The organism is Paraburkholderia sp. BL21I4N1, assembly GCF_002973525.1.
Lineage (GTDB): Bacteria > Pseudomonadota > Gammaproteobacteria > Burkholderiales > Burkholderiaceae > Paraburkholderia.
Genome location: NZ_PVEN01000001.1, coordinates 459,938 through 575,280, shown reverse-complemented (window position 1 = coordinate 575,280; position 115,343 = coordinate 459,938). Strand labels below are relative to the sequence as shown.

Sequence of the window (115,343 nt, the reverse complement as noted above, 5' to 3'; positions counted from 1 at the left end):
GTGCGCGGTCGACACCTGGACAAGCTACTGTCTCCTGCGGGCGCGCGTACTGATTGCCGGAGATCGTGCAGATGAAGCCGTCATGCTGCTCAGCCCTTTGCTCGATACTCTGGCCGCCACGGGTAGGCGCTATTCGGAGGTTTTGGCTTCCTTGCTGTCCTCGTGTGCGCTTGCGCAATGCGGAGCGCCCGACAAGGCGCTCGGCGCGCTCGAGCGAGCGCTGCGTCTCGGAAGGCAGAGTGGCATGATTAATAGCTTTGTGGATGAAGGGCCACCCGTGCGCGCGTTACTACAGCGATTTCGCCTCGCTTCCGCGCATGTTTCCACGGCGGAAACTGCGTATGTCGACAGGCTGCTGATTGCTTTTGACGCCCTCGGCAATTCACCGGCCGCATCGCCCGTGCATGTCGAGGCCGTGCCGATGTCACCGGACGTTCTTAGCGCGAGAGAGTTCGAGGTACTCAGGTACGTTGCCCGTGGCCTTTCGAACAAGGAAATCGGCCGGTTGCTGAAACTGGCACCTGAGACGGTCAAATGGCACCTGAAAAACATCTTCGAAAAGCTCGACGTAAGTTCGAGAATAGAAGCGGTGCAGAGAGTTTTCGGACTCGGAGTAGGAGAGGACCGATCTGACATGCCGTGGTAAGTGATGCGGCATCCGTCGTGCAGCCAGCAAAAACGTACCCGCTTCATTCGCGCCATGAACGGCGGCTTGCGGCATCGCGATTGATTGACTGTTCAAGGTCGAACTGGAACGTTCAAAACTTGCCTGGTCGCCGGCCCTTCGTGCCGGCGATATTTCAATAGAAGCCGCCCCGAGGCGGTGCATGACGCGGATCGGCCATGTTCCGCAGCGATTCCAATCCGCGGCTGATCCAGCTTTTGACGGTGCCGATCGGCGCGTCCAGCGTGTGAGCAATTTCCGATTGCGATTGCCCGCGAAAATAAGCGAGCGCGATTGCCTGCCGCTGTCCCGGCGTCAAGCGACCGAGGTAGACCGACAGCCGTTCGGCGTCCAGCGCGACCTGCTGCGAAAGATCGCCGTCGCCGGTTGCATGGCGTTCGTCGAGTTCGTCGACGTACACGCCCGCATACGGATTGCGCCGCAGATAATCGAGCGCCTGATTCTTGACGATGGTCGACATCCACGTAGACGGCGACGCCTTGTCCGGATCGTACGAACCGGCGAAGCGCCAGATCTTGATGAAGCCGTCCTGCACCACTTCTTCCGCGGATTCGCTGGTGCGGGTCACGCGCACCGCCAGCCCGAACAGCGACGGCGCCGACAGCCGGTACAGCGCCTCGAACGCCGCCGCGTCGCGCCTGGCAATGCGTTTGAGGAGTGCGGCGAGATACACGCTCCTGTCATCCGGTGCGGGCGCGTAGAGACTCACCGCCGTCGAAGCATGCTGTGACATTCCACCTCCTTCGGAACGTGCGTGCCGGTTACTCCGTAGCGGCTTGCGGCAACGACGGTTGCCGCGGCGGCTGCGGGGGCGCCGCAAACCAGCCCTCTTCCCGCGCGACCCGTTCGAGCGCGGCCTCGATCATCGCGCACGCCCGATTGCTGACGTCGCCCAGATAGCGATGCAACGCGGCGTCCTGCGCCGAGCGCGACGAGCAGGTGTCGCTGTAGCGTTCGAACGCCGACAGCTTCATGACCAGTTCCGCCAGATGACGCGGACACTCGCACGCAATCGTCGACGAGCGGGCCGCGATCGCCTCCAGTTCGCGATCGTCGTAACGACGCCGCACCCGCGACCAGACGGCGTCGTCGCCGGTACGCTCCTGAATCCGCACGCGCTCGCAAAGGTCGCCCAGCATCTGGCGAAATTCCGTTATGCCGTCGGCCTCGCGATACAGGCGCACGCCGGCCACGCGCAATAACTCGGCGGCCGGCCCGGTGCCGAAACCGTAGACGACCGCCATCGCTTTGGCCTGGTGCGCGTCGCCCAACGCGATCACTTGCGCCGCGACGTCTTCCTGAAGCGAGTCAACATTGACGAGCAATGCGTCGATCGACGCGCCTTTCGCGATGCCCTGCTCCGAGGCCTCGGCAAGGTCGGCAAACGTGCACAGTGTGTTCACGCCATAACGCCGCACATCCACGCCAGAACCTTCCAGGCGCTGCGCGAGATTGCTGCCTACCAGCCCAAGCTTGATGTCGACGGTGTCGGCGACGCCGAAGTCCGGTGGCCCGTCGCCCTCGCGCGCATTGCGGGAGGCCAGAAACTGCAACTGCTCGCGATCGAGCCGCGCAATCGCGCCGATCGCGTGACCACGGCTCACCAGCATCTTGATCAAAGTGAGGCGCCGAACGTCGTCTTCGGTGTAGAGCCGCTGTCCCGACGCGGTCTTGGCCGGACCGATCACGCCATAGCGGCGCTCCCAGATCCGCAGCGTCGTGACCGGCATTTTGGCCAGACGCGCCGCTTCGCCGCTCTTGTAACCCTGTTGAATTGGAGATTGCTCGTCAGACGTAGTCACCATGAAACTCCTTGTGGGTCATCCTCGTTTCAAGCATAGGCCAATTCGCGCTACATCGAAACGATTTATTGACTCAATTCCTTCGTTTGAAACGCCTTTTTTGATGCGCTATGCTTTTTTCAATCCCCTGCCCCGCCTCGAATCGCCGCGCCGTGCCCGCCGTTCCGGGGGTCTGGGCGCGCCCCGTCGCCGTCCGCCGACACCGGACCGTCCACTCAGCCACGCAGGCCGCATCGTGAACATTTCTGATTCCCGCCCCCATATCGCGGTTGTCGGCGCCGGCATTGCCGGTCTGTCATGCGCCACGACGCTGCGCGCCGCCGGCTGCCGGCTGCGTCTGTTCGACCGCAGCCGCGGTCCGGCCGGGCGCATGAGCGCGCGGCGCGACGGCGACTGGCAATGCGACCACGGCGCGCAATACTTCACCGCCCGCGACCGCGCGTTTCGCGCCGAAGTCGCGCGCTGGCAAAAGGCCGGTGCCGCGGCGGCGTGGCCGGCGCGCCTCGCCGTGCTGGACGCGCCGAACTCGACCGCGCACACCACGCAGATCGAGCGCTTCGTCGGCACGCCGCGAATGAGCGCACCGGCGCGGCTGCTGGCCGAGACGCTGCCGCTCACCACCGATTGCACCATCGAAAAAGTGCTGTGCGAGCCGCGCGGCTGGCGTTTGTGGTCGGCCGAACACGGCGCGATCGACGATCGTTTCGACGCCGTCGTGCTGGCCATGCCGGCGCCGCAAGTCGCGCCGCTGCTGCATGCGCCCGCGCCCGAACTCGCGGCGATGGCCCGCAGCACGGTGATGCGGGCGTGCTGGGCGCTGATGCTGCGTTTCGACGCGCCGTTGCCGCTGGCCTTCGACGCCGCCTTCGTCAATCACGGCCCGCTACGCTGGATGGCGCACGACAGCAGCAAACCCGGCCGCGGCGGTCCCGAAACCTGGCTGTTGCATGCGCGCGCGGAGTGGAGCGAGGCGCATCTCGACACGCCGCCGGAGCAGGTCGCGGCGGCCATGCTGGCGGCCTTCGAACAATGCGGCGGACGCACGCCCGTCGCGTGGACCGCGCATCGCTGGCCTTACGCGGATGTGGCGCCCGACGGCGATCCCGCGCCGGGCTACGTGTGGCGCGAGGTGGATGGCTTGGGGTTATGCGGCGACTGGCTCAATGGCGGACGCGTCGAAGGCGCGTGGTTGAGCGGGCGGGCGCTTGGACATGAAATGCTGCGGGCGCTGCAGTCCGTTTAGCGTAGAGGGCGCGGAGCCGGACGCAGAATCAGCGTCGAGCGACGCCGGGAACGTGCATGGGGACCTGATGAAAAAAATGCGCCGCTGGCCCGGATGAGTCCATCCCGAACCAGCGGCGCACACTGGCAGCCAATGCAGTCGCCCACTACGAGCCGATGGCGCGCTTGCGCCTTACGCCACCTTGTAACGCTCGAGCCAATGCGCGTACGGCGCCGGCAATGTCCACGACGGACGCTCGATCCCCAGCTTCTTCGCCGCGTGATACGGCCAGTGCGGATCGGCCAGATGCGCGCGGCCGACCATCACCAGGTCGAGCTGCCCGTTTTCCACCGAACGGTTCGCCAGTTCAGGCGTATCGATGCCCCATGCCGACGACACCGGAATATCCGCTTCACGCCGAACACGTTCGGCGATCGGTGCGAGGAAGGCCGGCGCCCACGGAATTGCCGCCGTCGGCGTCGAAAATCCGACGCTCACGCTCAGCATGTCCAGCCCTTCGCGCTTGAAGTTTTTTGCCAGTTCGATCGATTCCGCGAGCGTTTCCTCGTCGCGACCGTCGTACTCGATCACGCCGAAACGCGCCGTCAACGGTAGATGTTCCGGCCACACCTTGCGCACCGCCGCCAGCGTTTCGAGCATGAAGCGGCTGCGGTTGTCGAGGCTGCCGCCATACGCGTCGTCGCGCTGGTTGGAGTGCGTCGAGAAGAAGCTCTGGCCGAGATAGCCGTGCGCGAAGTGCAGTTCGAGCCATTCGAAGCCCGCGTCGAGCGCGCGTTTCGCGGCGGCGACGAAGTCTTCGCGAACCCGCGCGATGTCGTCGAGCGTCATGGCTTCCGGCACCTTTCGCAAACCGCCGCCGAACGCGATCGCCGACGGCGCAATGGTCTGCCAGCCGCGCGGATCGTTTTCAGCGATATGGTCGTCGCCCTCCCACGGACGGTTGGCGCTGGCCTTGCGGCCCGCATGCGCGATCTGGATACCCGGCACCGCGCCCGACGCCTTGATCGACGCGACCACCGGCGCGAACGCCTGGGCCTGCTCGTCGTTCCAGATGCCGGCGCAGCCCGGCGTGATGCGGCCTTCCGGCGACACCGCCGTGGCCTCGACGATCACCAGCCCCGCGCCGCCGCGCGCCAGACCGGCGAGGTGCACGCGGTGCCAGTCGTTGATCAGACCGTCTTCGGCGGTGTACTGGCACATCGGCGGAATGGCGATACGGTTGCGCAAGGACACGTCCTTGAGCTGGTACGGCTGGAACAATGCGGACATTCGGTTCAACTCCTTCTGGGATAGCCTTGTACGTTAGTTCGATAAACATCGAATAACGAAGTATCTCAGAAACGTTTATGATCTGCAGGATGCGTACTTATAAACATCCTGCCGCTGAGGACTTCACGCTCGGGCGGCTCTTTCATGCGTTGAGCGATCCGGTGCGGCTCGAGATCGTGCGGCGGCTGGCGTCGGTCGACGAGGCCACGTGCGGCGATCTCGACGGCGGCAGGCCGAAGTCGACCGTGTCCCATCACTTTCGGATCCTGCGGGAGTCGGGGCTCGTGCGCACGCGCGTGGCCGGCACCGTGCATCAGAATTCGCTGCGGCGCGCGGAACTGGACGCCCGGTTCCCCGGTTTGATGGACGCGGTGCTGCGGCAGCTCGCCGCAGAAGCGGTGGTGAATGAGGCGGCGCTCAGCGAAGCGGTCTGAACGGCCGATCTGAACGGCGCAGCTATTCCCGCCAGAGCTTGCGCATCAATGCCAGCAACGCCGTCGGCGCCGTGCCCTTTTGACAATAACCGTCGAAATTGTGGCGCGCCTTACCGGTTTCCTTAACGTGGTCCTCGTCGAGCGACGTGAACGCGACGATGCCCAGGCTGTGCGTAGGCAGATAGCTGCGCAGCGCGCTCGCGGTCTCGTAGCCGTCGCGCTCCGGCATCATGATGTCGAGCACCACGACGTCCGGCACCCAGTCTTTCACACAGCGCAGCGCTTCCGCGCAACCGTTGGCGGCGCGGGCTTCCACGCCTTCGTAGGAGAGATAGGTGGCGAGCGCTTCGGCCGCGCCTGCGTTGTCGTCGACAACCAGCACACGCGGCATTTCGTGTAAGACCCGGATCTCGCGGGCGCTCCACCTTTGACAGGTCGATGGGGTTCGGGACATGGCTAACCGCTTGCGAAAAAACACCTGCTGCCAGCAAGCTGCGTACCATACCTGTCGTCCCCTTTTTCCAATCGCCGCCTGTTGCCATGAAAATGCTTGCCAGCCGGGATCATCAACTGCGCCTGTTCGTTGCCGTCGCCAAGGCGAATTCGTTGCGCGAAGCCGCCGAGATTCTCGGCCTCACGCAGCCCGCGCTGAGCAAACAGATTCGCGCGCTCGAAGCAGCCCTGAACGAGACGCTGTTTCTGCGCCACGGCCGCGGCATGCAGTTGACGCCGGCCGGCGAGGCGCTGTTTCTGAAACTCGAGCCGCTGTTCAACTCGCTCGACGCCACCTTCGCGCACGCCGGTCATCCGGGCGAACAGCGCGGCACGTTGCGCATTGCGACCGTGCAAACGCTGGTGGCGTGGTTCATCCCCGAGTTGAGCCGACAGTTGCTCGCCCTCTACCCTGACCTGCTACTGACGATTCATTGCGACAGTTCGGCCAACGTGGTGGAAAGCGTGGAGCGCGGCAAAGCGGATATCGGCTTTGTCTACGAGACCGCCGTGGACGGTCCCGAGCTGGTCGCCGAACCGCTGTTCGAAGAACGGCTGGCGCTTTATCTCCGCGCCGACCACCCCGCCGACGCCGACACGCCGGCCAATCTCGCCGGCTTGCCACTGATTCTGCCGCCGCGGCCCTATGCGCTGCGCCGCATGGTGGAGCGGGCGCTGGGCTATGGCGTGCAGCCGTACATCGAATGCGATTCGCTCGAATTGTGTCTGCGCCTCGTGTCGATCGGCGACGGCGTGACCGTGCTGCCCGACAGTCTGCCGCGCGATATGGTCGAGGATCGCGGCCTGCGCCGCGTGGCGCTGACCGCCATCTCGCCACGCCGACTGGTCGCGCTGTCGCGGCGCGCACGCGGTGCGTCGCGCAGCTTCGACAGCGCGCTCGACATCGCTTTGCGTGCCGGCGCCCAAAGCGCGATAACTCCCGGTTAATCCAGAGTTATTTCTGGGCGCATAGCTCACGCCCTGCAAGGGACCAATACTGGCTTCAGTCCGGCAGCCTCGCGCCGATCACCGGAGTTCAGCCCCCTCTTGCATGGAACCCACCGTGAACGATCCTCTTTCCGCGCTCGACGGTCTCGCCGTCACGACGCCGCGTCGCGCGCCGTCGCCCCGCTACAAGGCCGTCTTGTCGGCCACCGCCGGTTCGATTATCGAAGGCTTCGATTTCATCGCGTACGGCACCGCGGCGGCGCTGGTGTTCAACCGGCAGTTCTTCCCCAATCTCGACCCTACTAGTGCGACGCTGGCGTCGTTCGGCGCGTTCGCCACGGGTCTTTTCGCGCGGCCCCTCGGCGCCGTGCTGTTCGGCCATTTCGGCGACCGGCTCGGCCGCAAGTCGATGCTGACGCTGTCGCTATTCCTGATGGGCTTTTCCACCATCGCGATCGGCCTGATTCCGAACTACGCGCAGATCGGCATGGGGTCCGCCGTGCTGCTCGTCGCGCTGCGGATTCTGCAAGGCATCGCGCTCGGCGGAGAAATGGGTGGCGCCGTGTTGATGGCGGTCGAACACGCGCCCGCGAGCCGCGCGGGTCTGTTCGGCAGCCTGCCGCAAATCGGCCCGCCGATCGGCCTGCTACTGTCGACGCTCGCCTTCAGTCTGTTGACCCGGCTGCCCGAGGCGGCCTTTCAAAGCTGGGGCTGGCGTGTGCCGTTTCTCGCCAGCGTCGTGCTGGTGCTGCTCGGCGCGTTCGTCCGGCGCAGCGTGGGCGAAACGCCTGCGTTCGAAAAAGCCGCGCGCGCCCGGCAACCCGCCGACGTGCCGCTCTGGCAACTGCTGGCGCGCCACAAGAAGGCGTTGCTGCTGGCGATCGGCGCGAAGCTGCCCGAAGTCACCCTTTACTACGTGCTCACGGTGTTTCTGGTGTCCTATGCATCGACCCGGCTGGGCTTCAGCCGCAACGCCGTGTTGCAGGCCGTCATGTTGGGCGCGGCGATTCAGATCGTGACCTTGCCGCTGATCGGCTACGTCGCGGATCGGGTCGGCGTGCGGCGGTTTTACCTCGGCGGCGCGGTGCTCATGGCGTTGTGCGTCGTGCCGCTGCTGCGCTGGATCGATAGCGGCAGTCTCGTTGCGTTGCAGGTGGCGGTGGCGATCGCGCTCGGCCTGAACTATCCCCTGCTGTTCGGTCCGCAGTCGGCGCTGTTTGCCGCGCAGTTTCCCGTCGCGGTGCGCTTTTCGGGTATCTCGATCGGCATTCAGTTTGCCGCGGCGATTGGCGGCGGGCTGGCGCCGATCGTGGCGACCGCGCTCGTGACCCGCTTTCACGGTTTGCAGCCGATCGCGCTGTATATCGGCGCGCTCGCGGCGCTAGCCGCGCTGTGCACACGACTGATGAAGAACGTGGCGTCGGTGCAAACGCAAACACCGATGTCGCCCAACTCACAAGGAGAATGACCTCATGAAACAACGCGCAACCGTCACGGGGATCGGCGCGGCCAATGCCGACGACCCGCTCGGCACACTCGCCGACGCCTGCCGCATTCTGTCCGCGAAAGGCCATATGGCGAGCCTCGCCGGTCAGATCAGCTGGCGCGACGCGGCGCATCGGGGCTACTGGACGCCTGCGCTCACCACGCATTTCGCCGATGCCTGCGCGGCCTCGATGGTGCTGGTCGACGACGAACTCAATGTGCTGGAAGGCGCTGGCCGGCCGAATCCGGCGGTGCGGTTTCACGCGTGGGTGTATCGGCATCGCCCGGACGTGCACGCGATCGTCCACACGCATCCGCGTTACGTCAGCGCGTTGTCGATGCTGGGCATACCGCTGCCGGTCGCGCACATGGACGCCTGCATGTTCCACGACGACTGCGGCTTCCTCGCGGATTGGCCCGGCGTGCCGATCGACGACGAGGAAGGCCGCCTCATCACCGAGGCGCTGGGCGCGCGCCGCTCCGCGCTGCTCGTCAATCATGGTTATCTCAGCGCGTGCGCGTCGGTCGAGGAAAGCGTGTACATGGCGGTGTCGATGGAAAACGCCGCCGAACTGGCGCTGCTGGCCATGGCGGCCGGCACGATCAAACCGGTGCGCGCCGATCTCGCTCAGGCGGCGCATGACTTTCTGCTGCAGCCTTCGATCGTGAACGCGACGTTCGCGTACTGGCTGGAGCAGGCTGGGCGATAAGCGGGTGGCGGGTGGCGGGTGGCAGGTGGCGGGTGGCGGGTGGCAGGTGGCGGCTGGCGGCTGGCAATGGCGCGACGAGGGCACGCCGATTTATGCAAAATGATTACTTTCAAATGAAAATGATTCGCATTTGATCTATAATCCGCCGGAACAAAAGTTCCGCGCATGGACAGATGCTCGACAAGGCATCTGAATTTCGTCCCGGAACGCCAAAAACATGCCGCCCGGATTCCAAGCGCGCCCCGGGACGGAAGATCGACGACCACGCCAATCCTTCATCCATGTCTGTTTCACGTTTGCACACGCCGCAGGTCGCCCCTGCTAAAAACGCGCTTCACCGCGCCGCCATTCTTACCGCCATCGCCGTCGCGTTCAGCGTGCCGGCTGTCGCTTCGGCTCAATCGGCCGAGTCGACGCAAGCGCCCCAATCTCCTCAAGCGCCTCAGGCGGCCGGCAAGGACGCCGCGCCCGGCAGCACCCTGCCCGCCGTCAAGGTGCAGGCGGCCAAAGACACGCTGCCTGGCGATCTCGCGCCGACCTTCGGCGGCGGCCAGGTGGCACGTGGCGCCGACTTCGGCGTGCTCGGCCAGCAGAAGAACCTCGACATGCCGTTCAGCATGACGACCTACACGTCGAAGCTGATCCAGGACCAGCAGGCCCGTACCGTCGGCGACGTGCTCGCCAACGACCCCGCCGTGCGCGTCGCCAACGGCTTCGGCAACTTCTCGCAGGTCTACATCATTCGTGGTTTCACGTTGCAGGGCGACGACGTGTCGCTCAACGGCCTCTACGGCATCACGCCGCGTCAACTGGTAGCGACCGACGCACTCGAACGCGTCGATCTGTTCAAAGGCGCGAACGCGTTTCTGGGCGGCGCCTCGCCGAACGGCTCGGCGGTCGGCGGCGGTTTGAACCTGCAACTGAAACGCGCCGACGACAAACCGCTGACCCAGGTCACGCTCGAAACCAGCGGCTCGGGTGAATTCGGCGCGCACGTCGACGTGGGCCGCCGCTTCGGCAGCCAGGACCAGTTCGGGATTCGCGTGAACCAGGCGAACCGCGACGGCGAAACCTCGATCGACGGCGAACACCGGCGCGACAACACCACGGCGGTGTCGCTCGACTGGCGCGGCGATAAGGTGCGCTTGTACGGCGACTTCCTGTATCAGCGCCAGCGCGTCAACGACGGCCGTCCGACGGTCAACGTCAGCGGCAATTTCGTGCCGGCGCCGCCGTCGGCGACGTACAACTATGCGCAAACCTGGAGCAGCAGTTCGCTCGAGGACACGGTCGGAATCCTGCGTGCCGAATACGATTTCCTGCCGGGCTGGACCGCCTATGTGGCAGGCGGCGCGCGCCATACCGACGAGCACGGCGACTATGCGTCGCCGACCGTCGGCAACACCGGTACGACGTCGTTCCGCCTCGGCGTGCCGCATCAGGAAGACGCCACGTCCGCGGAAGCCGGCGTGCGCGGACGCTTCAACACCGGCCCGGTTTCGCACTTCGTCACGGCGGGCGCGTCGATCGTGCGCGTCGACTCGCAGTCGGCCTTCACGTTCAGCGGTTCGTTCAACACCGACCTGTACAACACGCCGCAACTGCCGTCGCCGGTCACGATCGGTTCGGGCGGCAATCTGGCCGATCCGCAAACCACCGCGCTGTCGTTGATGCGCAGCGTCGCCGTGTCGGACACGCTGGGCTTCCTGAACGATCGCGTCCTGTTCACGATCGGCGCGCGTCATCAGGCGCTGCACTCGAACGCGTTCGACTACACCGGCAAGCAGACCGAGGCCTACAACGATTCAATCACGACACCGCTGTTCGGGCTCGTCGTCAAGGCGACGCAGAACCTGTCGTTCTTCGCGAACCGCAGCGAGGCATTGACGGTCGGCTCGCAGGCGCCGACCACCGCGTTGAACTTCGGCGCGCTGCTGCCGCCCGAACGCTCGAAGCAGTACGAAGTCGGCACGAAATACGACAACGGCAACTACGGCGCGTCGCTGGCCGCGTTCCAGATCGAAAAGCCGTCGACCTTCACGAACGGCGCGGGCTTCTTCGTCGCGGACGGCACCGAGCGGCATCGCGGCATTGAAGCGTCGGTGTTCGGCGAGCCGTATAAAGGTGTGCGCGTGATCGCCGGCGCGACCTATATCGACGCGCAGCAACTCGACACGGCCGGCGGCGCGACCGACGGCAAGCGGCCGATCGGTGTGCCGAGCTTCATGTTCAACCTGGGCGCGGAATACGACGTGCCGGTGGTCAAAGGCTTGACGCTGACCGCGCGCTGGACGCATACCGGTCCGCAATATCTGAACACGACGAATACGCTGTCGATTCCGACGTGGGACACGTTCGATCTCGGCGCGCGCTACGCCGCCGTGGTGTTCGGCAAGCCGACCACGTTCCGCGCCAGCGTGCTGAACGTGGCGAACAAATCGTACTGGTCGTCGACGACGGGCGGTTATCTGACGCAGGGCGCGCCGCGCACGTTCCTGCTGTCGATGACGACCGACTTCTAGGCGTTGCCGAACGCGAATCGCGGTTCACGCGATTGCGGTAAGCGAAAAAAATCGCCGCCGGGCTGATGGCTCGGCGGCGATTTTTTTATGTGGCGGAGGGTGGTTAGCGTCCGTGTTGCTCTGCGTCGACCGGTGCAACTGTGTCATCCGCGTCACTCGCCATGGCAGCGCGCCCCGAGGGCAGCGACCATACGCTATCCACCCGCGCCGACCCGACACGCACACGCGTCTTGCGCCACATCCACGCAAAACACAGCGCGCCGAGCGCCGCGCCGAGATCGACGCCGAGCGGGCCGGCGTCCGTGGAGAACCACAAGCCGCTCGACGGCACGAGCCAACCGGTCAGACTCGCCATCGGAATCGCCGCCGTGCACAACGTCGCCAACGCCAGCAATTCCACCGACCCGCGCGCGGCGCCGCGCAACATCGCCCAGACGATCGCCGCGACAAACGCCGTGTAGTAGATGCCGATATGCCACCCCGACAGATTGTTCGCATGGCCGGCGAGCAGCTTGCCGGCCGCGAGCGTCGCCGAGATACCGCAGATGCAGCCGAGCGTCACACCGACCGTCAACGACGCCATCACAAAGGTCGCGCGACGTTGCGTGACCGGCACGCCGTCGCGCCGCATCGCCTTGCGGCGGCTTTCGATCCACAGCAGGTTGCCCGAGTAGAACAGGAACGCGCCTGCGAGCCCGAGCACGAAATACCCCCAGCGCACCGGCGCACCGCCGTAGCTGCCGAAATGCAGCGCATAGAACGCGCTCGTCGAGGCCGACCAATGGTTGCCGTTGCCTTCGCCCGGCAGAAACTGTGCGTTCAGAAACGCGCCGCTGAACGGGTCCATCAACGCGAAGCCGCCGTAGCGCGCCAGATAGCCGGCATCGTCGCCCGCCACAAATACCGTCGCGCCGGCTGCTCCCGCGCTGCGGTAACGCAACGCCGTCGGCACGAAATGCGGGGCGCGTTCATGGACTTTCGCGAGCAACTGGGCAGGCGGCAGCATCGCGGGCACGGACGCCCCCTGCGACCCAGCCGGCCCCTTCGCGAAGAACGGGTTTTGCGCGGTCATCATCGGCTTGAGCGAGCCTTCGTACATCAGCTTGTCCTGCACGTCGAAGATATAGTCGCCCAGACCGAACGCGACCGCCGACAAAGCCATCACCAGATGAAACGGCAGGCTCAGAATACCGACCACGTTGTGCGCGTCCAGCCACATCCGCTTCAGGTTCTTGCCAATGCGCAACGCGAACAGATCCTTCAACAGCGTCGGCAGCAGCACGATCACCCCGGACACCAGCGCGAGTCCGTACAGCAGCGACACCACGCCCATCACGCTCACGCCGACGTTGTAGCCACCCGGCACACCGCCCGTCATATGCAGCGCGTCGATGAGCCGCGCCGCGTCGGAAGGCCGGCTCGACGCCGCGTGCAAGCCGCCCTGCCCGTCGAGCCATGCCTGCCAGCGCTGCCCCGGTGCGGCTTGCCAGGAAAGCCGCACCCGGTCCGCATCGACGAGCGTCAGCGTGAACAGCTTGCGCGCCGCCGGATAAGCGCTGAGCGTGCGGTCGATCAGGGCATCCGCACGGTCGAGCGGCACCGTCGGCGTGGCGACGACCGCGGGCGGCGTAGTCCAGTCGCTCAGCGAATCCTTGAACATGGTGATCGCGCCCGCGTAGAACGCGATGAAAAGCAGCAGACCGGCGACGATGCCGGTCCACGTATGAACGGTCTTATAGACGCGAAGAATATCGCTACGCATGCTGAACGAAAGATGAAGCGAGCGGCGCGCCGCTCATGGAATAAACGGCCGAAGCGCTCAGACCGGCCCGCGCTGGCAGAGCAGAACCAGCGCGAACGCGGTTACGTTCGCCACCGCGAGCCAGGCGACCGCGCGGACGACGCCACGAAACAGAAACGTTGCGGACGCAACCGCTATCCAGACCGGCGGCACGAGCCACATCGCGACATGGAATTTGCTGGCTGCGGTGAGACCGCCCGGCGATAAACGTGCGAGCAACACGCTCGCCGCGATCGCGAGACCGAAACCGCCGAGCATGCCGATCACGAATTTCAGCACCAGCCCATGCTCGATCGAACCGGCAGCACGCCGGTGAGTCGCAGCGCGCGTCATCGTGCGGTACGCCTGAGGCGCGTCCGTTCGATCAGCGCGCCGACAAACGGATACACGGTCAAACTCGCCATTAGCGTCGTGACGACTACCGACAGCGACGTGGCCGGTTCCATGGCGCTAGTCGCCAAACCAATCGAAAACGCGACGCAAACCGCCGCCGCGCAGCGTGCCAAACGTGCCGGCAATGGCGCGCGCAACCAGCGCTGCCCCGGCATGCTGCAATAAAAAAACAACGCGCCGGCACAGGCCAGCGCGACGATGAAAAGGTTACCCATGGTTCGACGAAACGGCGTCCGAGGTCAGAGCTTGCTAATGAGAATTATTATCATACACGCGCGGTCGTTTTTTCGTCTCGAAGCGTGGCGGCGTTCATTGAACGCGCCACGCTCAATACTTTAGAAACGGTGCCGCATACCCGCCGCCACGACGACCTGCTGGTTGGTCGACGAAGCGGTCTGGCCGCTGACATCGGCGGTTAGGCCCGAGCCGTCGGCGCTGATGTGTTCATAGCTGCCTTGCAGATACACATCGGTCCGCTTGGACAGCGCATAGTCCGCCTGCAGCGACACTTCATGCCACTTCGGATGATGCTCGCCGTGCGCATTCGACAACGCGCCGGACGTGTACGTGTACTCGCCGTTGAGACTCAACGCCGCCGTCAATGCATAGATCGCGTTCGCTTCGTAGTTGCTGAAGCTCGCACCCTGACCGTTCTGCACGAGGCCGAGACTGTTCGCGCCGTTGATCGTAGCGAGTCCGCCGAGTTGCGTGCGGGTCCACACAAAGCCGAAGGTCGCCGCGCCGAGCGCGTAGTTCGCGCCCGCGCCGTAGGTGCGCTGGCGCGCCGCGATAAAGGTACGATCGGTCAGCGTCAACGCGCCGTTCGTGTTGCTGCTGCCGCCGTTGTTCGCCTGCAGATAACCGGCGCCGAGACTCAACGGACCCGCGTTATACGACGCGCCGAAGCTATACAAACGGTTGTCGTCGAAACCCGCGGCTTCGTTCGAGAAGCCGTACAACGCGCCAAAGCGCAGGCCGGCATAGTCGTTACTCGCGAACTTCAGCGAGTTGTTCGCGCGAAACGAATTGTTCAGATTGTCGTTGTCATACGGATGCGCGGACAGATTATTGCCGCCGGGATGATGTCCGGTGAAACTAAGCGGCGCCAGATAGTCCACCACCGAATCGTACTGCCGCCCGAGCGTGATCGTGCCGAGGCTGTTGTTCGTCAGCCCGGTGTACGCCTGATAGCCGAACATGCGGCCGCCCTGGCGCAGCGTGCCGTTCATCACGCTGAAGCCGCTTTCGAGCTGGAAAATCGCCGCGGTGCCGCCGCCCAGATCTTCGCGGCCGCGAAAGCCCCAATGGCTGCCCGTCACGTTGCCGCTGCCCGCCTGCACGTTGCCGTGGCCGTTCTGGTTGTTCGTGTAAGACAAGCCCGCATCGATAATGCCGTACAGCGACACGCTCGACTGCGCGTGCGCCATCGGTGCGTGAACCGCGCCATACCCCGCCGCGCACGCGGCAATCATCAGAACCTTCTTCATTGTTTTCCCCTGGTCAGTCGAAAGATGTCTGCAACCGCAAGCGCGTCCAACGACGCGGCGCCTTCGACGAAGGCGTCGTTCGATCTACGGCAAACGGCTTGTGTAGTGGGCTGGCTGGGCCGTGCGATTAACGGCTGGCGATGCCCGTGCGATCGGCGAGACCGTCGATCAGCACTTGATGGTGTCCGCGCGAGCACGGTTCGATTCGCGCGACGACACCGAAAACGTGAGCCAGACTCGTCGCCGTGACGACGGCAGGCGGCGGCCCGAACTGGACGATGCGGCCGTCGTGCAGCAACATCGCGCGATCGCACGCCCGCATGGCGACGTTGATGTCGTGCAACACGACGACGGTCACGATGCCGCGCTCGCGCGTCACGTCGCGCAGCACCTGCATCACGTGAAACTGATGGTTCAGATCGAGCGCGGAGAGCGGCTCGTCGAGCAGCAGCACTTGTGGATCGCGAACTAGCGCCTGCGCGATGCCCACCAATTGACGCTGTCCGCCGGACAATTCGTCGAGCGAGCGAGTAGCGAGCGGGTCGATACCGAGGCGCTGCAACACCGCATGCGCGTGCGCAATATCGTTCCCATGATGCGCACCGCGCGCCTGCAACGACGCGCCGCGCGTGGCACGGCACGCCACCAGCACCGACTCGAGCACCTGCAACCGCACGCCCGCGGGCAGCGCCTGCGGCAGATAGACCACGCTATGCGAGCGCGCGCTCGCAGCCGACAGCGCGAGCTTCTCGCCATCCAGCGACAACGCCCCGCTGCTCGCGTGCGTGAGACCCGCCAACGTGCGCAGCAAGGTGGATTTGCCGCTGCCGTTCGGACCGAGCAGCGCGGTGATCTGACCGCGCGGCAGCGGTCCGGCGTCGAGCGAAACGAGAACCTGGCGACGTCCGTAATTGACGCTCAGATCGTGAATATGCAGTCCGCTCATGCGAGTTGCCCCTGCGACCGCACGACAATGCCGAGAAACAGCGGAATGCCCACCAAGGCCGTGACGATGCCGACCGGAATCAGCACGCCCGGAATGATCAGCTTCGACGCAATCGACGCCAGCGACAACATCAGCGCGCCGAGCAACGCACTGCCCGGCAGATAAAAACGATGGTCCTCGCCGAACAGCGTCCGCGCGATATGCGGCGCGATCAGCCCGACAAAACCGATGGTGCCGACGAACGACACCGCGAGCGCCGACAACACCGAGACGCGCAACAGCGTGCCCAGCCGCAAACGTCGCACGTCGATGCCAAAGCTCGCCGCGCGATCCTCGCCGAGGCGCAGCGCGGTGAGCGTCCACGCGTTGCGCATCGACATCGGCAACGCGATCGCGAGCGCCACGCTCAGCACGGCGATCTTCGTCCAGTCGGCGCGAGCGAGCGAACCCAGCGTCCAGAACACGAGTCCCTGCAGCGCATCCGCCGAGGCGATGAACTGCATCAGCGACACCAGCGCGTGAAACGCGAACACCAGCGCGATCCCCATCAGCACCACGCCTGCCGTGCTCATGCCGCGCCAACGCGCGACGCCGTCGAGTACCAGCGCGGACAACAACGCGAACACGAAGGCATTCGCGGAAACGATCCACGTTTGGGACACGCCCGGAATCGCGATGTCGAGCACGATCGCGAGCGACGCGCCGAAGGCCGCCGCCGCCGACACGCCGAGCGTGTACGGACTCGCAAGCGGATTGTTGAGGATGGTCTGCATCTCCGCGCCCGAGAGGCCCAGCGACGCGCCCACGATCAACGCCATCACCGCATACGGCAAGCGGATCTGCCAGACGATCACGCTCGTCGCCGGATCGGCGGAGGCCGGATCGAACACCGTGCGCAACAGCGACGCAATCGGCAAACCCGACGGACCGGAGCGCAGATCGAACAGCAGCGCGCAGACGATCAACGCGGCGAGCGCCACCAGCGATAGCACGCGTCGTTGCGTAAGACGCCGGTAGCTGCGCACGCTGGCGCCGTGCGGATCAACCTGATTCACAAACGTGGACATCGACTCGATCCCGCTCCGGCTAGTGCGACGCGAGCGCCGCGACGCTGGCGGTGCCGTCGACCCAGTACGCGCCGTCAGGCGGCACCGCGAGGAAGCGGCGATACAGTTCCGCTTGCGCTGCATGCACGTCGAGGTCCTTGAACTGCTGCGGGTAGAACCATTTCGCGAAAGCCTCAATCGCGACGATGTTGTACGGCGAGTCGTAGTAGTTGTGCGAGATGCCATGCACGCGGCCGTCGTGGATCGCCTTGATCGTGTCGAAGCCTGGCCGCGCGACCAGCGTCGCGAGACTGGCGCGCGCGTCGGCGTCACTCGTCAACGCTCCGACACGCAGCGACGCGAGGCCCGCTTTCGTGCGGCTGCCTGTCGCGATGTAGACGTCCGGGCGCGCCGCGATCACCTGTTCCATGCTGATGTCGCCGAGCACGCCGGGCACGAGGCCCGCGGCGATGTTGCGGCCGCCGGCCGCCGTAATGAACTCGCCGAAGTTGCCGTTGCCGGCGGTGTGGCAGCACCCCGCGTCCCACACACCCGCGAGCAGATCGACGAACACCTTCGGCCGTTGCGCCTGCGGCACCGCGTTCACCACGCTTTGCACGCGCGCCAGATGCTGTCGATAGAACTGCGCGTACGCATCGGCTTCCTTCTCGCGATGCATTACCGCACCGAGCAGCTTGATACTCGGCAACGTGTTTTGCAGCGGATGCAGCCGGAAATCGACGAATACCACCGTCGTGCCGGTCGCTTCGAGTTGCTTGACGAGGGCGTTATAACGGCTCGGGCCATGACCGCCGAGGCTGAAAATCGCGAGGTCCGGTTTCAGGCTCAGCGCTTTCTCGTCGCTGATGCTGTCTTCGGTCGCTTTGCCGATCAGCGGAATCTGCTTGATGCCGGGGAAAGTCTGCGCGTACGCGTTGAAGGTCTGCGGGTCCATCGCCGGTAAATCGCCTTGCCAGCCGACAATGCGCGTGAGCGGCTGTTTGCCTTCGAGCAGCGCGACCGCCATCAGCAGACGGCTTTCGCCGAGCAGAATGCGATGCGGCTCGGCGGGAATCCTGACGGTGCGGCCGGCGAGATCGGTGACGGTGCTGGATGCGGCGGGCGTCATTGGCGTCGATGCGGCGGGCGTGGCCGACGCCGCGAAAGTGTCAGCGCTACCGACTGTCGCGACCAGTGCGATCGACGAACTCATCGCCGCCGCGACGACGCTCAGCCGCGCAAAACGAGCGCGGCGGGCAAAGCTCCGAAAAATCGACATGATATAGTTAGTGAATGAGAATGATTGCCATTTGCCCGCCACTTTAGCGGTGCGATGTAATGGCGATGTGTTGAAAAAGCGCTGTTTTGTAATGGAATGTGTTGGCACGGTTCGACCCGCATCCGGCGCTCCACGCCGACCCGCAGTACGGCTACCATGCGCATCGGCGAATCCCGGGGCACAGAACAAGAGTTTGACGATGGACCACATATTGATCGTCGATGACGATCCCAACATCCGCCATTTGCTGCGCGACTATCTGCGCGAGATGGGCTACGACGCGAGCACGGCCGGCAACGGCGCGGAGATGCAGCGCATCATTCATTCGTCGCAGGTGGATCTGGTCGTGCTGGATCTGATGCTCGACGGCGAAGACGGCCTCGACATCACTCGGGAACTGCGGCGCACGCACAGCGTGCCTATCATCATTCTGAGTGCGCGCGGCGGCCTGCTCGACCGGATTCTCGGGCTCGAAATGGGCGCGGACGATTACCTGCCCAAGCCCTTCGACCCGCGTGAACTGGTCGCTAAAATCAAGGTCGTGCTCAGGCGCACACGCGCCATGCCGGCGGCGCCGCGCGCGGATGCGAACGCGTTCGTCAGCTTCGCCGGCTGGCGGCTCGATACGCGCATGAAGCAGATGCTCTCGCCGGAAGGCGTCGTCGTGTCGCTCGGCGGCTCCGATTACCGCACGCTGCGCACGTTGCTCGATCATCCGAACCGGCCGCTGTCGCGCGAGTTTTTGCTCGATCAGGTATTCGGCAAGGAGCGCACCCCGCTCGACCGTTCGATCGACGTGTGCATCAGCCGCTTGCGCCAACATCTGAAAGACAGAGCGCGGCGCGCGGAAGTGATCCGCACGGTACGCAACGAAGGTTATATGCTGGTCGCCGATGTCGCGTATGAAGCGTGAGGCGCGCGGGTTCATGAAGCGGCATTTGCTACCACGCGTGTTGCCACGCATATTGACCCGCCTGTGGCCCGACACGTTATACGGCCGGCTCGTGTTGATTCTCGTGGTCGGCATGTTCGGCGGCCAGTTGTTCACCAGCACGATCTGGTTCGAGACTCACGACAACCGCACGCTCGAAATTCCGGCCCGTCTATTTGCGAGCCGTCTCGCCGATACCGTGCGGCTCCTGCAACACGCACCCGACGACGCCGCGCGCCGCGCGATCATCGGGCAACTCGGCGACGAGCGCTATCGGCTTAAACAGATCGACGCACCGGTCGCCGCCCCCGTTGAACACGCGGAAGGTCAGATCGCGCAATACATGGTGGGCAATCTGTTGTCGGGCGTGATTGCGCGGCGTCTCCGGGAACCCGTCGACGTGCGCCTGCTCGACGCCCACCTGCGCGACGAGTCGGGTCACCACACCGGCATGCTGAGCCTGTTCAATTCACGCATGCCGACCGGCGATTTTCATGTGCAGATCAAAGTGCCGAACGGTCCCTGGCTCGATGTCGAGGCCAACGAAGGACAAGCCGGCATGCAGACCCAACCGTGGTCGCTGGTGCTTGACTATCTGCTGCGAATTTATTTCGTGCGCTTCACGGCGGTGTTTCTGCTCGCGCTCGTCGCCGTGCGTTTCGCCGTGCTTCCGCTGAGAGAACTCGCCAAGGCCGCCGAGGCACTGGGCCGAAATATTTATCGTCCGCCCTTTCCGGTCAGCGGACCGCGCGAAGTGCGCACCGCGGCGCAATCGTTCAATACGATGCAGAAGCAACTGACCGACGGCCTCGCCGCACGCACGCGTTTTCTGACCGCCGTGTCGCACGATCTGCGCTCGCCGCTCACGCGCCTGCGCTTGCGCGCCGAAATGCTGCCCGATCCGGCATGGCGTGAGCGACTGCGTGGCGATCTCGACGAGATGGAAGCGATGGTGCGCGCGACGCTCGATGCCGTGCAGGGCGTGGAAATCACCGAGGCGCGTCACGACATCGATCTCGATTCCATGCTCGACAGCATCGCCGCGGATGCGCGCGAAGCGGGCCATGAGGCGACGGTGGAAGGCAACGCGCTACGTCCCTTTCCCGGTTATCCGCGCAACCTGAAGCGTTGTTTGCAGAACCTCGTCGACAACGCGATCCGCCACGGCGGGGAAGCGTCGATACGGGTCAGCGATACGGCGGGTGAAGTACAGATCGTGATCGGCGATAACGGTCCCGGTATCGCCGATGAAGCAATGCTCGAACGTGTCTTCGAGCCGTATTTCAGACTGGCTGCGCAGAACGCCGCTGGAACCGCGGCAGCGACGGGCACCGGACTCGGGCTAACCATCGCAAGAAGTATCGCGGCCGCCCATGGCGGCACGCTCGTGCTCAGAAACCGGCCGAACGGCGGCCTCGACGCGGTTTTGACCCTGCGGCGGGATAGTTAGGAAGCCCCGGCCCGTTAAGCCCCAGCCTTTTCCATTGCGCGCTGGTACGCGGGCCGCGCCTCGAAGCGGTCGACGAACGCGGTGATGTTCGGGAACGCGTCGCGTCCGCAAAACCGCAGCGCCAACTGCGCGACGAAAGAAAGCTGGATATCCGCGCCCGACAATTCGTTACCGAGCAGATAGTCGCGACCGGCGAGCTCCTGATTCAGAAAACCCAAGTGGTTCTGCAACTCACTGCTGATTCGCGGCTGCAGCGGCGCGGCGCCATCGCCCAAGCGTGCGGTGTAGACCTTCAACATCAGCGGCAGCATGCCGAGCCTTCCGCATAGTGCAGAAACTGCGCGTAGCGGTCGTATTCGCGCGTGTCGTAAGCGGGGCTCAGACGTCCGTTGCCATAACGGCGAATCAGATAGTCCACGATCGCGCCGGACTCGAAAATCACCGTTTCGCCGTCGCGAATCACCGGAGCCTTCCCCAGCGGATGAATCGCCGTCAGTTCCGGCGGCGCGAGACGGGTGTCGGGATTGCGCTGATATTGAACCAGCTTGTAGTCGAGGCCGAGTTCTTCCAGCAGCCAGGTAATGCGACGTGAACGGGATTCGTTGAGGTGATGGACTTCGATCATGATGTGGGCGACTAGAGTGGGAAGGTGGAAGAAAAAGTGAAGCATGCGCGCAGTTGCCAATCGCAGCGAGGATCAGCAACTGCCGTGCCGCCCAGGCTCAACCTCAGGCAAATCGCAACAGCACCTTGCCCTTACGTGCGCTTTTCCCGCTCGCCTCGGCCGCCAACGCCGCGTTCTCCACGTCGAACACCGCGTCCACCGGCAACTTCAACTCGCCGGATGCCGCCAGCCCGATCAGTTCGCCGACCATGCGCGCCTTGTCCGCAGCGGAAGTCAACTCGAAAATCTTGCTGGCCCAGAAGCCTTTGACCGTGGCCTGCTTGAAGATCGCGTCACCGGAGCTGAGTCGCATCGGTTCGTTCGACATCGCACCGAACGACACCAGCGTGCCGTTTTCGCCGAGCAGACCGAAGATGTCGCCGCTCGCGTCGCCGCCTACCGAGTCGACACCCGCCATCAGCGGCGCCTCGCCGATCAACTCGCGCACGCGTTTCTTCCAGCCGTCGCCGTCCGTCGATACCGCATTGCCGATGCCGATCTCGGCCAGCTCCGCAATACCCGCTTCACGCCGAACCAGATTCACGACATGGATACCGCGTGAATTCGCAAGCATCGCCAGCGTCTTCCCTACCGCGCCATTCGCCGTGTTCTGGATGAACCACTGCCCCGCTTCCAGCTGCAGATACTCCAGCAACATCACCGCGCTCAACGGCATGGCGATCAACTGACAGCCCACTTCGTCGCTGACCGAGGCCGGCAGCGGAATCACCGCGGCCGCCGGCGCCAGTACGTAGTCGGCCCACGCCTCGTGAATACCGGCCACCACCACGCGTTGCCCCACCTTCACCTGCGCGACGCCTTCGCCCACCGCGTCGATCACACCTGCGACTTCGGTGCCGCCAACGGCCGGTAGCGTCGGCTTGTAGCCGTACTGACCGCGAATGGTCCACAGGTCGTGATTGTGGATCGGCGACAAACTCGCTTTGATTCGCACCTGGCCCGCGCCCGGATTCGGCGTGGGACGTTCAGCGAGTTGCAGCACTTCGGCCGGATTGCCGAAAGCGGAATAGATGACGCTACGCAAAGTCGATCTCCTTGAACGTGCAACGATTGAGGCTCCGCATGACACGGAGCCGGTGCTTGTAGGTGGAATACGGCGGCGGCGTGTTCACCGGCCCGACACGCCGCAAAATCACCGGGCGCGCAGCACACTTTGCGTCACGGCCATGGCTTGCGCCATTGCGCTGCCGTCCTGGCGCAGCTTGGTGACGAGCGCCGCGCCGAGCCACATGTGATAGAGCAGTTCGGCCGCCTCTTTGGCGCGGATCTCCGGCGATAGCGAGCCGTCCGCCTTGCCCTCTTCGATCACCCGCGCCAGGCGCATCATCAAACGGTCGACACCGTCGCGCAGCACGATGCGCATCTCGTCGGACAGGTCGCCGACTTCGGCGCTGAGCTTCACCACCAGACACTTTTCAGCGCCGCTTGGGTCGAGTTGCTCCTGCTGCCATGCGGACCAGTAGCTGAGCAGTTTGTCGCGACCGTTGACGCCGGGTTGGCCGAACAACGCGTCGAGCCGCGCGGCGTAATCCGCGACGTACTGTTGCAGCAGCTCGCTGCCGAACGCTTCCTTTGACCCGAAGTAGTGATAGAACGACCCTTTCGGGATGTCGGCCGTGGTCAGAATCTCGTTCAGACCGACGCCGACAAAACCCTTACGCGCAATCAGCGCCCGGCCGGCGTCGAGAATGTGCCGGCGAATGTGTGGATGGCTAGCTCTCATAGGCGACGGATTATGGCCTCAATTAGACCAGTCGTCTAGAGCGTGGAATGGCTAGCCGCGCAGCCTGTCCTGCCCGATGATGAGGGGATGAGAGAGCACCACGACCGTCACGACGAACGCCATGAGAAGCGTGTTGCCGGCACGGTTTGCCCATGTCGCGGGGCGCTTCATGGTGCGCTTCATGGCGCTCTCCCAGGCAATCAGGCAGGGCTGTAGATAATGCGCGCGAGTTCCTGATGCACTTCGAAACTCACCGAATATTCCGCCGACGCTTCGATAAAACGTAGCGCCACGCCGGATAACTCGTCGGACTGCTTTTCGCTCAACTGCGAGAGCGCCTCGGCTCCATACGTATTCGCAATGACGTCGCGCGCCCGCTGTTCCGCGTCCGCAATCGACGCGAGCAGCGAGTGGTCGCCGGACAGGGCAGCAACGGCCTTGACCGCCGCCCATTGGGCGCGGCGCGTGGTCATGACCGTTGCGGACCGGTTGCGAAAAACGCGGGCAATGAATGTGAACATGGCCCGCCTCCGTTCAAGCGACTGCGTTACCCGGTAACGTGCCCGTATCGCGTTCGACGGTTTCTTTACCGGCTTCCAGTTTCTCCGCTTCGGCCTCGCCGATGGCACGTTGCTGTGCCATCGATGCCTGGCTCCAGGTGTGGTCCTCGGGAAGCGCGGGTGTTTTGGTTGCGTTGTAGGCAGTCTTGATGAACTTCGTGAGCTTGCTCATGATGAGGTCCCGTAGCGTGTAGTGAATCAACGTGTGTGATGATTTTTATCGGCGCTTGTCTGACACGTATGCGCTCAATCTGGATGATGCAGTTCGGATGTTAGTGGCGTTGATATTTTTCAGGGGGACCGATTGTTTTTCTGTGTCGGTGAGCGCACTCAGGGTTTTCGCGAAACGTGAACGACGCGGCAAACGCGCTGTGGCAAGTTCAAACGGCCGATCGATCGAGCGCCACCCGTACCGCTCACCATCTGAAAAACCGTACAGGTACTGTACCGGCAAGCCTCGTTAGAATGCTTCGACGTCCTATTGCCAGTTTTGTCGCCAGACATCGGAGCACGCCATGTTTTACCTCAGCCTCAGCGCCCTGCCAGCCGGCATCCTGTTCGCGCTCGTCACCAGCATCACGCCCGGTCCGAACAACACGATGCTGCTCGCCTCGGGCGTCAACTTCGGTTTTCGCCGCACGTTGCCGCATCTGTCCGGGATCAGTCTGGGCGTCGTGTTGTTGATGCTGTCGGTCGGCATTGGCCTCGGTGAAGCCTTCGTCCATTTCCCGGTGCTGTACACGGTGCTCGAAGTGGCGAGCGTCGCCTATCTGCTGTATCTGGCGTGGAAGATCGGCACGTCGGGCGAATTGAAGCTCAAGAAAGGCGAACGGCGGCCCATGAAATTTCATGAGGCCATTGCGTTTCAGTGGGTCAATCCGAAAGCATGGATGATGGTGCTGACCGCCGCCACGACCATTCATCTCAGCGAGAGCTACAGCATGAACGCGGTCGCGATGGCCGCGATCTTCTACGTGATCGGTTTTCCGTGCATCTGCTTGTGGGCCGGTTTCGGCACCGCGATGCGCAGAGTGTTGTCGGACCCGAAGCGCCTGCGTATTTTCAATGTGGCGATGGCGCTGCTGCTGGTGCTGTCGTTGTATCCGATCGCGTTGAAGCTGCTCGGCCACGCAGGCTGAGCAACGTCATGGCCACTACAACGCGCCGCGCCCGACCCGTTCGATAAATCGCCACAACGCGTCGTCGGTCGAGTAAGGCGCGTTGAAGCGGAACCATGCGCTCGGCGCATCGTCGGGCCTGAAGTACGACCCCGGCGCAAGCCAGATTCCATGCGCTAACGCCGCTGTTGCGACCTCGCCGGCGCGCTCGGCTTCGATCGGCAGACGCGCCCACAGAAACAGGCCGGCACGCGGCCGGTGGAACAGCTCCAGACCCAGCGAATCGAGCCGCTCTTCGACCGTGGCATGCGCGAGCTTAAGACGCTCGTTCACGGCCTCCACGTGACGCGCATAGCGCCCTTCCAGCAGCACCTTGTCGACGATCCGTTCGATCGCTTCCGACGACGTCAAGCCCACCGCCATCTTCGTGCGCGCCAGTTCGCGCAACACCGCGCGCTCGGCGACCACGTAGCCGCAGCGCAGCCCCGGCGTCACCGTCTTCGAAAAACCGCTCACGTACAGCACGCGCTGCAAACCTTCCATCGCCGCGAAGAGCGGCGCGCCGGACGGCGCCAGTTCGCGGCTCACATCGTCTTCGATCACCCACATACGCTGACGCTCGGCGATCTGCAGCAGACGGAACGCCGCCGACATGCCGAAGGTCGCGCCGGTCGGATTCTGCAGCGTGGTGTTGACGAAGATCGCCTTCGGCTTGTGCTGCGCGACCAGCGCTTCGAGCACGTCGGTATCGACGCCCGCCGGCGTGCGCGGCACCCCATGCACCACCAGCCCCGCGAGCTTGAGAATCTGCAGCAGGTTGCAATAGCCCGGATCCTCGACGATCACCGCATCGCCCGCGCGCAGCAACGTCCGCACGATCAGATCCAGCCCTTGGGTCGCGCCCTGCGTGAGCAGCACGTTGGACACATCCACCGGCAAACCGCGCCGGTCGAGCTGCTCGGCGATCCGCTCGCGCAGCGGCGCGAATCCGTACGGATGCCCGTAATCGCCGAGCCGCGCCGCCGGCACCCGGCTCATCGCGCGTAACGAATGCTGTAGACCGGTTTCGTTGATCCACTCGTTCGGTAGCCAGCCGCCGCCCGCCTTGATCGGCACCGAATGATCGGCGAATACGTCGGACAACAGCCAGGTCGCGGTGAGGCTCGGCGGCTGCCAGTCGGTCGCGGCGACCCGCGCGGACTGCGCGCGCGCCGCCACCCGGTAGCCGGAACCGCGCCTTGCGACCACCAGCCCCATCGACACCAGACGGTTGTATGCTTCAGTGACTGTGAAGGTGCTCAGCTCATGGCTCTGCGCCAGTTGCCGCACCGACGGCAGCAGCGCGCCCGCGCGCAGCGATTGCGCCTCGATGGCGCGCGTGAAGCCCTGCACCACCTGCTCGACGAGCGTGGGCGCGGCGCGCCGGTCGCGCTCGAGTTGAAGTTCGATCATGGTCAGAACGCAAAAGCACGCCGCACACAGCGGCGAAACGTGGATGAAATGCGTTGGACGAAAGGCTCCCATCCAGCCACACAGTTAGCACAGTTAGCGCGAACCTACCAATACAGTTAGCGCCACACTGCGTCAACTGTTTATGCCGCCATTAAACCGCGGACGCTACAGTTTCACCATGCCCCAATGGATGCCCTTGGGGACCCACTTCGACTTCGAGGAGATACCCATGACTTCGCGCCCCGTCATCGACGACCTGTCGTCCTTCTGGATGCCCTTCACCGCCAACCGCCAGTTCAAGGCCGCGCCGCGCCTGCTGGAATCGGCCAAGGGCATGTACTACCGCACCACAGACGGCCGTGAAGTGCTCGACGGTTGCGCGGGCCTCTGGTGTGTGAACGCCGGCCACGGCCGCGACGAGATCGTGGCTGCGATTACCCAGCAGCTCTCCACGCTGGATTTCGCGCCGACCTTCCAGATGGGTCACCCGCTCGCCTTCGAAGCAGCCACCAAGGTCGCCGAACTGATGCCGGAAGGCCTCGACCGTATTTTCTTCACGAACTCGGGTTCCGAATCGGTCGACACCGCGCTGAAGATCGCCCTCGCCTATCACCGTTCGCGCGGCGAAGGCCAGCGCACACGCTTGATCGGCCGCGAGCGCGGCTATCATGGCGTGGGCTTCGGCGGCATTTCGGTCGGCGGTATCGCGCCGAATCGCAAGACCTTCTCCGGCGCGCTGCTGCCGGCGGTCGACCATCTGCCGCACACGCATAACCTCGAACACAATGCGTACACGAAGGGCCAGCCGGCATGGGGCGCGCATCTCGCCGAGGAACTCGAACGGATCGTCGCGCTGCATGACGCGTCGACCATTGCGGCTGTGATCGTCGAGCCGGTAGCCGGTTCCACGGGCGTGCTGATTCCGCCGCAAGGCTATCTGCAGAAGCTGCGCGAGATCTGCACGAAGCACGGCATCCTGCTGATTTTCGACGAAGTGATTACCGGCTTCGGCCGCATCGGCAAGGCAACGGCCAGCGAGTATTTCGGTGTGACGCCGGACCTGATCACCATGGCGAAGGCCATTAACAACGCCGCGATTCCCATGGGCGCGGTGGCGGCGAGCCGCACGATCCACGACACGATCGTCAACGGCGGCGCGCAGGGCGCGATCGAACTGTTCCACGGCTATACCTATTCGGCTCACCCGGTTGCCGCCGCAGCCGCTGTCGCCACGCTCGACCTGTATCGCCGCGAAGGCCTGTTCGAACGCGCCGGCAAGCTGGCGCCGACGTTCGAAGCCGCCGCTCACTCGCTGCGCGGCGCAAAGCATGTTAAGGACGTGCGCAACCTCGGCATGATCGCGGGCGTGGAACTGGAATCGCGCGACGGCGCGCCGGGCGCGCGGGCTTACGAGGCATTCGTCAAATGCTTCGAAGCAGGCGTGCTGGTGCGCTTTACCGGCGACATCCTGGCGTTCTCGCCGCCGCTCATCATCGACGAAGAGCAGATCGCGCACATCTTCAAGACGGTGGGCGACGTGCTGGCGACGGTGCAGTAAAACGGGGCAGTAAAGCAAGAAAGGCGGCGCTTGAAAAAGCGCCGCCTTTTTTTTGTCGCCCGTCTTGCAACCACGGGGCAGGCATCCAAGCCCACTCAGTGATGGGCGCGTGAAGCCCTCGTGTGCGCCGCCTTTTTCGCGGCGGCCGAGCGTCCCGCCGCGCCTTTCGTCGCCGCTGCCTTTTTTGCCGCGGCGGAGCGGCTGGCCGCCGGACGTCGGGCCGCCGCCGACTTCGTCTGCTTCGACAGTGCCGCACGCGACGCGCCCGCGCTGCCTTCCCGCTTCAACGCGTTGGTGGAGGCGCGCGAGCGTTTCGCCGTCGACTCCGCGCTCTTCTTCGCAACGCGCTTGTGCTGGCCGGCGGCGTTATCCGTCGCGGCTTTCTTGCGCGTCGCCTCGCTCGCGCTTCCCTTCTTCGGCGATTTCACGGCGACGCCGGCGCGACGGGCTTCGGACAGGCCGATCGCAATCGCCTGTTTGGCCGACCTGACGCCGTGCTTGCCGGCGCGCACCTTGTCGATCTGTTCCTTGACGAATTCCCCGGCCTGAGTGCTCGACGCCCTGCCGGCGCGTTTGTCGGCCTCGGCGCGTTTGAGGGTTTTCTGTTCAGGCATGACGATCCTCCGGTTGATGGTGACTTTCATCACGCAGCAACGGCCGTGCCGCAGCCGCGGCAGCCGCTGCGACCGCCGCGGCCCCGAAACGTCGTGAATCCGGGTGAAAGTTGCCCGCCGGGGCTCGCGCCGGCCAGACGGACGGCGTATGGTGTCAGCACGGGTCGGCGCCGTGGTCCGACCCGCGGAGACGCTCATGAAAATACCGACCGTTCGTGCAGGCGCGCATATCGAAGGCGTGCATTGGATCGCCCAATACGCGGAAGACGTTCACGAGATCCGCGTGTTTCGCGAGGGACAGGAGGTGGATGTGCATAACGCACCGTCCACCCTGTTCGGCGACGAAGAGAACGCGGGCTCAAAAAGCACCGCGGATCACCGCGCGGTCGAAGCCGCCGTGCTCGCTTATCTGAAACGTTTTGTGATCGAGCACGACGCCGAAGAGTAGCGGCGCATGACTGCGGCCGCCAGAGAGTTTAGTCGGCCGGCCGCAGCTTCTTGACCTCCGCATCCGACGGCTGAACGCTCGCGCCGTCGATATAGCGATACGACGTCATCACGCCCTTGCCGTCCTTCAGGCCCGTCACGCCGACGTACGCGCCCATGGTCGACTGATTGTCCTGCGCGCGGTAGGTGATCGGCCCGAACGGCGTGTCCACGCCGAGTCCCTTGAATGCGGCGGCGAGCTTATCCGGATCGACCGAACCGGCCTTCTTGATACCGTCCGCAATCGACATCAACGCCGAATACCCGACCACCGAACCCAACCTCGGATAGTCGTGATACTTGGCCTGATACGCGTCGACGAACTTCTTGTTGGCCGCCGTATCGATCGAATACCACGGGTAGCCGGTCACGATCCAGCCGGTCGGCGCTTCGGCGCCCAGCGGGTCCAGATAATCCGGTTCGCCCGTCAGCAACGACACCACGCTGCGATCCTTGAAAAGTCCACGCGTATTGCCCTCGCGCACGAACTTGCCGAGGTCGGCGCCGAACAGCACGTTGAAGATCGCGTCCGGTTTCGCATCGGCAATCGCCTGGGTGACCGCGCCCGCGTCGACGTTGCCGAGCGGCGTGGCCTGTTCGACGACGAACTGCACGTCAGGCTGCGCGGCCGTCAGCAGTTTCTTGAACGTCGCCACCGCCGACTGACCGTACTCGTAGTTCGGATACACCAGCGCCCAGCGCTTTTTCTTCAGCTTGGCCGCTTCCGGTACCAGCATCGCCACCTGCATATACGTGGAAGGACGCAGACGGTACGTGTATTTGTTGCCGTCGGCCCAGACGATCTTGTCGGTCAGCGGCTCGGCGGCGAGGAAGAAAATCTTCTTCTGCTTCGCGAAGTCGGTCAACGCGAGACCCGTGTTCGACAGGAAGCCGCCGAACAGCAACTGCACCTGCTCGCGCGCGATCAATTCCTGCGCCACGCGAATCGTGTCGCCGGGGTTGCCGTTGTCGTCGCGCGACACGACTTCGAGTTGTTTGCCGAGCACGCCGCCCGCCGCATTCACCTGGTCGAGCGCGAGATTCCAGCCGTTTTTGTAAGGCCCGAGAAAGGCGGGCTGCGCCTTGTAGCTGTTGATTTCACCGATCTTGATCGTCTGCTGGGCGCTCGCGCTCAGCGCGGCGAGCGACAGTAGCGTCGGCACCATGAGGCGAGAGAGGAATCCTGCGCGCGTGGTCATGCGTTTCTCCGTTATCAAAAGGATTGCGGGAATACGGGTCGTTGTTATCAATCGCTCAAGCAAGCATCAGGCAAGCATTCACTCGGCCGGCGGCGTGGCGCGAATGCGTGCCACGCTCGTCGCCACGTCCTGCCAGGCCGGCTTGCCACCGGCGAATTGCTGCCGCAGAAAAGACACGAGCTCGGCCACCTGGGCGTCGTTGAAACTGTCGCGGTAAGCCGGCATCGTACCGAGTTCGGGCCGCGCAGGCGAGCCGATGCCGTCGAGAATCACGCGAATCAGGTTATCAGGCGTTGCGCTGTGCAGATTCGTGTTAAGCGCGAGCGAGGGATGCGCGCCGAACAGTTGCGGCCCGCTGCCGGTGTGATGGCATGCGGCGCACGCGCCGTCGAAGAGCCGCGCGCCGAGACCCACGGGCGCGCCGCTGATCGCACTGGCCTGTTCGTATTGACGCGCCACCGCGAGCGGATCGGCGTTCGGCTCCAACGGGCTGAGCGACGCGAGATAGGTGGCCATCGCGCGAATATCGCTGTCCGGCAGCGCCGCCAGATCGCCGACGACCGGCGCCATCGGCCCAGCCGCGACGCCGTGCAGCGGCGCGTGACCGTAGCGCAGATAGCTGAACAGTTCGTCTTCGCTCCACGGCACTGGCGCAGTGGAGAGTGTGGATAGCGCGGGCGCCTCCCAACCTTCGGCGATGCCGCCGCCCATGAACGCCGCACTGCTTTTCTCGGCGCCGAATGCATTGCGCGGCGTATGACACGCGCTGCAATGGCCGAGCCCGTTCACCAGATACGCGCCGCGATTCCATTGCGCGCTTTGCGTCGCGCTCGCGGTGAAAGTGGTGCGGCCGAGAAACAGCGCGTTCCATGCCGTCATCAACGGCCGTACGCTAAATGGATACGGCAGTTTCGTTTCCGGTGGACGCGAGCGAACCGGCGTTTGCGCCATCAGGTAAGCGTAAAGCGCTTTGAGATCGTCGTCGGAGGTGTTCTGGAACGACGTGTACGGAAACACCGGGTAAAGCCGGTGACCGTCGCGGCTAATGCCTTGCCGCATCGCGCGGACAAAAGCTTCCAGCGACCAGTTACCGATGCCCGTCTGACCGTCGGGCGTGAGGTTGGTGCTGTAGACCGTGCCGAACGGCGTATCGAGCGGTTTGCCGCCCGCATTCGGCACACTGTTGTGCGCTGTGTGGCACACCGCGCAATTGCCGAGCGCGGCGAGCAGTTTGCCGCGCGCCACGAGCTCGGGCGCGAACGCGCTCGCGAGCGGCGGCGTGATCGGTGCGATGGCATGCGGCGCAAGCGACAACGCGCCGAGCCAGCCGGCCGCGCCCGCGGCGAAGGCGCCGAGAAAGCCCAGGCGCCAGCGTTTTTTCTTGCGCGCCCTCGCTTCCTCGGCTTGCGCATCGGCGAGCGCCGCACGGATCGTCTCGGGCGTGAACGGCGGCCGGCGAAAGCGCACGCCCGTCGCATCGTACAGCGCGTTGGCAATCGCGGCCGCGCCGGGCAGCGACGCGGATTCGCCCGCGCCCATCGGCGGCTCGCCGTGACGCGGCATCATCACCACGTCGATCACCGGCACTTCACGGAACGTCAGGATCGGATACGCCCCCCACTCCTGACTCGTTACCGCGTTCTCGCCGAACGTCACGCGTTCTTTCAACGCACGGCTGGTCGCCTGAATCACGTTGCCGTGAATCTGATGGCGCACGCCGTCGGGATTGACCATCGTGCCGGTGTCCTGGCCGACCACCACGCGCGTCACCGCAAGTTCGCCGCTCTTGCGATTCACTTCGATGTCGGCGACCCACGCGGACCACGCCGCGCCGAAGCCAGGAAATTTGCTGTGCACGTAGCGGGCATAAGCGAAACCGCGGCCTCGGACGATGTCGCCTTGTTCTTTCGCTTCCAGGTTTGCAGCGGGGTTATCAGACGTGTTGCGCGGCTCCCAACCCGCTTTCCCAGCCACCGCATTGACCAGATCGATAGCGCGCGGATCGGTGAGATGCTGCAAACGAAACGCCACCGGATCAACGCCCGCCTGCTCCGCGAGTTCGTCGATAAAGGACTCGTGCGCGAACGTGTTCGGCAACGCGGACACGCCCCGCAGCCATGACGCTCGCACGATCGGTGGCATGTCGTCACAGACGATCCGCATGGCGCGGTAATCGTACGGCGGCACGGCCGTGCGGTCGCCCATTTCGAACACCTGCGGCTGCGCGGAAATCGTGCCGGTGAGTAACAGCGCCAAAGTCGGCGCGTCGTTCGAGGGATAACGCGTCGCGAAATCGTACGCCGCCAACTCACCCTGGGCGTTCAACGCGCCGCGCACGTCCATCAATTGCGCGGCGCCCTTCGGTTCCCACGCATGCTCGTCTTCGCGCGATAGTTGCACGCGCACCGGACTGCCGGTGGCACGCGAGAGTAACGCGGCGTCGGCGGCGACGTCGTCCGCGCAATTGCGGCCGTAGCAACCGGCCGCCTCCATGCGCACGATCTCGATGTGCGCTTCGTCCATGGCCATCAGCAGCGCGAGATCGGCGCGCAGCGAATGCGGATTCTGCGTGCCCGACCAAACCTTTAATGCGCCCTCGCGATAGTCGGCCACCGCGCACGACGGACCAATCGACGCATGCATCTGAAACGGCCATACGTACGTTCTTTCCAGCGTGCGAGCCGGATCTTGCGCGAGCGCGGCATCCACGTCGCCCTCGATCAGTAGATCGCGCCGTTTGGCGGGATTCGCGCGCAGCGCGGCTTCCACCTGCTCGCTGGTGTCGAGCGGCGGCAAACCCTCCACCGTTTTCCAGCGCACGTCGAGCCGCTTAACCGCCTGTTGCGCGACTTCCTCGCGCTCCGCCACGATGCCGACGAAATCGCGAATCACCACCACCTTGACGATGCCGGGCAAATCGCTGAGCGGGCGCTCGTCGACCTGCAACAGGCTATGACCCATGAAGTCGCCCTGCGCAATGCCCGCATAGGGCGGCCGCACCATACGACCGTGCAGCATGCCGGGTAGGCGCACGTCATGCACGAAACTCAATTCGCCGGTTGCCTTCGCGGGAATATCGACACGCGGCATGCTCTTGCCGACGATCTTGTAGTCGTCGGGGGACTTCAACGGCGCGTCGGTGGCGAGTTGCAGTTCGACGCGTTTGCCGCCAACCAGATCGGCATAGCTCACGAAGCCTTGCGCTCTTGCGTCATCGCCGCGCTGAAACACCACGCCGTCGCGCACATCGAGTCGCGCCACGTCGACCTTCAGGCGTTCGGCCGCCTCCTTCAGCAAATAGTGCCGCGCCTGCGCCGCCGCGTGTCGCAACGGTACGGCGGAAATCTGAATCGTGGCGCTGGCAATCGTCGGCCCCTGATTCGGCGCTTCGCCCGTATGTCCGAGCACGATCGACACGCGCGTCAACGGCACATCCAGTTCTTCCGCGACGATCTGCGCGAGCGCCGTGCCGATGCCGGTGCCCAGGTCGACGTGCCCGTTGAACGCGACCACGCTGCCGTCGTCGCGCACCACGAGGAACATGTCCGCCTCGGTCGGCACGAACGACGAACGCGATCCCGGCTGGCCGATGGCCGGCTTCACCGGCGCCAGCGGCGGCCGCGTGACGATCAGCACGCTGCCCGCGTCATATAGCTGCTGACGCGAAGGCGGCGCGGCGCGTCGATCGACGCTGAAATCCGGCCCGGTCATGCGCGCCCACCTTCATGCACCGCCGATTGCGTGGTGGCCTGCGCCGCCAGCAACTCGGCGGCGCGCTGCACCGCACGCACAATCTCGACATGCGTGCCGCAGCGGCACAGATTGCGCGACAGTTCGCGGCAAATCGTGTCGACGCTCGGATGCGGATCGCGGTCGAGCAAAGCCTTGGCGGTCATGATCATGCCGTTGAGGCAATAGCCGCACTGCGCGGCCTGTTCCTCGATAAACGCCTGCTGCACGGGATGCAGCGCCGTCCGAGTGCCGAGTCCTTCGAGCGTGGTGATTTCGCGGCCCAACGCGACCTTCGCGGTGGTCACGCAGGCACGCGTCGGCACGCCGTCGAGCAGCACCGTACAGGCGCCGCATTCGCCGAGACCACAGCCGAATTTCGGCCCGTTCAGCGCGAGGTCGTTGCGCAGCAGGTACAACAACGGCGTGTCCGCCGCTGCGGCGACGCGATGCGTCGCGCCGTTCACGTTCAGCGTCAGCGGCGTCTGGCGGTTCATGATCGTGACGGCCGGACGGAGCGGCGCGCGCTCACAGCACCACCGGCACTTCGGTGGCCGGCGGCGTGTTGCGGCTGCGCCGGCAGCGAATCAGGCCGTCGATCATCACCATGCCGACGCCGGGAATATCGCCGAGTTGCACACTTTCGAGCAGCGTGTCGGCGGCCGTGTGTTGCGCGCGGTCCATGAACACGAGATCGGCCGGGCGGCCCACTTCGATCAAACCCTGGCGCAGATTGCGTTGACGTGCGGTGTTGCCGGTCGCGAAGCAGAAGGCGATTTCCGCGGGTACATCCGCGAGACTCGAAATCAGCGCGATCATCCGCAGAATGCCAAGCGGCTGTACGCCGGAACCGGCCGGACTATCCGTGCCGAGAATAATGCGGTGCGGACACTTCAATTCGATCGCATGACGCGCGGTCAGCAAGGCGATCCGTTCGTTGCCGTTGTGGACGATTTCCAGCGCGCGGCTCGATTGCTCGCACAGATCGCACACGTGCCGGTAAGACAGCGAGGTATGCCCGCCGTTGACGTGGCCGATCACGTCGGCGTCGGCCGCAAGCACCACGTCGCGATCGATCAGCCCCGAACCCGGAATCGACGGACCACCTGTGTGAATCGTGCTTTGAATGCCGTACTTGCGCGCCCACGCCACCATCCGCGCGGCTTCCTCGCCGCCCTTCACACTGCCGAGTCCGACTTCGCCGAGCAGCTTCACGCCCGCTTCCGAGAGTTCCTTGAAGTCTTCCTCGACCATGCCCTTCTCGATCACCGGCGCGCCCGCCATGACCTTCACGCCGCCACCCACCCCCGCGCCGCGCATGCCTTCGAACGAGCGTTGCGCGGTAATGGCCAGCGCTTTCACGCCGACGATGTCTTTCGGGCGACCGGGTAAATGCACTTCGCCGGCCGAGATCATCGTCGTCACGCCGCCGTTCAGATTCGATTCGATCCAGCCCATCTGATTCTGGCGCGGCGTCCAGTCGCCGAAAACCGGATGCACGTGCGAGTCGATCAGGCCGGGCGCGACCGTGGTGCCTTTGCAATCGACCGTGGTCCGCGCGCCTTCGAGGTCGCAGTCTTTCTCCCGGCCAATCGCGACGATCACGCCGTCGTCGATCACCAGCGTGTTCGCGTCGAGAATCGGCTGATCGATGTCGCCGGATAGCAGTAGCCCGATGTTCGTTACCGCGACCTTGCCCGACAAGCCTGTCAACGTTTCTGCTGCCATCTGCCTCTCCTTTCGCAACGACTGCCGGGCGTCGCGAACGTACCTGACGTGCTGTTACCTAGGCCGTTCGCCGCGCCGCTGGAATCACACATTCACGCATCACACACTCAGATACGCGCGCCTCACGGTTTCGTTCCGCGCGAGTTCGCCGATCGTGCCGCTAAACCGGATCTGCCCTTTTTCGAGCACATAAGCGCGGTCGCTCACCAGTTCAGCGAAATGCAGGTTCTGTTCGGACAATAGAATCGACAGGCCTTCGCGCTTGAGTTCGAGAATCATGTTCGCCATCTGTTCGACGATCACCGGCGCGACGCCTTCGGACGGCTCGTCGAGCAAGACCAGATACGGATTGCCCATCAGTGTGCGCGATACGGTCAGCATCTGCTGCTCGCCGCCGCTCATCTGGCCGCCTGGGCGGCGCGGCATTTCACCCAGATTGGGAAACAGGCGAAACAGTTTCTCCGGCGTCCATTGCGGCGCGCCTTCGCGCGGCGGCTGACGGCCGGTGGCCAGGTTCTCCATCACCGTCAGATCGGCGAACACGCGACGGTCTTCGGGAACGAAGCCCATCCCCATGCGAGCAATCTTGTACGACGGCAACGCGCTGATGTTCTGTCCGCGAAACGTGACCTCACCCTGGCGGCGCGGCAGTAGTCCCATGACCGCTTTCATCGTGGTCGATTTGCCGGCGCCGTTGCGGCCCATCAGCGCGACGACTTCACCTCGACCGACTTCGATACCGACGTCGAACAGAATATGCGCGCGGCCATAGAACGCGTTGAGGCCGGAGACTTTCAGCATCGGCTCGCTCATTGCAGCGCTCCTCGTCCTGGCTGACCGCCCGCCGTTTCATGCAAGGGCGCGCGCGGCTGGAACGTTTTGCCGGTGCCGAAATAGACTTCCTGCACGCGCGTGTCGTTGCGGATCGTGTCGGCGTCGCCCTCGGCGATCAGCTTGCCACGCGCCAGCACGATCATGCGGTCGGCGTAGGCGAACACCACGTCCATGCTGTGCTCGGTGAATAGCACGCCGATCTGGTGTTCGGTGACGAGACGCTTGGTCAGTGCCATCAACTCGTTGCGCTCCTTCGGCGCCATGCCGGCGGTGGGTTCGTCCATTAGCAGCAACTTGGGGCGGTTCGCGAGCGCAATGGCGAGTTCGACGCGCTTCACGTCGCCATACGCGAGCACGCCGCAAGCGCGCTGCGCGTCGGCAGCCATGCCGACCTGGTCGAGCAGCGCGAGCGCTTCGTCGGCATAGCGTGCGCTCGCGGGCTTCCACAGGCCGAAGGTCTTGCGCTCGCGCGAGACCAGCGCCATCTGCACGTTTTCCAGCACCGTCATCGAATTGAAGGTCGCCGCGATCTGAAACGTGCGGCCAACGCCCAGACGCCAGATATCGCGCGGACGCATGCCGACGAGTTCCTGACCATTGAGCCGGATCGAGCCGGACGAAGGCGCCAACTGACCGTTGACCATGTTGAAACAGGTGGATTTGCCGGCGCCGTTCGGGCCGAGCAGGGCCAGCAGTTGGCCGGCTTCGAGATCGAAGGAGACGTCGTCCACGGCCTTCAGACCGCCGAACGATTTACAGAGGCCGGCGACGCGCAGCAAGCTCATAGCCCCTCCTTGATCGCTGCCGTGCGTTGCGAAGATTCGACGGCGCGGCTGTCGGCGTGGTCGACGGTGTCGTCGCCGAAACGCTCGCGGATAAAGCCGACGATCCCTTGCGGAAACGCAATCACCAGCAGCAGGATCGCGAGGCCCAGCAGCGCCTGCCAATAATCGGTCTGCCGCGCGACGGTGTCCTGCAGCCACGTGAAGACCGCCGCGCCGACAATCGGGCCGGTCAGCGTCTGCAAGCCGCCGAGCAGCACCATCACGAGGCCATCCACCGAGCGGCTTACACTGATCACTTCCGGCGAGATCGTCCCTTTGGAGAAGGCATAAAGCGAACCGGCCAGCCCGCAGAACAGCGAAGCGATCACGAACGCCGCCCACTGCACGCGCTTGACGTCGATGCCGATTGCCTCGGCGCGCAGCACGGAATCGCGCGACGCGCGCATCGCGTAGCCGAGCGGCGAAAACAGCATCTTGCGCAACAGCCACACGCCGATCACGGCGCACACCAGCGTCAGGTAATAAAACGCCACCGGCGACGACAGCCAGTTCGACGGCCATAAGCCGAGAACGCCGTTGCTGCCGCCGGTTACATCGTCCCATTGGAACACGACCGACCAGACGATCTGCGCGAACGCGAGCGTCAGCATCGCGAGATAGACGCCGGAGAGGCGCACGCAGAACCAGCCGAACACCAATGCGCCGCCCACCGCAAGCAGCGGGCCGAGCAGCAGCGCGGCTTCCATCGGCAGATTCAGCACCTTGAGGAACAGCGCCGCGCCGTATGCGCCGAGTCCGAAGTAAGCGGCATGGCCGAACGAGTGCATACCGCCGGGTCCCATGATGAAATGCAGGCTCGTGGCGAACAGCACGGCGATCAGAATCTCGACCAGCAGCACCGGCATATAGGGGAAAGCGTTCGCCGCGAGCGGCGCCAGCACGAGGACCAGCAACGCAAGCGCGGCCAGCCATTTGAGACGTTTGCCCGCCGGACGCAGCGGCGATTCCGGCGCGGCCATCCCACGCACCGCGGCCGTTGCACGACCCAGCAAGCCCCACGGCCGCACCACCAGCACTACCGCCATCACGACAAACTCGGCGACCAGCGTGAAGCGGCTCAACGACACGCCGACGCCGAAAATCGTCACGTGCCCAATGCCGATACACAGCGCCTTGATCTCCGCGATGATCAACGCGGCGACGAACGCGCCCGGAATCGAGCCCATGCCGCCGACCACCACCACCACGAACGCGTTGCCGATGGTCTCCAGATCCAGCGACAGGTTCGCTGACATGCGCGGCCCTTGCAGCGCGCCGCCCAAACCGGCCAGAAACGCGCCGACGAAAAACACGCCGGTAAACAGCCACGCCTGATTGATGCCGAGCGCGCCGAGCATTTCGCGGTCCTGGGTCGCGGCACGCACCAGCGTGCCCCAACGCGTGCGCGTCAACGCGTACCACAGCAGCAGCAACACCACCGGTCCGATCACGATCAATGCGATGTCGTAGGTCGGCAGCGGGTGGCCGAGGAATTCGACCGCGCCCGCCAGATGCGGCGCACGCGGCCCGAACAGATCTTCCGGGCCCCACAGCCACAACGCGGCGTCGCGAAAGATCAGCACCAGCGCGAACGTGGCCAGCAGATGGAACAGTTCAGGCGCCTGATAGATACGCCGCAACACGATCATTTCGACCAGCGCGCCGAGCACCGCGACCACCAGCGCGGCCGCCAGCACGGACAGCCAGAAGCCTCCGGTGGTATGGCCGAAACGGCTCGCCATGCTATACGCGACATAAATGCCGAACATATAGAACGAGCCGTGCGCAAAGTTGACGATGCGCGTCACGCCGAAGATCAACGACAAACCGGCGGCGACGAGAAACAGCGTCGACGCGTCGGCGAGTCCATTGACCAGCTGTACCAGCAAATTCGAAAGCATCGCGACCCTCGGCAAATAACCGAATGCTAACTCAGCGCAAACCGTCTTCGCCCTTGATCTCGCTCGCCTGCAAGCCGCCGATGCGCGGCAGCGGCCGGCCCGAGGCCGTCACCGCGACTGCCACGACGATCTCGTGCGCGCGCGGCGCGTCCGAGACGCGCGCTTCGATCGCGTCGAAATGGCTGCGCACGAAGGCGGCGTCTTTATGGCCGAGCGGCACGTCGATCGCGGTGCCGAGCGTGCCCATTTTCTTCGCCGACGGCACCAGCGCCGCGCCCTTTTCGACCGCTACCCGTAGCGGCGCGCCAAGCTTGGGGTGCAGGATCGCCGCGGCATGTTCCAGTTCACCCGCCTCGCCGACGATCGCGGCTTTGCCGTAACTCTGCGCATCGCCCGGTGCAATGCCCAGCGCTTCGACGCACTTGTTGCCGAGCAACGCGCCGAGTTCTTCGCCGGCTTCGATCAACGCGTCGAGTTTGGCCTCGTAGCGACCCGCGTACGGATTGTCGATCACCGCGATGGCGACCGCGCGGCGCGTGGGCGGATCGATCGTCTGGCCCATTTCAATGCGTGTTTCGTCCACCTGCACGACCAGCTTGCGAAGCTTGATTGCCATTTCGCTCTCCGAGTTTCGATGCCTGCTTGGCTTTTTCTTGCGGATGCGCCGGGTGCGGTCTTGTCGATTCGGCGCAATTCGCTCGACGCGCGCGTTCGTCAGCGCAAACCGTCCTCGCCCACGATCGCCTCTTTCGCGAGACCGCCAACGCGCGCATGCACGCGCTGCCCGGTACTCATCACGAGGATGTACACCAGTTCGTCGGCGGCAGGCGCACCCGGCACCCGCACTTCGATCGCGTCGAAGTGGCTGCGCACATAGCTCGCGTTGACGTGCGTGAGCGGCACGTCGAGCGCGGTGGACGGTGCGCCGACTTTCTTGGTGGACGGCACGATTGCATGAGTCGGCACGCCGTTTTTCTCCAGCAGCTCGCGCATCGCATAGCCGCCGGGAACATGCCAAAGCGCGCCATGTTCGAGTTCGCCGCGTGCGCCGACAATCGCGCCCTTGCCGTAGCTCTCGATCGACGCATGCGGCACCGCCATCGCCGCGAGCAAGCGTTGCGCCATATCGAAGCCGATCGGCTTGAGCGCTTCCATGGCGTGCTCGATTTTCGCTTCGTAACGGCCGGCAAATGGGTTCGTCATCACCGCGGCAATCGCGCCGCGTCTGAGCGGCTGCGCGGGCGCAGGGCCGAATTCGTGAAAGATGTCTTCGACGTGCGTCAGCACGCGGCGTATTTCGAACACGGAGCCTCCTTGTTCATTGGAGCGCGCTGGGTGAGCAGCGCGCCGGTACGGGTGTCCTCGTGAAGTCCGGCGACGCGCACCCGTCCTTGCAGGAACAGTGCGGCGCCCTCTATCAGGCCTTGTTCGCGCAGACGCCGCGCGGTGTCGACGCCACGTGCCAGCGCGAAATCGATCAACGGTTGCGGTAATGCGGGGACGTCGACGGTGACGAGCAGGTCGCCGAGATCGCTATCGTCTTTCAACGACGATGCCGGACGACGCACGATACCTGCATGGTCGAGATTCACGGCGTTGGCGATGATCGTCGCGGCGGCGTCGGCCGTGGCGGCGTCGCGCGCGAGCACGGTCACGCTGTCGGCAATGCCGAGGCTGAAACTGCGGCCGCGCCAGCCGCTGGTCGCGATGCCGCGAATCGGCTGGGTGGCGTCGAGCGTCAGGCCGGCGTCGAGTGAGTGACCGGTCGAGAGTCTTGCGCCGGAGAACCGCGCGAGGTCCGCGAACACGCCGATGCGGTATTGCTGTCCTTCGGTCAAATACAGCGCGATGTCGCCGCCGTTGTTGATATACGCGCGTGAGATCCCCTTGCGTGCGAAAGCGGCGATCAATTCGTCGGCGACGCTGCCGGCCACGGCCGCCATCGGCGTGATGTAGCGCGCGCGATGCGGATGACACGCGGACCACATGTGGCGAGCAATCGGCCCTTTCAGTCCGCTATCGCCTGGCGACGCTTGATGCCGCACCGGCTGCCGAAGCAGCGGCAACTCGCCCACCAGTTCCGCTAATACATCGACAAAGCGCGCCCAGCAGGCGTCATAAGCGGCTCGCAGCGCCGCGGGTTCGCCATCGGCGTCGAGGATCAGATCGATCGGCCCGTGCTGCCAGTGCCAGCGGGTCGCATCGAGCGGGGTGCGAGTGGGGTTCATTGCGTTCGTCACGTGAGCCGGGTAACCGGTTAACCGAGCATCGGCGGCATGGCCGGCGGCCACGGATTGTCAGGATTGCGCGCCAGCGTACGGCGCGCAAGCGGCGCGCCCTCCGTATGATCCGGCCCATTCGCCAGCACGCTCTCCAGCGAACGCACCGCGTCGAGATGGCCGCCAAGATCACGATAGGCGTCATACGTCATGGTGAACTCGATCGGCGCAACGAGCGCGGGCGTCGGCACCGTACCGAACGAATGGTCCGGCATACGCGCGACATCCACCATGACAGTGATGCCGCCACCCGGCCACACATAAGCCGGCGCGCCGCCGCAGGTCACGTTGACGAGCTTCTGTTTGATCGCGCGCGTGAGCAGCACCGGGTTCTCGGTCGCGCCCGCGCGCAAACTGCCGCCCGCGCCGCCGAGAAACAGCACGCTGGCGAGCGACGGCTCGCAATTCTCGCCAATCCGTTCGACCGTGCGGCGCACGGCGTCCGGCATTGGCGCGATACGCGGCACGAGTTCGTGATCCAGTTCATACCACTGCGCGTGTTCGCCGGTCGTCGACACCATCAGCAGGCGCATGCCCGGCTTCGCGACGGTCGGATCGAAACCTTCGACAATCGCCAGCGGATCGTGAATGTCGGTGCCGCCCCAACCGGTGCCGGGATTCGCCACCTGAAAATAACGGCCCGGCGTCGATTTACGTCCGCGAATCTTCAGACCCGAACGCGCCATGCCGAGACAACGGCCCGCCTGATGTTCCGTCAATACACCGGTAATGTGATCGTCCACCACGACCACTTCATCGACGTGACCGAACCATTGTTTCGCAAAGATGCCGATGGTGGCCGAACCGCACCCCACCCGCATGCGCTGTTCTTCGACACCGTCCACGATCGGCGCGGCACCCGCACGAATCACCAGACTCGCGCCGCCGTCGATCGTGAACTCCACGGCTTGCTTGTTGCCGAGCGCGAGCATCGTATCGCAGGTCACGCGGCCTTCTTTCTTGCTGCCGCCGGTCAGATGATGCACGCCACCGAGGCTCAGCATTTGCGAGCCGTACTCCGCGGTCGTGACGTGGCCGACGATCTCGCCCTGGCAACGCACATTCGATTGTTCAGGGCCGAGAAAGCGGTCGGTGTCGATCTTCACCTTGAAGCTGCAGTAGCTGAAAATCCCTTCCGAGACAACGGTGATCATATCGACGTCGTCGAGTTTCGACGCGACGATAAACGGCGCGGGCTTGTAGTCGGGATACGTGGAGGATGCACCAATACCCGTGACAAACAACGGCTGGTCGGAAACCGGATCTTGCGTGGAAGACGTTGCACCAAATTCGATCGTGGTATCGGCGGCATTCGCACGCGACAGAAACACCACGGGATCGACGCGAATCAACCTTCCCTGCGCATTCGCATAGCGATCGCACGCGCCGGTGCGGCCTTCGGATATCTGGCAAAGCACCGGGCAGGCATTGCACTCGATCTTGTTCGTCGCCATGCGCTCGCTGCGCGGCGCGGCTTTTTCGAGCACGGTGGGACCAGGCGTCGAGGCGATGTCACCGTCGACGCGCTCGGCACCGAAATCGACCTTCGTATGTTCTGTCATGGCGGGGTTTCCATACGACGACATTACAATCGGTCCTGCTCCGGCTGACGAATAGCCCTTGTTTCAAGGCGTTTTCGCGTGCTTCGCCGCTTTCCATGTTGCGGTCACTCACCATTCGTGTAGTATCCGCTACACCAAAGTCGTTAGAAATCTACTCGATCAAATTAGTCTGCGCAACGTGTTTCCCGGCGTTCACTTCAATGGTGCAACGCGACATCGGGTGTAGCATGCCGCTCAACGTGACGCCAACAAAGAGAGCCGAGACCGCCATGAGTTCCACTGCCGCCCGCAAGCCGGGCGCTACCGGCATCCGTGCGAAGCAGGCGCAAGATACGCGCGCCAAGATTCTCAAGGCGGCCATCAAGGTCTTCGCGAAGCAAGGCTATGCGAGTGGCCGGATCGAGAGTATTTCGAAGGCTGCGCGCTCGCACGACCGCATGATCTACTACTACTTCGGCAGCAAGGAACAGTTGTTCGTCGAGGTGCTGGAAACGATCTACACGCAGTTCAACGAGGCGGAAAGCCAACTCCATCTCGATCTGGACGATCCCGCGCACGGTCTCGAACAGATGGTGGAATTCGTCTGGCAGTATTACCTCGATCATCCCGAGTTCGTCACGCTACTGTCGAGCGAGAATCTGCATCAAGGCAAGCATGCGAAGAAGTCGCTCAAGCTGAAAGAGATTTCCGGCTACGCGATTTCTGTCGTGCAGCAGTTACTGGATGCGGGCAAGGCGCAACAGGTGTTTCGCGCCGACGTCGCAGCGCGCGACGTGTATCTGATGATTGCGTCGCTCGGCTATTTTTATAACGCCAACCAGTACACGTTGGGCGCGTTCCTCGGCGAACCGCTAATGGACAAGACGGCGCTCGCGCATTGGCGCAACGTGATCAAAGACACGGTGTTGCGCGCGGTGCGTTTGGAATTGCCGGCGAGCGCGGTGACTCCAGCAGCGGCCACCACGGCCTCTGCCGCGCCGAACGAGCGCGAACGCGGCGCCGCATAAAAAAACGCGCGCCGTTTGACCGGCGCGCGTTTCGTTGCTTCACAGCGTGACAGCTGTGACAGCGTGACAACGTTAAGGCGCAGCCGCCGCATCGTCTTCGCGGAACAGTTTATCGGCGAGATGGAACGCCGAATTCGCCGCCGGCACGCCGCAATAAATCGCGGTTTGCAACAGCACTTCTTTAATCTGCTCGCGTGTCACGCCATTGTTCTTCGCAGCGCGCAAATGCAACGCCAGTTCTTCGCCGCGATTGAGCGCCACCATCATCGCGATGGTCAGCAAGCTGCGCGTATGACGCGGCAAGCCGTCGCGCGTCCAGATTTCGCCCCACGCGTAGCGCGTGATCAGGTTCTGGAATTCTTCCGTCAGCTCCGTGCGGTTCGCCAGCGACCGGTCGACATGCGCGCTGCCCAGCACCGCGCGGCGCACATCGAGTCCCGCTTCGTAGCGATCTTCGTCGTTCATTTCGCCTCCGTCAGAAAGTCGAGCACGGTCTTCGTGAACGTGTCGACCTGCTCGATGTTGGAAATATGCGAGGCGTCCAGTTCGACGTAACGCGCACCCGGAATCGACGCCGCCAACTCGCGGCCTTGCGCCGGCGTGGCGGCAAGATCGTGCGTGCCGCTGATCACCAGCGTCGGCAGTTTGATGCCGGCGGTTTCGGGGCGCAGATCGGTCGCGTCGATCGCATCGCAATTGGAGGCGTAGCCTTCCTTGTCGGTGTGCACGAAGACGTCGCGGATCATGGCAAGCACCACCGGCTCGCGCGCGATGTACTCCGCCGTGAACCAGCGTGGCAAGACCGCGTCGGCGAGCGCGGACATGCCTTCGTTGCGCGCTCTCGCGGCACGCGGCACCCACACTTCCGGCGAGCCGATGCGCGCCGCCGTATTGCACAGCACGACGCGCTCGAACCGTTCCGCGTGGCGCGCGGCCAATGCGACACCGGTCAGGCCGCCCATCGACAGTCCGCAAAAATGCGCGCGAGCGATCTTCAGCGTGTCCATCAGGCCGAGCACGTCGCCGGTCAATTGGTCGATCGTGTACGGCCCCTTCGGCGCTTCGGAGTGTCCATGGCCGCGCGTGTCGTAGCGCAGCACGCGAAACTGCCGGGACAGCGCCGCGACCTGCGGCGTCCACATGGACAGATCGCTGCCGAGCGAATTCGACAGCACGATCCACGGCGCGCTGCCGTGACGGTCGCCGTCGATTCGATAGTGAAGCTCGGTGCCGTTGACTGCGGCGTAAGGCATGCCGGTTACTCCCTAGATGGGGCGCGCTGCGCGCGCGTGGTGTGAAGCGCCAGCACGGCGTCCACATAAGTGTGGGCCTGGCCGACGTAGTGTGCGGGATCGAGCAACAGCTTCAGCCGCTCGATCGGTAGATGTTCGGTGACAGCCGGATCGGCGGCGAGCACGTCGAAGAGGGTTTGTCCGTCGCGAATCGCGGCTTTCGATGCGCGCTCAACCAGATGATGCGCGTCGAGCCGGCCGATGCTGTCGCCGAGCGCGAGCATCACCGCTTCGCCGAGAATCAGGCCACGCGTGATGTCGAGATTCGCGGCGAGGCGCGGCACGTTCACGTTCAGCCCGGCGGCGATCTGTTCGATATGGGCGAGCGCGCCGCCCGCGAGGCGCGCGAGGTCCGGCAGCGCGTCCCATTCCGCTTGCCAGCCGCCGAGCGCGCGTTCGTGTTCCTGGACCATGCCGGCGAACACGGTGGCGACCAGTCCCGGCGCGCGGGTCGCGGCCGTCAGCACGGCGGCGCAGCCGACCGGGTTGCGCTTGTGCGGCATGGTCGACGACCCGCCCTTGCCCGCCGCGGCCGGTTCGGCCAGTTCGTCGATTTCGGTTTGCATGTGCAGCGAGACGTCGCGCGCGATCTTGCCGAGCGTGCCGATCAGCATGCCGAAGAACGCCGCCGTTTCGGCGATGCGGTCGCGCTGCGTATGCCACGGCAAGGTGGGCACGGCGAGGCCGAGGTCTTGCGCGAGCGCTTGGGTGACGTGAGGCGCGGCGTCGCGCAGACTCGCCAACGTGCCGGCCGCGCCGCCGAATTGCAGCACGAGCACGCGAGCACGCAATGCGTCGAGCCGGTCGCGATGCCGCAGCAACGCGTCGAGCCATTGCGCGAATTTCAGGCCTAGTGTGATGGGCAGCGCCTGCTGCAACCAGGTGCGGCCGATCATCGGCGTTGCGCGATGCGTGGCCGCGAGTGTCGCCACCGCGTTGCACGTGGCCTGCAAACCCTGGTCGAGCAGAGCGAAGGTGTCGCGCAATTGCAGCACCGTCGCCGTGTCGATAATGTCCTGACTCGTTGCGCCCCAATGCACATATTTCGACGCTTCGGCGTCGGCGGCTTTGACGCGCGCGGTGAGTTGCTTGACGAGCGGAATCGCGAGATTGCCGCCGAGCGCGGCGTCACGCGCCAAGGCGTCGGCGTCGAGTTGATCGGCGTGGCAGGCGGCTTCGATCGCGGACACCGCCGCTGCGGGAATCACCTGGTGCGCGGACGACGCACGCGCCAGCGCCGCTTCGACGTCGAGCATGCGTTGCAGCGTGGCGCGCGGCGCCCAGAGGTCGTTCATCGGCTGCGTGCCGCAGAGAAGGCCGGTCAGACGGGCGCTGGAGTCGAACATGATGGCGTCGGGTTCGGGGGATCGGAATGAAGCTTAACCCGCCCGCGCCGCTTGTGCCGTTTGTGCCGCCTGCGTCCCGTCGATCAGCGGCACGCCGGTCAGCTTGTGCAGCGCGTCGAAATCGATGTCCGAGAAAATCTCGCGCACCACGAGGCCTTGATCCGTCACGTCGATCATCGCGAGGTCCGTATAGATACGGTCCACACATGCGATACCCGTGACCGGATACGTACATTCGGCGGCGATCTTGCTCTCGCCCTGCTTCGTGAGGTGTTCCATCATCACGTACACCTGCTTCGCGCCGATCGCCAGATCCATCGCGCCGCCCACGGCCGGGATCGCGTCCGGTGCGCCGGTGTGCCAGTTCGCCAGATCGCCCTTGGCCGACACCTGGAACGCGCCGAGCACGCAGAAGTCCAGATGGCCGCCACGCATCATCGCGAACGAATCGGCGTGGTGAAAGTACGCGCCGCCCGTGAGCAGCGTGACGTGCTGCTTGCCGGCGTTGATCAGTTCGTCGTCTTCGTCGCCTTTGGCGGGCGCCGGGCCCATGCCGAGCAGGCCGTTTTCGCTGTGCAGGAAAATTTCCTTGTCGGCGGCGAGATGGTTGGCCACCAGCGTGGGCACGCCGATCCCGAGGTTCACGTAAGCGCCTTCGGGGATATCCAGCGCAACGCGCTTGGCCATTTCATCGCGAGTCAGTTTTTTCATGTCGGTCTCCGGGTCAGGCGGCGGTGGCGGCGGTGGTTTGACCCACCGCTTGCGGCACTTCAATCACGCGTTGCACGAAGATGCCGGGCGTGACGATCACTTCCGGATCGAGTTCGCCGAGCGGCACCACGTGCGACACCTGCACGATCGCGGTTTTCGCCGCGCTGGCCATGATCGGGCCGAAATTGCGCGCCGTCTTGCGGTAGGTGAGGTTGCCCCAGCGGTCGCCCTTGTACGCCTTGATGAGCGCGAAATCCGCATGCAGCGGCGACTCCAGCACGTAATGCTTGCCGTCGATCAGACGGGTTTCCTTGCCTTCGGCAAGGCGCGTGCCGTAAGCGGTCGGCGTGAAAAAGCCGCCAATGCCCGCACCGGCCGCGCGAATCCGTTCCGCGAGATTACCTTGCGGCACCAGTTCGAGTTCGATCTCGCCAGCGCGATACAGCGCGTCGAACACATATGAATCGGTCTGACGCGGAAACGAGCAGATGATCTTGCGCACGCGTTTGGCTTTGAGCAATGCGGCGAGGCCGATGTCGCCATTGCCCGCGTTGTTGTTGACGATGGTCAGCTCGCGCGCGCCCTGTTCGATCAGTGCGTCGATCAGCTCCGACGGCATGCCGGCCGTGCCGAAGCCGCCGATCATGACGGTCGCGCCGTCGTGGACGTCGGCGACGGCCGATTCAAGTGACTCGAAAATCTTGTTGATCATGTCGAATTTCCTTTGGGAACGCTGCGTGCCGCTGGGCTGCCGCCTTGCCGGTGTGTTCACCGTCGATTTGTTCGTTATATGAACATGGATTCGTTTAGCGAACGTTATGGCAATTATCGTTGCGCTTTGGCCGCATTGTCAAGGCAGGGCAATCCCGCTGATTCACGGTTCTGGTCTGCAACAAAGCCGGTCGCACTATCCTCAGGTGAGATTTTTGGACTACCCTCTATACCGATAGGCAAATAATCCCTCCTCCGCACCGCTCGCAGCGGGCCCGACCAAGCATGTCCGAGACAAACCTGGATCTGAACCTGATCCCCTTTCTAGTCGCGATGGAAGACACGCGCAACGTCAGCCGCGCCGCCGACCAGCTCGGCGTGAGTCAGCCGCGCGTCAGTACCGCGCTAGGAAGGCTGCGCGAATACTTCGACGATCCACTGTTCGTGCGCACGTCCAAAGGCATGGAACCGACGCCGCGCGCGCTCGCCATCCTGCCGGCCGCGCGCGACGCCTTGCTGCGAATCGAGAAAGGCATGCTCGACGTCCAGGATTTCGATCCGGACACCAGCACGCACACTTTTTCGATCGCGCTTTCCGACGTCGGCGAGATCGTCTTTCTGCCGCGCCTGCTGCAACTCTTCGCCGAACGCGCGCCGTTCGCGAATCTGCGCTCGGTGACGCTGTCGCCGTCGAATGTGGAACGCGGGCTCGAATCGGGCGACGTCGACCTGGCGGTCGGCTATTTCCCGGACCTCGCAGGCAACAACTTCTTCCAGCAACGGCTCTTCACGCATCGCTTCATCTGCCTGATGCGCGCCGGCCATCCCTTGGCGAAGGCGCCGCTTACCCTCGCGCAGTTCGTGGCGGCGGGCCACGCCGTGGTCCGCGCCGAAGGACGCAGCCAGGAAGTGCTGGAGCAATTCCTGGAGAAAAAACGCATCAGGCGGCGCGCCGTGCTCGAAACGCCGCATTTCATGAGCCTGCCGTTCATCCTCGCGCGGACCGATCTGCTGGCGACCGTGCCGCATGCGATCGGTTTCGCGTACGTGTCGGAGCATGCGTCGATCACGCTGGTCGAACCGCCGCTGCCGTTGCCGCGTTTCGATCTGCGGCAGCACTGGCATCGCAAGTTTCATAACGATCCGCGCGCGAGCTGGTTGCGCGGTGTGGTCGCCGGACTCTTCAACGATGCCATGGACGAATGGCCAAAGTAGTCGCCCGCGCCCCGACAGCGATAGGGTGATCGGCACGAAATGGCATAAAACATGGAACAATGGCCGCACTCATTGACCCCACGCGCCAGCAGCAGCGGCCACGCGCGCTCCCGGAGGAACACCGCATGACCAGCAGCAAGTCAGAAAAAATCCAACCCGCGGCGAACGCGGACCGCCCGAGCCGCGAAGAAGCCGAAGCGGCCGTTCGCGTGCTGCTGCGTTGGGCCGGCGACGATCCGGCGCGCGAAGGCCTGATCGACACACCGGCGCGCGTGGTGCGCTCGTACGAGGAGTTCTATGCGGGCTATCAGGTCGATCCGCGCGAGATCCTCGCCCGCACCTTCTCCGAAGTGGACGGCTACGACGAAATGATCGTGCTGAAAGACATCCGTTTCGAAAGCTATTGCGAGCACCACATGGTGCCTATCATCGGGCGCGCGCACGTGGCGTATCTGCCTCAGCATCGGGTGGTCGGCATTTCGAAACTGGCGCGTCTCGTCGATGCGTTCGCCAAGCGCCTGCAGATTCAGGAAAAGATGACGGTGCAGATCGCCGACACGTTGAATGAAGTGCTGCAACCGGCGGGCGTCGGCGTGATTCTTGAAGCGGCTCACCAATGCATGTCCACGCGCGGCGTCCACAAGGCCGGCGTGACGATGGTCACTTCGCGCATGCTGGGTACGTTCCGCTCCGATCCGTCGACCCGCCGCGAGTTTCTGTCGATCGTGGGGAATCCGGGCGTGGTGGCCGTGGCGAATACCTGATTCGTAATGGGATGGGCGGCCACGATCATGGCGTGCTTCATGCCGTGCTTCGTTTCGTACTTCGTTTCGTGCCTTACGCCGCGCTTTAAACCGGCTTTGCGCCGTGCTTCACGCCGTACTCCGCGCGGCGCCCATCCGGCCCACGGTGGCGAGCAACACCGCGCCGAGCACGCACGCCACGCCCGTCAGTTGCGCCGCACTCACCGGTTCGCGCAACACGAGCGCAGCCAGTGCCACCGCGCTGACCGGCACCAGCGCGGTCATTAATCCGGCCTCCGCACCGCTGATCCGCGCCGCGCCCGCATACCAGAGCACGAAACCGGCCACCGTCGGCACCAGCGCGTAGTACAGCACGCCGGCCAGCGCGTGGACATCGACCTGAAGTGCCCACGGTTTCTCGAAGCAGGCAGGCACGATCGCGACGGCGAAACCAATCCCGCACATCAACGCCGACAGCGGCAGCGGCGCGACCGGCTGATGCAGCTTCCGGTTGAGCAGAATGAAAAGCGCCTCGCAGACGATTGCCGCGAACACCAGCGCATTCCCCATCAGCGAACTCGCCGCATGCGGCGCGGTGAAATCGTCGGGATGGACGGTACACACCAGCACGCCCGTTGTGGCCAGCAGAATCGCGCCGATCAACGCCGGCGCCGGGCGCTCGCCGAGCGCGAGCATCGCCACGGCCGCCGACACCGCGGGCAAGGTGCCGGCAATCACACCGGCATCCGCGGCCGACGCGAGTTTCATGCCGCTAATCAGCAACACCGTATAGCCGACGCTGCCCGCGCCGGCCTGGGCGATCACAAGCAACGTGTCGTGGCGATCCAGGCGCGGCCAGCGCACGCCGCGCCAGCGCATGACCAGCACGAACAGCGGAAACGCGATCGCGAAGCGCAGCGCGGTCGCGCTGAACGGCGGCAAGCCGGCCGCGATCGATTTGCTGACTACCACCGTACTGCCGACGCCGAGCATCGCCAGTGCGCAAAAGAGGTATCCGAGATGCCGCGAATTCATGGTGCCGTCCTCGTCGTGGATGCGTTGAAACGAGCAGGCAGAATAGGCGCGCGGGCGGCGAGCGGTCTTGAACGAAATTGCAGCGTGCTGTCGAGCGGATCGACAAGCGGACCGGCATCGGCCCTGGCGTGGAACTCATCGAGTATGCTCAGCAAGGTGGGACGCGATGGCCGCCCGCGCGAAACACCCATGCCGGCAATCATGCCCGCCGGGAACGTACTTTGCAGGCACACTAACGAAGGCCGCTTCAAGCCGGCCCAAACGTCATAACAGGAGCGGCTCAATTGGTAGAGTTTCCGTCTTCGGCGATTGCAACCTGGGGTGGCGCGTTCGTGTTCATCAACGTCCTGTTGACGCGCCTGGGGGTGCCGATTCCCGCAGTGCCCGTGCTGCTTTTCGCCGGGTCCGCGATCGCCGCCGGCACGCTGTCGTTCTGGCCGATCCTGTGCGCCGCGGTGCTCGGCGCGCTGATCGGCGACGCCACGTGGTTCGCCGCCGGCCGTCTGTATGGCCGCAAGCTGATGGCCGCGCTCGGCCGGCTCTCGCCCGCAATCGATTCCAAAGTGGACAAAGCGCGCTCGCTATTCGAACGCTTCGGCGTACCGCTCGTGTCGATCTCGAAGTTCGTCCCCGGCCTCGCGCTAATTACCCCACCGCTGATGGGCACGACAGCCGTCGACACGCGTATCTATGCGGCCTGGGATCTGGTGGGCGTGCTCGCGTGGGCCAACTTCTGGCTGCTCGGCGGCGCTGCGGCGGAACGGCAGTTGCACATGCTGCTCGACCTGGTGAAAGCGCGCGGCGGTACGGTGATCGATATTCTGCTGGGCGCCGCGCTCGTCTATCTGCTTTACCGGATGCATCAACGGCGGCGTGAGCGTCGGCGATTCGCGCAGGCGGCTTCGGCCGAGACAGCGCAAAACGCGCCGCGCGGCTGGCGACGAATCGTGCCGCCCAAGGTGCTCGACGCGCGCCCGCAGGCGCTCGCGCTCGATACGCAGCGCACGATTCCCGGCGCGCTCGCACTCGATCCGCATTCGACCGAGCAGATCGACTTCGCACTTCGCACGTACGACAGGGTGATTTACTGCATTTGCCCGGATAGCGCGACTGCGGTGGAGATCACGCAGCGCATGCGGTTGGGCGGCTATACGCGGATTCGCGCGTTGAGAGGTGGGCTGGACGCGTGGCAACGGCGCGGTTTTCCCGTCGAGCCGCTCGGGGCGGCCGACGCAGTGACCACCGGCAAACGACCGCCGCCGCCCGACGACGCGATCAACGGCACGCGCGGCAACTTCCGCGACATCCGCGACACGCCCACCCTGCATGACGAAACTCGCGGCGCGATCACGCTGCGCGGTTTCGCGCCGCGCCGCAGTCAAAGCACGTAACCGGCGCGATAGTCCGCTCAGTGATTGCGCAGCAGACTGGCCGCCGACCGCATCCGCCGTTTGCGCTCTTTCTTCAGCCAGTGAAGCGCCGCGTCGGTGTCGCCGGCATCGGCCAGCAACGCGGCATTGTCACGCAGCAGCATTTCGCTGGCGACGATATCGTTTAGCGTCCCGAAGCGTTTCTGAATCTGTTTCAAACGCTTGAGCGTGCGCTTATGGCCGCCGCTCAGCACCGGCGCAAAAAACTCCAGCAGATAGCGCAGTTTCTTGCCTTCCTTTCTGACATCGTGAAAGGCGGTGTAGTTGGCGCGCTTCGCCCGGCGCGCGTGCTTCATGCGCTTCTTCAAGGCGCGTTCCGACGCCGCCACGCGTTGATTGGCGAATTCCTGCAGCGGCACGCGCTCCGGCCCGGTGTTCAATTCCCTGGCGGCGCTGCTCAGCGCCTCGCGCAGCAAATGCTTGACGTCCGCGTTCGAGAGCGTTTCCCGGCTCGTGGCCAAGGCCTCGTCGCGTGCTTCCCGAAGCTTGGGCGCAAGGTCGCTCGCGCCGCTACCCTTGCGGCTCAGCAACTCGTTCAGGATGTCCCAGTCACGCGTCTTGCCGGCCGCCGTGGCCAGGTACTTGTATAGCGCGCGTTGCCGCGTGTTCTCGCCTTTTTCGAGCAAGGGCTGGAAAGCCCACCACAGGGAACGCAGACGCCGCAGCGACACGCGAAACTTGTGCAGCGTTTCGGGCGAGGCGCCTTCGCGAACCGCTTTGCCCTCCTCGATCGCTTCGTCGACGAGCGGTTCGGCGTAGGCCGTGAAGGCGGCTTGCGCCGACGGTTCCGCGCCGCCCGGCTCACTGTCGGCGGCGTGTTTGTCCATTTTCCGGTGCTCTCCGTTCATTGGCGCCCCTTTTCCGTTCCTCTCTGGAGCGTAGCAAAAAAAGCGCCCAGCGGGGTTGAGCGCGTGCGTTCGCCACAGCCAAGGTCGGGAAAAAGTGCGCGACCCTTACGCCAGACCCGAAGATATTTTTACCGCGTTCGATAGCGCGACGGCCTATCACCGACTATCTTCAACATACGTGTCGCCGCTCGCGCGAACGCATCAAGCCCGCGCCCGCGACCCGCGTGACATGCATGCAAACAACATGCAGTTGTTTTCGGACATCTGACGATCCATGTCCGCCAGCTTTCACTCAATTTTTTGTTGAAACGGCCCGCGGCCTTTACCCGCGTGCCTTCCCGCGCGACTCGGGTTCCGCCGGGGCGTCATGTCATTGTCATCATTACGACACACATGCCCCGCAGGATCGGCAGTTCCGCGACAAAACTCTTGGGGCACAAGTCATGCCGGAACTTTCGTATCCGCAACCAGGCACCGCTGCTAAAGGCCGCAATCTCAGCCTCCTCATCTTCTTCGCGGTTATCGCCATCGGCGCCGCTTACTGCGCCATGCATCTGGTGGACGATCTGCAACCGGTCCGCGAGAGCTCGGTTCTACCGTACCTGCTGCTCGGCGTGGCGCTGCTGATCGCGCTCGGCTTCGAATTCGTCAACGGCTTCCATGACACCGCCAATGCGGTCGCCACGGTGATCTACACGCATTCGCTCGCACCGAACCTGGCGGTGGTGTGGTCGGGAACGTGGAATTTCCTCGGCGTGCTGACCTCGACCGGCGCGGTCGCGTTCGGTGTGCTCCAACTGCTGCCTGTCGAACTGATCTTGCAGGTGGGCAGCAGCGCCGGTTTCGCGATGGTCTTCGCGCTGCTGATCGCCGCCATCATCTGGAACCTCGGCACCTGGTATTTCGGACTGCCGTCGTCGAGCTCGCACACGCTGATCGGCTCGATCATCGGCGTAGGTCTGATGAATCAGCTGATGCACGGCGCGAACGGCACGAGCAGCGTGGACTGGAACCAGGCGCTCGGCGTCGGCAAGTCGCTGCTGTTTTCGCCGCTTGTGGGCTTTCTCGCGTCGGCGTTGCTGCTGCTGGTTCTGAAAGCCGTGGTGCGGATTCCCGCGCTGTATGCCGAGCCGAAGGGCAAGGAACCGCCGCCGTTCTGGATTCGCAGCCTGCTGATTCTGACCTGCACGGGCGTGTCGTTCGCACATGGTTCGAACGACGGTCAGAAAGGCATGGGCCTCATCATGCTGATCCTGATCGGCACGGTGCCGACCGCGTATGCGCTGAACAAGGCGGTCACGCCGGCGGAAACGCAAACGTATCTGGCGGTCGCGCAACATGCGTCGGTGACGCTCGGCAAATACACACAAGGCGCCGCACCGTCGACCAACCCGCGTGGCGACGTCGAAGCCTATGTCCGCACCCGTCAGTTGGCGCCAGCCACCTTGCCGGCCTTGCAGCAACTGACGGAGCAGATCGCCCACCAAGTGGGAGAATCGGGCTCGATGGGCGCCGTGCCGCAGGGCATCGTCGACAACGTGCGCAACAACATGTACGTGGCGTCCGAAGCCATTCGACTGATGGAGAAGGCCAAGCAACCGGCGTTCGCGCCGGAAGACGCCAAGGCCATCGACAACTTCAAGGCGCAAACCGATCACGCCACCAAGTTCATTCCGACGTGGGTGAAGGTCGCGGTGGCGATTGCGCTGGGTCTCGGCACGATGGTCGGCTGGAAGCGCATTGTGGTGACGGTCGGCGAGAAGATCGGCAAGCAGCATCTGACGTATGGACAGGGCGCGTCGGCGGAAGTCGTCGCGATGCTGACGATCGGCGCGGCCGACATGTACGGCCTGCCGGTGTCGACGACGCACGTGTTGTCGTCCGGTGTGGCGGGCACGATGGCGGCTAACGGCTCGGGCCTGCAATGGGGCACGGTGCGTAGCCTGATCCTCGCGTGGGTGCTGACGCTGCCGGTGTCGATCGCACTCGCCGCGGGTTTGTATTGGGTGTTCCGGATGGTGTTCTAAAGAACGTTTCTCAAGAAGCCGCCGGTCCGCGATCAGGTTCGCGGGATCGGCGAGGCTGAACGAAAAAGCGCGGCTCACAGGCCGCGCTTTTTCTTTGTGCCGAGCGCCGCAAAGCGCCCGGTCGCCGGGTGCTTAGTAAAGCTCAGGCACGATCATGGACGCCGGCACCGGCTGGCGGCTGTATTCGTCGTTATGAACACGCGCCGGCAGCTCGATCGCGGGATGTTCAACCTCGTGATAGGGCATCTGGCTCAGCAGATGATGAATGCAGTTCAGGCGCGCACGCTTCTTGTCGACCGCCTGCACGACCCACCACGGCGCCTCGGGAATGTGCGAGCGCTGCAGCATCACTTCTTTCGCCTGTGTATAGGCTTCCCAGCGACGGCGGCTTTCCAGATCCATCGGACTCAGTTTCCACTGCTTCAGCGGATCGTGAATGCGGTTCTGGAAGCGGATTTCCTGCTCTTCGTCGGTAATCGAAAACCAGTATTTGAGAATCTGCACGCCGCTGCGCGCCAGCATCTTTTCGAATTCCGGCACCGAGCGGAAGAACTCTTCGTATTCTTCGTCGCTGCAAAAATTCATCACACGTTCAACGCCCGCGCGGTTGTACCAGCTACGATCGAACAGCACCATTTCGCCGCCTGCCGGCAGATGCGAAACGTAGCGCTGGAAATACCACTGCGTGCGTTCACGGTTATTCGGCGCGGGCAGCGCGGCCACGCGGCACACGCGCGGATTGAGGCGCTGCGTGATGCGTTTGATCGCGCCGCCCTTGCCGGCCGCATCGCGTCCTTCGAAAATCACCACGAGGCGGTGGCCGGTCTGCACGATCCAGTCCTGCAGTTTGACGAGTTCGCCCTGCAGACGGAACAACTCGCGGAAGTACATCTTGCGGGCTTCGCGATGCTCGGCCGTGAAGCCTTCCGCGCCGTCGATAATGCGGTCGTCGACTTCCATTTCGAGCTCTTCGTCGTACGCGTCGATGAGGTCTTCCTCGAAACGGCGTTGCCGCTCGGCGAGCACTTCGGCTTCAGGTCTCGGATCCAGCTCTTTCATTGCGGCTCTCCTGGCAACGGAAATGGTTAAGCGCGCGGCGAGAAGTCCGACGCGAACGCGTTCGATTATCGAAGCGCGAGGTGTCAGCCGTGTTACCGCCGCGACCGCAGTTCGGCGCCCGGTGGGTGCCTGCGCACTTATCGGCACGTATTGGCACGTTAGGCACGATTGCGGAGCATGCGCGGCCGGCTCACCTTGTCGTCATCCATGATAGCGACTTTTGCGGCCTCCTCCGGCGGCGCCTGCTGCATGGACTTGAAAACGTTGGCGACGCCCCGCATCTGCGTACCCGTTTATCCGGAGCATCGCCATGGGAAGCCGCCCACGCTTCATCGATGGCCTGTCGCGCGCCGCATCCGACGCCCCCGGGCCGAATCCACTCAATCCCTTATCCGACGACGCCCTGCTCGACGCCTATTCCCGCACCGTGATCGGCGCGCTGGAACGCGTGCAGCAGGCGGTCGCCTTCATTTCCGTCGAACGCAGGCTGCCTAACGAGACGTCCGTGCACGGACACGGACGCGAGCGCGGCGCGCGCGGCGGCACCGGCTCAGGCTTTCTGTTCACGCCCGACGGCTATCTGCTCACCAATAGCCACGTCGTGCACGGCGCCACGCACATCCAGATCACGCTGGCCGACGGCACGAAATTCGACGCCGATCTGGTCGGCGACGATCCGGGCAGCGATCTCGCCGTGTTGCGGATCGGCTCGCCGGAGCCGTTGCCGCATGTCGAACTCGGCGAATCGTCCAAGCTGCGCGTCGGCCAGATTGCGATTGCGGTAGGCAATCCGCTCGGGCTCGCGCAAACCGTCACGACCGGCGTGGTGTCGGCGCTCGGCCGTTCGCTGCGCTCGAACTCCGGCCGCATGATCTATGACGTGATCCAGACCGACGCCGCGCTGAATCCCGGCAATTCCGGCGGTCCGCTGATCAATTCCGCCGGTCAGGTGATCGGCGTGAATACGGCGATCATTCCCGGCGCACAGGCCATCTGTTTCGCCACGGCGATCGATACCGCCAAGTGGGTCATCATGCAGATCTTCACGCGTGGCCGTGTCCGGCGCGCTTATATCGGCGTGGCCGGCACCACGAAGCCGCTCGCGCGGCGCGTGCAGCGCTATTTCGGCCTGAGCTCGGAAAGCGGCGTCTACGTGATGGAAATCGTCAAAGGCAGCCCGGCTTCGCTGGGCGGTTTGCGTACCGACGACACGGTCGTCGCGATCGACTCACTCGCCGTGCAGGACGTGGATAGTCTGCAGCGCGCGCTCGACGCGTCGCGGATCGATAAACCGGTGAACGTGACGGTATTGCGCGGCACGCAGCGGCTCGAATTGAAGTTGACGCCGGTCGAGCAGACGAGTTGAGTGAGCGGTTTGCAATGAGTGTCGTCGCGCGTTCGTTTCGGGTGCGTACAAAAAAGGCCTCGCGCTCAATCGAGCACGAGGCCTTCTGGCTACGACCCGCGGTGCGTCCGCGTCAACGAATCCGCACCGCCTGGCGTCATTCAGACACTTACGGAATCACCCGCGTCACACCACGGCCGCGCGGGTCGGCTGCCGCTTCGGGCGTATCGCCGTTCACCTTGATCGCCTGAATGTCGCCGCTGAAATCCTGCCCCTTCAGCGTGTAACCCTTGGCTTCGATCTGCTGGGCGAGTTCGCCCTCGATCGGCTTGTACGGCTCCCAGAAGATCGTGTTCGGCGGCAACAGCTGATGATGGAAACGCATCGCAGCCACTGCGTCCTGCAACGGCATGTTGAAGTCGTAGATGTTGTTGATCACCTGGAAGATCGACGTGAAGATGCGCGAGCCGCCCGGCGTGCCGATCACCAGCGACACCTTGCCGTCTTTGGTCAGAATGGTCGGGCTCATCGACGACAGCGGACGCTTCTTCGGTTCGATCGAATTCGCGTCGCTGCCCACCACGCCGAACATATTCGCCACGCCCGGCTTCGCGGAGAAGTCGTCCATCTCGTCGTTCAGCACGATGCCGGTGCGATCCGCCACCACGCCCGAACCGAAATAACCGTTGATGGTGTAGGTATTCGACACCGCGTTACCCCACTTGTCGATCACCGAGAAGTGCGTGGTTTCGGCTTTCTCCGGCATGGTGGTGCCGAGACCCGGTTGCACGCTCTTCGTGTCCGACGGGGTGTTCGGATTGACCTCGGCGGCGCGTTTGGCGAGATACGCGTCGTCGGTCAATTGCGCGATCGGTACCTTGTAGAAGTCCGGATCGCCGAGATACTGCGCGCGGTCCGCGAAGACCCGCTTCTCGATTTCAGCGATCAGATGCACGTATTGCGCGGAATTGAGCGTGACGTCCTTGAAGTCAGGCGCGATGTCGGCCTTCATCTTCAGCAACTGCACGAGGCCGATACCACCCGAGCTCGGCGGCGGCGCGGTGTACACGCGGTAGCCGTTCCAGTCGGCCTGGATCGGTTGACGCCAGACGGCCTTGTACTGCTGCAGGTCGGCCTTGGTAATCAGACCATGCCCGCGCATGGACGCCGCGATCAGGTCGGCCGTCTTGCCCTGATAGAAGTCTTTCGCGCCCTGATCCGAAATACGCTGCAGCACGGCGGCGAGATCCGGTTGCTTGAAGTTGACGCCCTGCTTCAGATTGCCGAAGTACGTGTCGAAATTGGTCTTGCCGGCGAAGTCTTTCGCAGACGCGTCGCGGCGTTCCTGCAGTTGCTGGCTGACCTCGAAGCCATCGGTCGCATAGTGAATGGCCGGTGCGAGCACCTGCTTCCACTTGAGCTTGCCGAAACGGCGCTGCGCCTGCCACATGCCGTCCACGGTGCCCGGCACGCCCACTGCCCGATAGCCGAACAGGCTCATGCCCTTGATGACCTCGCCCTTGTCGTCGAGATACATGTTCTTGGTCGCGGCGAGCGGTGCGCGTTCGCGATAGTCGAGGAAGTACGGCTTGCCGTCGACATACAGCGTCATGAACCCGCCGCCGCCGATGTTGCCCGCTTCCGGATACGTCACGGCAAGCGTGAAGGCAATCGCGACGGCCGCGTCGACCGCATTGCCGCCTTCCTTGAAGATCTGTTCGGCGGCGTCGGCGCTGTACTTGTCCGCGACCGCGATGGCGGAGGCCGTGAGAATGGCCGGCTGGCCCTTAGCCGCGGTCTTCGCGACAGCGGGCGTAGCGTCGAGAAACCCGCTTGAAATGGAAACGAGTGCGACCAGCGCGAATCCGCTGGCGGACGATTTGGCGTTGCGGAACAACCTCATTGACTATCCCCCAAAGACGACTCTTTCACCTGACGAGAACGAGAGCTGCCTTGGGCTTATAACATGCAAGCCGCCTCTTTGCGAAGCCGCGAAAATCCTTAGTACGGATGCTGCGGCACGCAAAATTCGGCGTTACGCGCGGCCCCGGCTGCCGCGCGCGATCTCGTCGCCGGCGCCCTGCGGCAGGCGCGCGGTGATCGGAATCGACAGGAACGAAAACAGTCCGACCACGATAAACGCCGGCCAGAAATCGGAGAACACGATGCTCGAATGGCCCTGCACGTTGTGCGAAATCTGCAGCACGATACCCGCGATCGTCACGCCGAGCCCTAACGAAATCTGCTGGATCACGCTCGCAACACTCGTTGCACGGCCTACGTCGCGACTCGGAATATCCGCATACGCGAGCGTGTTCAACGAGGTGAATTGCAGCGACGGAAAGAAGCCGCCGAACAGCACGACGCACCAGATCAACCAGTGCGGGGTGCCCGGAAAGAACAGCCCGTAGACCGCGATGGCGAGACCCGCGCAAACCGCGTTGAACATCAGCACAGTGCGGAAACCGAAACGTTCGAGTATGCGCGACGCCGCCGCCTTCATGAAGATCGACCCGAAGGCGGATGCGCAGGTGATCGACCCCGACTTGAACGCCGTCATGCCGAGACCTTCCTGCAACGCGAGCGGCAACAGAAACGGCACCGCGCCGAGACCGATACGAAAGAGCGAGCCGCCCACCACGCTCGCGTGAAAACTCGGAATGCGCAGCAGGCGCAAGTCGAGCACCGGCAATTCGACGCGACTGGCGTACAGCACATAGAGCACGATCAGCACCACGCCGATCACGCACATGCTGACCGACACCGTGTTGGACACGAGTTCGCCGCCCACCAGCGAGAGCCCCATCATGAAGAGCGACGCGCCGCTCGCGGACAGGATGAAGCCGGTCCAGTCGAGCCGTCCGGGGTGCGCTTCGCGCACGTTGGCGATGTATTTGTTGGCCAGCCAGATGCCCAGCAGCCCGATGGGAATATTGACGACGAAGATCAAACGCCAATGCAGATAGGTCGTGATGAAACCGCCGAGCGGCGGCCCGACCACCGGTCCGAGCAAGGCCGGCACGGTTAGATAATTGACTGCGCGGATGAAGTCCGATTTCGGCACCGAACGGAAGATGATGATGCGCCCCACCGGCACCATCATCGCGCCACCAATGCCCTGCACGAAGCGCGCGATCACGAACATGCCGAGCGACGTGGAGGCCGCGCACATCAGCGAGCCGGCCATGAAAATGCCGATCGCCGTGCGAAACACCGTGCGTGAACCGAAGCGGTCGGCCACCCAGCCGCAGATGGGAATGAACACGCCGAGACCGATCACATACGCCGTGACGGCCAGCTTGAGGGTGATGGGATCCTGGCCGAGATCGCGCGCCAGAACGGGCAGCGACGTCACGATGACCGTGCCGTCCACGTTTTCCATGAACATCGCACACGCGACGATCAGCGGAACAATGAAGGTGCCTAAAGCGAGAGGCATTGGCATGACGACGGGTTGCAAGGCCGTCGGTGTAAAGCGTCGATTATGGCATCGCATCGGCAACAGATGTTGTTGTGCGAGCCGTAAACGGCAAAGAGCCGGCATCGAGCCGGCTCTTTTTGCGTTCCGCCTTCAGTCACCGAAGACGCGGGAGAAGACTTAACGCGACGCGCTGACCAGCGGTTGCAGTTGCGGCAGGATCTCAGTGCTTGCGCGCGCAACGTCGTTCGGAAAGTCGATTTCGATCCACGGAGCGCCGGTCACGTCGGCGGTGTCGAACACCTGCGTGCGTTCCAACAGCAGATCGCGCACGGCTTCTTCGTGCGGCAGGTTGGCCCGGCCGCTGTCCACGTAGCCGGCAACGATCTCCGCGAAACGCCGCGCGGTTTCCTGGCGGAAGCGGAAGAAGCCGACCGACTCGCCGATCGTGTCGTAGTCGAGATTCACGGCGAGCTGCTTGCGCAGTTCGACCGGCACGCCGTCTTTCAGACACAGCTTGACGGGTTCGTCGCCGGCTTCGAAATCACGGTCGATCAACAGCCGGTTGACCGTCTCACCCGCGACGAGCGCGTTCAGGATGCGCTCGTCGTACAGCACGTCGGCGTCCATCAGCAGCACGTCGCCACCGCGCGTCAACGCATCGGCCACCGTGTGCACCGTCAGCACGCTGCCCAGATCGTAACGCGTGTTCAGCACGGTCTCGACCTTATGCGGCCAGTTGATGCGCTCCAGTTCCCCCTGCACCGACTCCGGCTGGAAGCCGAGCGCCAGGACGACATCCGTCACGCCGGCGGTTTCGAGCATGTGCAGATGCCGCTCGAGCAGGCTCATGCCGTCGAACTGCAACAGACACTTCGGGAACTGAGCTTGCGGCGGTTGCTGAAGACGCAGGCCGAGGCCCGCTGCGAGGATGATGGCACGCATGCGCGGTCCTTTGAAAAAATACGGAGTTTAATCGACAACCGGCACGCGCCCCGTGGCGCGCCGCCGTTGCCAGCTTCGTTCGCTGAAGTGCAAAACCAGCAAGCCCGGCAAGCCTAACAGGATTTCGCGCGCGCGCTTGGCCAGCGACAACGCCAGCGCCGCTTCCGGCGGCAAACCGACCAGCGGCGCGAGCAGCAGATAACCGCCTTCCTGCACGCCGAGCGAACCCGGAATCATAAACGCTGCGCCGCGGATCGCCTGACCCAGACTTTCCAGCAGTAAAGCGTCGACCCAGTCGACCGGATGGCCGAGAAAGCGCAACGCGAGCCACACTTCGACCGTGCCGACGATCCAGCCCGCCAGACTCAACGCGAAGCTCGCCGCGACCCGGCCGCGCTCGCGGTACATGGCCTGTACGGCGGCGTCGACGGCTTCGGCGCGTGTCATCAACGAGGACCAGTCGCGCTTGCCGAAGACTTTCGACACCACGCCGAGCAGCTTGCCGAACAGACCGCGACGCTGCGCAAAGTAGAAACCGACGATCATCGCGCCCAGCACGCCGGTGGCGATCAACGTGGCGGTTTGCAAATCGTGCAACGCGCCGTGTGCGGCGTACGCGCCGAACAGCAGCAGACCGCCCAGCGCGAAGATGATTTGCGCGAGCGCCTGCGCCGTGGTGCTGACGGTGATTGCGGCGGCCGCGTCGCGCATGCGCATGCCGCGCTGCGACAGTTGCCGGACCATGACGACCGGACCGCCGATCTGACCGGCCGGCAGCAGACTATTCACCGACTCGCCGATCCAGCGTCCAAACAGCGCGTCGCGCAGCGACAGATCGTGATGCACGCCGTCGTGACGGCGGCGGAACAGCACGGAAATCGCGCCGGCGTCGAGCACGAGCGGCACGACGTGGAACAGCGCGACGAGCGCGAGCCCCCAACCGGCGGCGAGCAGCGTCGACGCGATCGAACCGAAACCCTGCCACGCCAGCAAGCCGACAAACAGCGCCGTCCCGATCGACAGCAGAATCAGGGCCGCGCGACTCACAACCGATCCTTGCCGCGCGCTGTCATCTGACGGAACACCTGGCGGAAACCGAAGTACGCGATCGCGTCTTTCATGTTCGAGATGAAGCGGCGCCACGGCCGCATGTTCGGGTCGGTCACGTATTCGAACGTCAGCGACACGCGTATTTCATTCGCGCTGGCCGGCGTGATGCGATGACGCAGCTTGTCGCCGTCGAAAAACACGAGGCCGCCCGGCGGAATCTGCACCGAGCCCGGTTGATCCGGTACGTCCGGGTTGCGTGTGTGCAATTCGTAGTCGAGCCGGCACGACGATTCGTCGATCACGCCAAGCAGCAGCGTGTAGCGGCGGCCGTCATAGTACGAAGTATCGTAGTGCCAGCCGATGTGGTCGCCCGGCCGCGTGTAGTAGTACAACGCGTACGCATGCGGATCGTCGGCGGGCGAAAGCTGCAGTTTGTCGCCGCTCAGTTGCTCGAGCCAGCCAATCAGTTCCTTCGAGCGATACAACTCGGCGATGAACGGCGCGAGGCGGTCGATCGTATGACGGCTCACGCTGCCGCCCTGCTTGTGACCCGGCAGATAGTTGCGATTGACTTCGTCGAGCAGCGAACGCGCGCTGTGCGCGAGCTGGGCGGTGACTTCCGGCGCGAGAAAATCTTCCAGATAGAGGAACGCGCCCTGGTCTGCGAAATCCTTGCGCAGACGCGGGTTGTCGAAGGTACGCGTGCGGCCTGACACCGCACGGTCCGCGTTCGGCGCGGCGGCCGGCACCGCAGGGCGTTCGGCTGAAACGGGAGCGATCACGTCGTCGTTGGCTTGCGTACTCATTCGCTCGCCCACATTGGACGGGTTTCAGAAGCGCCGGCTGTCGCGATCGGCGCGACGGCAGCAGCGGCACGGCGCGCCACGCGCCAGTAGTCGCCCACCACCCAAGCGGCGAAGAGCGGCGCGCCAATCGACGCCACCACCACGAACGGCATCACGACGCTCGTCAGCGTGACAATAGGTAGCAGGTACAGCACGTCTTCGGTTTCGAAACCGCCGACCGAGGCCTGCTTCGTGCCCGCCTTGCCCGCCATTTCCTCGATGCGCATACGCAGGAAGAAAATCAGTGCGACGGCCACGCCGGCCAGCGCGCCAAGCCAGCCCGGCTCGACCTTAAGACCGCCGATGTGTGTGGCACCCACGCCCATTCCCATGCCGATGAACAGCATGACGGTGACGGCTGCGTCGCAGGCGAGGTCGTAAAAATGACCGATTCGGCTCGACTTCCCGCCGATGCGTGCGAGCTCGCCGTCCGTATGGTCGACGAAGTTCGACAGCACGATCAGGAAGGCGCCGGCATTGGCCCACGCGAAACCGCCGTGCGCGAGGCAAAGCGCGCCTGCCAGCCCGATCAGCAGGCGCAGCGTGGTGAGGTGGTTCGGCGTGACCCAGGTGTTCACTAGCGGAGTCACAAGTCGGCGGGCGAGCCGCGCGTCCCATGTTCTGGGCGGCGGAACGTTAATTGGAGTTTGGGGTCGCGAATTCATAACCCGGAAATATATACGGGATCGAGAAAGATTGCTTTCTTCCCGGCCGTTTCTTTGAGGTGCGTTCATTACCGCGACAGGTCAGCGGATGAGCAGAATCTGCCGAATCGATATAAAGTGCGAATCCAGTTGCGCCTGTCATGCGGGATCTCTTCGATGCGCAACGTCTTTTCGGGCCTGACGCGACGCCGCCACCCGTTGCGAACACACTACATCGAACTTTGCCGTTCACCTTTATGAAACGCTTTTTTTTCACCGTGGCGCTTGCGCTGGCCGCCGCGCTGCCCGTTACCAGTCATGCCGTCGCCCTCGACGCACCGCTCGCCTGCACTGAAAGCGGCCATCAGTTCATTGCCGATCTCGCGCAGCAACAGCTGATCGATCCGAAGCCCACGCGCGTGGAGAGCAATTCGATCAACGCCTTTTCGCCGACGTCCGGCGCCGACCTGACCGCTTACGGGTTCCATATCTTCGCGGTGGTCGGCTACGAAAAAGATGACCCGATGTTCCGCGTCGGCGACGGCGAACCGCTTGCCCGCTCCGCCTACGGCGTGGTGGTGTTCGGTAGCGAGTCCAAGGTCCAGGGCGCGATTACCGCGGCGGGCAGCACGGCGATCGTGCATCGCGTGGCGCCGCTGATCACGGCGATTTTCTGCAAGCGAAATTGAGGCGGCGCGACCGTGCGGCGGTAGTCCGCCAGGATCCCAGCCGCGCTGTTACCGTCGGGTCACACCGATCAAGCGCATCCGCGAAGTTATGAGGCCCCACGTGGGGCCTCATCTGTTTCTGGCGGACGAAAACGCCACGAGTGGCGATCGAGGCTCGGATCGCGAATGGGTTCGCCCCGCGCCGAGCCGCTCCCCTTAAAGCTTCACCGCCGCCGGATCCGCCGTCAAATATCCCACCGACGCGCCGAACCGGTCCTTGTAGTTCGCCCGCACCAGCGGCTCGAGCGTGTCGCGCAACGCCTGCGTATGCTGGCTGCCCCAATCGCCGGCGTGCTGGAAGTTGCTCATGATGTAGGTCCAGCCGTTGAGCTCGTCGACCGCGTGCAAGCCGGTCGATTCGGCGCCGGCCGGCGTCGACAGCAAACGCGTGAGCTGTTTCGTGTCGACGTTGTACGCCCACAGGAAATTGTTCACGTGATAGCCGCTGTCCTCGCCGATAAACAGCGTGCGCAGCTTCTCCGAGAACTTCAGATTGTCCGGATTGGCGACCCGCTCCGGATCGGCCTTGTTGCCGAGCGCGTCGGCGGTGATGTCTTTGCCGACCAGCAGCGCGCTGGTATGTACCGGCACCCACTCGCTGTTGATCGCCGCGCCGCCGTTGTCTTTCTGGCCGCCCGCGAGCTTGTGCTGAAGCACGCCGCCGGCGTTGATCGCGGCATCGACGGAAATATTGCTCTCCGCATTCCAACCCTTCGCCGTGTTGCCCTTCACCATCGAATCAACAATGTTCTGCAACGCCGAGTACGCGATCTTGTCCTTGATGTTGACCGTCGTGCCTTCCATCTTCGTGAAGCCCATGCTGCCGCCCGCGAGGAACGCGTAACGATGGGTTTCGAGGAAGGCCGCGACCTTCTCCTTGCCCGGCACGACCCGAACCCATTGCGCGACGCCGCTGGCGAAAACCTTCTTATAGCTGGCGTCGGCGGGATCGGTCCATTTGACGTCGATCACGTCCTGCGGACGGTTCGACTTCGCCATGGCCTCGACTTCCGCGCTCGTCGCGTGGCCCAGCTTGATCCACGACAAGTCCGCACCCGCCGCGGACGCATCGACCGAGAAGCCCGCGCCCACCTTCGCGACATACAACGTGCCGGCCGACAGATCCTTCTCCACGTCCGCTACGAACATGAAGAGGCCGCTGTTGGTCGCGTCGTCGCCCATCAGCACCGTGCGGTTGTCCGGCATGACCTGCACGAGTTCGTGCGAAATGCGTCCGAGACAATAGTGTTTCCTGACGCTGCCCGTGCCATCCGCCTTGACCGTGATCTCCGGCAGATGCCCATACAGGTAAGGGTTGAAGGCGATATTCGTGTTGCCGTACAGATTCTCGTTGTACGCCTTGTATTGCGCGAGATTGCTCGTGCTGGTCGTGAACGCATCCGGCTCGTATTCCTCGCTGGACAGATGCGTGTTCCACGGCGACAGGCTCGCGCCGCACGTGATCCACAGTCCATTCGCGGGCGACGTGTCGACGTTGTGGTACTTCACGAGCGTCAGCTTGCCGGTGGCCGGATCCTGATCCAGCGTCAACACGGCAATCGGCGACGGCAGACGGCCGTACATATCCGCACCGGACTGCGAGCGCGTCGTGTATTCGAACTGGACCACGGCGAACACCGTGTTGCCCTTGACGCCGGCCACCTTGGCGCCGTCGATCTTCAGCAGCGACGTGCCGTCCGGCGAATCCGAGAAGAACTGGCGCCGTTGCGCGGGCACCGAATTGTCGTAGATCGGCTGATTGTTGATGTCGAAGTAACCGCCCGCCAGCACGGTGCCGCCCTTGCCGTCCGGCACCATGTCGCCGGTCATGAAGAACGGCTGATAGGCGAGCTTATAGGCCCGCTTGGAGCCATCGGAATACGACACGGTCAGACTGGAGCCGACCGTGGTGGTCGCCATCAGCGCCGGATTGGCCAGCGACGGCGCCGGCATGCTGGCAAATGAAGCCGACGTGAAATTCGCGACGGGCGTGGCCGCCGGTCCAGCCAGATCGTTGCCGCCGCCGCAGGCGGTCAGCATGGACGCCGTGGCGAGGCCGCCTAACGGCAGCATCGGGGCGCCGGCCAGGAGTTTCAGGGCCTTGCGGCGGGAAAGGTCGAACGGCTCTGCCATGTTGTTGTGATCCAGGGTTCGGGTAGCGTGGGTGAATGCACAGTCGGCACGCACTCAGACCCAAAACCGCATGGCTCACGCTCGCGCCGCTATGACGCGAGGATTCTATGAAGTGAATGTGAAAGTATATTGACAGCTATTGGTAATGTTTAATTTAGCTGGTTGTCAGCAAATCCACACTACCTTGCCACGTTCGCCCCACCGTTAGCCCGGCCGGCGAAACTCGTTTTCGACCCACGCAACCGCGCTTGCCTTGCTGAGCTTGAAGTTCGGCGCGACCTGAACCTGCGCGAGCTGTGCGCCGAACAGGTCGAGCGCGGTCAGCAGCGCGTACGGCTCGATTTCGTCGGGGACGATGTCTAGCGTGATGTCGAGTTCGTCGTTGCCGTCCGCGCTCGATACGCGCACTTCTTTATGGAGCTGCGCGCGCAGTTGCTGTTCGTGGCGGCGCAGTACTTCCGACGCGGTCTTCACCAGCGTGTTGAACGCCGAGGTGTCGAGCGGTTTCGGATCTTTCTTGTTGCGGCCCATGGTCCACGGGCCGACGAGCGCCGGTTCCGCTTCGCCGTCTTTAATCATGGCGACGGCCCAGCCTTCGTCGTCTTCGTTCTTGATGACGCGCGCGGTCCAGCCGTCGTCGCGCCACAAGCGCGGTTCGTGCACGGTTTCGTCCAGTTCGGACGAGCCTTCCGTCGTGATATCGGCAGCGTTGTCGGACGATGGAAGGGGGGTGTCGGTCATTACAGGTTTACTCACGTTCGCGGGGCGGAAACACATCTGAAGCGCACGATTCTACCTGCCCGGCTCGCGCCTAATGTGGCCCTCTGACGAACGGACAAGCCGGCATCAGCCCGACGACACTCGAAATATTCTGTTTCCTTATTCGTGGGAACTTATAAATCCATTATATATTTTTTATAAAAAAACGCGGCCAATGGGCCGCGTATAAAAGATGAAAAAGACACCCTTGGTCAAAGGGTGACTCAATTGTAGACGCGCAATCCAGCGGGATAGACCATCTCAATTGGAAGAGTAAGTTGCAGAAAACGCAATGAATCCATGAATCGACGAAACGCCTTGCAGATCCTTTCCCTGTAACGATCACCGGGCGGCGTCGCGGTCGAGCAACGTCGCGGCATTGACAAGGCATTCACGAATTATCCGTGAAAAACAATTATTCTTTATTTATCCGCACTTAGCCGATTTCAATGCGCCATTACGAATTTGAAAATTCATTGTTGTGTCATATGCGATTAAAGATCGGAATAGCAGGAATACACTTCGCTGCGGATCGTCAGGCAGCCGGCGGAATCGGCGGTCGGCACTGGAATGCGATTCTCTATGCACTGTCCCGGAGTTATCTAAACATGAAAAAAACCCTCATCGCAGCAGGTCTCATGGGCGCGTTCGCGATCAGCGTTCACGCACAAAGCAGCGTGACGTTGTACGGCACGCTGGACGCCGGCCTCGTCTATTCGAACAACCAGGGCGGCCACAGCAACTGGCAGCAAGGCAGCGGTTCGGTGTCGAACACCTACTTCGGCCTGCGCGGCAGCGAAGATCTCGGCGGCGGTCTGCACGCCATCTTCACGTTGGAAAACGGCTTCAATCTGAACAACGGCCAGGACACCGAAAGCAGCACGATGTTCAACCGCCAGGCCTTCGTCGGCTTGAAAAGCGATCAGTACGGTGCGCTGACGCTCGGCCGACAATACGATTCCGTGGTCGACTACCTCGGCCCGCTGTCGGAAGCCGGTGCGGGTTACGGCAACAACCTCGCGGCGCACCCATTCGACAACGACAATCTGGACAACTCGTTCTCGATCAAGAACGCCGTGAAATACACGAGCGCGAATTACGCGGGCCTGAAATTCGGCGGTTTGTACGGCTTCAGCAACTCGGCCGGCCAGTTCTCGAACAACCGCGCGTGGAGCGCCGGTGCTTCGTACGACAACGGCCCGTTGAGCGTCGCGGCGGCTTACCTGCAACTGAACCAGTCGGGCAGCTCGAACCTGGGCGGCGCCGTGTCGCAAGGCGACGGCACCGCGGCGGTCGCGGCGAACCTGCAGCGCACCTTCGGCGCGGGCATCAACTACACGTACGGCCCGGCAACGGCCGGCTTCGTGTACACGCACACGCAACTCGACGGCATCACCGGCGTGGACGTCGGCGGCGTGACGTTGCCGGGTGTGGGCGGCACCAACCTGCATCTCGACAACTACGAGCTGAACGGTAAATACGCGCTGACGCCGGCCTTGAGCCTCGCGGCGTCGTACACGTTCACCGACGGCAAGATGTCGGGTTCGAACGGCTCGGGCGATCCGAAGTGGCACACGGTCTCGCTGCAAAGCGACTATTCGCTGAGCAAACGCACCGACGTGTACGTCGAAGGCGTGTATCAGCATGCGTCGGGCGAACTCGGCAACTTCGGCGCGAACGTCGCGTCGATCAACACGCTCGCGCCGTCGTCGACCGGCAACCAGGTGGCTGCGGCGGTCGGTCTGCGTCACCGCTTCTAAGTTTTTTCAGTGGTACCTTGCGCAGCGGATGCATCGATTCGCTGCGCAACCGAACCCGCGCGCGACACGATCGCGCGCGGGTTTTTTCATCGGGCTTACGGATCGGCGTACAACGCAGTCAGATAGTGACGACGTCGCCATGCGGTGGGTATACTGGGTCCGGCTGCCTTCCCTGCCGCAATGTGATTGCGGTTGAACGGCGGCTTCGTCGCGAAGCATGACGCACGCGTTGTAGCGCATCGCGTTACGCTTCGCCCGCGCCCCAAGTTCCCGCGCCTGACCGGGGACGCCGACGACCGGATCATGAAAAGACTTTTCCTGCTTGTCCCCGTTGCTGCCGTGACGGCTTGTCTCACTGCCTGTGGTTCCTCCAGCGGTCCGATCCGCGACGCTTCCCAGCCGATGATGTACGTGTCCTCGCAACGCGCTCCCGCCTACATCGCCGATTGCCTCGAAAGCCACTTGTCGCGTATGCGTATGTCGAACGTTGGCGGGGCGACCGAGATCGCGGTCGGCTCCGATTCGAACAACTCGTATTTCGTGACGCTGACGCCGTACAACGCCGGCTCCGTCATCAAGGTAATGCATCCGGCGAACGCACCGGACGATCCCCCTGAACCGGAAATGCGCTTTGATATCGCACGCTGCGCGACCTGAGATTCGAGTCGCCCGTTTGCATGTTGAAGGCCAGGCCGATACGCGATTTTTTTAACTCGCGGATCGGCTATTTTTTTATCCGCGCTTCTGCGAACATAGCCGCCCTTTGTTCTTCCAGACGGCGCGAGTTTCGATGGCATCCAGCAAAGCACATCACGCAACCGGGTTTGCGGCCGGCGTCATCGCGGCGGCGGTGGTCGCGCGGGTCGGCGGCGGCGGCTCATTTCATCTCGGTGTGTTGCTGAGCTTTATCGCGGGCGTGGCAGGCGCTACCGCGCCGGACTGGCTCGAAGTGGCGTGGTGGTCGAGAGCGCGTCGTCTGTGGATCACGCATCGCACGCTCACGCATTGGGGCGTGGGCTGGCTCGCGTTGCTCGCGGCGTCGTATCACTGGCTCGGCCATTCGGTATATGCCGCGCCGGCGTTCGGCTTCGCGTGCGGCGGTCTGATGCACCTGCTCGCCGATTGGCCCAACCCACTCGGCGTACCGTGGATCGCCGGGCGGCATTCGTTGAATCTGTGGAACAGCGGACACTGCGATCTGATCGTGGTGGCGGCTTCGTGGGTCGCGGCGTGGTTCGTCGGCCAGCATGTCTGGCTGCACGGCGTGCATGGGCTCACGATGCTGCGGTATTTGCGAGCGGGGTAATCACAACGATGGCGAGAATCCCGGTGGCTTAGCGGATCGCCGCCGCGTAGTTCGCGGGCGTCACGCCCAGCAAGCGCACGAACGCCCGCGTCATGTGACTCTGGTCGGCGAATCCCGCGGCGGCCGCGGCATCCGCGAGCGTCGCGCCTCGCGCGATCCACTGTCTTGCGAGTCCTACGCGCCGCTGCATCCGGTAAGCGTGCGGCGGCAGTCCCATGTGGTGCGCGAAACCACGCAGCAACTGAAAGCGGCTCAAGCCCGTGTCGACAGCAAGATCGGCTAGCGTGAGCGATGCGGAAGGATCGTCGTCGATACGGGCTTTCGCGCGCGCAATCGGCCCCAATGCATTCGCCGACGACACACGCGCCGGTTGCGTCGCATGAGCCCGGATCAAGTGTCCGAGCAGATCGAGCAACGCTTCCTCCCGCACCAGATCGTCGGGCACGGCGAGCGTCTCTACCGAGACTGCGAACAGCCTGTCGAACCGACGCTTCAGCAGGGGATCGCACGCGACCGGCCGGATCAACTCGAGTTCGCGCGCCGCCGCGCCGGTCAGTTCGCGGGCAACGCCGGTCAGCATCGACGGTTCGAAATACAGCATGCGCCACGCACGGCCGCGTTCGTCGAGCGGACTGCCGTCGTGGACTTCGCCGGGATTGACCATGATGGCGTCGTTGGCGCGCGCCTCGACGACGCCGCGCCCGCTCGCCGACCGATGCCCGCCGCTGACGATCACCCCGACACCAAAGCGATCATGCGAGTGACGCGGAAACGCGTGCGCGGTTTCGGCCACCGTCGCTTCGACGCCGGCAAGCGCGCAACGAGGCATGTGGACGCGACCGCGTGACATGACTGGCGGCCTCAGCAGCAGTGCCGCAACCACAAACGCCGAAGCCCAAGCTCACGCCCAGGTTGGCCGCCAGACGCGCGCATTACCCGCGCCCCTCGTCGCTGCGTTCGCCCTCGCGGATCTTGCCTTGCGACACGCTGCTGCCCGGCGGCACGCTATGCGTGAGCCACACATTGCCGCCGATCACGGAGCCGCGACCGATCGTGACGCGGCCGAGTATCGTCGCGCCGGCGTAGATCACCACGTCGTCCTCGACGATCGGATGGCGCGCGTTGCCCTTGACCAGCGTGCCGTCGAGATCCGCCGCGAAGCTCTTCGCGCCGAGCGTGACCGCCTGATACACCCGCACGCGTTCGCCGATGATGGCGGTCTCGCCGATCACGACACCCGTGCCGTGGTCGATAAAGAAGCTCGGGCCGATGGTCGCGCCAGGGTGAATGTCGATCCCGGTTGCCGAATGCGCGATCTCGTTGATGAAGCGCGCCAGCAGCGGCACGCCGAGCCGATGCAACGCATGCGCCAGCCGATGGTGCGTCATGGCCCACACGCCGGGATAGCAAAGCAGGATTTCGGTGATGTGCTGCGCGGCCGGGTCGCCGGTAAAGGCTGCCTGAATGTCGCTGACCAGCAGCGCACGAATGCCGGGCAACTGCGTGCCGAATTCACGCGCCACGTCGAACGCGCGCGCCTTCAGTTCGGCCTCCGGTGTCGCGCCGAACTCGGGCAGAAAACGCAACGCGCGGCGGATCTGTTCCGCGAGCAGACGCAGCGTACTTTCGAGCGTGTGGCCGACGTAATAGTCGACGGTTTCATCCGTCAGATCGGGGGCGCCGTAGTGCGTGGGAAACAACGCCGCGCGCAAGCCGGCGACGATGTCGATCACCGCGTCGCGCGACGGCAGCTCGCGAATACCGAGCGGATGCCGCGTGCGATGCAATTCTTCGCGCGACGCGCGCAGGGCCGCAACGATCTGTTCGAGACCCCAGTTATGGGCAGGCACATTAGGCATAAAAGGACAGCGCCGCGCGCGGGCGCGGTTCAGAGTGATTGTGCCAAGAGATTACCGCGTTTTGCCGCGGCTCGCGCAGCGCCGGTTCGTGCTCGGCTTTGCCGCGTGTTCCGTCACGTGCGGCTCTCGCGCGCGGCGTTGCGATGCGCGCGACGAGTCTGACTCAGATGGTCACGCTGCTCGCGTCGATCCAGCGCACGGCCCAGTCGCGCGCGTGCGCAATGGCGGAACCTTCGTCGGGAAAGCGCAAGTCGGTGGGGAAAAAACGGTTGGCGACCAGCTCGCCGTCGCTCGAGCGCGAGATGACTACATAGGGTTGCCAGGAGCCATCGCCCGCGCGTGCGGGCGCGCAATTTAACAAATAGCCGCGATGTGTGAATGCAGCATCGAAGTGCATGTGTCACCCGCCCTGACGGCCCCATAAATGTTTTCAGTAGCGCACGGTTGCCTGTTTGCGGCGTGTTACCGGCCACGATGAAATGGCCGGACAAATGTCGTCAATTTAACCGCGCTGCGCTCGTCGGAGTAAGATCATACTCTGTAGAAAATACGCGTCCATTAAAAAAAACGAAAAGAATTCTGGACGTAATCGCCAAGCCAAATGCGCGCCGCACGTTAGGGCGGCGCAAGGGCCGTGCAAGTCGCGCGCCCACCTTTTGTCCCAGGCGGAACGGGTTTTGCTGCACTTCACCCATGTCCTCTTCCAAGGAGAATGCATGATGAACAGCGATATCAACAAGCCAGCAGACACCAGCGCGCAACCGCGTACGAGCGGCCCGACCACGACGGAATTGCACAACGACCGCACGCACGACAGCACCGTCGACACCGACGGCAAGAACCTCGAAGCCGCGCGTATCGCGGGCCTCAGCCCGATCGCGCCGGACGAGATCACCACCTCCAACGCAACGCTCGTCAACAGCGTGCCGGAAGCGCTCGACGGAATGGCCGGTTTCGACAGCCGGGTCGGCGGCAATCATCTGCTGCTGGCGCTCGAACCTGGTTACACCGTGATCGACCGCGGCATGGTCGCGCCGCGAGAAAACTATTCCGCCGATCATCAGTTCGACGATCCGCGTCCCGTCGGCAGTCGCCAGGACCGCGGCCGCATTCACTATGCGCTCAATCATTTGCGGCCGGCGCGCGTGATCGAATTACATCGGGTGAAATAAGCATTCGCATTTCGCGCATGTTTTATGTCTGTTTGAATCGGCGCGCGTGGCCTGATTAAACCGTGTGTGTCGAAGCGCGCACCGTTTGAATAACGGCGCGCGTTTTGCTTCAGCTTGCTTTGCGCCCGCCACGTATTGCAGCGCAGCGATTAGAAACTGCGGGTTGCAGGACCTGCGCGTCGTCGCGCCTTTTTCGCGCGGCCGGCGCCCGGCACAATCAAGCGCACGTCAACCCTCAACGGAACAGCAGATGAAAAAGATCGTCGTGATCGGCGCCACCGGTACGCTCGGCCAGGCAGTCAGCGCGGAATTGAAGGCGCGCAATGAAGTGATCGAAGTGGGCGCGACGCGCGGCCAGTATCGTGCCGACATTACCGACCCCGCGAGCGTCGAGCAACTCTTCCGCGAGATTGGCAAAGTAGACGGCGTCGTCACCGCGACCGGCAAGGTGCATTTCGGCCCGCTGGCGGACATGAATGTCGAACAGTTCTGGGTCGGCCTGCGCGACAAGCTGATGGGCCAGGTCAACGTGGTGCTGGCCGCGCAGCAGTACATGAACGACGGCGGTTCGTTCACGCTGACGAGCGGCATTCTCGCCGACGAGCCGATTCGTCTAGGTGCGAGCGCGACGACCGTCAACCTGGCGCTCGAAGGTTTCGTGCGCGGCGCGGCGATCGAATTGCCACGCGGCATCCGTATTAACGTGGTGAGTCCGACGGTGCTGACCGAAGCGCTCGACGCTTATGCGCCCTTCTTCCGCGGCTTCGAGCCGGTGACCGCGCAGCGCGCGGCGCTCGCTTACGTGCGTAGTGTGGAAGGCGCGGAGACGGGCCGCGTGTATCGCGTCGGTTATTGATCTGATCGACGCGGACAGCGGCGATGCGGCGGTCACACCGCATCGCCGCTGTCCGTTAACAAAACGCCGCGTTGCTTCGCGGCGGTGGCCGCGTGAGCGTGAGATAGTCAACCGCCCGGCACGCCCTGCGTATTCACGTAGACCGAGTACAAGCCGTGGCTCGCCGCCATGAACAGCCGGTTGCGATGCCGGCCGCCGAAGCACACGTTCGCGCAACGTTCCGGCAACGCAATGTGGCCGATCGCTTCGCCTTGTGGCGTGAAGATGCGCACGCCGTCGAGTTCGTCGCTGCCCATCCCCCAGCCGCACCACAGATTGCCGTGAACATCGACGCGAAAGCCGTCCGGTGTGCCGGGACCGGCGTCGATCAGCACACGGTTATTCGACAATGACTCGCCATGGCCGGCGACGTCGAATGCGCGAATCTTGCGCGGCTCGCCACGCGATTCGACAACATACAGCACCGACTCGTCCGGGGAGAACGCCAGGCCGTTCGGGCCCAGCACGTCGTCGGCAACCACGCTCACCTCGCCCGATTGACCGTCGATGCGATACACGCACGCGGGCAATTCCGACGCCTGACGCTCGCCCTCATAAAAACTGTCGATACCGAAGGTCGGGTCGGTGAACCAGATCGAGCCGTCCGTCTTCACAACCACGTCGTTCGGCGAATTGAAGCGCTTGCCGCGATAACGGTCCGCGAGCACGGTAATCGAACCGTCGTATTCGGTGCGCGTGACGCGGCGCGTCAGATGCTCGCAACTGACGAGACGCCCCTGCCGGTCGCGCGTATGACCGTTCGCATTGTTCGACGACTGCCGGAACGTGCTGACCGTGCCGCTCGTTTCATCCCAGCGCAGAATGCGATCGTTCGGAATGTCGCTCCACAGCAGATATCGGCCGTCCCCGAACCAGACCGGGCCCTCCGACCAGCGCGCGCCCTGATACAGACACTCGACGGAGGCGGACGCCAGCATCAGCGCCTTGAAGCGCGGATCGAGCACGCGAATGGAGGGATCGGGATAGCGTCGGCTGGTGTCGGTCATGCTGGGGCGTGGATGGGGGCGTGAGTGAGGACGGTTTAGGCGCGTGACGCGAAAGTGTGACGGAGTAGGTGGGGTCCGCGCGAGGCGCAGCATTTTCCCGTAGTCGCGGCCAGTTGCGGAAATCGCATAGGCGAGCGATTTGGCCCATTGAAGGTAGCACCGGGTTCGCAAGGTTGTCAAACAACCTGAAACTCGCAGCGCCGCGTCGAACCTCAGGGAAACGAGGACGAAGATTAGAGCAGCGCTCGGTCTATTTTGTATGACAATAGCGGCAGGCGCGCAAAACAGCGGCACATCGCGGCACGCGCGAGCCGTCAAAAAAAACAGGCATTTGGCATTTAGGGTTCTTTTTGCCTTAAATTTCGGCAAAAAATGGCCGATTGGAATGGGTTTCACAGTTATGCTGCCAATGCCATGCATCAAAATGGCGGCTAACGCGAGAATCTCCCGTTCAAATGAACAATGAATGCCGATTGGGTGGGAGATTCAGGTAGACAGAGCCGTTCATTCGCCGCTTCGCAGAATCACGGAAATGATGTTTCCTTCGAGAAACTCACCCGGCTTTGCAAAATATTTTTTGGTGATAGATTGTGAAGATAACAACAACCGCAGGCCATGCCCTACTGCAAATAACCGCAGCCGGCTGCTTGCGAGTCTGAGAGAGCCAAAATTGTCGCTACATTTTATCGAGCAGATGGCACCGCTACTGAACGCCGCCGACGAAACGGAATGGTTCGGTGCAATCACGGGCCTTGCCGAGACGTGGGGCTTCGACAAGCTTTTGATCGCCATGCTGCCGCGTCCGACCATCCGGCTCGAAGACGCCTATATCCGCAGCACGTACGCGCCGGTCTGGCGCCGTACCTACGACGAGCAGGGAATGGTTCACATCGACCCGACGGTCGCGCATTCCATGACGCGCTCCACGCCGCTGATCTGGTCGCCGGATATCTTCGAAAGCGACGCGCAGCAGGCCATGTTTGAAGAAGCGCGCTCGCATGGGCTACGCGCCGGCGTGACGTTGCCGATTCATGGTCCGAATCAGGAAGCCGGCATGATGTGCTTCGTCAACGACACCAACCCGAACGAGGCGTTCTGGCGTCATATCGACGTGGCACTGCCGAATTTGCTGTTATTGCGCGATCTGGTAATCGATACCAGTCAGAAGCATTTGAATACGCACGCTCAGACTTTGCTGCCCAAGCTGACGCCGCGCGAGCGCGAATGCCTGAAATGGACCGCGCGCGGCAAATCCACCTGGGAGATCTCCCATATCCTGAACTGTTCGGAAGCCGTGGTGAACTTCCACATGAAGAACATCAGGACGAAATTCGGGGTGAATTCGCGGCGCGCGGCGGCCGTGATTGCCGCACAACTCGGGCTTATTGACCCGGGTTGAGCAACGCGGCGGCGTCGCGGCTGAACAGCACGCGTTCGGCACGGCCCAGATCCGCGTCCGAAACAGTCTTGGTGAAATACAGACCGAGCAGAATCGACACCGGCGCCGGAATTTCCGCGCCCGATTCAAACCGGCTGCCGCGCGACTGCGTCACGCCGAAACGAGCCCAGAACCGGCGCTGGCTCTCTTTCTTCTTTTTGCGATAAGCGATGATGAGCACGCGGTCGACCGCCGTGGAAGGCTCGGCAGTACGGGTTTGCAGGCCGGTTTGCGGTTGCCAGTGATTTTCGAGAAGTTCCATTTTCGTGTCCTGTCGGTTAAGTACGGATGCCTGTCTCGAATTCTGCGTTACCCGATAAGCATTCACACCTACCTAGGTAGGTAGGTGGCAGCGCGATTCATAATGCATAAGTTTTCCTGCGTATTGGCTACCCCAACACGTTCAGGAGAACGTCATGCAACCAGTAATCCGGATTGGAATGCGTCAGGAATTTGACAACGAAGACATCAACGAGATGTACCGCCTGCGGGCTCGGGTGTTTCAGGGCCGGCTAGGCTGGGAAACGCCGACCATCGCGGGCATGGAGGTCGACGGCTACGATGCCCTCGGGCCGCTCTACATGCTGATTCAGGACGAAAACGGCCGAGTGCGCGGCTGCTGGCGCCTGATGCCGACCGAGGGTCCGAACATGCTGAGGGACACGTTCCCGCAATTGCTGCATGGCGAAGCGGCGCCCGCCGGGCGGACCATCTGGGAATTGAGCCGGTTTGCGATCGAAACCAGCGGCGAAGACCAGTCGTTCGGTTTTGCGGACCTGACCATGCACGCTATCCGGGAAGTCATCCGGTACGCGATCCAGATGGGTTTTACGAGTTATGTCACGGTGACCACCACGGCAATCGAGCGGATGCTACGCAAGACCGGCATGGACATCAGCCGGATCGGGCCGCCCGTGCAGATCGGCGTGGAACGCGCCGTGGCGCTGGACGTGGCCATTAGCGAGAAGACCCGACTCGCGCTGTTCGGGCCGATGGCGGCGGCGGCGTAACCGCCATGAACTGCTTTAACCGCTGCACCTCTGTTCAACCCGCTTAACCTGCGTGACCGCTGCCGCCGTGCCAACCATGCCGCGGCAGCGCAACGCCCGCCTGACGATCGCCTGACGACTCAGGAACCGAACATCCGTTCGAGCGCATTCCCCAGATGCGCCCGCATCGCCGCGCCCGCCGCCGTCGGGTCTTGCCGGCGAATCGCCTCCAGCACGGCCAGATGCTCGTCCTGCACCAGTCGGTGCCGCTCTACCGTCTTCACCAGCGAAAGATTGCGCGACAGATTCATGCTGAACAGGATCTGTTCTTCGATAAACGACATGACCGTGATGAAAAAAGGGTTTCTGGACGCGCGCGCCACCGCCAGGTGGAACACGAAGTCGTCATTCGCGCCGGCCTCCTGCGTTTCGCCGGTGCGTTCCAGCTGATCCCATGCATGCTGGATCGCGGCAATATCGTCGACGTCGGCTTTTAGCGCGGCATGCTCGGCCGCGCCGGCTTCCGTGACCATCCGGAATTCGTAGCAGCGACGGATGTCGGACAGCGTCTCGAGCGGCGCGAAACGTCGTACGTCCGGATCGGGCCGACGCGCGACGGTCGTGCCCGAACCATGCCGCGTCATGATGATGCCGTCCGCCCGCAGACGGGCCAAGGCTTCCCGCACCGTCGGCCGCGACGTCGCAAAGCGTTCCGCCAGCGCGTGCTCGGTGGGCAAGCGCTCACCTTCCTTGTACTCGCCCTCGACAATGCGATTCAGAATATCGCCGTAGATCTTGTCGGGGAGACCCGTGGTTTTGCGCTCGTTCATCAGCGGACTGAATCAGCTTGTCTGAGTAGGTCTTAATTGTAAGGCCAACCCCGCGCTATCTTGATGAGGATATGCGTCTCGTATCCGCGTTCAGGTTATGGACGCACAGGCTTTGAAGCGCAGACCGCGCTTTACATCGCCATCACAGAATTTGACAAGTCTTTGATTTACATCCGGCCTGTCTGCATCTTTTTCAGCGATCATTTAAGCTCGCATCGGCAAGGAATCGCCAAACCCTCTTTCAGACGCGGAGTCGATATGTACACACGCATTCTTGTAGCGGTCGACGGGAGTAACACGTCACGCCGTGCCTTCGAAGCGGCGCTCGCGCTCGCCAAGTCCAGCGGCGCCGTGTTGCAGCCTTTCTATGTCGTCGAAAACACGCCGCTGTATTTCGAAGCGCCCGGCTACGACCCGTCCGTATTGCGTAACCGTCTCGTCGAAGAAGGCAAGGAGCTCGGCGCGGAATTCGCCAAGGCCATGGTCGAGCAAGGCGTGAAGGGCGAACTCGTGGTGGGCGAAGCGACGTCGCTCGACGACGTTTCAAGCACCGTGCTAAAGGCCGCCGCCGCATTCAATGCCGATCTGCTGGTCATGGGCACGCACGGCCGGCGCGGGGTGCAGCGACTGATTCTCGGCAGCGTGGCCGAGCGCTGCGTGCGTCAGGCAAACTTGCCGGTGCTGCTGATCCCCTCCGCCGCGGGCAAGGATAGCGAAGCCGCGTGACGGATAGCAATCTGCCGGAACGCATCGCACGGCAGTCCGCATGCCATTCACGCGGACCTGATATCGCTCAAGATGCCTAACTGTTCGTGCGCGTCATTTTGCCGCTAAATACGGGACGCGGCCGGTGGGACAATCAGTCATTACCCTGACAACTGGCTGCAGAACATGCTGACTTCCACCACGGCCGCGCCCGTCGCCCGTACCGACGATTCCATCGCAAGCTCAACGCCGGTGCGCGGCGGCCGACGTGCATCGACCTTCCGTCCGAGCACGCGCAGCACCGCCCGCTGTTCGAGTTGCGCAATGCGTCAACTCTGCATGCCGCAAGGCTTGTCGCCCGACGAGTTGACCAAGCTCGAAACGCTGATCTGTTCAGCGCGCTCCGTGCAGCGCGGCGAAGCGCTGTATCGCAGCGGCGATCGCTTCGACAGTATCTACGCCGTGCGCTCCGGCTCGATGAAAACCGTCATGGCGCACCGCGACGGCCGCGAGCAGGTCACCGGTCTGCGTCTCGCCGGCGAGGCGCTCGGTCTCGACGGCATCAGCGAAGACATGCACGCATGCAGCGCCCTCGCCCTCGAAGACAGCACCGTGTGCATCGTCCCGTACACCGCGCTCAAATCGCTGTGCCGCGAAATCGGCTCAATGCAGGAACGCCTGCATAAGCTGCTGGGCGAGCAGATTGTTCGCGAGGCCGCGCAGATGATGGTGCTCGGTTCGCTGTCGGCAGACGAACGGGTCGCGGCTTTCCTGCTCGACGTGTCGGAGCGCAATGCGCAACGCGGCTATTCGTCGGCGGAATTCAACTTGCGGATGACGCGCGAGGACATGGGCAGCTACCTCGGCATGACGCTCGAAACCGTGAGCCGTACCCTGTCAAGATTTCAAAAGCGCGGGCTGATCGACATACAGGGTAAGCACATCCGGATCGTCGATCTGGACGGTCTGCGGCATCTCTAAGCGAGCGGTCTGCCGCGCGGACCGTATAGCCGCGCGTGACTACGGTTCGCCGCCGCGGTTTCGGTCGGCTTTTAGCTGGATCGCGCCGGTTTCCGTCCACGCGCAGCCATCGTGGCACGGCTCCTGCGACTCGGGTACAGTCTTGAGTCTGTCCCCCCGCAAGGAGACCCGGCGAAATGAACCGCGACCCCGCCCCGCATCACCCGCTCGTCCAGCGCCTGATCGACGCGCGTCGAATCACCGACGATCTGTTTGCTATCGTCAAACCCGAGTTTTTATACGAGCGGCCGATCCGCGAGCGTCATCGCATCGTGTTTTATATCGGCCATCTGGAAGCTTTCGATCGTAATCTGTTCGATCAACGCCTATGCGATCTCCCGGCGTTCGACCCGCACCTCGATCAGCTTTTCGCGTTCGGCATCGATCCCGTCGACGGCGGTTTTCCCACCGACCAACCCGGTGACTGGCCCTCACTCGACACGATACGCGATTACGCGTCGCGCGCCCGTGAGCAGATCGACCGTGAGGTCGGTGCGCTTGCGGACAGGGCACCTCCCGGCCTAGCAGATAACGCGCAAGCGGCCGCCACGGAGCAGCTATTGAACGTCGCGATCGAACATCGGTTGATGCACGCGGAGACGCTCGCGTACATGCTGCATCAACTACCGCTCGAACAAAAGGTCAGCGGGCTCAATGAGCCGGTGGCGACCCAGCCCGGGCGCACGGAGGCGTTGGCGTCGATGGTCCACGTGCCGGCCGGCACAGCCGTGCTCGGCATGTCGCGCGACGCCGGGCAATTCGGTTGGGACAATGAATTCGGCGAGATGCACGTGGAGGTTCCCGCCTTCGAGATCGACCGTCACATGGTGACGAACGGCGCGTTTCTCGCCTTCATCGAAGCAGGCGGGTATCGCGAACGCCGGTGGTGGTCCGACAAGGATTGGGCGTGGAAGGCAGCCGAGCGGATCGAGCATCCCGCCTGCTGGTCGCCACGCGACGCGCGCGGCCCACACGGCCCGCAAGCCGCCTGGACGCTGCGCACCATGTTCGACGACGTGCCGCTGCCGCTCGACTGGCCCGCCTACGTCAGTCACGCCGAAGCCAGCGCCTACGCGCGTTGGGCCGGCAAGACGCTGCCCACCGAGGCGCAGTGGCAACGCGCAGCGCACGGCGCGCCACACGCCGCATCCGGCAATTTCGATTTCCGCAGTTGGGATCCGCGCCCCGTCGACGCCTATCCGGACAACGTCAGCGCATTCGGCGTGGAAGGTCAGTTCGGCAACGGCTGGGAGTGGACTTCGACGCTGTTCGACGCGTTGCCGGGATTCGAAGCGTTTCCGTTCTATCTGGGCTACTCGGCCAATTTCTTCGACGGCCAGCATTACGTGATCAAAGGCGGATCGGCACGCACCGCGCAATGCATGTTGCGGCCGGCTTTCCGCAACTGGTTTCAACCGCATTACCAGTATGTCTATGCCGGGTTCCGGTGTGTGAACGCGTGAAGCCGTAATGCCGGGGCAATGTCGTCAACCTGACGACATTGCCCCGCTCGCTGATCTCGCTCACGCTACCTGCACCGGCCTATCGCTGCGCTCGTCCGACACGTCGACAATTTTCCCGTCGCGCACGCGAACGATTCTGTCCGCCGCGTCGAAAAAGCGGTCGTCGTGCGAGATGGCAATAATCGTCTTGCCCATCTGCTTGAGCTCCGGCAGGAACTCCCGATAAAACACCCGGCGGAACGTCGGGTCCTGATCCGCGGCCCACTCGTCGAGCATGATGATGGGCCGCGCCTCCAGCATGGCCTGCACCAGCGCGAGGCGTTTGCGCTGCCCGGTCGACAGATCCGTCGTACTGAAGGCGCCATCTTCGACACGCACCTTATGCGCGATCTCGAGCCGCTCGAGCGCCTCACGCGCGCGCTGCACATCGCCCGGGTCGTTGGTTACGAAGTCGTCGAACAGGTAGTAATCGGCGAACACCGCCGAAAACAACTGCCTATAGCTGTCCACCCTGTCATGCCGCACCGGCTCGCCGTTCAGCAGCAGTTCGCCGTCTTGCGGCGCGTACAGCCCGAGCAACAGCTTGATGAGCGTGGTCTTGCCACAACCATTCTCACCGACGATAAAAATGATCTCGCCGCGCCGCACTTCCAGATCGACCGGTCCCAGCGCAAAACCCGACGCGCCCGACGGCGACGGAAACGCATACGACGCCCCCCGCAACGCGATCCGCTCAAATTCCGGCAACGCCGCAACCGGCGCGTCGATCAGCAGATCCGGCTCGCGATTGGCGAATTCGGCGGACAGCTCGGCGATGCGCCGGAACGACACTTGCGCCTGCCCCAGCGCCGGCAACGCGCTCGACAACTGCTGCACCGGACCCTTCACGTACAGCAGCACGATCACGAAACCGCTCACCACCGACGACGCCACGCCGAGCCGATGCTGCAGCGCCACCATCAAGCCGATCACGACGAAGAACAGCACCGACGACGTGCTTTCATGCAGCCAGTAGAGGCTCATCGCCTTCGTCTTGAGTTGCGAGATCATGTCGATCGCGCCGCCCAGCTGCGCATCGTAAACACGCCGACGGCGGCCGCGATTCATGCGCAGTTCCTTCGCGCCCTCGGTAATCGAACGATATTGCTTCTGCAGATCGTCCTGCGCGTCGCGCACCTGATCGTAGTAGGTGTTCCAGCGACTCCGCGCCCAGCGCGCCATCAACAACCCCGCCACGATCGCGAAGGCCGCGAGCCCGAACAGCACCGGCGACAACAACAGCAGATACACGATGCAGCCCAGCGTCAGCGCAAACGCGATCGCGTAGCTCGAAAAACTGAACGTGAACACGCTGATCGTATCGATGTCGCCATTGAGCGTGGCAAGCAGCCGGTGCACGCGATGCTGCTCGATCGCGGCGAGCGGCGCGCAGACGATTCGCGACGAGATGTCCTTGCGCAACGCCGCGATCACCTTCTGTCCGACCACGCTGTTCGCGAGACCCGCGATCAGGTTGCCGCCCACGGTCAGCGCGCACAGTCCCGCGAAAGCCCACGCGGTACGCTCGCTGACGCCGCCCGCTTCATGCAGTCCATCGTTGACCGCCGCCAGCAGCCATGCGGTCGAAAAGCCGCCGATACAACCCATCACCGTTGCGAACAGCGTCAGCGGCCAGAAACCGCCGATCAGCCGCAGCGCCTCGCGCATCGCATGGGTGGCGGGCCGCGTCGACGCGGCCTTTGCCTGGTCCTTCTGTTTCGCCTGATTCATCGTACTTCTCCTTAATTCGTGTCGCGCCGCGCGGCTTCAGCGGCCCAGCGACCACATCAGGTAAAGACCGCCGGCGATCATCGCGAGCAGGCCGGCCGGCATCTGCTGCGGAAACAGCACGTTGCGGCTGAGCCAGTCGGACACGACCATCAGCATCGCGCCGAGCAAGGTCGACGCCATCAGTTCCGTGGCGGCGCGACGAAATCCCATGCGTCGTGCCATATGCGGCGCCATCAAGCCGATGAACGACAACGGCCCGACTATCATCGCCGCCGCCGCGCTCAGCAACGCCGCGAGCAGCAGAATCAGAAACCGCGCGCGCCGCACCGCCACCCCGAGCGACGCCGACACCGACGCGCCCAGCGGAAAGATATCGAGCCAGCGCGTGCACAGCAGGGCCAGCGCGAACAGCACGACGGCGAGCACCACCGCCGCGGACGCCATGTTGGCGTCGATCAGATAGGTGGAGCCCATCAGCAGATTGCGCAACATCGGCGCATAAGGCCCGCTGCCCGCGATCACCAGCCCGAACACGGCCTGCGAGAGCGAACCGACGGCGATCCCCGCGAGCAGCAGTTGCTCCGTGGCGAAGCCGCTGCGTTTGGCGAGCGCGAGCATGGCCAGCAAGGTCGCGAGCGCGCCGACGCCGCACGCGACGAACATCAGCGGCGCACCGGGCGCGCGCACCAGCAGCACCAGCGCGATCATACCGAGCAGGCTGCCGCCGCTGATACCTAACACTTCGGGGCTCGCCATCGGATTGCCGCTCAGGCGTTGCAGCAGCGTGCCGGCCAACGCGAGCAGCGCGCCCACTGCCAGCGCGCTTTCAATGCGCGGCGCACGCCAGTGCCACAAGCCGGCCCATTCCGCCGACGTCGCCCAATGCCAGCCCGACACGCCGCGACCAAAGCCCGCCGCGATCACCACCGCCGCCACCAACGCAAGCGCCGCACCGATCAGCAGACGACGCGTCGTGCGCGGCGCCTGCGGTATGGCGAAGTGCATGCGCTCCGCGTGCGGCGGCGCCGCGCGTGCTTTCAGACGCGGCACCAGCCACAGCAGCAACGGACCGCCGAACAGCGCGGTCGCCGCGCCGGTGGGCAGCAATTCGCCGGCAAGTCCGCCGACTTGCTGGATCGCCTGATCGGTGGCCCAGAGCAGCAGCGCGCCGATCACCGGCGCCCACGTCAACTGGTCACGCAGACGGCGCGCGCCACAGGCCCGTGCGATGGCCGGCGCGGCGAGTCCAATGAAGCCGATCACGCCGACCGCCGCGACGACGAACGCCGTCAACGCGACCGCCGCCGCGAGCGCGAGAAAGCGCGTGCGCGTAAGCGACAGGCCGAGACTGCGCGCTCCGGCGTCGTCGAGGCCGGCCAGCGTCAGCGGCCGCACGAGCGCGGCGCACAGCGCGGCGCAGACCACCACGCGCGGCACCAGCCAGAGCGTGGTGTGCCAGTCTTGCTGCGCAAGCGCGCCGCCGCCCCAAATGAACATCGCCGTAAGCGAGCGTTCGTAGATGATGGACAGCGCCAGGCTGATCGCGCCGCAATACAGGTTGACGATCATGCCGCCCAGCACCAGCGTGGTCGGCGCGAACGCGCGCCGCGAGGCCAGCACGAAAACGAACAGCATCGCGAGCGCGCCGCCCGCCAGCGCGACGCCTTCGCGCCACGCGAGCAGCCACGCGGGCGCCCACAAAGTGGCCAGCAGCAACGCGAGATACGAGCCCGCCGACACCCCCACGGTCATCGGTTCGGCGAGCGGATTGCGCAACACCTGCTGCAACACCACGCCGGCGAGCGCCAGCGCCGCGCCACACAGGAGCGACAACGCGAGGCGCGGCAACCAGCTGTAATGCACCACCATCGCGCGAATATCGTCGACGTCCGGCGAGAAAATCGCCCGCAACCAGTCGGCCGGCGGCAAGTGGGAGGCGAGCCCGCGCAACGTCAAAGCCGCCGCGAAGACGAACAGGCCAAACATGGCCAGCAACGGGCGGCGCGCATGCCACACGCCCGGCGAACGCCCGAGGGAAAGATCATGCATCGTGCGCCTCCGGCAACAGCACATCGGCCAATTGACGCGCGAAACGCGCGCCGCTGAAGAGCGCGCCACCTTGCGACACCTTGGGCATGCCGGCCACGCGCTGCGCGCGCACGAACGGCAGACTGCGCCACAACACGCCGTCCGCGAGCGTGGCGCGGGCCGCTTCCGGCAGCGGTTCGATATAGACGAGGCGCGCGTCGGCGACGTCGGCGAGGCGCGTGAAATCCGTCACGGCATAGCCGCGTGCGTTGGTCTCGTGAGTCCATGCGTTGCGCAGACCTACGCGCTCCATCACGTCGCCGAACAAACTGCCTTCGCCGTAGACGAGCAGATGGCGGTCGTCGACGAACTCGACCATGAACACCGGTTGCCGTGCGATCGAAGCGCTGCTCGCCGCATTCGACGCGAAACGCGCGCGCACGGCTTCAAGCGAGGCATCGGCCGACGCGATCGCCGCCTCGCCTTGCGGCTCGCGGCCGAGCATTCGCGCGAGACGCCGTGTTTCGTTGCCGATCTGCCGCCAGGGCTCGACGCCCTTGGCGGACAACGCGATCGTGAGAGTCGGCGCGATCCGGTGCAGTTGTCCGAGCAACGGTTGATGCGCGGGCGTCACCAGCATCAGGTCGGGCCGCAACTGTTCGAGCAATTCGAAATTCGGCTGATACAACAGCCCGATATCGACCACGCCCTGAGGCAGCGGCGGCGCGACGTTGGTGCGCCGATACCAGTCGGGCACCGACGTGGCGAGCGGCGTCACGCCGAGGGTCAGCAGCATTTCGGTGAGACCGAAGTCCATCACCACGATGCGCGACGGCACAACCGCCAGTCGCGCATTCGCGCCAGAAGCGGCGACCGGAGGAGCACCCGGCGCCGCCGAGGCAGCGCTCGCCGAGGCAGCCGCCGCCCGCGCGGCCACGCCCGTCAGCGCGCAAGCAAGCCCGACCGCCGTGAGGCCGAGCATACGACGTCGTTGCATGTGCGCTCTCCTCAACTCGGATAACACACGGGCACGCCGCCGCGCGTGTTCTGCACGGTTTCCATCGGCACGCCGTAAATGGATTGCAAAACCTCGGGACGGCAGATTTCGGCAGGCGTGCCGCGCACCAGCAGATGCCCGCTGTGCAGCGCGACCATCTCGTCGCAGAAACGTGCCGCCATGTTGATGTCGTGCAGCACGACCACGACGCCGAGTCCGCGGGTCTCGCTCAGACGCCGCACGAGGCCGAGCACTTCGAGTTGATGCGCGATGTCGAGCGCCGAAATCGGTTCGTCGAGCAGCAGGCAGTCGCTGTCCTGCGCGACCAGCATGGCGAGCCACACGCGCTGACGCTCGCCGCCCGAGAGCTGGTCGACGTAACGCTGGGCGTAGTGCTGCACGTCGGTGAGGGCCATCGCCTCATCGACGGTTTGAGCGTCTTTCGCGGTGAAGCGGCCGAGCGCGCCGTGCCACGGATAACGGCCCAGCGCGACGAGTTCGCGCACCGTCATGCCGTCGGCGGCCGGCGGCTGTTGCGGCAGATAGGCGACCTTGCGGGCGAATTCGCGCGACTCCCAGGCGTCGAGCGCGCGGCCCGCGAAGCGCAGCGTGCCGCGTGTCGGCGTGTGTTGACGCGCGAGCACACGCAACAGCGTGGTCTTGCCCGAACCATTGTGACCGATCAAACCGCATACGCGGCCGCGCGCGAGCCGCAGACTCACGTCCGCCAGCAGCGTGCGACCGCCCGCTTCCACGCTCAGGCCCTCGGCTTCGTAAAGCGCTTCGCCCTCGCGTTGCAGGCCTTCGCGAGCGGATTCCATCAACGCCGTTGCCAATCCTTTTCTCCTGTCAAACCAAAGCGAGCCCGCTACGCGTCGTCGACGCGTAGCGGGCTCGATGCTCATGCCAGTCTTACCACTGATACTTCGCGGTGCCGAACACGCCGATCGTCGAACCGTAGTAGCACGCGCCGCCCGAACAATACGCCACGTACTTGCGATTCGCGAGGTTAGTGCCGTTCAGCGCGAACTTCCAGTTGCTGATGTCGTAGTGCACAGCGGCATCGAGCAACACGACGCTGCTCACGTCGAATGAATTGGCCGTGTCGCCCGCCGACATGCCGATATAGCGCACCCCGCCGCCGAAGCCGAGCCCACGCAGCGGACCCGCGTGCAGCGTGTAATCGGCCCAGATCGACGCCAGATTGCGCGGTGCCATCGTAGGCCGCTTACCGAGCTGCGACGCCACGTTGGACTGCGTGACCACCTGGTTCAGATACGTGTATGAAGCGATCGCCGACAGACTGTCGGAGAGTTGCACGCGGCCTTCGAGTTCGAGACCGCGCGAGCGCACTTCACCCGTTTGCACCGCGTAACCCGGGTGCAGCGAGTCGGTAGTCGACACGTTCTGTTGCGTCAGGTTGAACAGCGCAGCCGTGAACAAGGCGTTGTAGTTCTTCGGCTGATACTTCACGCCGACTTCGTATTCCTGACCGGTGGTCGGCACCAGCGCCTGATTCGCGAAGTTCACGCCGGTTGTCGGCTGGAACGATTTCGCGTAGACGAAGTACGGTGCGATGCCCGAGTCGAACAGATACGACAGGCCGCCGCGCCACGTGAACGCGTGCGGCGTCTGGTTCTGCACCGAAGCCGCGGTCGGCGTGACCGACTGGATGTTGGTCGAACTCCAGTCGTTACGCGCGCCGAGCGTCAGCAGCCAGCGGCCGTATTCGATCTGGTCCTGGATGTAGACGCCGACCTGATCGGTGGCGGTGTCGACGCGCTTGTTGGTCGTCGTGATCTGGCGGAGCGTCGAATAGTTCGGCGCGAACGGATTGAGCGTACCGACCGCGCCTGTACCCGAGTTCGCACCGTTCAACAGGCGCTGATAGTCGAGCCCGAACAACACGGTCTGCTTGACGGCGCCGGTCGAGAACTTCGCCTCGATCTGGTTATCCATATCGAACTGACTCAGATGCTCGCGATCGAGGAACGCGTTCATGGTCAGCACTTTGTTCGACCCCGCCACCCAGTTGCCGAAGAAGGTCTGGTGATAGTCGATGTCGTCGTGCATGTAGCGCGCGTTCGAACGGAACGTGAAGATCGGGCTGATCTTCTGTTCGAACTGATAACCCACGGCGTACTGAGTGCGGCGGAAGTAATCGTCGTTCGGATTGCCGACGTAGGTGCCCGTGCCGATCGTGCCGTTCGGGTTGAAGGTCGCCACGCCGCTTACCGGCAGCGAGTCGAACAGACCGCCCGCCGGGTCGCGCTGGTATTGCGCGTACAGCGTCAGCGAGGTGTCCTTGGTCGGACGGATCGTGACGCTCGGCGCGATCGCGAGACGCTGGTCCTTGATGCCGTTCACCTGAGTATCCGAATCGCGGCCCAGACCGGTCACGCGGTACAGCACGGTGCCGGCCTCGTCGACCTTGCCGCCCATATCGAAGCCCACTTCATAGCGGTCGTGATTGCCGAACTGCAGCATCAACTCGTGCACGGAGTCTTCGGTCGGCATCTTCGAGACCAGATTGACGATACCGGCCGGACTGCCCGCGCCGTACAGCACGGAAGCCGGGCCGCGCATCACATCGATCCGCTCGAGGAAATACGGGTCGATCCGCGGATTCGCGTAATACGCGCTCGGCTGCAGGATCAAACCGTTGAGATAGGTCGAGTAGTCGAAGCCGCGCCCGCGCAACTGGTCGAAACGGAAGTCGGTCGAGTCCTGCGAGTAGACGCCGGGCGTGTAGCGCAGCGCCTGGTCGATGGTCGTCGCGCCCTGCTGGTCCATCTGATCGCGCGTCACGACCGAGATCGATTGCGGCGTGCGCACCAGCTCCGTGTCGGTCTTGGTCGCCGTGAGGCTGCGCTTGGCCACCACGCCCACGATCGGGCCCGTGGCCGACGACTCGCGCGAGGCGTTCACGCTCACGGCCGGCAGCGTGCTGCCGTTCGTCGCGTTCGCGCCGCTGGCCTGCCCCAACGGCGCGCTCTGACGAGTCGCGCTGTCGTCGGCACCCGACGCTTGCGCATGCGCAAGCGTGGAAAGTGCCAGCGGCATGCTGAGCAAAACGAGTCTCACCGGAAGTCCGCGCTGCCCCGTACTTTTGTTTTTCTTACATCCCTTCATCGTCGATTCACCATTGAATGTTAATGATAATGAGTCTTATTACTTATGCAACAGCGATTTGTCCCACGGCAAAACAACGCCGTGGGACTGCGCAATGCGCGGGCTTGGGGGATGGACTATTTAGTTTTTAATCAGGCGTTGCGTCCGGGAAAGCACGGCCAGTTTCCGCGCACACCTGTCGATTTCGGATGATACAGACATGTCCTTTGCAGAGGCGGACGTTTTTATGCGTCACATGGACACTAAATGACCAATCCAGACGATAATCTGCAAAATCTCGAATCGAATGGACAAATCTCTTGTGAAGCCCGTTGCTCATGCCACCCCGTTCGGCGGTCCCGTGACCGCGGCGAATTCCGCCGCATCGGCGAATCTCGCGGTTAAAGCATCGGCCGAGAACCGGCCCGATCTGCCGATCGTGTTCGGCCAGGCAATCGAATACGAATCCGGCGCGCGCGAGATCGCCCACACGCATCCGCGCGCGCAACTCCTGTATGCCACCAGCGGCGTGATTCGCGTGCGCACGCCCGGCACCAGCTGGGTCGTCACGCCGGACCGCGCGTTGCTGGTGCCGCCGCGCGTCGAGCATGAACTGGAAATGGTCGGCAAGGTCTCGTTCCGCACGGTCTACGTCGACCCGTGCCCGATGTGCGGCGACGAGGAAGGCCGCCTGCTGGCGGTGAACGCCCTGCTGCGCGAGGCGATTCTGGCGCTGGTGACGCAGCCCGCGCGCAACCCGCCGCCGGGCAGTCTCGCCGACGTGCTCGCCCAACTGATCGTCCATCTGCTCGCCGCGGCCGCGACGGAAGACCTCGGCTCGATCGTCGACCAGGCCGCCCGCCTGCCGTTGCCGCAGCATCCGCGTTTGCGCAAGATTTGCCAGGCGCTGATCGACGAGCCGGCCAATAGCGACTCGCTGGAATACTGGGGCGACCGCATCGGCGCAAGTTCGCGCACGTTGGCGCGGCATTTTCAACGCGAGACGGGCATGCCGTTCGCCAAATGGCGCGAGCAGATGCGCGCGTCGGAAGCCATGTGCCGCCTGTCGACCAGCACGCCGATCAACGAAGTGGCCGCCTACCTCGGCTACGCGGACGCCAACACGTTCGCGGTGATGTTCAAGCGCGTCCTGCATATGACTCCGTTGAAATATCAATCGATGATGAACCCCGCGACGCCGGACGCGCCGCAGGGCTGAGCGGCGCGCACCGTCCGAGCGTCCAGACAGACTCGCGCGCACCGCCGCCCTTTCGGCCAACTTAGCGCGACGCGTCGTCGAACGCCTCGCGCAACGTCGCGCGTAGCGATTCGAGCAGCGCGGGATGCCACGCGATGTCGTCGTGCGCCGCGTCCAACTCGACCGATCCGGCGAGCTTCACGCCGCTGCTCTGCCAGCGCGCGAGATCCTTGGCCGCCGATCGCGCCGCGCCGCGCGCCGCCCACCAGAACGACAACGGCGCGCGCGGCGCAGTCGGCCAATGCCGACGCAACGCGAGCGCGGCATTGGCTTGCGCGAGCGCCGCGTGCTCGACCAGCGCGGCGGCCGAAGCGGACGGCAACGTGTCGTCGTCGGCTTGAGCGAGCCATGCCGGAACGCGGGCGGCCAACATGGCCACTTCTTCCGGCGTGGCATGGTCGCGCCAGGCGGGCTGTGCGGTTGCAGCCGTGCCTGCCGAGCCTGTAGCGCCTGCCGTAGCTGCCGTAGCTGCCGTAGCCATCGCTGCCGCCGTGTCCGCCACAGCCGCCGCAGCCGCATTCCCATTCACGCTCGCCACCTCGCCCGAGCGAACCGTGTCAGCCACCGCTTCCGGATGAATCGACACATCGAGCAACCCGACAAACGCAACCGACTCGCCCGCGTCCTCCAGCACACGCGCCACTTCCGTTGCGATCATCCCGCCGAACGACCAGCCGAGCAGCGCATACGGACCACGCGGCTGCGTGCGCCGGATCGCGTCGGCATACTGACGCGCCAATGCTTGCAGTCCGGTGAAACGCCATGACCCGTCGCTAAAGGCCGGATACTCGACGCCGATCACCTCCACCTGTCCCGCCAGCGTCTGCGCCAGCGCGCGATACCCCGCCACCAGGCCGTAGCCCGGATGAATCGCGAACAGCCGATGCGGCGCGTCACCCGCATTCAGCCGCACCAGATGACGCGGCGCGGCAGCCTCGTCCGCGGTGTCCGACGCCAGTTCATCCAGTGCCGCAGCCAGATCGGCGAGCACCGGATGCTCGAACATCATCCCCACCGCGAAGCGCGCAAAGCCGGCCGCGCGCGCCAGTTCAGCCACCCGCAGCGTCGCGAGCGAATCGCCGCCCTGCTCGAAGAAATGCGCGCGCACACCGACCGGCACGCCGCCGAGCACGGTCTGCCAGATCGCGGCAAGCCGTACCTCGGTCGGCGTGGCCGGCGCTGCGTCGGCAGCGACATGGGCCGCGCTATCGGCCCCACTGGCTGCGGTCGCCAGCGGCAGCGCCTTGCTGTCGAGTTTGCCGTTGACCGTGAGCGGCAACGCGTCGAGCGTTGCGAACCACGAGGGCACCATATAGTCCGGCAACTGCTCGCGCAGATGCGCGCGCAGCGCCGTGCTCCAGTCGTCGGGGGCGGCGTGCGCCGGATTGGGCACGATCCACGCCGCCAGACGCAGGCCGGCGCTCGCGCCGCCATCGGCGGAAGGCACGCCGACCGCCAGCACCGCCGCGTCGCGCACGGCCGGATGCGCGAGCAACCGCGCGCGAATCTCGCCGGTCTCGATCCGATAGCCGCGAATCTTCGTCTGAAAATCGTTGCGGCCGACGTAGTCGATTTCGCCATCGGCGTCATGAATCGCGAGGTCGCCCGAGCGATACAGACGCGCACCCGGCGCGCCGTACGGATCGGGCACGAAACGCTCGGCGGTCAACGCGGCGCGGCCCAGATAGCCGCGCGCGAGACCCGCGCCGCCCACGCACAACTCGCCGGTCGCCCCTTCGGGCACGACGTTCAGGTCGTCGTCGAGCACACGCAGCGCGAGGTCGTCGAGCGGCGCGCCGATCACGCTGCGCGCCGCCGTGCCGAGCGGCGCGCGCAGATCGTCGTCGGCGAGCGGACGGCAGGTGACGTGCACCGTCGTCTCCGTGATGCCATACATGTTGACCAGCATCGGCCGCGTCCCTTCGACGCCGCGTGCGCGTCGCGCCGCTGACCAGCCCGCGAGCGCCTGCGGTTCGAGCTTCTCGCCGCCGAAAATCACCACGCGTAGACCCGCGAGGCCGCCATCGCTCTGCGCGTCGACGCGCATCAGTGGCATGAACGCCGACGGCGTCTGATTCAGCACGCTCACGCCCTGTTCGCCGAGCCAGCAGTGCAACGCCTCCACGTCGCGGGCGAGCGCGGCGGGCGCGACCGCGAGGCGCGCGCCCGTGGTGAGCGCACCGAAGATTTCCCACACCGAAAAGTCGAACGCGTACGAGTGGCACATCGACCAGACATCGCCGGCGTGGAAACCGAACGTCTCGCCGGTGCTGTCGAACAGACGCGCGGCGCTGTGCTGCGAGATCGCGACGCCCTTGGGTTGTCCGGTCGAGCCCGACGTATAGATCACGTAGGCGAGTTGCGCGGGCAGCGTGGCCGGCGCGGCGTCGCGCCAGTTCGCCGGGGCGGGCGGCACGGCGGCGATGTCGAGCAGGTCGATGCGCGCGCCAGCATGCGCCAGCGCCTCGATACCCGCTTTATCCGCCAGCACCCGCACGATGCCCGCATCGTCGAGCAGATAGTCGAGCCGTTCGCGCGGATACGACGGATCGAGCGGCACGTAGGCCGCGCCTGCTTTCAACACGCCGAGCAGCGCCGCGATCAATGCCGCGGATCGCTCGAACGCCACGCCGACCCCTTCCTCGCGGCCCACGCCCTGCGCGAGCAGATGCGCGGCGACACGATCGGACCACGCGTCGAGTTCCGCGTAAGTGACACGCGCATCGTCGGCGACGACCGCCAGCGCGTCGGGCCGTTGCGCGGCCTGCGCCGCGAACCGGGCAGCAAGCGACACAAATGCGTGATCGACCGGCGCAGCCTGAGCGAGATCGCCACCCTCAAACGGCAGCACGCCGCGCGGCACATGCAGATCGCCCACCCGACGCGTGGCGGGCCGCGCGATCTGTTCGAGCAACACCGCGTACTGCGCGGCCAGACGGTCGAGCACCGCCGCGTCGAGTTGCGCCGCGTCCGCGTTCCATTGAATCGACAGCGCTTCGCCGGGCGACACCGCGAGCGTCAACGGATAATGCGTGCGCTCGAGCGTTTCCGACGCGCTCACCTCCAGTCCGGTGTCGCCCTCGCGCAGACCGGCGTCGATCGGATAGTTCTCGAACACGACGAGCGTATCGAACAGCGCCCCGGACTCGCCGCCGTTGTCTTCCGCTGCCCAGCGCCGCACCTCGCGCAACGGCGTGTGCTCGTGCTGGCGCAACGCGGCATTGTGTTGCTGCAGACCGGCGAGCCACTCGCCGAGCGGTTCGTCCGAACGCAGCGCCGTCCACACCGGCAAACTGTTGATGAACAGGCCCAGCATGCCGTCGATACCCGGCAACTCAGGCGGCCGCCCCGACACGGTGACGCCGAACGCAATCCGCCGACGGTTCGCGTGACGTGCCAGCAACGCGGCCCACGCGGCCTGGAACAGCGTATTGAGCGTCACCCGGTGAAGCGCCGCCGCCGCGCGCAGCGCCTCGCTCAATGTCGCGCCGAGCGGCTGCGCGAGACGATGCACGCCCGCTGCATGCGATGCGGTTTCAGCCGCCGCTTGCCGCGCGGCCTGCTTGCCACGCAGCGACGGCATCAACAGCCCGACCTCGTCGAGTGCCTGCAATTGCGCGCGCCACCAGTCCTGCGCGGCGGGTTGATTCTGACGCCAGCGCACGTACTCGCGATACGGCGTAGCGGCCGGCAACGGCGCATCGATTGCGTCCAGCGCGGCCACACCGTCGCGTGCCGCCGTCTCGCGTCGATAGGCGTAAATCACTTCGCCCATCAGTTGCGCCGCGCTCCAACCGTCGAGCAGCGCGTGATGATCGGTCCAGACCAGATCGTGAGCGCCGTCGGGGCGCGCGAACAGATTCAGACGCATCAGCGACGCATGACGCAGATCGAACGGCGTCGCCAGATCTTCCGCGCGCCACTGCGCGAGCGCGGCCTCGTAGTCGTCGTGGTTGCGCCAGTCGTGCCACACAACCGGCAATTCAACGCGCCGTCGTACGATCTGCAAAGCCTCGCCGCCGTGCCGCCATTCGAAGTGCGTGCGCAGGATCGCATGCCGTTCGAGCGCGAGTCGCCATGCGGCGGCGAGCGCGTCGCGATCGAGCGTGCCGCGCAGCGTCAGCCGCTTCTGATTGATATAAACGCCCGCGCCCTGCTGCAGCAGGCTGTGGAACAACAAGCCCTGCTGCAGCGGCGTGGCGGGATAAATATCCTCGACGTCGCCGAGCGGCAGATCGAGTGCATCGAGTTGCGCCGCGTCGAGTTGCGCGAGCGGGAAGTCTTCCGCCGTCGCGCCGGCGGGCGCTCGCGCGCAATGCTCGACGAACGCGCCGAGCGACACGCGGAACGCGTCGGCGAGCGCGCTGACCGTCGCGTCGTCGAGCACATCCGGGCTGTAGCGCCAGGTGATGGCCAGCATGCCGTTTTCGACCGCGCCGTTCAGGTCGAGTACGTACTTCAGCCGCGAATCGCCCGACATCGGCGCGCCGGTCGACTCGCTCGCAAAGCCGAACCGCCCGTTGCGTTCGAGCACCTGATCGGTCTGCCCGAGATAATTGAAGCCGATGCGCGGCGCCGGCAACGCCGACAATTCCGCGCGCACGGCCGGATCGGCGGCGAGCTGCGTGAGCATGCCCCAATGCAGGCCCTTGTGTTCGATCGCACGCAGGCGTTGTTTGGCGGCACGCAAGGCATCGCGCGGGCTAGAACGCGTGGCGTTCGGACTCGCCTGCGTACCGGCCGGAATCCACACCGGAAAACGCGTCGTGAACCAGCCGATGGTGCCGCTCAAATCGAGTTGCCCATCGATCTCCTCGCGGCCGTGGCCTTCGAGTCCGATCAGTGCGCCGGCCGCACCGCTCCACGAAGCCACAGCCTCCGCCAGCGCGGCCAATAGCACTTCATCCGCGCCCATCCGGTAAGCGCGCGCGGGTTCACGCAACAACGCCTCGGTCAAGCCGCGGTCGAGCGTCAGCGTGTGCACCCGGCTTGCCGCGAGCCGCATGTCCGCCTGCGACTCGTCGCGCTCGACCGGCAGCGCGGCGCTCGCGCCCGCCAACGCCGTGCGCCACTTGTCCGCCTCGCTGCGCGCCGGCAGCGCGGCGGCATAGCGTGCCGCCTGCTCCACCCAGGCGCTCCACGGCAACGGCGCGGCGAGAGCCGCATCTGGTGCTTCGCCACGCGCCGCGCTCGCATACAGCGTCTCGAACTCGTCGAGCAAGATGCGCCACGACACACCGTCCACCACCGCATGATGAATCACGACGAAAAGACGTCCCTCGTCCGCGCCGACCTTGAACCACGCCGCGCGCATCAGCGGTCCGGCTTGCAGATCGAGGTCGCGGTGCAGCAGCTCGCCTTCGCGTTCGAGCGCGGCGCGCCAGTCGGCTTCACCGCTCAGATCGATCGATTCCACCCACTCCGGCAGCGTCGCCAGGTAAGCCGCCGCGGGCGTCACGCGCTGAACCCACGCACCGTCGACGGCCTTCTCGAAGCGCACGCGCAAGGCGTCGTGACGCGACACCAGCGCACGCACGGCGGCTTCCAACGCTCGCGAATCCAGGGTGCCCGCCACGCTCAGCAAAGCCGCCTGATTCCAGTGAGATTCGCCGTGCGGATAACGCCGGAAAAAGTCGGCCTGAATCGGCGTAAGCGGCAACGCCTCGTGACGCTCGGCATGCGTGCCTTGAGCGTCTTCCGCCGACACATCGAGCGCAACCGCCGCGAGCCGCGCCACGGTAGGCTGCTCGAACAATTGACGCGGCGTGATGCGCAAGCCCGCCTGCGCCGCCCGCGCGACGATCTGCAGACTCAGGATCGAATCGCCGCCCACCTCGAAGAAATTCTCGTGCACGCCGAGCGCCTCGCGTCCCAGCACGCGCTGCCAGATCGCCAGCAGCGCGGCTTCACGCGGTGTGGACGGCGGCGTGTGCGAGCGCGCCGTGAGCGCCGCTTCGTCCGGGTCCGGCAATGCGCGGCGATCCACCTTGCCGTTCTGCATCATCGGCAACGCGTCGAGCGCGACGAACACCGCCGGCACCATGTGCTCCGGAAGACGCGCGTCGAGCGCGGCGCGCACGGCGTCGATATCGGCGCTGCCGCTCAGATAGCACACCAGCCGCTTATGTGCGCCGCTGCCGCGCAGATCGACGAGCGCTTCGCGCACGCCGGGCTGCTCGCGCACGGCCGTCTCGATCTCGCCGAGTTCGATACGGAAGCCGCGCAGCTTGACCTGCTGGTCGAGCCGGCCGAGAAAATCGATGCGGCCGTCGGCGCGCGCGCGGCACAAGTCGCCCGAGCGATACATGCGCGAACCCGGTTCGCCGCGCGGATCCGGCACGAAGCGATCGGCGGTGAGCGCCGCGCGGCCGAGATAACCGCGCGCCATGGTCAGCCCGCCGATACACAGTTCGCCGACGCCCAGCGCCGGCACGGCATTACCCGCGTCGTCATAAATACGTGCCGTGCGCGACGGATACGGTGTGCCGATCGACACCACCGGGGTTTGCGCGTCGGCCGCCGTGGTGCGCCGATGCAAACAGGCGACCGTCGTTTCGGTCGGCCCATAGAGATTGTCGAGCGCGATGCCCGCGAGTGGACCGTCGCGCCATTGCGCGAGCGCGTCGCCAGGCAGCGCCTCGCCGCCCACCGTGATCTGCCGCAAGCGCGCCAGATCGCCGCGCGCGGGCGGCGTGCGCAACCACTGCTGCCAGTACGCGGTCGGAATACGCGCGAAGCTGACCTGCTGCTCGATCAGCGTGCGGCTCATCGTAGCGAGGTCCCACATCTCCGGGCCACGCATCACGACACGGCCGCCCTGCATCAGCGACGGCAACAACTCATGCAATGCGACGTCGAAGTTGATCGTCGACGACTGCAATTGCGTGTCCGTCGCGGCGATGTGGTAGGTGCCGATGAAGTCCGCCAGATGTTCGGCCAGCGCGGCGTGATCGATCGCCACGCCCTTCGGCTGACCGGTCGAGCCCGACGTGTAGATCACGTAGGCGAGTTGCGACGGATGCAGCGCGAGCGGCGCAAGCGGTTTGTCGTTGCAGGTAGCGTCGTCGTCGAGCGCGCCTTGTGCATCCAGCGTGAGGACTTCGCAGTTCCGCAGCACCTCGGCGAGTTGCGCGGCACTCGCGCGATCGGCCACCACGCGTTGCACACCGGCATCTGCAAGCATATAAGCGAGGCGTTCGGGCGGATAAGCCGGGTCGAGCGGCACAAAGGCCGCGCCCGACTTCATGATGCCGAGCAGCCCGACCGGCAGCGCCGGCGAACGCGCCACGCACAGCCCGACGCGCGCTTCCCGCAGACCCGTCGTTGATGCCTTGCTATCGACCGGAAGTTGCGCGTCGCTAGAATTCACGCCCACGGCAAGCGTGCGCAAACGCGCCGCCAGTTGGTCCGAACGCGTGCGCAACTCGCCATAACGCAGTTCCGCCCCTTCGCAGACGATCGCCACGGCCTCGGGCTGACGCCGCGCCTGCGCATCGATCGCCGCAAACGGCGCGGCAAACGAGCGCGCACGCGGCGCGGCATGGTCCGGCGTGGCGTCCGCCAGCGCGATGTCGCCGAGCTTCAGCGTATCGTCGGCGAGCACCTGCTCCAGCAACTCGACGTAGTGCGCCGCGATCCGCGCGATGGTCGCCTCGTCGAACACATCGGTCGCGTAACCGAACGACAGCGTGAGCGCGTCCGGCGTGTCGTTGGCGTTGAGCGTGAGATCGAAGCGCGCGGTCTGTTCGGCGGCGTCCACGTTCGAAATCGCGAGACCCGGCAACGCGGGCGCGGCGCGATCGGCCTTCGCGTAGTTGAACATCGCCTGGAAAAGCGGCGTGTGACGCAAGCTGCGTTGCGGATGCAGCGCGTCGACCAGTTGCGCGAACGGCACGTCCTGGTTCGCCTGTGCGGCGATCACCCGTTCGCGCGCGGCGTCGAGCACCGCCGCGAACGGTTCGCAACCGCGCAGCGTCGCGCGGACCACCAGCGTATTGACGAAGCAGCCGACCAGTTCGTGCGTCTCGCTGCGATCACGGCCCGCGACCGGCACGCCGACGCGAATCTCGTGCTGTCCGCTGTAGCGTTGCAATAGCGCTTGCCATGCCGCGAGCAGCACCATGAACGGTGTCGCGTGACGGCGCGCGGCCAGCGCGTGGACGCGCGCGCCGAGTGCGGCGTCGAGCGGCACACGCCAGGCGGCACCCGCGCTGCCGCGTGCATCGCTGCGCGCGCGGTCGAACGGCAATTCGAGGACCGGATGCTCGTCGCCGAGTTCGTTGCGCCAGTAGTCGAGCTGAGCGGCCAGCGCGGTGGCGTCCGTTTCCCGCGACTGCCACAACGCGTAATCGCCGAATGCCACGGCGAGCGGCGCCAGCGGTTGGCTTGCCGGCGCCGTTTGCTGCGTGGTTTGCGCCGTGTACTGCGCCGCGAAATCCGCGAGCACGATGTCCTGCGACCAGCGGTCGGACACGATGTGATGCATCGAAAAATGCAGCAGATGTTCGCGTGCGCCCAGCCGCAGCACGCTGACGCGCAGCACCGGCCCACGCAGCAGATCGAACGGCTGCGCACCGAGCGCCGCCAGCGTGGCGGCGCGTTCCTGCTCTGGATGTGCGTCGAGATCGAGGTACTGCCAGCCGGGTTGCGCGTCGAACGATTGCAGCGCTGCACCGTCCGTTTCTTCGATCCGCATGCGCAGGCTTTCGTGGCGGGCAATCAGCGCGTCGAGCGCGGCGCGCGCCGCCGTCACGTCGAATAGGCCTTCGAGACGTACCGCGCCGTTGATCGTATAGGCAGGGCTCGCGGGGTCGAGTTTCCACAGGAACCACAAACGCTGTTGCGCGGGCGTCAACGGAACGCGCGTCAAATGCGCGGGCCGGGGTTCGATTCGCGATAGCGCGGCATCCGCCTTCACGGGGTTGTCTTGAAGCACAGCCGACAGCGCCGCCGCGAAATCCTTCAACACCGGCTGGGTGAACAGCAGCGGCAGCGCGATCGTGCGCTTGAGCACTTCCCGCGTGCGAGCCACAGCGCGCATCGCCAACAGCGAATGACCGCCCAGCAGGAAGAAGTGATCGTCGCGTCCCACGCGCGCCACGCCCAGCACGTCCTGCCAGATTTGCGCGATCGCGAGTTCGTCGTCCGTTTGCGGTTCGACGTGCGCGGCGCTCACCTCGACCGATTGCGGCGCCGGCAACGCACGCCGGTCGAGCTTGCCGTTCGACGTGAGCGGCAGCGCGTCGAGCGCGACGAAGATGGTGGGCACCATATGCGGCGGCAGGCGTGCGTCGAGCCAATGCTTGAGCGCTTCGCCCGAGAACGCATTCGCGGCGCTGTCACCCGCCGCGCCGCCTTCCGGCGCGCGCGGCACGATATACGCGACCAGGCTCATCACGCCGCTCGCGTCGGGCCGCGCCAGCACCGCGACCTCGCGCACGGCCGGCGCACCGAGCAGCGCAGCTTCGATTTCGCCGAGTTCGATGCGATAGCCGCGCACCTTCACCTGAAAATCGTTACGCCCGATGTATTCCGGTTCACCGCCCACCAGCCGCCGTGCCAGATCGCCCGATTTATACATGCGGCTACCCGGCGCGCCGAACGGATCGGGCACGAAGCGCGCGGCCGTCAAACCCGGCGCATGCAGATAGCCGCGTGCCAGACCGGCGCCGCCCACGTGCAATTCGCCCGCGGCGCCATCGGCGACCGGATGCAGCGCGGTGTCGAGAATCGGCAGCGACAGATCGGGGATCGCCACGCCGATCACGCTGCGCGGCGCGTCGCCGCTGGTGTCGGCGAGACTCAGCGGACGATAGCTCGAATGCACGGTCGTTTCGGTGATGCCGTACATATTGACGACGCGCGGCGCGCCCGCGCCGCCCCGCGCGAGCCACGCGTGCAGGCTCGCCGGTTCCAGCTTCTCGCCGGCGAAGATCACTGTGTGAAGCGTATGCAGCGGCGTGTCGCTTTCCAGGTCGACGTGCATCAGCGGCATGAAGGCCGAGGGCGTCTGGTTCAGCACGGTCACGCGTTCGTCGCGCAACAGCCGATGACACGCGGACGGATCGCGCGCGGTCCAGTACGGCACGATCACCAGACGGCCGCCGTGCGTCAGGCAACCGAACAACTCCCACACCGAGACGTCGAACGCATAGGCATGGAATAGCGGCCACACGTCGGCGGGGCCGAAGCCGTACCACGCGTCGGTGGCGGCGAACAGGCGCGCCACGTTCGCATGCGTGATCGCCACGCCTTTCGGCCGGCCGGTCGAGCCGGAGGTGTAAATCACATAAGCGAGTTGTTCAGGATGCAGACGCAGCGGTGGAGTGAGCTCGGACTGATCGCCGACCGCGTCGGCCAGCAACAGTTCGCAGCCGGCGAGCAGGTCCGCCCAGCGCGTCGCGCTGGCCGGGTCGGCCACCACGCGGCGGGTGCGCGAATGGTCGAGCATGTACGCCAGCCGTTCGGCCGGATAGGTCGGGTCGAGCGGCACATACGCCGCGCCCGCCTTGAGGATGCCCAGCACGCCCGCGACCAGCGCCGCCGAGCGCTCCATGCACAGGCCCACGCATTCGTCGGCACGCACGCCCGCCGCGAGCAGGCGATGCGCGATCTGGTTCGACCAGCGGTCGAGCGCGTCGTAGGTGTAGGCGGTGTCGCCGTCGGTGAGCGCGATCGCGTCGGGACGCGCGCGGGTTTGCGCGGCGATCCGTTCCAGTACCGACTCGAATGCGAAGTTGTCACGCGGTGCAACGGCGTGCGCGAGGGTCGAGGCCAGCGTCAGCGTGCGCAGCAGCGGATCGCCTTGCGCCGCGATCTGCGTCAGTAGTTCATGAAAGTGCGCGTCGAGCCGTTCGATCGTCGCGCGATCGACGCGCGTCGTATCCGCCGACCAGCGCAGGCCAATCCGCGCATCCGGCATGACGCTCAGTGTCAGCGGAACATGCGTGCGTTCGAAGGCCGCCGTCTGCTCGATCGCCACGCCGTGCGCGCCGTGGCGCAAGGCGGCGTCGACGGGATAGTTTTCGAACACGAGCAGGGTGTCGAACTGGCCGTCGCCGCTACGCGCGGTCCACTGCTGAATGCGCGACAGCGGCGTGTGTTCGTATTGGCGCAGCGCGCCGTTGTGCTGCTGCAGCGCGTCCAGCCAATTCGAGAGCGGCATGTCTCCCGGCACATCGACCCAAACCGGCAAGCTGTTGATGAACAGCCCGAGCATCTGCTCCACTTCCGGTAAATGCGCCGGACGGCCCGATACCGTCACGCCGAATGCCACCTGGTTGCGATTGCCATAGCGCGACAGCAGTAACGCCCACGCGCCTTGCAACACGGTATTCAACGTTACGCGATGACGTCGGGCGGTGTCGCGCAATGCGTCGCTCAAACTTTCGCCGAGGCGCGATTCGTGCGGCGGCAACTCGGCTTCGGCGGCGTCGGTTACTTCTAGCGCACGGCCCGTGTTCAAACCGAGACTTTCGAGCAGCGTCGCCGGTTCGTCGACGCGTGCGGCCTGCTCGCGCCACCATGCCTCGCCTTCGTCCTGTTGAAGACGCCATTGCACGTAGTCGCGGTACGGCGGCGCGTTCCTGACCGGTTCACGACGCGCGAGCAAGGCTTCATACGCATCCGCTACTTCGCGCATCAGCTGCGCGCTGCTCCAGCCGTCCAGCAACACATGGTGATCGGTCCAGATCAGATCGTGCGCACCATCGGCACGGACAAACAACGCGATGCGCAGCAACGGCGCGCGCTCCGCCTCGAAACCACGTTGCACGTCCTCGCGCATCCACGCGTGAAGCCTCGTTTCATAAGCTTGCGCATCGAGCGACGACCAGTCGTGCTCGGCGTACGGCAAATCAACTTCACGCAACACGACCTGCAATGCGTCGCCGCCATGCCGCGTTTCGAACTGCGTGCGCAGAATCGCGTGCGATGCAACCGCATGCTTCCACGACGAGCGCAACGCCGCGCGATCCAGCTCGCCGCGCAAGGTCAAACGGCGCTGGTTCACATACAGGCCGCTACCGCTTTCCAGCGCGCTATGGAACAGCAGACCCTGCTGAACCGGCGTGGCCGGATAGATATCCTCGACACGCGCAAGGTCCAGACCCAACGACTCGAATTGCGCCTGGCTCAGTCCCGCCAGTGCAAAATCCGCCGCCGTCGCTTCCGGCTGCGCATTGACCGCATGTTGAATCAGACCTTCCAGACTGCGCTCGAACAGCGCTTTAAACGCGTGCGCGTCGGCCGTCGCGAGAATCTGCGGCGCGTAGCGCCACGTCACGCTCAACGCACCGTTCGCGATACGTGCAACGATTGCGAGCGGTTCGTCGACTGACGCGTTCGCGGCAATCGACTCGCCGGCGGATTCCTCCGCAAAGCCGAAACGCCCCGCTTTATCGAGGCTCGAATCGAACTGCCCCAGATAATTGAAGCCGACACGCGGTGTCGGCAACCCGGCCAGCGACGCCTTCGTGGCCGCGTCACCATATGCGCTCAGCAGGCCCCAATGCAGACCGTTGTGCGGCACCGCGCGGCGCCGCGCCTTGGCATCGATCAGCGCATCGCGCGCGTCATCGTGCGCCTCCAGCCACAACGGATAACGCGTGGTGAACCAGCCCACCGAGCGGCTCAGATCCGGCGCATCGGCGCCGAGCGCTTCGCGGCCGTGCCCTTCCAGCGCCAGCAGCACGCCACGCTCGCCCACCCCACATGCGACGTTCGACGCCCGTACCGCCTGCGCCAACGCGGCGAGCAACACCTCTTCCACATTCGTGCGATACGCCTTCGGCGCGTCCTGCACCAGCCGCCGTGTCGTCGCCGCATCCAGCGAGGTTTCGAGCGTCAGCGTGTCGGCCATGCGGATCACCTGCGCGGGCGCGACGAACGCCGCCGGCGCACCGCCATCGGTTCGCGCCGCCGAGAGCGCGTCGCGCCACCACGGCGCCTCGCGACGCACAGCGCCGTCCTGCGCATACGCGATGGAACGTTCCACCCAGACACTCCACGGCGTGCCCGCTTCGAGTTCGATCGCCCGGCCTTCGAGCGCTTGCGCGTAGGCCGTTTGCAGATCGTCGAGCAATACCCGCCACGACACGCCATCCACGGCCAGGTGATGGATTGCGACCAGCAGCCGCCCTTCGCCGCGCAAACGGAAGTAGCCCGCGCGCACCAGCGGTCCGTTCGCGAGATCGAGCCCGGCCTGCAAACGCGTGCCCGCCTGTTCCAACGCCTCCTGCCACGCGTCGCGCTCGCGCCAGTCGAACACGTCCAGCGCGCACGACGCCGCCGCGCTCACCTGCTGACGCCACGCGCCATCGCGTTGGAAAAACCGCAGACGCAGCGCGTCGTGCGTGCCGACAATCGCGTCGAGGGCGGCGCGTAACGCCGCTTCGTCGAGCTCGCCTTCCACACGTAGCAGCGCGGCCTGATTCCAATGGTTTTCGCCGTGCGGGAACTGCTCGAAGAACGCCTGTTGAATCGGCGTGAGGTCCAACGGTTCACGAGACTCGGTCAGGTCGGTTGGCGTCGTGACCGCTTCGGCCAGCCGCGCGAGCCGCTCCACCGTGGGGTGCTCGAACACCTGACGCGGACCGAGTCCATAACCGGCTTGCCGCGCCCGCGCGACGATCTGCAAACTCAGAATCGAATCGCCGCCCGCCTCGAAGAAATTGTCGGTCACGCCGAGATCGTCGCGACCCAGCACCGTGCGCCAGATGGCGAGCAACGCATGCTCCGCCGCCGTGGACGGTGCGACGCGCGCCAGTGCGATTTCCGGCGCCGGCAAGGCGTTGCGATCCACCTTGCCGTTGGCCATCAGCGGCAAGGCGTCGAGATGGACGAACGCCTGCGGCACCATGTAGTCGGGCAAGGTCTGCTCGAGCGCGGCACGTAACGCGGCCTCATCCTCGCTACCCACCACGTAGCCCACTAAACGCCGGCTCGCGCCCTCGCCATGCAGCGCAACCAGCGCTTCGCGCACACCCGGTTGCGAGCGCATCGCCGCTTCGATCTCACCGGGCTCGATGCGAAAGCCGCGCAGTTTCAGTTGCTGATCCGCGCGACCGATGAAATCGACGCGACCGTCACGGCGGATTCTCACGAGGTCGCCCGTGCGATACAGACGCGCGCCCGGTTCGCCGTGCGGGTCCGGCACGAAGCGATCCGCCGTTGCCGAGGCCGCGCCGAGATAGCCGCGCGCCAGTTCGTCGCCGCCCAGGCACAGTTCGCCGAGGCCGCCGAGCGGGACCACATTGCCTTCGGCATCGAGCACGGCGATGCGCCGTTGCGGATACGCGTGGCCGATCGAGACGATCGTGTCGTCCGCGTCCGTGGCGCGAGTCGTGCGATAGAGCGACGAAATCACCGCTTCCGTCGGACCGTATTGATTGTCGAAACGCACCCCGGCGAACGGGCCGGCGAGCCAGCGACGCAGGCCGTCGCCAGGCAGCGGTTCGCCGCCGACCGACATCCAGCGCAGCGCCGGGAGCGCTTGCGCCGGTAGATGGTTCAGCCATTGCAGCCAGTAGGCGGTCGGCAAATCCGCGCCCGTCACGCGTTCGCGTTCGAACACCGTGTTCAGCGTGGCCATGTCCCACAGCGCGTCGCCGCGCATCACGACGGTGGCGCCCGCCACGAGCGGCGCGAGCAGTTGTTCGGTCGCGACGTCGAAACTGATGGTGGCGAACTGCAGGATACGGTCGGCCGGTTCGAGCGAATAGGCCTCGACGAATTCGCGCAGATGCGCGGCCAGCGCGCCATGTGGCACACCGACCTGTTTGGGTTCGCCGCTGGATCCCGAGGTGAAGATCGTGTAGGCGAGTTGTTGGGGATGCGGTTTTCGCTGCGCTTGCGTTGTTTGCGTTTCGGTTTGCGCGGCATCGCCGGTCGCTTCGAGCGTATCGGCGAGCACCACCGGCGCATTGCCGAACCGTTCTGCAAAACGCGCGGCGCACACGGAATCGGTCACGATGGCAAGCGCATTCGATCGGGCCAGCATCGCGGTAATACGCTCGTCCGGATAGTCGGGATCGATCGGCAAATACGCGCCACCGGCCTTCAGAATGCCAAGCAAGCCGGCCACCAGCGCCGGCGTGCGTCGCGTGCACAACACCACGGTGCGATCCGTCGAATCGCCATGCCGTGCGAGCGCCGTGGCGATCCGCGTCGCCCATGCGTCGAGGCTCGCATAGTCGAGCGTGCGGTCTTCACAGACCAGCGCGTCATGCGGGCCGCGCGCGGCCACCTGGGCCGCGAACAGTTCGACGACGCTGACTGGCGTGTGGCCGGCAGCACTCAGGGCAACCGACGGCTCGCTCGACGCGCCACGCGTGTGCAGCGGCAAATCGCGCAACAGCGTCTCGACGCGCGCACCGTCGAGCAACGTCAGGTAGTCGTCCAGCAGCGCGTCGATCGTAGCCGCGTCGAACAGATCGGCGGCATAGTCGATCTGCGCGCGCAACGCGCCGTTGTCGTCCACCACGTGCAGCATCAGGTCGAACTTGGCCGCGCCCGTATCGGCGTCGAGCGCGTCGAGCGTGAGACCCGGCAGCGTCAGCGTGCCGGCCGCGTCGCCCGGCGCGTAGCTGAACATCGATTGGAACAGCGGTGTATGCGTGAGACTGCGCGGCGGTTGCAGCGCGTCGACCACGCGTGCGAACGGCACGTCCTGATTCGCCTGCGCGTCGAGCACGCGTTGCGCGATCTGCCGTGCAAGCGCACCGAACGTGTCGCCGCCATGCAGGTTCGCGCGAATCACCAGCGTATTGACGAAGAAACCCACCACGCCTTCCGTCTCCAGCCGGTCGCGCCCGGCTGCCGGTGTGCCGATGCGGATATCGGGCTGGCCGGTATAGCGATACAGCAACGCGTCCCAACCCGCGAACAACGTCGCGAACAGGGTCACGCCCAGCTCGCGCGACAACGCGCCGAGCCGCTCGCGCCGCGCGGCGCCAAGCGTGCGGCTCGCGCTGCCGCCGAGCGGCGTGTCGAGCCCGCGGCGCACGCGGTCGGCGGGGAGTTCCAGCACCGGGTGACTATCGCCAAGCGTGGCGCGCCAATAGTCGAGTTGCGCGTCGAGCGCGGCGCCTTCGAGCCATTCGCGTTGCCACAGCGCGTAGTCGCCGTATTCGATCGACAACGCATCGAGCGCGCTCGCCTCGCCGCCCGCGCGGTACAACGCGCCGAGTTCTTTCTGCAGAATCGCCTGCGACCAGCCATCCGACACGATGTGATGCAAGGCCAGATGCAGCACATGCTCGCGATCGCCCTGGCGCAGCAGCGTGACGTTGAACAACGGCCCGCGTTCGAGATCGAACGGTGCCCGCGACAAACGTTGCAGCGCAGCGTCGAGATCGTCTGCTTCGACGTGGTCCACTTCGTGCCAACCGTAATGGGCTTCGCTTGCGTTCGCGAACTCGGCGAGATGCTGCCACGCGACGCCTTCGGTTTCGCCGAAGCGGGTGCGCAAGCTGGCGTGCCGCGCGACCAGCGTATCGAGCGCGGCGCGCAGGCGCGCCACATCGAGGTCGCCCGCCAGGCGCAACGCGCCCACCATGTTGTAGGCCGCGCTGTGCGGCTCGAGTTTCCACAGGAACCACAGACGCTCCTGCGCATGCGAGAGCGGCAAGCGCTCGCCGCGTTCGCGCAAACGCACGATCGGCAGATCGGACAGATCGTGGCCCCCCGCGGCGAACCGCTGCCGGAACGCCGCGCGCCGTTCCGGCGTGAGGTCGGCGTAACGGCGGGAAACGGCCAGCATGTCCTGAGCAATATTGTTCATTGTCTAAATCCGGTATCCGATGGCAAACAGCAACGGGACTGACCCGTCAATCCAGTGTTTCGAAAAGATCGTTGAGCGCATCGACGCGCGCGCTGCCCGCCTGGTCGGCGGATGCGCCCACGGCGACGGCTTGCGCGGCCTGCGCGTCGTCGAGCGCGGCGGCCAGCCGTTCGACCGTGCGATGGCGCAGCACGTCGGCCAGCGCAACCTTGCGCGACAGACGCGCCGTGAGCCGCGTCGCGATTCGCACCGCGAGCAGCGAATGACCGCCGAGTTCGAGAAAATCGCCCTGCACGCCGAACGTGTCGAGGTTCAGCACCTCGCGCCAGACCTCGACGACGAGCGTTTCCATCGGCGTGCGCGGGGCGATCGGCGCGCTGTCGGCGAGCGGTGCGATCGGCGGCAATGCGTTGCGGTCGAGCTTGCCGTTACGCGTCAACGGCAATGCGTCCAGACACGCGAACGCGGACGGTACGAGGTGAGCGCTGACACGCGATGCCAGCCACTCGCGCAGGACGGGCCACGGTGTGTCGGGGGCATCGGCGTGCAGGACGGCGTAGGCGGCGAGACAGAGGTCGGCGGTGTGGTTGATGTCCGCCGGGGCGGTCGCGCTGCGTTGCACGACCACGGCCGCGTCGGCGATCCACGGATGCGCGAGCAGATGCGCACGCACTTCCGCCGGTTCGACGCGGAAGCCGCGAATCTTCACCTGATCGTCGATGCGTCCCGCGAACGTGAACGTGCCGTCAGCCTGGCGCCGTACGCGGTCGCCGCTGCGATACGCGCGTGCACCGGCGGGCCCGTTCGGATCGGGCACGAAGCGTTCGGCGGTTTGCGCCGGACGGCCCAGATAGCCGAGCGCGAGCGCCGGGCCGCCGATTAACAGTTCCCCCGCACAACCATCGGGCATCGGCTCGCCGGCACGGTCGACAATGCCCGCGCGTGCATGCGCGAGCGGTGTGCCGAGCGGCAAGCGCTGCAGTGCCAGATGCGCCTCATGCGCCTGCTGCACTTCTTGCGCTTGCTGCACTTCTTGCGCTTGCTGTGCCTCATGCGCCAGCACACCGACCGTCGTCTCCGTCGGCCCATAGTGATTGAACAGCGCGCAGCCGCTCGCGAGCGAACGGATTTGCGCGACGAGCCCCGCTTCGGCCACCTCGCCGCCCAGCACCAGACAGCGGCGCGGCAACACGTCGGCGGGTACGGACGCGCCGCGCAGCAATGCGCCGAGATGGCTCGGCACGATCTTGAGCGCGTCGATGCGTTGTTCTGCCATGTATTGAGCGAACGCTTCGGGATCGGTTGCGCGGGCGTCGTCGATCATGTGCAGCGTCCAGCCGGACCACAGCGCGCCGAGCAACGTGGTGTGACCGAGATCGGCGGCCGGCGTCGACACATACGCCGCGCTGCCGATGCCCGCCGGCAGACGGTCGAGAATCGCGCCGACGTAGGCCGTCATCGCGCCGTGCCCGACCATCACGCCCTTCGGTTCACCCGTCGACCCCGACGTATAAATCACGTACGCGGGTTGCGCGGGATGCGGGACAGCGTGGTCGGCGGCGAAGTCATACGACTTGGCGGCAACGTCATCCGCCGCCATTGTCGGATCGATACACGCGATGGTGTCGCTCAGCGCGTCCTGTCCCGCCGGCAACGCAGCGGCAATCAGATGACGCGCTCCGCTATCGGCGAGTTGGGCGCGCAACCGCTCGCCGGGCGCGGCAATATCGAGCGGCAGATACACGCCGCCCGCACGCCATACGGCGACCAGCGCCACCGCCAGATCGAGCGAACGCGGCAACGCGACCGCCACGATGTCGTCAGCGGCCAGGCCCGCCGCGCGAAGACGCGTCGCCAATTCGCCCGCACGTTGCCAGAGCGCGCTCCAACTCAACGACTGTCCTTCGCAGACAACCGCCGGCAAGTCCGCGCGGCCTTGCGCATGCCGCGCGATGCGCGGCAACAGCGCGCCCGCCGCGCCACGCGCGTCGCCCGTTGCGGGCTGCCGCACGTCGAGCGTCAGCGTGCGTAGCAGCGGATCCGGCTGCACCACCATCCGACGCAAAAGTTGTGTGAAATGCGCGTGAATCCGCGCGACGCGAGCGGCGTCCAGCCGCGCGGCGTCGTATTTCCAGATCAGCGTCGTCTCGCGATCCGGCATTACCACGAGCGTCAACGGATAATGCGCGCGGCCGGCGGATTCGATGCCTTCCAGCGTGAGACCGGTGCCCTTGAGCGCCGCATCCACTGGATAGTTCTCGAACACGAGCAGCGAGTCGAAAAGTGCATCGCCGCTACGTGCGGTCCATTGCTGAATCCGCGAAAGCGGCGTGTGTTCATATTGGCGCAGCGCGCCGTTGTGCTGCTGCAGCGTGTCCAGCCAATTCGAGAGCGGCATGTCTCCCGGCACATCGACCCAAACCGGCAAGCTGTTGATGAACAGCCCGAGCATCTGCTCCACTTCCGGCAAATGCGCCGGACGGCCCGATACCGTCACGCCGAATACCGCCTGGTTGCGATTGCCGTAGCGCGACAGCAGCAACGCCCACGCGCCTTGCAACACGGTATTCAACGTCACGCGATGGCGTCGGGCGGTGTCGCGCAATGCTTCGCTCAGCGTTTCGTCGAGGCAATGTTCGAGCGGCGCGGCTTCTTCCACGACACGATCCGGCTTGCGCTCATCGGTCAGGCCGAGGCTTTCGAGCAGCGTTGCCGGTTCGTCGACGCGTGCGGCCTGCTCGCGCCACCATGCCTCGCCTTCGTCCTTTTGCAGACGCCATTGCACGTAGTCGCGGTACGGCGGCGCGTTCCTGACCGGTTCACGACGCGCGAGCAAGGCTTCATACGCATCCGCTACTTCGCGCATCAGCTGCGCGCTGCTCCAGCCGTCCAGCAACACATGGTGATCGGTCCAGATCAGATCGTGCGCACCATCGGCACGGACAAACAACGCGATGCGCAGCAACGGCGCGCGCTCCGCCTCGAAACCACGTTGCACGTCCTCGCGCATCCACGCGTGAAGCCTCGTTTCATAAGCTTGCGCATCGAGCGACGACCAGTCGTGCTCGGCGTACGGCAAATCAACTTCACGCAACACGACCTGCAATGCGTCGCCGCCATGCCGCGTTTCGAACTGCGTGCGCAGAATCGCGTGCGATGCAACCGCATGCTTCCACGACGAGCGCAACGCCGCGCGATCCAGCTCGCCGCGCAAGGTCAAACGGCGCTGGTTCACATACAGGCCGCTACCGCTTTCCAGCGCGCTATGGAACAGCAGACCCTGCTGAACCGGCGTGGCCGGATAGATATCCTCGACACGCGCAAGGTCCAGATCCAACGACTCGAATTGCGGCTGGCTCAGGCCCGCCAGGGCAAAATCCGCCGCCGTCGCTTCAGCTCGCGCATTGACCGCATGGTCGATCAACCGTTCGAGACTGCGCTCGAAACGCGCTTTCAGCGCCAGCGCCTCCTGCTCCGGCAGAACTTGCGGCGCATAACGCCACGTCACGCCAAGCTTGCCGTCGACGATCCGCGCGTTGATATCCAACGGATATGCGAGCGTCGCCGCGCGATCGGTCAACGCGCCGATTGCCTCGTCGGCGAGCGCAAAGCCGCCACGCTCGGCGAAGTGCCGGTCGAACTGCCCCAGATAATTGAAGCTGACCAGCGGCGCAGGCAAAGTCGCGAGCGAAGCCTTGGTCTCCGTGTCGCCGTACGTGCTCAGCAAACCCCAATGCAAACCGTTGCGCGGCACCGCGCGCCGCCGTGCCTTGGCGTCGATCAGCGCGAGACGGGCGTCGGCTTGCGCTTCGAGCCACAGCGGATAACGCGCGGTAAACCACCCCACGGTCCGGCTTAAATCGAGGTCCGTGTCGCTGTGTGGATCGAACGCATCCAGCGCTTCACGGCCGTGACTTTCCATCGACAACAACACGCCGCCCCGCGTGCCGACTGCCTGCGCAAGCGCCGCGAGCAAGGTCTCCTCGACATTCGTGCGATAAGTCGTACCCGCGCGTTCCACCAGCGTTCGCGTGAAGGCCGTTTCGAACCACGATTCCAGTGTTTGCACCGATGCGACCGTCGGCGCTGCCGCATCATTCGCAGAAACAAAGCCGCGTACGTCCGCGCGCGCAGCGGAAAGCGCACCCCGCCACCATGACAGCTCATTGCGCAACTCGGCACGTCGTGCGTATTGCGCCAAACGCCGCGCCCACACGCTCCACGGCGTGCTCGCGGTCAGTTCGACCGCGGCGGACGCGCTGGCCTGGGCATACGCGCGTTGCAGATCGTCGAGCAACACGCGCCACGACACGCCGTCCACGGCGAGATGGTGAATCGCGATCAGCAGACGGCCGCCCTGCGCAAGACGGAACCAGGCCGCGCGAATCAGCGGACCGGCTTCGATATCGAGCGACTTCTGCAACGAAGTGCCCTGCTGTTCGAGCGCCGCTTGCCAGTCCGCGCGCTCACGCCAGTCGAACACGTCGAGCCGGCACGCCGACGCGTCGCCGACCTGCTGCTGCCACACGGTGTCATGCAGCGCGAAGCGTAAGCGCAACGCGTCGTGCGTGCGGATCAACGCGTCGAGCGAAACGCGTAACGCGGCCTCATCGAGCGTATCCGGCACGCTGAGCAACACAGCCTGATTCCAGTGATGCTGCGCGCCACCGAAACGTTCGAAGAACGCGCGCTGAATCGGCGTGGTGTCGAAGTGTGTCTGGTTTGCCTGCGAACCTTGCACGGCGGCTTGCGTCGCGCCGATCGACGCCCCCGTTGCCGTGACCTTGACCGCGAGCGCCGCGAGTCGCTCGATCACAGGATGATCGAACATCTGCTTGGGGGTGAAACGCAAGCCCGCGCGACGCGCCTGCGCGATCACCTGCAAGCTGAGAATCGAGTCGCCGCCCATTTCGAAGAAGTGATCCGTCACACCGATATCGTCGCGCCGCAAAACGCGTCGCCACACGGCGAGCAGCGTCGCCTCCGCTTCGTTGCGCGGCTCGACGGCCGCCCGCGCGTCAGTCGCGGCCGGCGCGGAGCCGTCACCGGTTTGCGGCGTCGTACCGAACGCCAGCAAGGCCGCACGATCCACCTTGCCGTTTGCCGTGACCGGCAGCGTTGCGAGCGCGCTCACGCGCGCGGGCACCATATGCGCGGGCAGAGTGGCCGCGAGTTCGGCGCGCAAGGCCTCGGCGTTGAGCGATTCGCCCGCGGCGAAAGCGCTCAACTGTAGCGCGCCGTGTTCGTCGGCATGCGCGATGACCACGGCATCCACCACACCGGGCAACGCACGCAACGCCGCCGCGATCTCGGCGGGTTCGACGCGATAGCCGCGCACTTTCACCTGCTGGTCGAGTCGTCCTTCGAAAACCAGTGCGCCGTCGGCGCGTCGATAAGCACGGTCGCCCGTGCGGTAAAGACGCGCGCCCGGCGTGCCGTGCTGATCGGGCACGAAGCGCTCGGCAGTCGCGGCCGCGCGGCCATGATAGCCACGCGCCGGCGTCGCACCGCCGACGCAGATTTCACCGCTTGCACCAGGCAAAGCGGCATTGCCGTCGGCGTCGAGCAAATAAACGCCGGCGCCTTCGAGCGGAAAACCGAGCGGCAACGCGGCCGCTGCGCCGGCTTGCGCGAGTTCGGCGGGATCGAGACGCTGCGTGAGGACGCCGACCGTCGTTTCGGTCGGTCCGTAGTGATTGAGCACCGCGCAGTCGGGCGCGAGCGCCACGATTCGCGTAAGCAGTGCGAGACCGGCGGCCTCGCCGCCGAGCACGAGAGCGCGACGCGGCAAGGCGCGCGCGGCGTCGGCGGCATGCAACAGACCGGCCAGATGACCGGGGACGATTTTCAGCACATCCACCGCATGCCGCGTCATTGCGGCGGCAAAGCGGTCCGGGTCGCGCATGTCGGTGTCGCTGAACAGGTTCAGACGCCAGCCTGCCGCCAGCGCGCCTAACAGCATGGTATGGCCGAGATCGGCGGCGGGCGTCGACGTGTACGCGGCGCTTTCGATCCCGTCAGGCAGACGGCGCAAAACGGCGTGGGTGTAGCTCGCCAGTGCGCCGTGCGAAACGGTCACGCCTTTAGGCTCGCCCGTGGAGCCGGACGTATAGATCAGGTAGGCCGCTTGCCGCGGATGAGCGGATTCGTTCGGCGCGGTATGTTGGTGGTCATCGGCTTCGACGACTTGGGTGTCGGCAAAACACGGATCCGCGACGATCGTTTCGCAAGCCGCGTCGGCGGCAAGTGCTCCGATGCGCGCAGCGTCGTTGGCCGCGCAGATCACACAGCGCGCGCCGCTGTTTTTCAATTGCCAGATAAGACGCGCATCGGGGGCGCCGAGATCGAGCGGCACATAGACCCCGCCCGCCCGCCAGACGCCGAGCACACTCACGACGAGTGCGGCGCTGCGCGGCTGCGCGACCGCCACGGGCGTCTCCGCCCGTACGCCGAGTCCACGCAGACGCTGAGCAAGCAAACCGGCACGCG

90 protein-coding genes (2 of these 90 running past the window's edge) are annotated in these 115,343 nt (G+C 64.8%); 31 read left to right on the top strand and 59 right to left on the bottom strand.

The genetic code is table 11. The features are described from left to right. Window positions 1-646: the final stretch of a LuxR C-terminal-related transcriptional regulator gene (locus B0G83_RS02440; protein WP_258167652.1), read on the top strand. It extends 2,144 nt beyond the left edge of the window; the window shows 646 of its 2,790 coding nt (coding positions 2,145-2,790); its start codon lies off the left edge, out of view; the stop codon is at window positions 644-646. 154 nt (window positions 647-800) lie between these two features. Here B0G83_RS02440 and B0G83_RS02435 read toward each other — a convergent pair whose 3' ends face one another. After that, window positions 801-1,418, bottom strand: coding sequence for an RNA polymerase sigma factor (locus B0G83_RS02435; protein WP_105505822.1), 618 nt, complete (start codon window positions 1,416-1,418; stop codon window positions 801-803). Window positions 1,419-1,446: 28 nt separating this feature from the next. Further along, window positions 1,447-2,490 carry a MerR family transcriptional regulator gene (locus B0G83_RS02430; RefSeq protein ID WP_105505821.1) on the bottom strand — a complete coding sequence of 348 codons (1,044 nt, stop codon included), beginning with the start codon at window positions 2,488-2,490 and terminating at the stop codon, window positions 1,447-1,449. A gap of 232 nt (window positions 2,491-2,722) precedes the next feature. Between B0G83_RS02430 and B0G83_RS02425 the strand changes: the two genes are divergently transcribed. After that, a complete protein-coding gene (locus B0G83_RS02425; protein ID WP_308701381.1) occupies window positions 2,723-3,730 on the top strand; it encodes an FAD-dependent oxidoreductase in 1,008 nt (335 codons plus the stop codon). A 171-nt stretch (window positions 3,731-3,901) separates the two neighbouring features. On the opposite strand, the gene B0G83_RS02420 is transcribed toward B0G83_RS02425, so the two are convergent. After that, entirely contained in the window at window positions 3,902-4,999 is a 1,098-nt protein-coding gene (locus B0G83_RS02420; protein WP_105505819.1) for an NADH:flavin oxidoreductase/NADH oxidase, read from the bottom strand. 89 nt (window positions 5,000-5,088) lie between these two features. On the opposite strand from B0G83_RS02420, the gene B0G83_RS02415 reads away from it, so the two are divergent. Beyond that, window positions 5,089-5,433: a helix-turn-helix transcriptional regulator gene (locus B0G83_RS02415; protein WP_105506549.1), complete on the top strand. Its 345-nt coding sequence runs from the start codon at window positions 5,089-5,091 to the stop codon at window positions 5,431-5,433. 22 nt (window positions 5,434-5,455) lie between these two features. Here B0G83_RS02415 and B0G83_RS02410 read toward each other — a convergent pair whose 3' ends face one another. Then, on the bottom strand, window positions 5,456-5,887 hold the full coding sequence (locus B0G83_RS02410) for a response regulator (protein ID WP_179712016.1): 432 nt from the start codon (window positions 5,885-5,887) through the stop codon (window positions 5,456-5,458). Window positions 5,888-5,973: 86 nt separating this feature from the next. Between B0G83_RS02410 and B0G83_RS02405 the strand changes: the two genes are divergently transcribed. From B0G83_RS02405 to B0G83_RS02390, 4 genes are all read left to right on the top strand, one after another. Then, window positions 5,974-6,873 carry a LysR family transcriptional regulator gene (locus B0G83_RS02405; RefSeq protein WP_181156666.1) on the top strand — a complete coding sequence of 300 codons (900 nt, stop codon included), beginning with the start codon at window positions 5,974-5,976 and terminating at the stop codon, window positions 6,871-6,873. Window positions 6,874-6,988: 115 nt separating this feature from the next. Beyond that, window positions 6,989-8,341, top strand: coding sequence for an MFS transporter (locus B0G83_RS02400; RefSeq protein WP_181156665.1), 1,353 nt, complete (start codon window positions 6,989-6,991; stop codon window positions 8,339-8,341). Between the two features lie 4 nt (window positions 8,342-8,345). Then, on the top strand, window positions 8,346-9,068 hold the full coding sequence (locus B0G83_RS02395) for an aldolase (protein WP_105505816.1): 723 nt from the start codon (window positions 8,346-8,348) through the stop codon (window positions 9,066-9,068). 281 nt (window positions 9,069-9,349) lie between these two features. Continuing rightward, window positions 9,350-11,590, top strand: coding sequence for a TonB-dependent siderophore receptor (locus tag B0G83_RS02390; protein WP_105505815.1), 2,241 nt, complete (start codon window positions 9,350-9,352; stop codon window positions 11,588-11,590). Window positions 11,591-11,693: 103 nt separating this feature from the next. On the opposite strand, the gene B0G83_RS02385 is transcribed toward B0G83_RS02390, so the two are convergent. Both B0G83_RS02385 and B0G83_RS02380 read right to left on the bottom strand, forming a co-directional pair. Then, window positions 11,694-13,352, bottom strand: a complete 1,659-nt coding sequence (locus B0G83_RS02385; RefSeq protein WP_105505814.1) for a PepSY domain-containing protein — start codon at window positions 13,350-13,352, stop codon at window positions 11,694-11,696. Between the two features lie 57 nt (window positions 13,353-13,409). Beyond that, entirely contained in the window at window positions 13,410-13,670 is a 261-nt protein-coding gene (locus B0G83_RS02380; protein ID WP_258167651.1) for a hypothetical protein, read from the bottom strand. 6 nt (window positions 13,671-13,676) lie between these two features. Between B0G83_RS02380 and B0G83_RS38460 the strand changes: the two genes are divergently transcribed. Next, window positions 13,677-13,949, top strand: coding sequence for a hypothetical protein (locus B0G83_RS38460; protein ID WP_181156730.1), 273 nt, complete (start codon window positions 13,677-13,679; stop codon window positions 13,947-13,949). 170 nt (window positions 13,950-14,119) lie between these two features. Here B0G83_RS38460 and B0G83_RS02370 read toward each other — a convergent pair whose 3' ends face one another. The 4 genes from B0G83_RS02370 to B0G83_RS02355 all read right to left on the bottom strand — a co-directional run bounded on the left by B0G83_RS02370 (window position 14,120) and on the right by B0G83_RS02355 (window position 18,476). Next, window positions 14,120-15,271, bottom strand: coding sequence for a porin (locus B0G83_RS02370; protein ID WP_105505811.1), 1,152 nt, complete (start codon window positions 15,269-15,271; stop codon window positions 14,120-14,122). Window positions 15,272-15,398: 127 nt separating this feature from the next. Further along, entirely contained in the window at window positions 15,399-16,217 is an 819-nt protein-coding gene (locus B0G83_RS02365; RefSeq protein WP_105505810.1) for an ABC transporter ATP-binding protein, read from the bottom strand. Further along, the gene (locus B0G83_RS02360; protein ID WP_105505809.1) at window positions 16,214-17,284 is read right to left on the bottom strand and encodes an iron ABC transporter permease; all 1,071 of its coding nucleotides are present in this window, start codon (window positions 17,282-17,284) and stop codon (window positions 16,214-16,216) included. The genes B0G83_RS02365 and B0G83_RS02360 overlap by 4 nt, the downstream gene beginning before the upstream one ends. A gap of 19 nt (window positions 17,285-17,303) precedes the next feature. Then, window positions 17,304-18,476, bottom strand: a complete 1,173-nt coding sequence (locus tag B0G83_RS02355; protein WP_258167650.1) for an ABC transporter substrate-binding protein — start codon at window positions 18,474-18,476, stop codon at window positions 17,304-17,306. A 265-nt stretch (window positions 18,477-18,741) separates the two neighbouring features. Here B0G83_RS02355 and B0G83_RS02350 point away from each other — a divergent pair, with 265 nt between their 5' ends. Continuing rightward, window positions 18,742-19,455 (top strand): response regulator, encoded by a 714-nt coding sequence (locus B0G83_RS02350; RefSeq protein WP_105505807.1) that lies wholly within the window; start codon window positions 18,742-18,744, stop codon window positions 19,453-19,455. A gap of 13 nt (window positions 19,456-19,468) precedes the next feature. Continuing rightward, window positions 19,469-20,923, top strand: a complete 1,455-nt coding sequence (locus B0G83_RS02345; RefSeq protein ID WP_258167649.1) for an ATP-binding protein — start codon at window positions 19,469-19,471, stop codon at window positions 20,921-20,923. Window positions 20,924-20,937: 14 nt separating this feature from the next. On the opposite strand, the gene B0G83_RS39435 is transcribed toward B0G83_RS02345, so the two are convergent. The 7 genes from B0G83_RS39435 to B0G83_RS02320 form a co-directional block, all read right to left on the bottom strand. Beyond that, entirely contained in the window at window positions 20,938-21,234 is a 297-nt protein-coding gene (locus B0G83_RS39435; protein WP_308701378.1) for a glutathione binding-like protein, read from the bottom strand. Then, window positions 21,222-21,593 carry a glutathione S-transferase gene (locus tag B0G83_RS39430; RefSeq protein WP_308701377.1) on the bottom strand — a complete coding sequence of 124 codons (372 nt, stop codon included), beginning with the start codon at window positions 21,591-21,593 and terminating at the stop codon, window positions 21,222-21,224. The genes B0G83_RS39435 and B0G83_RS39430 overlap by 13 nt, the downstream gene beginning before the upstream one ends. Before the next feature lie 58 nt (window positions 21,594-21,651). Beyond that, window positions 21,652-22,632 (bottom strand): zinc-binding dehydrogenase, encoded by a 981-nt coding sequence (locus B0G83_RS02335; RefSeq protein ID WP_105505806.1) that lies wholly within the window; start codon window positions 22,630-22,632, stop codon window positions 21,652-21,654. Between the two features lie 108 nt (window positions 22,633-22,740). Continuing rightward, a complete protein-coding gene (locus B0G83_RS02330; protein WP_105505805.1) occupies window positions 22,741-23,331 on the bottom strand; it encodes a TetR/AcrR family transcriptional regulator in 591 nt (196 codons plus the stop codon). Window positions 23,332-23,382: 51 nt separating this feature from the next. After that, window positions 23,383-23,514 (bottom strand): hypothetical protein, encoded by a 132-nt coding sequence (locus tag B0G83_RS39030; RefSeq protein ID WP_258167648.1) that lies wholly within the window; start codon window positions 23,512-23,514, stop codon window positions 23,383-23,385. Between the two features lie 17 nt (window positions 23,515-23,531). Beyond that, a complete protein-coding gene (locus B0G83_RS02325; protein WP_105505804.1) occupies window positions 23,532-23,852 on the bottom strand; it encodes a hypothetical protein in 321 nt (106 codons plus the stop codon). Window positions 23,853-23,865: 13 nt separating this feature from the next. Further along, a complete protein-coding gene (locus B0G83_RS02320; protein ID WP_105505803.1) occupies window positions 23,866-24,063 on the bottom strand; it encodes a hypothetical protein in 198 nt (65 codons plus the stop codon). 343 nt (window positions 24,064-24,406) lie between these two features. Between B0G83_RS02320 and B0G83_RS02315 the strand changes: the two genes are divergently transcribed. Further along, window positions 24,407-25,030 carry a LysE family translocator gene (locus B0G83_RS02315; RefSeq protein WP_105505802.1) on the top strand — a complete coding sequence of 208 codons (624 nt, stop codon included), beginning with the start codon at window positions 24,407-24,409 and terminating at the stop codon, window positions 25,028-25,030. Between the two features lie 15 nt (window positions 25,031-25,045). Here B0G83_RS02315 and B0G83_RS02310 read toward each other — a convergent pair whose 3' ends face one another. Further along, complete coding sequence (locus B0G83_RS02310; protein WP_105505801.1) at window positions 25,046-26,461, bottom strand: PLP-dependent aminotransferase family protein; 1,416 nt, start codon at window positions 26,459-26,461, stop codon at window positions 25,046-25,048. A 229-nt stretch (window positions 26,462-26,690) separates the two neighbouring features. On the opposite strand from B0G83_RS02310, the gene B0G83_RS02305 reads away from it, so the two are divergent. Then, complete coding sequence (locus B0G83_RS02305) at window positions 26,691-28,019, top strand: aspartate aminotransferase family protein (RefSeq protein WP_105505800.1); 1,329 nt, start codon at window positions 26,691-26,693, stop codon at window positions 28,017-28,019. Between the two features lie 95 nt (window positions 28,020-28,114). Here the strand turns inward: B0G83_RS02305 and B0G83_RS02300 are convergent, their stop codons facing one another. Further along, window positions 28,115-28,633, bottom strand: coding sequence for a DUF6496 domain-containing protein (locus tag B0G83_RS02300; protein ID WP_105505799.1), 519 nt, complete (start codon window positions 28,631-28,633; stop codon window positions 28,115-28,117). Between the two features lie 196 nt (window positions 28,634-28,829). Between B0G83_RS02300 and B0G83_RS02295 the strand changes: the two genes are divergently transcribed. Then, the gene (locus B0G83_RS02295) at window positions 28,830-29,081 is read left to right on the top strand and encodes a hypothetical protein (protein ID WP_105506546.1); all 252 of its coding nucleotides are present in this window, start codon (window positions 28,830-28,832) and stop codon (window positions 29,079-29,081) included. A 28-nt stretch (window positions 29,082-29,109) separates the two neighbouring features. On the opposite strand, the gene B0G83_RS02290 is transcribed toward B0G83_RS02295, so the two are convergent. The 11 genes from B0G83_RS02290 to B0G83_RS02240 form a co-directional block, all read right to left on the bottom strand. Beyond that, entirely contained in the window at window positions 29,110-30,318 is a 1,209-nt protein-coding gene (locus B0G83_RS02290) for an ABC transporter substrate-binding protein (RefSeq protein ID WP_105505798.1), read from the bottom strand. A 78-nt stretch (window positions 30,319-30,396) separates the two neighbouring features. Beyond that, window positions 30,397-34,029 (bottom strand): molybdopterin cofactor-binding domain-containing protein, encoded by a 3,633-nt coding sequence (locus B0G83_RS02285; RefSeq protein ID WP_105505797.1) that lies wholly within the window; start codon window positions 34,027-34,029, stop codon window positions 30,397-30,399. Continuing rightward, window positions 34,026-34,544: a (2Fe-2S)-binding protein gene (locus B0G83_RS02280; RefSeq protein ID WP_105505796.1), complete on the bottom strand. Its 519-nt coding sequence runs from the start codon at window positions 34,542-34,544 to the stop codon at window positions 34,026-34,028. Before B0G83_RS02280 ends, B0G83_RS02285 begins: the two co-directional genes overlap by 4 nt. 31 nt (window positions 34,545-34,575) lie before the next feature. Next, on the bottom strand, window positions 34,576-35,775 hold the full coding sequence (locus tag B0G83_RS02275) for an amidohydrolase family protein (RefSeq protein WP_105505795.1): 1,200 nt from the start codon (window positions 35,773-35,775) through the stop codon (window positions 34,576-34,578). 99 nt (window positions 35,776-35,874) lie between these two features. Beyond that, on the bottom strand, window positions 35,875-36,588 hold the full coding sequence (locus B0G83_RS02270) for an ABC transporter ATP-binding protein (protein WP_105505794.1): 714 nt from the start codon (window positions 36,586-36,588) through the stop codon (window positions 35,875-35,877). After that, window positions 36,585-37,394 carry an ABC transporter ATP-binding protein gene (locus B0G83_RS02265; protein WP_105505793.1) on the bottom strand — a complete coding sequence of 270 codons (810 nt, stop codon included), beginning with the start codon at window positions 37,392-37,394 and terminating at the stop codon, window positions 36,585-36,587. The genes B0G83_RS02270 and B0G83_RS02265 overlap by 4 nt, the downstream gene beginning before the upstream one ends. Then, window positions 37,391-39,334, bottom strand: a complete 1,944-nt coding sequence (locus B0G83_RS02260) for an ABC transporter permease (protein WP_105505792.1) — start codon at window positions 39,332-39,334, stop codon at window positions 37,391-37,393. Before B0G83_RS02260 ends, B0G83_RS02265 begins: the two co-directional genes overlap by 4 nt. Before the next feature lie 31 nt (window positions 39,335-39,365). Continuing rightward, a complete protein-coding gene (locus B0G83_RS02255; RefSeq protein WP_035559452.1) occupies window positions 39,366-39,950 on the bottom strand; it encodes an amino acid synthesis family protein in 585 nt (194 codons plus the stop codon). A 98-nt stretch (window positions 39,951-40,048) separates the two neighbouring features. Next, the gene (locus B0G83_RS02250) at window positions 40,049-40,639 is read right to left on the bottom strand and encodes an amino acid synthesis family protein (RefSeq protein ID WP_105505791.1); all 591 of its coding nucleotides are present in this window, start codon (window positions 40,637-40,639) and stop codon (window positions 40,049-40,051) included. After that, window positions 40,615-41,562, bottom strand: coding sequence for a UPF0280 family protein (locus B0G83_RS02245; RefSeq protein ID WP_105505790.1), 948 nt, complete (start codon window positions 41,560-41,562; stop codon window positions 40,615-40,617). The genes B0G83_RS02250 and B0G83_RS02245 overlap by 25 nt, the downstream gene beginning before the upstream one ends. Window positions 41,563-41,591: 29 nt before the next feature. After that, the gene (locus B0G83_RS02240; protein ID WP_105505789.1) at window positions 41,592-43,175 is read right to left on the bottom strand and encodes a 6-hydroxynicotinate reductase; all 1,584 of its coding nucleotides are present in this window, start codon (window positions 43,173-43,175) and stop codon (window positions 41,592-41,594) included. Between the two features lie 269 nt (window positions 43,176-43,444). Between B0G83_RS02240 and B0G83_RS02235 the strand changes: the two genes are divergently transcribed. Continuing rightward, the gene (locus tag B0G83_RS02235) at window positions 43,445-44,182 is read left to right on the top strand and encodes a TetR/AcrR family transcriptional regulator (RefSeq protein ID WP_105506545.1); all 738 of its coding nucleotides are present in this window, start codon (window positions 43,445-43,447) and stop codon (window positions 44,180-44,182) included. Between the two features lie 72 nt (window positions 44,183-44,254). Here the strand turns inward: B0G83_RS02235 and pcaC are convergent, their stop codons facing one another. From pcaC to B0G83_RS02210, 5 genes are read right to left on the bottom strand one after another with little or no spacing between them, the layout of a single operon-like run. Next, the gene (gene pcaC / locus B0G83_RS02230; protein WP_105505788.1) at window positions 44,255-44,647 is read right to left on the bottom strand and encodes a 4-carboxymuconolactone decarboxylase; all 393 of its coding nucleotides are present in this window, start codon (window positions 44,645-44,647) and stop codon (window positions 44,255-44,257) included. Then, entirely contained in the window at window positions 44,644-45,435 is a 792-nt protein-coding gene (pcaD, locus tag B0G83_RS02225; RefSeq protein ID WP_105505787.1) for a 3-oxoadipate enol-lactonase, read from the bottom strand. The genes pcaC and pcaD overlap by 4 nt, the downstream gene beginning before the upstream one ends. A 5-nt stretch (window positions 45,436-45,440) precedes the next feature. Continuing rightward, window positions 45,441-46,820: a 3-carboxy-cis,cis-muconate cycloisomerase gene (locus B0G83_RS02220; RefSeq protein WP_105505786.1), complete on the bottom strand. Its 1,380-nt coding sequence runs from the start codon at window positions 46,818-46,820 to the stop codon at window positions 45,441-45,443. A gap of 33 nt (window positions 46,821-46,853) precedes the next feature. Then, complete coding sequence (locus tag B0G83_RS02215; protein WP_105505785.1) at window positions 46,854-47,531, bottom strand: 3-oxoacid CoA-transferase subunit B; 678 nt, start codon at window positions 47,529-47,531, stop codon at window positions 46,854-46,856. 13 nt (window positions 47,532-47,544) lie between these two features. After that, window positions 47,545-48,243, bottom strand: a complete 699-nt coding sequence (locus B0G83_RS02210) for a 3-oxoacid CoA-transferase subunit A (RefSeq protein WP_105505784.1) — start codon at window positions 48,241-48,243, stop codon at window positions 47,545-47,547. Between the two features lie 284 nt (window positions 48,244-48,527). Here B0G83_RS02210 and B0G83_RS02205 point away from each other — a divergent pair, with 284 nt between their 5' ends. Continuing rightward, on the top strand, window positions 48,528-49,457 hold the full coding sequence (locus B0G83_RS02205) for a LysR family transcriptional regulator (protein ID WP_105505783.1): 930 nt from the start codon (window positions 48,528-48,530) through the stop codon (window positions 49,455-49,457). A gap of 125 nt (window positions 49,458-49,582) precedes the next feature. After that, entirely contained in the window at window positions 49,583-50,221 is a 639-nt protein-coding gene (gene folE, locus B0G83_RS02200) for a GTP cyclohydrolase I FolE (RefSeq protein WP_105506544.1), read from the top strand. Window positions 50,222-50,329: 108 nt separating this feature from the next. Here folE and B0G83_RS02195 read toward each other — a convergent pair whose 3' ends face one another. Beyond that, window positions 50,330-51,235, bottom strand: a complete 906-nt coding sequence (locus B0G83_RS02195) for a DMT family transporter (RefSeq protein WP_105505782.1) — start codon at window positions 51,233-51,235, stop codon at window positions 50,330-50,332. Window positions 51,236-51,519: 284 nt separating this feature from the next. On the opposite strand from B0G83_RS02195, the gene B0G83_RS02190 reads away from it, so the two are divergent. Continuing rightward, window positions 51,520-52,626, top strand: coding sequence for a VTT domain-containing protein (locus tag B0G83_RS02190; RefSeq protein WP_105505781.1), 1,107 nt, complete (start codon window positions 51,520-51,522; stop codon window positions 52,624-52,626). A 17-nt stretch (window positions 52,627-52,643) separates the two neighbouring features. Here B0G83_RS02190 and B0G83_RS02185 read toward each other — a convergent pair whose 3' ends face one another. Next, entirely contained in the window at window positions 52,644-53,513 is an 870-nt protein-coding gene (locus B0G83_RS02185; RefSeq protein ID WP_105505780.1) for a CHAD domain-containing protein, read from the bottom strand. A 443-nt stretch (window positions 53,514-53,956) separates the two neighbouring features. On the opposite strand from B0G83_RS02185, the gene B0G83_RS02180 reads away from it, so the two are divergent. Continuing rightward, complete coding sequence (locus B0G83_RS02180) at window positions 53,957-55,540, top strand: inorganic phosphate transporter (RefSeq protein ID WP_105505779.1); 1,584 nt, start codon at window positions 53,957-53,959, stop codon at window positions 55,538-55,540. Between the two features lie 132 nt (window positions 55,541-55,672). On the opposite strand, the gene ppk2 is transcribed toward B0G83_RS02180, so the two are convergent. Next, window positions 55,673-56,599 (bottom strand): polyphosphate kinase 2, encoded by a 927-nt coding sequence (gene ppk2 / locus B0G83_RS02175; protein ID WP_105505778.1) that lies wholly within the window; start codon window positions 56,597-56,599, stop codon window positions 55,673-55,675. Window positions 56,600-56,909: 310 nt separating this feature from the next. Between ppk2 and B0G83_RS02170 the strand changes: the two genes are divergently transcribed. After that, window positions 56,910-57,965, top strand: coding sequence for a S1C family serine protease (locus B0G83_RS02170; protein ID WP_105505777.1), 1,056 nt, complete (start codon window positions 56,910-56,912; stop codon window positions 57,963-57,965). Between the two features lie 148 nt (window positions 57,966-58,113). Here B0G83_RS02170 and ggt read toward each other — a convergent pair whose 3' ends face one another. The 6 genes from ggt to B0G83_RS02140 all read right to left on the bottom strand — a co-directional run bounded on the left by ggt (window position 58,114) and on the right by B0G83_RS02140 (window position 64,867). After that, complete coding sequence (gene ggt / locus B0G83_RS02165; protein WP_105505776.1) at window positions 58,114-59,847, bottom strand: gamma-glutamyltransferase; 1,734 nt, start codon at window positions 59,845-59,847, stop codon at window positions 58,114-58,116. Between the two features lie 132 nt (window positions 59,848-59,979). Next, window positions 59,980-61,383 (bottom strand): MFS transporter, encoded by a 1,404-nt coding sequence (locus B0G83_RS02160; protein ID WP_105505775.1) that lies wholly within the window; start codon window positions 61,381-61,383, stop codon window positions 59,980-59,982. 159 nt (window positions 61,384-61,542) lie between these two features. Further along, window positions 61,543-62,307: an NTP transferase domain-containing protein gene (locus tag B0G83_RS02155; RefSeq protein WP_105505774.1), complete on the bottom strand. Its 765-nt coding sequence runs from the start codon at window positions 62,305-62,307 to the stop codon at window positions 61,543-61,545. A 27-nt stretch (window positions 62,308-62,334) separates the two neighbouring features. Next, window positions 62,335-63,354, bottom strand: a complete 1,020-nt coding sequence (locus B0G83_RS02150; protein ID WP_105505773.1) for a flippase-like domain-containing protein — start codon at window positions 63,352-63,354, stop codon at window positions 62,335-62,337. After that, window positions 63,351-64,163: a 2OG-Fe(II) oxygenase gene (locus B0G83_RS02145; RefSeq protein WP_105505772.1), complete on the bottom strand. Its 813-nt coding sequence runs from the start codon at window positions 64,161-64,163 to the stop codon at window positions 63,351-63,353. The genes B0G83_RS02150 and B0G83_RS02145 overlap by 4 nt, the downstream gene beginning before the upstream one ends. Continuing rightward, the gene (locus B0G83_RS02140; protein WP_105505771.1) at window positions 64,160-64,867 is read right to left on the bottom strand and encodes a CDP-alcohol phosphatidyltransferase family protein; all 708 of its coding nucleotides are present in this window, start codon (window positions 64,865-64,867) and stop codon (window positions 64,160-64,162) included. The genes B0G83_RS02145 and B0G83_RS02140 overlap by 4 nt, the downstream gene beginning before the upstream one ends. A 236-nt stretch (window positions 64,868-65,103) precedes the next feature. Between B0G83_RS02140 and B0G83_RS02135 the strand changes: the two genes are divergently transcribed. Beyond that, window positions 65,104-65,535 (top strand): hypothetical protein, encoded by a 432-nt coding sequence (locus B0G83_RS02135; protein WP_105505770.1) that lies wholly within the window; start codon window positions 65,104-65,106, stop codon window positions 65,533-65,535. 195 nt (window positions 65,536-65,730) lie between these two features. Here B0G83_RS02135 and B0G83_RS02130 read toward each other — a convergent pair whose 3' ends face one another. Further along, complete coding sequence (locus tag B0G83_RS02130) at window positions 65,731-67,707, bottom strand: PhoX family phosphatase (RefSeq protein WP_105505769.1); 1,977 nt, start codon at window positions 67,705-67,707, stop codon at window positions 65,731-65,733. A gap of 204 nt (window positions 67,708-67,911) precedes the next feature. Next, window positions 67,912-68,448, bottom strand: coding sequence for a hypothetical protein (locus B0G83_RS02125; RefSeq protein ID WP_105505768.1), 537 nt, complete (start codon window positions 68,446-68,448; stop codon window positions 67,912-67,914). Window positions 68,449-69,074: 626 nt separating this feature from the next. Here B0G83_RS02125 and B0G83_RS02120 point away from each other — a divergent pair. The 3 genes from B0G83_RS02120 to B0G83_RS02110 all read left to right on the top strand — a co-directional run bounded on the left by B0G83_RS02120 (window position 69,075) and on the right by B0G83_RS02110 (window position 71,532). Further along, window positions 69,075-70,226: a porin gene (locus B0G83_RS02120; protein WP_105505767.1), complete on the top strand. Its 1,152-nt coding sequence runs from the start codon at window positions 69,075-69,077 to the stop codon at window positions 70,224-70,226. Window positions 70,227-70,418: 192 nt separating this feature from the next. Beyond that, a complete protein-coding gene (locus B0G83_RS02115) occupies window positions 70,419-70,883 on the top strand; it encodes a hypothetical protein (RefSeq protein WP_374954880.1) in 465 nt (154 codons plus the stop codon). A gap of 133 nt (window positions 70,884-71,016) precedes the next feature. After that, the gene (locus tag B0G83_RS02110; RefSeq protein ID WP_105505766.1) at window positions 71,017-71,532 is read left to right on the top strand and encodes a metal-dependent hydrolase; all 516 of its coding nucleotides are present in this window, start codon (window positions 71,017-71,019) and stop codon (window positions 71,530-71,532) included. A 28-nt stretch (window positions 71,533-71,560) separates the two neighbouring features. Here the strand turns inward: B0G83_RS02110 and B0G83_RS02105 are convergent, their stop codons facing one another. The 3 genes from B0G83_RS02105 to B0G83_RS02095 form a co-directional block, all read right to left on the bottom strand. After that, the gene (locus B0G83_RS02105; protein ID WP_105505765.1) at window positions 71,561-72,382 is read right to left on the bottom strand and encodes an AraC family transcriptional regulator; all 822 of its coding nucleotides are present in this window, start codon (window positions 72,380-72,382) and stop codon (window positions 71,561-71,563) included. Window positions 72,383-72,464: 82 nt separating this feature from the next. After that, complete coding sequence (epsC, locus tag B0G83_RS02100; RefSeq protein ID WP_105505764.1) at window positions 72,465-73,391, bottom strand: serine O-acetyltransferase EpsC; 927 nt, start codon at window positions 73,389-73,391, stop codon at window positions 72,465-72,467. A 163-nt stretch (window positions 73,392-73,554) separates the two neighbouring features. Next, on the bottom strand, window positions 73,555-73,788 hold the full coding sequence (locus B0G83_RS02095) for a hypothetical protein (RefSeq protein WP_105505763.1): 234 nt from the start codon (window positions 73,786-73,788) through the stop codon (window positions 73,555-73,557). Between the two features lie 322 nt (window positions 73,789-74,110). Between B0G83_RS02095 and B0G83_RS02090 the strand changes: the two genes are divergently transcribed. Both B0G83_RS02090 and B0G83_RS02085 read left to right on the top strand, forming a co-directional pair. Next, window positions 74,111-74,563, top strand: coding sequence for a DUF3005 domain-containing protein (locus B0G83_RS02090; RefSeq protein ID WP_105506542.1), 453 nt, complete (start codon window positions 74,111-74,113; stop codon window positions 74,561-74,563). A 250-nt stretch (window positions 74,564-74,813) separates the two neighbouring features. Further along, complete coding sequence (locus tag B0G83_RS02085; protein WP_105506541.1) at window positions 74,814-75,419, top strand: short chain dehydrogenase; 606 nt, start codon at window positions 74,814-74,816, stop codon at window positions 75,417-75,419. A 107-nt stretch (window positions 75,420-75,526) separates the two neighbouring features. Here the strand turns inward: B0G83_RS02085 and B0G83_RS02080 are convergent, their stop codons facing one another. Continuing rightward, complete coding sequence (locus B0G83_RS02080) at window positions 75,527-76,465, bottom strand: SMP-30/gluconolactonase/LRE family protein (protein ID WP_105505762.1); 939 nt, start codon at window positions 76,463-76,465, stop codon at window positions 75,527-75,529. 694 nt (window positions 76,466-77,159) lie between these two features. On the opposite strand from B0G83_RS02080, the gene B0G83_RS02075 reads away from it, so the two are divergent. Further along, window positions 77,160-77,864: a LuxR family transcriptional regulator gene (locus B0G83_RS02075; RefSeq protein ID WP_105505761.1), complete on the top strand. Its 705-nt coding sequence runs from the start codon at window positions 77,160-77,162 to the stop codon at window positions 77,862-77,864. Here the strand turns inward: B0G83_RS02075 and B0G83_RS02070 are convergent. Continuing rightward, window positions 77,848-78,165: a hypothetical protein gene (locus tag B0G83_RS02070; RefSeq protein WP_105505760.1), complete on the bottom strand. Its 318-nt coding sequence runs from the start codon at window positions 78,163-78,165 to the stop codon at window positions 77,848-77,850. The two genes, B0G83_RS02075 and B0G83_RS02070, sit on opposite strands and share 17 nt — an antisense overlap. Window positions 78,166-78,319: 154 nt before the next feature. Between B0G83_RS02070 and B0G83_RS02065 the strand changes: the two genes are divergently transcribed. Further along, window positions 78,320-78,913 carry an acyl-homoserine-lactone synthase gene (locus B0G83_RS02065; RefSeq protein WP_105505759.1) on the top strand — a complete coding sequence of 198 codons (594 nt, stop codon included), beginning with the start codon at window positions 78,320-78,322 and terminating at the stop codon, window positions 78,911-78,913. Between the two features lie 119 nt (window positions 78,914-79,032). On the opposite strand, the gene B0G83_RS02060 is transcribed toward B0G83_RS02065, so the two are convergent. Then, window positions 79,033-79,722 (bottom strand): FadR/GntR family transcriptional regulator, encoded by a 690-nt coding sequence (locus tag B0G83_RS02060; protein WP_105505758.1) that lies wholly within the window; start codon window positions 79,720-79,722, stop codon window positions 79,033-79,035. A gap of 258 nt (window positions 79,723-79,980) precedes the next feature. Here B0G83_RS02060 and B0G83_RS02055 point away from each other — a divergent pair, with 258 nt between their 5' ends. The 3 genes from B0G83_RS02055 to B0G83_RS02045 all read left to right on the top strand — a co-directional run bounded on the left by B0G83_RS02055 (window position 79,981) and on the right by B0G83_RS02045 (window position 82,910). After that, window positions 79,981-80,448, top strand: a complete 468-nt coding sequence (locus B0G83_RS02055; protein ID WP_105505757.1) for a universal stress protein — start codon at window positions 79,981-79,983, stop codon at window positions 80,446-80,448. Window positions 80,449-80,613: 165 nt separating this feature from the next. Then, a complete protein-coding gene (gene fnr / locus B0G83_RS02050; RefSeq protein ID WP_146120142.1) occupies window positions 80,614-81,408 on the top strand; it encodes a fumarate/nitrate reduction transcriptional regulator Fnr in 795 nt (264 codons plus the stop codon). Between the two features lie 176 nt (window positions 81,409-81,584). Beyond that, window positions 81,585-82,910 (top strand): SUMF1/EgtB/PvdO family nonheme iron enzyme, encoded by a 1,326-nt coding sequence (locus B0G83_RS02045; RefSeq protein WP_105505756.1) that lies wholly within the window; start codon window positions 81,585-81,587, stop codon window positions 82,908-82,910. Window positions 82,911-82,970: 60 nt separating this feature from the next. Here B0G83_RS02045 and B0G83_RS02040 read toward each other — a convergent pair whose 3' ends face one another. From B0G83_RS02040 to B0G83_RS02020, 5 genes are all read right to left on the bottom strand, one after another. After that, window positions 82,971-84,680 carry a cyclic peptide export ABC transporter gene (locus B0G83_RS02040; RefSeq protein WP_258167646.1) on the bottom strand — a complete coding sequence of 570 codons (1,710 nt, stop codon included), beginning with the start codon at window positions 84,678-84,680 and terminating at the stop codon, window positions 82,971-82,973. Window positions 84,681-84,716: 36 nt separating this feature from the next. Continuing rightward, window positions 84,717-86,729, bottom strand: a complete 2,013-nt coding sequence (fhuB, locus tag B0G83_RS02035) for a Fe(3+)-hydroxamate ABC transporter permease FhuB (RefSeq protein ID WP_181156664.1) — start codon at window positions 86,727-86,729, stop codon at window positions 84,717-84,719. Then, window positions 86,722-87,705, bottom strand: coding sequence for an ABC transporter substrate-binding protein (locus B0G83_RS02030; protein WP_105505754.1), 984 nt, complete (start codon window positions 87,703-87,705; stop codon window positions 86,722-86,724). Before B0G83_RS02030 ends, fhuB begins: the two co-directional genes overlap by 8 nt. Window positions 87,706-87,716: 11 nt before the next feature. After that, window positions 87,717-88,526 carry an ABC transporter ATP-binding protein gene (locus tag B0G83_RS02025; RefSeq protein ID WP_105505753.1) on the bottom strand — a complete coding sequence of 270 codons (810 nt, stop codon included), beginning with the start codon at window positions 88,524-88,526 and terminating at the stop codon, window positions 87,717-87,719. Window positions 88,527-88,617: 91 nt separating this feature from the next. Continuing rightward, window positions 88,618-90,789, bottom strand: coding sequence for a TonB-dependent siderophore receptor (locus B0G83_RS02020; protein WP_258167645.1), 2,172 nt, complete (start codon window positions 90,787-90,789; stop codon window positions 88,618-88,620). 334 nt (window positions 90,790-91,123) lie between these two features. Between B0G83_RS02020 and B0G83_RS02015 the strand changes: the two genes are divergently transcribed. Beyond that, on the top strand, window positions 91,124-92,035 hold the full coding sequence (locus B0G83_RS02015) for a helix-turn-helix domain-containing protein (RefSeq protein ID WP_105505751.1): 912 nt from the start codon (window positions 91,124-91,126) through the stop codon (window positions 92,033-92,035). A gap of 61 nt (window positions 92,036-92,096) precedes the next feature. Here the strand turns inward: B0G83_RS02015 and B0G83_RS02010 are convergent, their stop codons facing one another. Both B0G83_RS02010 and B0G83_RS02005 read right to left on the bottom strand, forming a co-directional pair. Continuing rightward, a complete protein-coding gene (locus B0G83_RS02010) occupies window positions 92,097-108,854 on the bottom strand; it encodes a non-ribosomal peptide synthetase (protein ID WP_105505750.1) in 16,758 nt (5,585 codons plus the stop codon). 46 nt (window positions 108,855-108,900) lie between these two features. Beyond that, on the bottom strand, window positions 108,901-115,343 hold the 3' portion of the coding sequence (locus tag B0G83_RS02005; protein WP_105505749.1) for a non-ribosomal peptide synthetase. It continues 1,594 nt past the right edge of the window; the window shows 6,443 of its 8,037 coding nt (coding positions 1,595-8,037); its start codon lies off the right edge, out of view — the gene reads right to left on this strand; the stop codon is at window positions 108,901-108,903.

What these genes read in the sequence shown, in the direction of transcription:
- B0G83_RS02155 (WP_105505774.1), bottom strand. Translation starts at nt 62,307, where the DNA reads ATGCGTGCCATCATCCTCGCAGCGGGCCTCGGCCTGCGTCTTCAGCAA.
- B0G83_RS02320 (WP_105505803.1), bottom strand. Translation starts at nt 24,063, where the DNA reads ATGAGCAAGCTCACGAAGTTCATCAAGACTGCCTACAACGCAACCAAA.
- fhuB (WP_181156664.1), bottom strand. Translation starts at nt 86,729, where the DNA reads ATGCATGATCTTTCCCTCGGGCGTTCGCCGGGCGTGTGGCATGCGCGC.
- B0G83_RS02135 (WP_105505770.1), top strand. Translation starts at nt 65,104, where the DNA reads ATGAAACGCTTTTTTTTCACCGTGGCGCTTGCGCTGGCCGCCGCGCTG.
- B0G83_RS02055 (WP_105505757.1), top strand. Translation starts at nt 79,981, where the DNA reads ATGTACACACGCATTCTTGTAGCGGTCGACGGGAGTAACACGTCACGC.
- B0G83_RS02205 (WP_105505783.1), top strand. Translation starts at nt 48,528, where the DNA reads ATGTCCGAGACAAACCTGGATCTGAACCTGATCCCCTTTCTAGTCGCG.
- B0G83_RS02060 (WP_105505758.1), bottom strand. Translation starts at nt 79,722, where the DNA reads ATGAACGAGCGCAAAACCACGGGTCTCCCCGACAAGATCTACGGCGAT.
- B0G83_RS02265 (WP_105505793.1), bottom strand. Translation starts at nt 37,394, where the DNA reads ATGAGCTTGCTGCGCGTCGCCGGCCTCTGTAAATCGTTCGGCGGTCTG.
- B0G83_RS02325 (WP_105505804.1), bottom strand. Translation starts at nt 23,852, where the DNA reads ATGTTCACATTCATTGCCCGCGTTTTTCGCAACCGGTCCGCAACGGTC.
- B0G83_RS02280 (WP_105505796.1), bottom strand. Translation starts at nt 34,544, where the DNA reads ATGAACCGCCAGACGCCGCTGACGCTGAACGTGAACGGCGCGACGCAT.
- B0G83_RS02395 (WP_105505816.1), top strand. Translation starts at nt 8,346, where the DNA reads ATGAAACAACGCGCAACCGTCACGGGGATCGGCGCGGCCAATGCCGAC.
- B0G83_RS02030 (WP_105505754.1), bottom strand. Translation starts at nt 87,705, where the DNA reads ATGCAACGACGTCGTATGCTCGGCCTCACGGCGGTCGGGCTTGCTTGC.
- B0G83_RS02345 (WP_258167649.1), top strand. Translation starts at nt 19,469, where the DNA reads ATGAAGCGGCATTTGCTACCACGCGTGTTGCCACGCATATTGACCCGC.
- B0G83_RS02185 (WP_105505780.1), bottom strand. Translation starts at nt 53,513, where the DNA reads ATGAACGGAGAGCACCGGAAAATGGACAAACACGCCGCCGACAGTGAG.
- B0G83_RS02110 (WP_105505766.1), top strand. Translation starts at nt 71,017, where the DNA reads ATGGCATCCAGCAAAGCACATCACGCAACCGGGTTTGCGGCCGGCGTC.
- B0G83_RS02235 (WP_105506545.1), top strand. Translation starts at nt 43,445, where the DNA reads ATGAGTTCCACTGCCGCCCGCAAGCCGGGCGCTACCGGCATCCGTGCG.
- B0G83_RS02350 (WP_105505807.1), top strand. Translation starts at nt 18,742, where the DNA reads ATGGACCACATATTGATCGTCGATGACGATCCCAACATCCGCCATTTG.
- B0G83_RS02105 (WP_105505765.1), bottom strand. Translation starts at nt 72,382, where the DNA reads ATGTCACGCGGTCGCGTCCACATGCCTCGTTGCGCGCTTGCCGGCGTC.
- B0G83_RS02270 (WP_105505794.1), bottom strand. Translation starts at nt 36,588, where the DNA reads ATGAGCGAGCCGATGCTGAAAGTCTCCGGCCTCAACGCGTTCTATGGC.
- B0G83_RS02065 (WP_105505759.1), top strand. Translation starts at nt 78,320, where the DNA reads ATGCAACCAGTAATCCGGATTGGAATGCGTCAGGAATTTGACAACGAA.
- B0G83_RS02435 (WP_105505822.1), bottom strand. Translation starts at nt 1,418, where the DNA reads ATGTCACAGCATGCTTCGACGGCGGTGAGTCTCTACGCGCCCGCACCG.
- B0G83_RS02300 (WP_105505799.1), bottom strand. Translation starts at nt 28,633, where the DNA reads ATGCCTGAACAGAAAACCCTCAAACGCGCCGAGGCCGACAAACGCGCC.
- B0G83_RS02195 (WP_105505782.1), bottom strand. Translation starts at nt 51,235, where the DNA reads ATGAATTCGCGGCATCTCGGATACCTCTTTTGCGCACTGGCGATGCTC.
- B0G83_RS02070 (WP_105505760.1), bottom strand. Translation starts at nt 78,165, where the DNA reads ATGGAACTTCTCGAAAATCACTGGCAACCGCAAACCGGCCTGCAAACC.
- B0G83_RS02260 (WP_105505792.1), bottom strand. Translation starts at nt 39,334, where the DNA reads ATGCTTTCGAATTTGCTGGTACAGCTGGTCAATGGACTCGCCGACGCG.
- B0G83_RS02140 (WP_105505771.1), bottom strand. Translation starts at nt 64,867, where the DNA reads ATGAATTCGCGACCCCAAACTCCAATTAACGTTCCGCCGCCCAGAACA.
- B0G83_RS02295 (WP_105506546.1), top strand. Translation starts at nt 28,830, where the DNA reads ATGAAAATACCGACCGTTCGTGCAGGCGCGCATATCGAAGGCGTGCAT.
- epsC (WP_105505764.1), bottom strand. Translation starts at nt 73,391, where the DNA reads ATGCCTAATGTGCCTGCCCATAACTGGGGTCTCGAACAGATCGTTGCG.
- pcaD (WP_105505787.1), bottom strand. Translation starts at nt 45,435, where the DNA reads ATGCCTTACGCCGCAGTCAACGGCACCGAGCTTCACTATCGAATCGAC.
- B0G83_RS02120 (WP_105505767.1), top strand. Translation starts at nt 69,075, where the DNA reads ATGAAAAAAACCCTCATCGCAGCAGGTCTCATGGGCGCGTTCGCGATC.
- B0G83_RS02095 (WP_105505763.1), bottom strand. Translation starts at nt 73,788, where the DNA reads ATGCACTTCGATGCTGCATTCACACATCGCGGCTATTTGTTAAATTGC.
- B0G83_RS38460 (WP_181156730.1), top strand. Translation starts at nt 13,677, where the DNA reads ATGCTCGATCGAACCGGCAGCACGCCGGTGAGTCGCAGCGCGCGTCAT.
- B0G83_RS02355 (WP_258167650.1), bottom strand. Translation starts at nt 18,476, where the DNA reads ATGAGTTCGTCGATCGCACTGGTCGCGACAGTCGGTAGCGCTGACACT.
- B0G83_RS02220 (WP_105505786.1), bottom strand. Translation starts at nt 46,820, where the DNA reads ATGTTCGACTCCAGCGCCCGTCTGACCGGCCTTCTCTGCGGCACGCAG.
- B0G83_RS02315 (WP_105505802.1), top strand. Translation starts at nt 24,407, where the DNA reads ATGTTTTACCTCAGCCTCAGCGCCCTGCCAGCCGGCATCCTGTTCGCG.
- B0G83_RS02210 (WP_105505784.1), bottom strand. Translation starts at nt 48,243, where the DNA reads ATGATCAACAAGATTTTCGAGTCACTTGAATCGGCCGTCGCCGACGTC.
- B0G83_RS02415 (WP_105506549.1), top strand. Translation starts at nt 5,089, where the DNA reads ATGCGTACTTATAAACATCCTGCCGCTGAGGACTTCACGCTCGGGCGG.
- B0G83_RS02275 (WP_105505795.1), bottom strand. Translation starts at nt 35,775, where the DNA reads ATGGCAGCAGAAACGTTGACAGGCTTGTCGGGCAAGGTCGCGGTAACG.
- B0G83_RS39435 (WP_308701378.1), bottom strand. Translation starts at nt 21,234, where the DNA reads ATGCTGCCGCTGATGTTGAAGGTCTACACCGCACGCTTGGGCGATGGC.
- B0G83_RS02305 (WP_105505800.1), top strand. Translation starts at nt 26,691, where the DNA reads ATGACTTCGCGCCCCGTCATCGACGACCTGTCGTCCTTCTGGATGCCC.
- B0G83_RS02045 (WP_105505756.1), top strand. Translation starts at nt 81,585, where the DNA reads ATGAACCGCGACCCCGCCCCGCATCACCCGCTCGTCCAGCGCCTGATC.
- B0G83_RS02130 (WP_105505769.1), bottom strand. Translation starts at nt 67,707, where the DNA reads ATGGCAGAGCCGTTCGACCTTTCCCGCCGCAAGGCCCTGAAACTCCTG.
- B0G83_RS02385 (WP_105505814.1), bottom strand. Translation starts at nt 13,352, where the DNA reads ATGCGTAGCGATATTCTTCGCGTCTATAAGACCGTTCATACGTGGACC.
- ggt (WP_105505776.1), bottom strand. Translation starts at nt 59,847, where the DNA reads ATGAGGTTGTTCCGCAACGCCAAATCGTCCGCCAGCGGATTCGCGCTG.
- B0G83_RS02180 (WP_105505779.1), top strand. Translation starts at nt 53,957, where the DNA reads ATGCCGGAACTTTCGTATCCGCAACCAGGCACCGCTGCTAAAGGCCGC.
- B0G83_RS02360 (WP_105505809.1), bottom strand. Translation starts at nt 17,284, where the DNA reads ATGTCCACGTTTGTGAATCAGGTTGATCCGCACGGCGCCAGCGTGCGC.
- B0G83_RS02160 (WP_105505775.1), bottom strand. Translation starts at nt 61,383, where the DNA reads ATGCCTCTCGCTTTAGGCACCTTCATTGTTCCGCTGATCGTCGCGTGT.
- B0G83_RS02085 (WP_105506541.1), top strand. Translation starts at nt 74,814, where the DNA reads ATGAAAAAGATCGTCGTGATCGGCGCCACCGGTACGCTCGGCCAGGCA.
- B0G83_RS02255 (WP_035559452.1), bottom strand. Translation starts at nt 39,950, where the DNA reads ATGGCAATCAAGCTTCGCAAGCTGGTCGTGCAGGTGGACGAAACACGC.
- B0G83_RS02410 (WP_179712016.1), bottom strand. Translation starts at nt 5,887, where the DNA reads ATGTCCCGAACCCCATCGACCTGTCAAAGGTGGAGCGCCCGCGAGATC.
- B0G83_RS02310 (WP_105505801.1), bottom strand. Translation starts at nt 26,461, where the DNA reads ATGATCGAACTTCAACTCGAGCGCGACCGGCGCGCCGCGCCCACGCTC.
- B0G83_RS02090 (WP_105506542.1), top strand. Translation starts at nt 74,111, where the DNA reads ATGAACAGCGATATCAACAAGCCAGCAGACACCAGCGCGCAACCGCGT.
- B0G83_RS02075 (WP_105505761.1), top strand. Translation starts at nt 77,160, where the DNA reads ATGGCACCGCTACTGAACGCCGCCGACGAAACGGAATGGTTCGGTGCA.
- pcaC (WP_105505788.1), bottom strand. Translation starts at nt 44,647, where the DNA reads ATGAACGACGAAGATCGCTACGAAGCGGGACTCGATGTGCGCCGCGCG.
- B0G83_RS02430 (WP_105505821.1), bottom strand. Translation starts at nt 2,490, where the DNA reads ATGGTGACTACGTCTGACGAGCAATCTCCAATTCAACAGGGTTACAAG.
- B0G83_RS02285 (WP_105505797.1), bottom strand. Translation starts at nt 34,029, where the DNA reads ATGACCGGGCCGGATTTCAGCGTCGATCGACGCGCCGCGCCGCCTTCG.
- folE (WP_105506544.1), top strand. Translation starts at nt 49,583, where the DNA reads ATGACCAGCAGCAAGTCAGAAAAAATCCAACCCGCGGCGAACGCGGAC.
- B0G83_RS02125 (WP_105505768.1), bottom strand. Translation starts at nt 68,448, where the DNA reads ATGACCGACACCCCCCTTCCATCGTCCGACAACGCTGCCGATATCACG.
- ppk2 (WP_105505778.1), bottom strand. Translation starts at nt 56,599, where the DNA reads ATGAAAGAGCTGGATCCGAGACCTGAAGCCGAAGTGCTCGCCGAGCGG.
- B0G83_RS02080 (WP_105505762.1), bottom strand. Translation starts at nt 76,465, where the DNA reads ATGACCGACACCAGCCGACGCTATCCCGATCCCTCCATTCGCGTGCTC.
- B0G83_RS39030 (WP_258167648.1), bottom strand. Translation starts at nt 23,514, where the DNA reads ATGAAGCGCACCATGAAGCGCCCCGCGACATGGGCAAACCGTGCCGGC.
- B0G83_RS02170 (WP_105505777.1), top strand. Translation starts at nt 56,910, where the DNA reads ATGGGAAGCCGCCCACGCTTCATCGATGGCCTGTCGCGCGCCGCATCC.
- B0G83_RS02370 (WP_105505811.1), bottom strand. Translation starts at nt 15,271, where the DNA reads ATGAAGAAGGTTCTGATGATTGCCGCGTGCGCGGCGGGGTATGGCGCG.
- B0G83_RS02215 (WP_105505785.1), bottom strand. Translation starts at nt 47,531, where the DNA reads ATGAAAAAACTGACTCGCGATGAAATGGCCAAGCGCGTTGCGCTGGAT.
- B0G83_RS02245 (WP_105505790.1), bottom strand. Translation starts at nt 41,562, where the DNA reads ATGAACCCCACTCGCACCCCGCTCGATGCGACCCGCTGGCACTGGCAG.
- B0G83_RS02365 (WP_105505810.1), bottom strand. Translation starts at nt 16,217, where the DNA reads ATGAGCGGACTGCATATTCACGATCTGAGCGTCAATTACGGACGTCGC.
- B0G83_RS02240 (WP_105505789.1), bottom strand. Translation starts at nt 43,175, where the DNA reads ATGACAGAACATACGAAGGTCGATTTCGGTGCCGAGCGCGTCGACGGT.
- B0G83_RS02420 (WP_105505819.1), bottom strand. Translation starts at nt 4,999, where the DNA reads ATGTCCGCATTGTTCCAGCCGTACCAGCTCAAGGACGTGTCCTTGCGC.
- fnr (WP_146120142.1), top strand. Translation starts at nt 80,614, where the DNA reads ATGCTGACTTCCACCACGGCCGCGCCCGTCGCCCGTACCGACGATTCC.
- B0G83_RS02040 (WP_258167646.1), bottom strand. Translation starts at nt 84,680, where the DNA reads ATGAATCAGGCGAAACAGAAGGACCAGGCAAAGGCCGCGTCGACGCGG.
- B0G83_RS02330 (WP_105505805.1), bottom strand. Translation starts at nt 23,331, where the DNA reads ATGAGAGCTAGCCATCCACACATTCGCCGGCACATTCTCGACGCCGGC.
- B0G83_RS02390 (WP_105505815.1), top strand. Translation starts at nt 9,350, where the DNA reads ATGTCTGTTTCACGTTTGCACACGCCGCAGGTCGCCCCTGCTAAAAAC.
- B0G83_RS02010 (WP_105505750.1), bottom strand. Translation starts at nt 108,854, where the DNA reads ATGAACAATATTGCTCAGGACATGCTGGCCGTTTCCCGCCGTTACGCC.
- B0G83_RS02025 (WP_105505753.1), bottom strand. Translation starts at nt 88,526, where the DNA reads ATGGAATCCGCTCGCGAAGGCCTGCAACGCGAGGGCGAAGCGCTTTAC.
- B0G83_RS02405 (WP_181156666.1), top strand. Translation starts at nt 5,974, where the DNA reads ATGAAAATGCTTGCCAGCCGGGATCATCAACTGCGCCTGTTCGTTGCC.
- B0G83_RS39430 (WP_308701377.1), bottom strand. Translation starts at nt 21,593, where the DNA reads ATGCTTCACTTTTTCTTCCACCTTCCCACTCTAGTCGCCCACATCATG.
- B0G83_RS02290 (WP_105505798.1), bottom strand. Translation starts at nt 30,318, where the DNA reads ATGACCACGCGCGCAGGATTCCTCTCTCGCCTCATGGTGCCGACGCTA.
- B0G83_RS02145 (WP_105505772.1), bottom strand. Translation starts at nt 64,163, where the DNA reads ATGAGTACGCAAGCCAACGACGACGTGATCGCTCCCGTTTCAGCCGAA.
- B0G83_RS02015 (WP_105505751.1), top strand. Translation starts at nt 91,124, where the DNA reads ATGGACAAATCTCTTGTGAAGCCCGTTGCTCATGCCACCCCGTTCGGC.